The following is a 115,343-nucleotide window of genomic DNA, read 5'->3' on the forward strand; positions in this document are numbered from 1 at the left end:
GTACGCTGGTGCCGGTGCTCGGGGAGTATCAGGTGTCGAACAGTCTGGAGCCGCAGCAGATCGCCGTGCTGTGGCCGGGCAGTCGGCGGTTGTCGGTGAAGGTGAGGACGGTGATTGATTTTTTTGTCGAACGCTTTGGCGAGATTCCCTATTGGGACAGAGCCTGAAGATCAAGAGCCCCTCACCCTAGCCCTCTCCCGGAGGGAGAGGGAACTGATTGGGGAATGCTGGAGAATTACGCCGACCTGAACGTCCTGCTTTGAATCCATAATCGACTCGGTTTTTCAGGACGACGCAGGGCGCGGGACACCTCGGTCGGTCCCCTCTCCCTCTGGGAGAGGGCTAGGGTGAGGGGCTTTTCAGGCGATCAGATACGGAACTGACCCACCAGCTTGCCCAACCGCTGCCCCAGCTCCGCCAGACTGCGCGAGGTCTGCGCGCCCAGTTGCGTTTCATCGGCGACGCTGTCCACCGCCACCGCGATCTGATGCACGCTGCGGTTGATCTCCTCGGCCACCGCTGTCTGCTCTTCCGCTGCGCTGGCGATCTGCGCGTTCATCGAGTTGATCGTCGCGATCAACTCGGCCATGGCATCCAGCGAGGCGCCGGCCTGATTGGCTTGCTGGGAAGTGCCGTCGCCGGCCTCGCTGGAGCGGCGCATCGCCTCGACCGCCTGCTGCGTGCCCGCTTGCAAGCGGTCGATCATGCCCTGGATTTCCTGGGTGCTGATCTGCGTGCGGCTGGCCAGCGCGCGCACTTCGTCGGCGACCACCGCAAACCCGCGCCCGGCCTCACCGGCCCGTGCCGCCTCGATCGCGGCGTTGAGCGCCAAGAGGTTGGTCTGCTCGGCAATCGAGCGGATCACCCCGAGTACGCCGACAATCGAACTGACGTCCTGCTGCAGGCTGTCCAGCGACACGCCGCTGTTGCGAATGTCATCGACCAGCGCATGAATCTGTTTGATGCTGCCCGCCACCACGCGCTTGGCGCTCTGGCCTTCTTCGTCGGTCTGCTGGGCAGCGACGGCGGCGTTCTGCGCGCTCTTGGCGACTTCCTGGGCGGCGGCGGACATCTCGTTGATCGCGGTGGCGACCTGATCGGTTTCGTGACGCTGACGCTCCATGGCCTGATCGGAACGCTGCGCCTGTTCCGAAACCTGGGTGACCAGCCCGGTCAGTTGGCTGGTCATCTCGGTGATCTGCCGCACCAGGCCGTGGATCTTGTCGACGAAACGGTTGAACGAGCCGGCCAGTTCACCGAGTTCGTCCTGGCTGGTGATGTTCAGGCGGCGGGTCAGGTCGCCCTCGCCCGCCGCAATGTCATCGAGGCTGGCTTTCATTTGCGTCAGCGGTCGCAGAATGGTGTTGGCCAGCAGCATGCCCGCCGCGGCGATCACCAGCAGCACCAGTACAGCGACGCCGACGATGCTCAGCACCACGCCTTGCACACGCGCCTGCACTTGCGCTTCGACCTGCGCCACCTGGGCTTCGATGCCGTCGAGGTTGACCGAGGTACCGACCGCCATGTCCCACTTCGGCAGGTACTCGGTGTAGCCGAGTTTCGGCACCAGCACCTTGGCGTTGCCGGGCAGCGGCGAGCTGTATTGCAGATAGTGGGTGCCGTCCTTGGCCACTTTGACCAGGCCGAGGTTGACGTAGACGCCGTTCGGATCGCGGTTGTCCTTGAAGCTTTTGCCCACGCCGTCGGGGTCGTTGGCCTTGAACAGGCGCACGGTCTCGGAGTCGTAGCCGAAGAAGTAGCCGTCCTTGCCGTAGCGGATGCCCGACAGCAGTTTGATCGCCTGCGCCCGCGCCGCGTCATCGCCCGGTGCGGCGGCGTCGTACAGCGGTTTGATCGTGGTCATGGCCACGGCGACGTAACTTTGCAGGGTGGCCTTGGCGTCGCTGAGCAGGCGCTCGCGGGTCTGTTCGACTTCCTTGCGCGCCTGTTCCTGGAGGATGAACAGCGTGGTCACGCTGATGACCAGCGCAAACAGCAGCACCGGCAGAACGGCAAGGGACAGGACTTTAGCCTTCAGACTCAGGCGCATCGGGGGACTCACTCTTTTGATTTTGTTGGCGTGGTTAAAGGCTTTAACGGCACGCCGGGGCAAAAGTTGAGTATTGAAACATCGCCGCCCCCTGTGGGAGCGAGCCTGCTCGCGAAAGCGTTGGGTCAGCAACCTGTGGGTAGACTGACACGACGCCTTCGCGAGCAGGCTCGCTCCCACATTGGGCAATTGTGGATTTTTACAGAACCATCGCCGCGACCCAGCCAAACACCAGCAGCGGCAAATTGTAGTGCAGGAAGGTCGGTACGACGGTGTCCCAGATATGGTGATGCTGGCCGTCGATGTTCAGGCCCGAGGTCGGGCCGAGGGTCGAGTCCGAGGCAGGCGATCCTGCGTCACCCAGCGCACCGGCAGTGCCGACGATGCAGACAATGGCGATCGGACTGAAGCCCAGTTGCACGCACAGCGGCACGAAAATCACCGCGAGAATCGGCACGGTGGAAAACGACGAGCCGATACCCATGGTCACCAGCAGCCCGACCAGCAACATCATCAGGGCACCGACGCCCCTGCTGTGATCGATCCATGCCGCCGAGGCTTCGACCAGCGTCTGCACTTCACCGGTGGCCTTGATCACTTCGCCGAAACCCGACGAGGCGATCATGATGAAGCCGATCATCGCCATCATCTTCATGCCTTCGGTGAACAGATCATCGGTCTCGCGCCATTTGACGATGCCCGACGCCGAGAAGATCAGGAACCCGGCCAGCGCACCGATAATCATCGAGTCCAGCAGCAGTTGAATGACGAACGCTGCGGCGATCGCCACACCGGCAATCATCAGGCTCAGCGGGTTGTACTGCACCGCTGTCTGCTCGACCTGTTCGATCTTCGCCAGGTCGTAGACGCGCTTCTTGCGATAGCTGATAAACGCGATGCCGAGGCCGACCAGCATGCCCAGCGCCGGAATGCCCATGGCGTGGGTGACATTGATACCGCTGATGTCGACGCCGCTGCGCGCGACGTTGGCCAGCAGGATTTCATTGAGGAAGATGTTGCCGAAGCCCACCGGCAGGAACATGTACGGAGTGATCAGGCCGAACGTCATGACGCAGGCGATCAAACGGCGATCGAGTTGCAGCTTGGTCAGTACATAGAGAAGCGGCGGTACCAGCAGCGGAATGAACGCGATGTGGATCGGCAGAATATTCTGCGAAGCAATCGCCACCACCCAGAGCAGGCCGATCAGCAGCCACTTGACATTACCGCCGCCGGTCGCATGTTGCCGGTCGACCATGGCCAGGGCCTTGTCGGCCAGCGCATGGGCCAGGCCGGACTTGGCGATCGCCACGGCGAAAGCGCCGAGCAAGGCGTAGGACAACGCCACCGTCGCGCCGCCGCCCAGGCCGCTGTTGAACGCTTTGAGCGTCGCTTCGATGCCCAGGCCACCGGTCAGGCCACCGACCAGCGCCCCGACGATCAGCGCGATCACCACATGCACGCGCGACAGGCTGAGGATCAGCATGACGCCGACGGCTGCTATGACTGCATTCATTTCACTACCTCAAAAAACACTGCGGGTGAAAACACACCGCCAGACAGGATGAGTCCGCCCGGAATTGGCCGGCGGATTTGCACAGAGGGTCTTATTAGAGGGCGCGCACTGTGCCGCAGCGAACAGTCCTTGTCAAAGTCGCACGGCCCTGTAGGAGCTGCCGAAGGCTGCGATCGATTGATCTTGTTCCAGAGCAAAAGCGCAAGATCGTAGCCTTCGGCAGCTCCTACATGGACCGCATGCACAGTTGGTCATATCGCGCTGGAGGGATAAAGAAAGCCCAAACCCGGCCGCTACAGTGCAAAGTCTCAGATATTTATCGGATAAGGATGTTCTCCATGTCGCTCAGACAACTTTCCATCCAATGGAAAATCACCCTGCTCGCCGGCCTCTGCCTGGCCGGTATCGTGACCCTGTTGGTCGGTCTTTCGCTGTATCGCATGGAACACAGCTCGGCGCTGGTCAAGGCCTCGAGCATGGAGATGCTCACCGAATCGGCGCAGGCGCGGATCGAGTCGCAAGGCGAAGTGCAGGCCGCCGGCATCCGTCAACAGTTCATGGACGCCTATCAGTACGGCCACGGTTTCTCGCGGCAGGTGCTGTTTCTGCGCGAGCAGGCCGAGAAGCGTTTTCTCGATGCCTTCGACCTGCGCGAGGACATGACCCGTCAGGTCAAATCCGCGCTGCAAGCCAACCCGGAGCTGCTCGGCCTGTCGCTGGTGTTCGAAGCCAATGCGCTGGACGGCAAGGACGAACTGTTCGCCGATCAGGCTGAACTGGGCAGCAACGACAAGGGCCGCTTCGCCCTGTACTGGTCGCAGCCGACGCCGGGCAAAGTCACCTCGATGGCGCTGCCGGAAAGCGACATGAGCGACACCAGCACCGGCCCCAGCGGTCAGGCTGCGAATGCCTGGTTCACCTGCCCGCGCACCACGCTCAAACCCTGCGTGATCGAGCCGTATTTCTACGTCATCGACGGCCAGAAAGTGCTGATGACCAGCATCGTTTTTCCGCTGCAGGTCAACGGCAAAGTCATCGCCTCGCTATCGGTCGACATCAACCTCAACAGCCTGCAAGCGATCAGCCAGAACGCCAGTCGCAAGCTGTATGACGGTCAGACCGCGGTAAGCATCGTCAGCCCCGCTGGCCTGCTCGCCGGTTACAGCCCGGATGCCGGCAAACTCAGCCAACGGCTGGATGCGGTGGATCAGGCCAGCGGCAGCGAGTTGCTGCGCCTGCTCGCCTCGAGCACTGGCGTGAGCAGCCTGCACAGCAACGGCCAGTTGAAAGTGCTGTCGCCGTTCCAGCCGATTCCCGGTGGTCCGGCGTGGGGTGTGCTGCTGGACGTGCCGGAAAAAGTCCTGGTCAGCCGCGCCGAAGCGCTCAAGCAGCAACTGGATGCGAGCAATAATTCGGGCACGCTGATCGAACTGAGCCTCGGCCTGCTCGCCGCGCTGATCGGCCTGCTGCTGGTGTGGCTGATGGCGCGCAGCGTGACCAAACCGATCCTCGGCGTCGCGCACATGCTTGAAGATATCGCCAGCGGCGAAGGCGATCTGACCCGGCGCCTGGCCTATGACAAGCAGGACGAACTCGGGCAACTGGCCGGCTGGTTCAACCGTTTCCTCGACAAGCTGCAGCCGATCATCGCCGAGGTGAAACGCTCGGTGCAGGACGCGCGTAATACCGCCGACCAGTCATCTGCCATCGCCACCCAGACCAGCGCCGGCATGGAGCAGCAATACCGCCAGGTCGATCAGGTCGCCACCGCGTCCCACGAAATGAGCGCCACCGCCCAGGACGTCGCACGCAGCGCCGCACAAGCGGCCGAAGCCGCCAAGGACGCCGACCGCGCCACCCGCCAAGGCCTGACGGTGATCGATCGCACCACCGCAAGCATCGACACCCTCGCCGCTGACATGAGCGCAGCGATGGTGCAGGTCGAGGGCCTGGCCGCCAACAGTGAGAAGATCGGCACGGTGCTGGAAACCATTCGTGCCATCGCTGAGCAGACCAACCTGCTCGCACTTAACGCCGCCATCGAAGCCGCCCGCGCCGGTGAAGCCGGACGCGGTTTCGCCGTGGTTGCGGATGAGGTGCGCAACCTCGCCCGCCGCACTCAGGAGTCGGTGGAAGAAACCCACCAGGTCATCGAGCAATTGCAGAACGGCACACAGGAAGTGGTCGGTTCGATGGGCAACAGCCATCGTCAGGCGCAGGGCAGTGTCGAGCAGGTGGGCCAGGCCGTGACCGCTCTGCGGCAGATCGGCGATGCGGTGACGGTGATCAGCGACATGAACCTGCAGATCGCCAGCGCCGCCGAAGAGCAGAGCGCGGTGGCTGAGGAGATCAACAACAATGTGGCGACGATTCGCGATGTGACCGAATCGCTATCCGGACAGGCGAATGAATCGGCGCGGGTCAGCCAGTCGCTCAACAGCCTGGCGAACCAGCAGCAGCGATTGATGGATCAGTTTCGCGTTTGATCTGAGATTGCGGGGTGTCAGTCAGATTCCCCCCTCACCCCAGCCCTCTCCCCCCAAGGGGGCGAGGGGGAAAGGGAGCCGATCTTCACGCCATTCAAATGCTGAGTTCGGCTCGGTATTTCAGGTCGACGTATCTCGCCCAATCACCACGGTCAGTCCCCTCTCCCTCTGGGAGAGGGTTAGGGTGAGGGGCTTTTCAAGGGTTCACCGCCGAGGCAGTTCAATCACCACTTTCAACCCGCCCCACTCGCTCTCGCCCAACACCAGCAAGCCGCCCCAGGTATCGACGATATCGCGCACGATGCCAAGGCCCAGCCCATGGCCATGGGTCTGCTCATCCAGCCGCGTACCACGGCTGAACACCTGAGCACGTTGTTCCTCGGGGATTCCCGGCCCGTCATCTTCCACGCTCAGGGCAAAGCCGTCAGTGCGCTCGATGACGCTGAGGCGCACCTCGGCATCGGCCCACTTGCAAGCGTTGTCGAGCAGGTTGCCGAGCAGTTCCAGCAAGTCCTCGCGGTCCCACGGCAGTTGCAGCCCGGGCGGTGCGACGTAGCTCAAGGCCAGATGCTCGCCATGGATCATGTTCAATGTCGCCAGCAACCCCGGCAGCTCGGCATCGCAATCGAACAACGCTCCCGGCAGTGCATCACCGGATAACCGCGCCCGGTTGAGCTCACGATTGAGGCGCTGCTGCACCTGTTCCAGTTGTTCCTTGAGAATTCTGCGCAGCTCGGGATGGTCATCGAGCTTGTCACTGGAGGCCAAACTGAGCAGCACCGCCAACGGTGTTTTCAATGCGTGGCCGAGGTTGCCCAAAGCGTTGCGCGAGCGCTTGAGGCTGTCTTCGGTGTGGGCGAGCAAATGGTTGATCTGCGCCACCAGCGGTTCCAGTTCCACCGGCACCTGATCGTCGAGTTGCGAGCGCTGGCCCTGCTGCAACTGAGCGATCTGCTCGCGCGCGCGTTCCAGCGGTTTCAGCGCGCGGCGCACGGTCAGGCGTTGCAGGAACAGAATCAGCAGCAAAGCCGCCAGCCCGAGGCCGAGGCCGATCTGACGCATGCGCTGGAAGCTGTCGCTGACCGGCGTGTAATCCTGGGCGACGCTGATGGAAATCGACTGGCCCAGGCGCCGATAGTCCGAGCGCAGAATCAGCAGGCGTTGCCCGCCGGGGCCCAGTTGCAGGTTGCTGTGCAGCCCCGGGTGGGGCAGCAGCGGCAGTTCCTGATCCCACAGCGAGCGCGAGCGCCAGTGGCTGTCGGAGAAATCGATGCGAAAGTAGTGCCCGGAAAATGGCCGCTGATAGGCCGGCGACAGATGCCGCTCATCCAGTTGCAGACCCTGCGGGCCGCGCACCAGTGCCACCAGCAGGCTTTCGCTGTCGTTGCGCAGGCCGGCTTCGAGGTAACGCTGCAAGCCGACTTCGAACAACCACAGGCTGGTTTGCGCCAGGACCAGACCGACGATCACCATCACGCTGATCAAACCCAGGCTCAACCGGCGCTGGATTGATCTCATGAAGCTTGCCCGCCGAACAGGTATCCCTGACCGCGACGGGTTTCGATCACGCTTTTGCCGAGCTTGCGCCGCAGGTGATTGACGTGGACTTCGAGGACGTTTGAATCGCGCTCGGTTTCGCCGTCGTAGAGGTGTTCGGCGAGGTGGCTTTTCGAGAGGATTTGTTCGGGGTGCAGCATGAAATAGCGCAGCAGGCGGAATTCAGCGGCGGTCAGCTGGATGTCGGCGCCGTCGCGAACCACGCACTGGCGGCCTTCGTCCAGATGCAGGCCGGCGGCTTGCAGGGTCGGCTGGTTGGACTGGCCCTTGGAGCGGCGCAATAGCGACTGAATGCGTAGGTACAGCTCTTCCGGGTGGAACGGTTTGGTCAGGTAATCGTCGGCGCCGGCCTTCAGGCCTTCGATGCGCTCGGCCCAGGAATCGCGTGCGGTGAGGATCAGCACCGGAATCGCCAGGCCGGCCGCGCGCCACTGCGCCAGCACATCAAGCCCCGGTACGCCGGGCAGGCCGAGGTCGAGGATGATCAGGTCATAGGGTTCGCTGCCGCCCTGATACACCGCGTCACGGCCATCGGCCAGCCAATCCACTGCGTAGCCTTGGCGTTGCAGACCGGCGAGCAACTCGTCGGCCAGCGGTACATGGTCTTCCACCAGAAGCAAACGCATCGATCAATCTTCCTTGTCTTTGACTAACTCGCCGGTATCGGCCTTCAAGTGCAGCTCGCGCGCCACGCCTTCGACTGTCAGCAACTCGACTTCGTAAACGTACACGTCGTGTTTTTCTTCCAGCTCGACTTCCAGCAGTTTGGCGCCGGGGTAGCGATCCATAGCCTGCTGCAGCACTTGCTCGAGCGGCAGGATCACACCTTGACGACGCAGGTCCAGCGCCTCGTCCTGGTCGAGGTCGCGAGCCATGGCAGTGGTGCAGAACAACACCAGCGCCAGCGCCGTCAGGCGGGTGGCGCAAATATTCAGCTTCATTACGTATCCTGATGATCCCTGAGCACTACACCATCGACGGCGTTCAATTCCAGATCCCACTCCACACCTTTCGGGTCGCGCAGTTCGATCTGGTAAATGTACTTGCCGTACTCCTCCTCCAGCTCGGTTTCGGTGATTTCCGAACCGGGGTGTTTTTCCAGCGCGATGGCGTTGAGCTTCTCGAAGGAGACGATAGTACCAGCGTCGCGCAAACGAAGCGCTTCGTCAGGTCCGAGATCGCGCGCCTGCGCGGTGTTGGCAAAGAGGCCGATGATCGAGGCAGTGGTCAGGGCAGTCAGGGTTCTCATGGTGTCTCCGAATTCTTATAGGTTGCTTACGGTGGGCACCTTAGCCGGGTCAACTTAACTGAAACTGAATGGCCATCATTGCTCAGCTTCCACGTTTCCAATGTAGGAGCTGCCGAAGGCTGCGATCTTTTGATCTTGATCTTTTTCCCCCTCCGCATAGAAACGGTTAAACCCGAGATCAAAAGATCGCAGCCTGCGGCAGCTCCTACAGGATGTCGCAACATCGGCTTATAATTCGCAGCTAGCTAACGATCGAGACCGGTATGACCGCCATCCACATCAAGTTCCCTGCCCTCACCCTCAAGGCCGGCCCGCGGGCCATGGCGCGGATTCGTGCGCAGGGGCTGCACGCCGCTGACGTCGGCACCCTGCCCGGCGCGGCCGGTGGGCCGAAGGCGCTGGGCATTCAGGGGCTCGATCTGGCGTTGTTCGGCGAGTGGCTGCCGAGTGCGCCGCGCGAGCGTTCGCTGATCGGTGCATCGGTCGGTTCCTGGCGGTTCGCCAGCGCCTGCCTGCCGGACGCCGCCGAAGGCATTCGCCGCCTCGGTCAGCTATACGCCGAGCAGAATTTCAACAAAGGCGTGACCATGGCCGAGATCAGCCAGAGCTCGCAGCGCATGCTCAATGACCTGCTCGATGGCCGCGACGCGAGCATCCTCGAAAATCCCGATTACCGCCTGAACATCATGGTGGTGAAAAGTCAGGGCCGCCTCGCCGAAGACCATCGCGGGCGCCTCGGTCTGGCACTCGGTTCAGTGATTGCCGACAACCTGCGCGGCCGCGCACGGCTGTCGCGGCATTTCGAGCGCCTGATCATCCACGATCCACGCTTGGCACCACCGCTCGACACGTTGACCGACTTCCCCTCGCGTTTCGTTGCCCTCAATGCCGGCAACCTGCGTCAGGCCCTGCTCGCTTCCGGGTCGATTCCGATGGTCATGGAAGGCGTGCGCGACTTGCCCGGCGCCGGTGCCGGTACGTTCCGCGACGGCGGCCTGCTCGACTATCACCTCGACCTGCCCTACAGCGGCGACGGCATCGTGCTCTATCCGCATTTCACCGACCGGGTGATTCCCGGCTGGTTCGACAAGACCCTGCCGTGGCGCCGCGCCTCGGTGCAGCGTTTGCAGGACGTGGTGCTGGTCGCGCCGTCGAAGGAGTATCTGGCACGCCTGCCCTACGGCAAACTGCCCGACCGTAACGACTTCAAACGCTTCATGGGCGATGCGCCGAGCCGGCAGAAATACTGGCACGCGGCGATGGACGAGAGCCGCCGACTGGGCGACGAATTCCTCGAACTGACGGCCAGCGGTCGCCTCGCCGACCGCTTGCTGACCCTTTAGTCAGCACGGCCAAAGACAAGCTGATAAACTCGCCGCCTGCCCCGAATCGCTGCGGCGAACGCCATCTGAACAGAGCCGAAAATACCGTGGAAATCTTCAAAGAGTTTACTTTCGAATCCGCCCACCGCCTGCCGCACGTCCCGGACGGCCACAAGTGCGGTCGCCTGCACGGTCACTCGTTCAAGGTCGCGCTGCACCTGAGCGGCGACCTCGATCCGCACACCGGCTGGATTCGCGATTTCTCCGAGATCAAAGCGATTTTCAAGCCGCTGTACGAACGTCTCGACCACAACTACCTGAACGACATTCCCGGCCTGGAAAACCCGACCAGCGAAGTGCTGGCCAAATTCATCTGGAACGAGATGAAGCCATTGCTGCCGGAACTCAGCGCGATCCGCATTCATGAGACGTGCACCAGCGGCTGCATTTATCACGGGGAATAAGCCACACAGATCTCCTCTGTAGGAGCTGCCGAAGGCTGCGATCTTTTGATCTTTGTTTTTACAATCAAAATCAAAAGATCGCAGCCTTCGGCAGCTCCTACAGGGACCGCGTTCTTTCAAATACAGCCTTTACGGCTGTTTTTTTATGCCTATGCTTTTCGTTCTCCCGCCAAGAGGACAGACCGATGACGGACTGGCTGCTGGATCAGGTCTTTGACTTCAACGGGCATCAGGTACGCTATGCCGTGCGCGGCGACGGCCCGCCGCTGGTATTCGTGCATGGCACGCCGTTTTCGTCTTATGTCTGGCACCGCATCGCCCCGCACTTTTTCGCCACCCACCGTGTGCACTACTTCGATCTGCTCGGTTACGGGCAATCCGCACAGCCTGACGCCGATGTCTCCCTCGGCATACAGAACGAACTCCTGGCGCAGCTGCTCGATCATTGGAACCTGCAAAATCCGCACGTGGTCGCCCATGACTTCGGCGGCGCTACGGTGTTGCGCGCGCACCTGCTCAACGGCAAGGATTATCGCAGCCTGACCCTGATCGACCCGGTCGCATTGACGCCGTGGGGCTCGCCGTTTGTGCAGCATGTGCGTCAACACGAGGCGGCCTTCAGTGGCTTGCCCGATTACATCCAGCGCGCCATCGTGCCGACCTATATTCGTGGTGCAATTCACCGCCGAATTGCCGATGACGAACTGGCGGCGTATGTAAATCCGTGGCTGGGCGATCCGGGGCAAGCGGCGTTCTACCGGCAGATCGCGCAGATGGATGAACGCTATACCCGCGAAGCCGAAAGTCTGTACCCGACGATCCGCTGCCCGGTGCAGATTCTTTGGGGCGAAGAGGATCAATGGATCCCCATCGAACGTGGCCGCGCGTTGCAGCAGATGATTCCCGGGGCGCAATTTCACGCCATCGCCAATGCCGGCCACCTTGTCCAGGAAGAAGCCCCCGAAGCCATCGTCGCCGCCCTGCTGCGTTTTCTCTGAATCACACACTGCAGCTCCTACATTGGGCTTCGGTGTGGTCAGCTGCACCGTTTTCGCGCCTGACTTCGCCGTGTCGTCTATACATACCCGGCCCGACCGCGTTTGGCACGACCGCTGCAACCCTTGCTCGTCTTCCCCTTCCAGCAAGGACTGCCCCATGACGCAGAACGCCTCCGGCAATGATTACCCGCTCAGTGAAGTACCGATGCACGCGCGCAAAGGCCTGGCCTCGACGGCGATGGTGTTACTCGGCTTTACGTTTTTCACCGCGACCATGTTTGCCGGCGGCAAGCTGGGGGTCGCGTTCGGTTTTGCCGAGATGATGGCGGTGATCATTGTCGGCAACCTGTTGCTCGGTCTGTACGCCGCGGGCCTGGGTTACATCGCCTTCAAGAGCGGCCTCAACTCCGTGCTGATGGGGCGGTTCTGTTTTGGCGAAGTCGGCAGCAAGCTCAGCGACCTGATTCTTGGTTTCACCCAGATCGGCTGGTACGCCTGGGGCACGGCGACGGCGGCGGTGGTGATCGGCAAATATTTCGATTTGAATGAGGCCACGGTGCTCGGCCTGATGGTGCTGTTCGGTCTGGGCTTCTGCGCCACCGCGTACATCGGTTATCGCGGACTGGAAATTCTCTCGTACATCGCGGTGCCGGCGATGATGTTGCTGCTGATCCTGTCGATGTGGGTGGCGACGGTGAAAGTCGGCGGCTTCGAAGGTTTGCTCAGCGTAGTGCCGACGGGTTCGCTGGACTGGTCGACCGCAATCACGCTGGTGTTCGGCACCTTCGTCAGCGGTGCGACCCAGGCCACCAACTGGACGCGATTTTCGCGCTCGGCAAAAGTGGCGGTGCTGGCCAGCCTGATCGGTTTTTTCATCGGCAACGGCCTGATGGTGCTGATCGGCGCATACGGCGCGATCGTCTATCAGCAACCCGATGTGGTTGAAGTGCTGCTGTTGCAAGGCTTTGCCATGGCCGCGATGGCCATGCTCTTGCTGAACATCTGGAGCACGCAGGACAACACCATCTACAACTTCGCCGTGGCCGGCTGCAACCTGCTGCGTACCGGGCGGCGCAAAACCGTGACCCTCGGCGGCGCAGTAATCGGCACCCTGCTCGCCCTCCTCGGCATGTACGACATGCTGGTGCCGTACCTGATCCTGCTCGGCACGGTGATTCCGCCGATTGGCGGGGTGATCATGGCTGACTTCTTCTATCGCTGGCGCGGGCACTATCCGCGTCTCGCCGACGCACGGTTGCCGGCGTTCAACTGGCCGGGGCTCGGGGCCTACGGGGTGGGCACCGTCGCTGCGTTCAGTTCGCCTTGGGTCGCGCCGCTGGTAGGGATCGCCGCTGCCGCGCTAACGTATGTCATCGTCACCGGTGTGCTCGGCGCCCGTCGCCTCAGTGCACCACTACAAGACTTATAAAAAGGATTCGCCTGATGCACATCATCAACGCCCGCCTGCGCAACCAGGAAGGCCTGCACGAATTGCACCTTGAAGACGGCCTGATCCACAGCATCGCCCGCCAGACCGAAGCGCCGAGCCTCGGCCCGGATGACCTCGATGCCGGCGGCAATCTGGTGGTGCCGCCCTTCGTCGAACCGCACATTCACCTTGACGCCACGCTCACCGCCGGCGAGCCTCGCTGGAACATGAGCGGCACCCTGTTTGAAGGGATCGAGTGCTGGGGCGAGCGCAAAGTCACGATCACCGAAGAAGACACCAAGACCCGCGCCAAGAAGACCATTCAGGCGCTGGCCGCCCACGGCATCCAGCATGTGCGCACCCACGTCGACGTCACTGACCCGCAACTTACCGCGCTCAAAGCCATGCTCGAAGTGCGCGAGGAAAGCCGTCACCTGATCGACCTGCAAATCGTCGCGTTCCCGCAGGAAGGCATTGAGTCGTTCCGCAACGGCCGCGAGCTGATGGAGGAAGCGATCCGCATGGGCGCCGATGTGGTCGGCGGCATTCCGCATTTCGAGTACACCCGTGATCAGGGCGTCAGTTCGGTGAAGTTTCTGATGGACCTGGCCGAGCGCACCGGATGTCTGGTCGACGTGCATTGCGACGAGACCGACGACCCGCATTCACGCTTCCTTGAAGTGCTCGCCGAAGAAGCCCGCAGCCGCGACATGGGCGCCCGCGTTACCGCCAGCCACACCACGGCGATGGGCTCTTACGACAACGCCTACTGCGCCAAACTGTTCCGCCTGCTCGGCCATTCCGGGATCAGTTTCGTCTCCTGCCCGACCGAAAGCATTCACCTGCAAGGACGTTTCGACAACTTCCCGAAACGCCGCGGCGTCACCCGCGTCAACGAACTGCTCGAAGCCGGAATGAACGTGTGTTTCGGCCAGGATTCCATCGTCGACCCGTGGTACCCGCTGGGCAACGGCAACATCCTGCGCGTGCTCGAAGCGGGTCTGCACATCTGCCACATGCTCGGTTATCGCAACCTGCAAAGCGCGCTGGACCTGGTCACCGACAACAGCGCCAAAGCCATGCACCTGGGCGAGCGTTACGGCCTGGATCAGGGCCGCCCGGCGAACCTGCTGATCCTGTCGGCGGACAGCGACTACGAAGTGATCCGCAGCCAGGGCCTGCCGCTGTATTCGATTCGTGGCGGCAAGGTGTTGATGAAGCGGCAGATGCCGGTGGTGGAGTTCAGCTGAGATTTGCGCTGAACCTGATGGGCCGAGAACAAAAGCTGTGGGAGCGAGCCTGCTCGCGAAAGCGCCATGCCAGGCGCTTTGATGCAGGATGTGCCGACCTCTTCGCGAGCAGGCTCGCTCCCACAGTAGATCCAGTTGGCTGCAAGGAATGTGTTCAGCGCAAATCCCTGTGGGAGCCTGGCTTGCCAGCGATGACGTCCGCCGAATCAATCCATCAACCGCGCCGTGCCAAACAATCTGACGCGCAGCAACTCCCCTTCTGAAACCTCAAGCAAAACCGGTGCAGTGCCGCCAGGCATGATCACTTGCACTTCCCCCGCCTCAACCCACCCCACCCGCCACGCCGCACACGCCACCGCACTGGCGCTGGTGCCGGATGATGCGGTTGGGCCTTCGCCACGCTCGAATACCCGGGCGAGGATTTGCTGCGGCGACGCCAGCGCGGCCCATTGCAGATTGACGCCGGCCGGACAGGGATTGCCGATACCGGTGGGCATGGCATAGGCGATTGCTGTAAGCCGTTGGTTCAGGGGCGATTCACGCATCTGCTCGTTGCTCGGCAAAGCGCCTGCATCGCCGAGTAGCGTCACGCAGTGCGGATTGCCGATGCGCACGAACTGGCTGTAGCTCCAGTCGGGATCGAGTTGTGCGAGGGGCTGGACATGACTGACGTCGCGATCATGGAACTGAATGCTTTCAATCGCCTGCGCACCCGCCGCCTCAGGGCCAAATCCGGGCTGACCGAGATCAAGCCAGAAGCCGCGCACGCCTTCAACTTCGGCCGGTTTCACCGAGGTTTCCAGCGCTTCATCCTTGTCATGATGAACGCGCAATACCGCGCCCTGTTCCGGCATCAAGCCTCGCTCGGTCAGCGCCTGAGAAAAAATTGTCAGGCCATTGCCACTGCGTTCGGCGAGGCTGCCGTCGGTGTTGACGATCAGCACATCGAACGGTGCTGACCTCTGAAACGGGCCGATCAGCAGGCCGTCGCTGCGGTGGGCTTTGCTGTTGGCCGGGCGCTGGCCTTCGGGCCAATGGCAGCACAGAGCGATGGCGGCTTCGCTCCATTGCTGCCGAGATGCGGCGCATTCGGCGGCGCTGGCCGGCAAAGCAATTCCAGCCTCGCGCAAGGCTTGGGGTGAGACCACAGCGTAGATATTGCCGCGTGCGTCGTAGAAGCTCGTCATTGCCGACCGTTTCCCTTCGTATTGATGAACGCCACTCTAATGACTAACACAGATCCTGTGGGAGCGAGCTTGCTCGCGAATGCGGTGTGTCAGCAGACAGGTGATATCTGACCTATCGCATTCGCGAGCAAGCTCGCTCCCACAGGTTGTGCTGTGTAACGATGTACGCCGCACCAACCCGACTCTCGTGATCGAACCTCAACGCCGTCAGAATGTCACTCGGGATGCAGTTGTTTTTTTGCCAAGGATCGATATGACCAGCCTCAACCCCCAAGACACGTTCGTCCCCGGACGCCTGGAACAGATGTCCACGCGCGTCGCTTTTTTCATCGCCGGCCTCGGCATCGCCGCGTGGGCGCCGCTGGTACCGTATGCCAAGGCGCGGGCCGGGCTGGATGAGGGCACGCTGGGGTTATTGCTGCTGTGTCTGGGCGTCGGCTCGATTCTGGCCATGCCGCTGGCAGGGATTCTCGCCACGCGTTTTGGTTGCCGACGCGTGGCCACCGGCGGCACGTTGCTGATCTGCGCGGCGCTGCCGTTGCTGGCGACGGTGTCGTCGATCCCGGCGCTGATCGCCACGCTGTTCATGTTCGGCGCCGGCCTCGGCACGGTGGATTCGACGGTGAACCTGCAAGCGGTGATCGTTGAGCGCGCCAGCGGCAAACACATGATGTCGGGTTTCCACGGCTTGTTCAGCCTCGGCGGCATTGTCGGTGCGGCGGGCGTCAGCGCATTGCTCGGCCTCGGCCTGACTCCGCTGGCGGCCATGCTGGTGGTAGTGGTTTTGCTGATCGGCGCCTTGCTCAAGTGCGTGCCGCACATGTTGCCCTACGGCAGTGAAAGCTCCGGCCCGGCCTTTGCCATTCCCCACGGCATCGTGCTGTTTATCGGCGGCATGTGCTTCATCGTGTTCCTCACCGAAGGCGCGGCGCTGGACTGGAGCGCGGTGTTCCTCGCCCAGGAACGCGGAATCGACACAGCGTATGCGGGAATGGGGTACGCAGCGTTCGCCCTGACCATGACCGTCGGGCGTCTGCTGGGTGACCGCATCGTGCGCAAGCTGGGCGCCACGCGGATCATTCTGTTCGGCGGTCTGTTGGCGGCGGCGGGGTTGTTTCTCGCCACCTTCGCGCCGAGCTGGCAAGCGGCGCTCGTTGGGTATGCGCTGGTCGGCGCCGGGTGCTCGAACATCGTGCCGGTGCTGTACACGGCAGTGGGCAAGCAGACGGTGATGCCGGAAAGCATCGCGGTGCCGGCGATTACCACGCTCGGTTATGCCGGGATTCTTGCCGGGCCGGCAGTGATCGGTTTTGTCGCCCATGCCAGCAGCCTGAGTTTTGCCTTCGGGCTGATGGCGGTGTTGCTGGTGGCTGTGGCGATCGGCGGGAAAGTCCTGAAGGTCTAAAGCAAAAGATCGCAGCCTTCGGCAGCTCCTACAGGGGATCGGCGAACATCTTGTAGGAGCTGCCGAAGGCTGCGATCTTTTGAGCTTGTGTTTTAAAAACCGACGCGGGCCTGCACGAAGAACGTGCGCGGCGCGCCGACATACATCCCCGAGTTGTTGTCGCTGGAGCGGGTGAAGTACTGCTTGTCGAAGACGTTCTTCACCCCGGCGCCGAGCTTGAGATTCGACACCTGCGGGCCGAAGTCGTAGCCGCCGCGCACGTTCCAGGTCACGTAACCCGGAATGTCGCCGTACTGCCCGTCCGCCGTGCCTTCGGTGATGTAGTTGCCATTGAAGCTGCCATCCGCATTCACACCGGTGCCCGGCGAACGTTGTTTCGACTGGGCAAAGCCATCAATGTTGTAGGTCCAGCGATTGATGTCGTAACGCAAACCGACCGTCGCAACCTGCCGCGAATAGAACGGCAGATCGCGGCCCTTGAAGCCGGGAATCTCGCCTTCATAGGTGGCGCGGGTGTAGGTGAAGCCGGCATTGGCGGTCAGGCCATCGAGGCGCGGGTCGAGTGCGGCCATGTCGTAGTGCACCGACGCCTCAATGCCCTGATGCTTGGTCGCGCCGAGGTTGGTCCAGCCGATATCGTTGCTGATGTATTGCAGCTCGTCGTCGAAGTCGATGTAGAACAGCGTCACCTCGCCACCCCACACATCATCGTTGTAGCGCGTGCCAATCTCGTAGGTCTTGGCCTTTTCCGGCTCCAGGCCGTTGGCAGTACTGTTACCCGAACCGCCCTGGCCAAGCTGGAAATACTGCAGGCTGCCGAACGAGGTTTCGTAGTTGGCGAACAGCTTCCACGCATCGGACAAGTGATACATCACACTCAGCGCCGGCAGCGGTTCATTGCTTTCGATGCTGCGGTTTTTCTCCGGCACTGGCCGGCCGGCAGTGTCGAGCACGGCGCGGTCATGCCAGTCGGTGCTGATGTGTTCGAAGCGGATGCCCGGGGTGACGGTCCAGTTGCCGACGTCGATCTTGTTGTCGACATACACCGAGTTGGCCTCGGTGCCACCGGTGCGATCCTGGAATACGTGGCCATCCGAGGTCGGGGTGACCACTGGCTGGTTGTTGACCAGCGCCAGACGACTCGACTCTTCGTGCATCGCCTCTTTCAGATAGCGGTAACCGACGCTGACTTCCTGCGTGGTCGGGCCGACATCGAATACCCGCGAAACCCGTGGCTCGATGCCGAGGGTGTAATAGGAACGCGGGTACGAGCTGAGGGTGCGCTGATCGCGCGCGGCGATGGTACTGCCGCGAAAGCTGTCGGTGTAATAGGTGAGAATTTCTGCCTGGGTGCGCTCATCGATCTGGCGGATCCACTTGAACGACACGTCTTTGCGCCGGCCTGTGAACTGGTCGTAGTCACGCACCGACTCATAGGGCTTGTCGTCGTACTGACGCTGGGTCAGGCCGCCGGGCATGTCGGCGCTGGCGTCGTAGTAGTGAAAGTTGAGACTGAAATCGTCCTGATCGGTCGGCGCCCAGTGCGTCTTGAGCAGCACGTCGTCGATGTCATTACCGTTGTTGCGCTCGCGATAGCCGTGACCGTTGACGCCGGAGTACAGCAGCGCCACACCCATGCCGTTGTCGGCGGTGCCGCCGAGGAACGCGGTGTCGATGTGTTTCCAGCCGCCGTACTGAGTCGTTTCCAGGGTGGTGCCGATTTCGCCGGTGGTTTTTTCCGGGATCGCGCGGGTCACGAAATTGATCACGCCGCCGACGTTCTGCGGCCCGTAACGCACAGAACCGGCGCCGCGTACCACATCGATGCTGTCGAGGTTGCCCGAGGAAATCGGCGCCATCGACAGTTGCGGCTGACCATAGGGTGCGAACGCCGCTGGTACGCCGTCGATCAGCACCGTGGAGCGTGGCGACAGGCGCGAAGTCAGACCGCGTACGCCGACGTTGAGGGAAATATCACTGCCGCCGGTGCCGTTGGAGTCCTGCACCTGCACGCCGGGCACGCGTTTGAGCACGTCGCTGACGTTCATCGCGCCCTGCTCGACCATCGCTTCGCGGCGAATCACCGTACGCGCGCTGGGGTGGTTCTGCACCACCGCCGCGTCGGCGTCACCGAGCCAGTCGCCGACCACTTTGATGTCGGTCACGCCGAGCTCCAGCGGGCCGTTGCTGGTAGTTGAAGTCGCGGCTGGTGCGAGCGTCACCGAGCCCTCGTTGATCTGGTAATCCAGACCGCTGCCTTGCAACAACTGGCGCAGCGCCTGCTCCGGCGAGATGTCGCCGTCGACCGCTGGCGCCTGTTTGCCGGCCACCAGCTCAGGGCTGAAGAACACCTGCAGCGAAGTTTGCTGGCCCAGTTCACTCAAGGCCTGACCCAGCGGCTGCGCGCGGATGTGAATGGCTTCGGCGGCAAACGCCAACGGCATCGCTGCGCTGACCGCGAGCGCCAGAGCCAGTGGCAACCAAGGGGATTTTTTATTGTGGGTTGTGGTGATGTTCACGTCGTACGGAGTCCTGTGGATCGCAAGAGTGTGCGGCTGTTAATGCAAACCAGTTGCAGTTGAACAGGAAGACGATGAACGAGGAAAAAACCTGAATGCTATCTGGAAATTATTTCCTGACTGCCATCGGCGAGGGTGCGCACGGCCACCGGCAGGATGCTCGGCAAGGCTTTGAGCAAAGCGTCGGTGTCGTCGGATCTGAACACACTGGTCAGGCGCAGGCTGGCCACGTTCGGCTGGGACACGGTCAGCGGTTTGTCGCGATAGCGTGACACTTGCGCCGCCACTTCGCTGAGGCTGGCGTTGTTGAACACCAGTTTGCCGTGGCGCCACGCGGTCAGTTCCGCCGGGTTGACCGCGTAAGCCGGCAGGACTTTGCCGTGCGCATCGACCGAAGTGCCGAGGCCGGCGCTCAGGTTGATGAATTGGTTGTCCGGGGCGTCACTTGCCTGCACCTTCACCGTACCCTGTTCCACCGCCACACGGGTTTGCGTGGCATCGCGGCGTACATCGAAACGCGTGCCGGTGACCGTGACCTTGCCGCTCCCCGCTTCGACAACAAACGGCCGCGAGGGGTCATGTTCAACGCTGAACATCGCTTCGCCTGCGATTAGTTCAATAACCCGTCGATTCTGCTCATAACGCACCTGCAAGCGGCTGCGACTGTTCAGATCGATCACCGAACCATCCGGCAACGCCACATGCTTGCGCTCGCCCAACGCCGTAGCGAACTCGGCGCGGTAACCGCCGGGATGATTGAGACCACTGAACAGGCCAAGTCCCAGCGCAACAGCGAGGACACTCGCGGCCACGGCATAACGCAGCAGCGGACGGCGTTCGCGGCGAGGTGGCGGAGTTTCGACAAGCGCCTGGAGACGCGACATCGACAGCAGATCAGTCGCCGTCCACAAGCCTTGCAGCAACTGAAATTCTTCGCGATGTTGCGGGTGTTCATCCAGCCAGGCGTCGAAGCGCAGCTGTTCTTCGACGTCGACATTCGGCTCCTGCAAACGCACGAACCAGGCTGCCGCCTCATCACGCGCCGCCATTTGCCCACAGGCGCAATCACGAGTCTCCATCATGGAATGTCCTGTCCGGCTGAGGTTGAGATTCGGCACAGCCCCCTGTAGGAGCCGCCGAAGGCTGCGATCTTTGCGACGTCACACGGCATCATGATTGCAAGCCATCCAGCCGCTCTCGCAGATGCCGCAGGGTGCGGATCATATACTTTTCGACCATGTTCTTGGACAGCCCGAGGCGTTCGGCAATTTCCGCCTGCGTCAGGCCTTCGATCTTCTGCCAGACAAAGATCCTGCGGCAGTTGAGCGGCAGTTCGGTGAGCGCGCGTTCGATGGAATCGGCCAACTGGATCGCGTGCATGTAGTGCTCCGGATCGCCCGCTGACGACGCACTGTCATCGACCGTCTCCGTCTCCATGGCGCCGCGCCGGTCTTCGCGCCGGTAACCATCGACCGCGATATTGCGCGCGGTCTGGTGCAGATACGCGCGCGGCTGCTGCACCGCCGCCGAATCCGCCTCGAGCACCCGCACAAAGGTGTCGTGCGCCAGATCCTCGGCCTGCGCGCGATTGCGCAGGCGCCGAGTCCAGGTGCCGATCAACTCTTCGTAATGCTCGAAAAAGCCGGATCTGCGGGAGCGCATTGGGAGATGGACGGCGTAATGAGGAAAGGGCGTGAATAGTAATTGTTATTATTCAGGTGAAGCAATGGGTTCCGGCGGCCAATCCACCCATTGCGTCGGTTATCCTCGGCCGAGAACGATCACGTTACCGCGACGACTGCCTCCCGGATGCGGTGTGCGGGTGCCAACAGCATCTGTTCATCAAGCGCGATCATCACGACTCCGTTATGGGTCGCTACAACCATGCGGGCCATTGAGGTGAAGCAGATCCCGCGAATCGGTGAATTGATATTGATTTGAAACAGCGTACTCAACTCGCCGTCCCAGAATCGAACAACACCGTCCTCACCCCCTGATGCCAAAAGTGGCGATGGTGCTGCGTCGCAGAATGCCAATACCTGAATGTGCCCGTTGAGGTGAGTACCCGACTTGCACGCCAGACGCTCGCCGCTTGGGTAATGCCACAATGCAATTCGACCTGAATCAGTGCCGGCAGCGATCAACTCCCCATCCACGCTTTGCGCCAGAGAGTGCACTGCAGCAATGCTGCTACCCGGTATGCGCCAAGTATCAAAAAGTGAAAGCCGAGGCATTTCAGAGGGTGGAACAGGATGCTGCGCAACCATGATCTGCGAGTACTTGCTGGCGAATATGATTCGTGTTCCATAATCACCGGCAAGACAAACAAGACTCATGATCGGCTTGTCTTCTTCGCCGTAACTGAGCTGATAGTTCCACTTGGCTCCAAACTCATTGCGAAGAGTGTCGACTTCCAGTTTTGAACGCAGACTCCAGATGCGCACGGCGTTCACATTGGCTTCACTCACCGAAGCCACAACCATCGGTTCGTCGTCGATCCATACGACTTGCACTTTTGTCACATCATCGCCGGCCTGAATCACCGCCGAGAGGTCTGGTTGACCTCCTGCCGGAACCAGACAGATACTCCCCCGAATGGCGACTACCAGCAGCAGTTGTCCTTTATCCACATAGCCGGTTATTGCCTGGATTCGTTGATTCTGGATGATTTCACACGTCCAGGTCAGGGTACCGCTCACCTCATCGATCGCCACGACCTGTCCCGCGGTGGTGCCAACGTAAATCGTGCCGGGAGCGTCGGAGTCCATGAACATGCATTTGACGTGGCCTGGAAAAAACTGGCGTTCCTGTAGAGCGCGCGCCGGCGATCGCGCGTCCTTCAGGCTCCACATATTGACTGAGCCCGCGTTGCTACTCAGATAGAAATGACTTATGCCCAAGTTGAAGCTGTCGGTACGGAACTGCTCCGTCCAGTAGCCATCGATACGCGTAACCGATGTCAAGGTTGAAGAGATTTCGACAGGTTTGGTTACTTCAATGATCTGGTTTTCAATTGTCCCGTCTTCAGCCAGCAGATAAAGAATATGTGAAGCCTGCGCCTCACACAGCCAGGCCACTCTTTTATCCTCTGGAGCGCAATAGACAAGAATCATTTCTTCAGGCAGGACTTGCCAAATTCGAGGCGGCCGGAAAAAGTCGTTGGTTACCGCATACGTAGCACCACCCACGGTGCGCAGGCGGATTGATGAAATACATTCGCTGTCGATCGTGGCAGGTACTTGCCACAGAAACGCCAGGTCAAGCTTCCACATTCTCAGGGTCCTGGCGCATCGCGCACCATCAAAGAAACTATCGCCCGCTGAGAGAATTCGAAGGCCGTCGGACGTGAGAACAATCGCGACATCCAGAATCCGGGCGCGTGAAGCAGCGACTGTGTGATGAAGCAGGCTGAGGTCAGTCAAATCCCAGACTCGGAGGTCACCTTCCAGCTCTGCTTTGTCCTCCAGGCTGGTACGTGTAATCGTTCGCTCGTGAGCACTCACACACAAAAAACAATCGCCTTCCCGGCACACCGTCAACGCAGTGATGCGACCATCCTGCTCAGCAAAAGGGACATGAATATCGCGTTTGGTTCGCAGATTCGTTGTCGCCAGCCAACCCTCACCTCCACTCGCAACCAATACTTCACCGTCTGGCGTTGCGATCATTGCCAAGTGTGAAATGAAGCCACCCACAATGGGCTGCCAAGCCGCCAACTGCCTGCCATTGTCAAGCTGAAAGACTTCAATCAATCCATCCTCGCGCCCGACCAGTGCGACCGGAGTACAGTCATTCCACTGACCGAGACTTAATGCGGTCACTCGCGAATCTCGCGACACCAGCACGGTGTTGCTTTCAAGCGGATTCCAGGTCGCCCAGAGTGGCATCCAGCGAAAATGTTCAGCGTCTGGCAAGGGCACTGATTCATCAATCCCGCTCTGCAGGGATGCGAGTGCCAGGTAAGATCGACGCTCTGCTTCGGGTAACTCCCGCAAAGCCCCAAAGACTCGCAAGTAGGCCTGAACCATTGGCTGAGCGATGGACGACTGAGGGTTGAGATAACGGCGCAGAATGGCCGGATCGCTGACCACCAGAAATGCCGGATCGTCGAGGAGTGCCTGCAACATGCCCGCCTTGAATGCGAAGCTTGCGGCATGCCGCTTCAGATAAGGATGCGCATGCAGCCAATCGTGACGCCCCTCGGAATTTGCAGGGACACAGGCCAGCAATGCTTCCCACAAGTGGCGTGACAGGGCCGGGGCGTGGCCATCACTCTCGAGCAGATGCTCTGCCAGCTGCTCATGATAAAGCCGATAAACCGAACGATCGCCTTCCATGGACTCCACAATGAAGGGCGCGGCAAATTTGCGTACGGCAATGATATCCGCGTCGGTGATTACCTGACCGCTCAGGGCGCTAGCGGCTGAACGCCATAAATCGGCCCACGGCAATCCCTCACCTTCGGCAAACGCCAAAGCCAGCAACACCGCGCGGGCGGTGGCGATATCCAGCCCCTCTTTCCCCTCTTCCAGGGGAGCCAGATACTGATTGAATGCGTCTGTCAACTCGGTTGATAGATGATCCATCCAGCCAGGGCGGCTGGTGTCGACCATTTTGCCCATCTTGAACAGCCTGAGTGCGACGGTATGTGCCACCAGAAATACGTTCTTCGCTCGCTGAGCCACAGCCTCGGCCACCTTTCGAGCGATTTCAGGATTCTTGCGATAAGGCGTGAAGCGTCGTGGCTCTTCGCTGGCCAATAGCCGTCGCTCGACGTACAACGCAACCTCGCCGGGCTCTGTATGCTGCGGATGCTCGAGATTGACTTCCACAGTATCTGGCCCGAATCCCTCAAAACGTTGTTGCAATGCAGTCGTGTCGGGCCGCGTACCCACTAACAGGAAGACATGCCTGAATGTCGCTAACGGCAACAACAACTGCTGCAAAATAGTCTGGCTGTCGGCAGCTTCATCCAGAGCATCAATGACAATCACCGTTTTTCTGCGGCGTTTTTCCAGTGACTCAAGCACCGATGGCAAGTCACGGTCCGACAGATCCAGCTTGTCCGCGATCTCGCTCAACACCTCGCTCAACAGTTTGTGCCGGGCATGTATGGCGATATCGACAATGCCTTCAGGTAATACGTCAGCAGCGTCGAATGAAGTTCCATCAACTGCAAGTAGCTGATCGCGAAAACGCGGCTCAGACAACGAAACGATCCGTCCCAACAACGCTGATTTACCCGTCCCCGGGCCACCGGTCACTACCAGCGCACGCCCATGAGTATCAACCTGTGAGAGCCATTCTGCTATTTGTCGCAGCGCGAGATGACGGCCGGTGAAATAGCTCCCGACCCAGCCACCTTCGACCCCTCCCGCTTTTGGTAGCCAATGTTCATCAAACACTCGCTGGCTGGCCAGATCCAGGCCTGGACCGATATAAGGGCGATACTGGGGATTGGGGAACAGCAGGCAACGGCCTTTCAGATTTGCCCCCGCCAATTGAGCTTCCTGCTTGGGAAAGCGTTCGGCGAGAAACTCTCTGATCGCCTCCATCACTTCGTCCATGGCCAGGTAGCGCTGCGTAGCACCACCGAACTGACAATCGGGATTAGCCAACGCTTGAGCCAGCGCCTTGCTCAAGGCTCCCTCATCCGCCTCATCTCGCGATCGCGTGGCCGCGATGACATAGGCCGGATTCAATGAGGGCCGCTGCCGGGTCAGATCGGCCGCTATTCTGAGAAAATCACCCGCTCCCGTGCCGGCGTAGCAGACATCAAGGATCAAAAGGACCTGCGCGGCTCTGGTCTTGATCAGGATCTGTGCCAGATCGACGACTTTTACCGCCAGCGCAGGGTGATCCTCAGCCGCCTGCTTTGACTCACGGGACAATAGATAGAGTTGGTTGTCACTTTCACCATGCCCCGTGTAATAGAGCACCAGCAAATCGTTTTCAGTGCAGTCTTCACAAACGTTGAAAATCAGATCCTGGAGTTCTCGGGGATCCAGATCAAGTTCTGCCGGTACAACCTCATAGTGCAGTGCACCGAAGGCCGACCTGATGGTTTCAACCTCGTCCGGAACCTGCGAAAGCGTTGCATGGTTATCAAATTGACTGGTGCCAGTGGCAAGCAGACGACGTCGATAAATATCAGATAGCGGCTGCAATGGCATCTCCCGCCTCCCGGGTCGTGAGGTAACGGCTCGCATCGTGGACTTTCATGCCATTGGCAACACTCAGATCAACAATTTGCGGCATGAACAAGGGCTCCAGTTTTTTCGTCAGGGCCACGACATCACCGCTGTCTGAAATATTGGTCCAATGCTGCACATTGCCGGGCCATGCACCAACTTCGCGTTGCGGTGCGGGTTGCAAGGCATCGAAAATCAGATTGCGGATGCCCAGCGGCGAACCCAATGTAATAAAGTGCCGGACGGGCCACTGAGGGTTGGCGCATAGCGCCTCGTAGGCAACCACTGAGCCCAGAGAATGGGCGACGATTACCCGCGTATCGTCATCCACCCACTTTTCAACGCTGGCACGAGCGGCCTGACGGATTGAATCGTCATGGAAGTATCGATAGACCTGCTTTAAATCACTGATCATCATTTTTTCCAGCTGACCGGAAAAAAACTTTGATCGTGTCAACGCGTTGAGACCGCGCTGGACGAACGTCACCAGACCTGCTTTGGTGATCTCGTCAGGGGCGCGAACAGCGGGATCGATCCTGGCCGCCTCTTCCCACCATGCCTTGAGCAGTTGCGCCTCCCACACATCGACATCCTGCGCGCCGTAGGGCGGTATGGCACCTTTGCCCGCTGGGCGAAACAAGTCTCCATAGAAGGCACATTTGAAGGTCACTTCTTCAGGCAACTCTCGTCCGGCACGTGCGAGACCATCCTTGAGCGCCGGCAGCCATTGCTCGCTTAACGTATTTTCACCACCGAACTGATGCCCGATGCCGTGCACACCAATAATCGTCGCCATTGTTACCCCTTATCTTTCGACGCTCAGCACTCAGAGTCCTGAAGCCATCCATGGAAACCCGAAATGCGACTAGTGGCCATTGGGCATTAACGACATCTTACTGACTTTAGGCGTGCCCGGTCATTTCGCCTGCGAAAAGGCATTTATCATCTGTTTCAAATCAATGACCGGCAGCACGCCGCGCCAGTGGCTCAAATCAGCAACCGACGATCGACCGCAGAAATAATTTGCCACGAAATATTACTCGCGTCATATTACAAGCGTAATAACGAACCGTTTCTTCAGGTTCCGACGCCATGACCAGCATGCCCTCCCCCGATTCTGTTCCGGTCAAGACCCGGCCTCCCCTGTTCAAACGCCTTTTGATCGCCGGCAGCGTTTTGCTGGTGTTGATTCTGGCGGTCATGTACGCCTTGCACTGGTGGGGCGCCGGACGCTTTCTCGAGGAGACCGACGATGCCTACATCGGTGGCAACGTCACGGTGATCGGGCCGAAAGTTGCCGGCTACATCGAAGAGGTGCTGGTGGGCGACAACCAGTCGGTGAAGGCCGGCGATGTGTTGATCCGCCTCGATGCCCGGGACTATCGCGCCAATCTGGCCAAGGCCGAAGGCGCTGTTGCGGCGGAAGAAGCGCTGCTGGCCAACCTCGACGCCACCGAGCAATTGCAGCACGCGGTGATCGGTCAGGCCCGCGCCGGCATCGACGCAGCAAGCGCGGAAACGGCGCGATCACGGGATGACAACATGCGTTACAAACGCCTGGTAAGCAGCAACGCAGTGTCGGTGGAAAGTGCGCAGCGCGCCGACGCTACCTTTAAGACCGCACAAGCCCTGAGCGCCCGAGCGCAGGCCGAACTGCTCGCCGCGCAACGGCAACTGGCGGTGATCGAAACCCGGAAACAACAAGCCCGCGCCGCCCTGCAGCAGGCCCGCGCTGAACGTGATCTGGCCGAATTGAACCTCGATTACACCGAACTGCGCGCGCCGGTCGATGGGGTGATCGGCAATCGCCGCGCCAGGGTCGGCGCCTATGCCCAGGCCGGTTCGCAACAACTGTCGGTGGTGCCGGCCAGCGGTCTGTGGGTCGATGCCAATTTCAAGGAAGATCAACTGGCGCGGATGAAACGCGGGCAACGCGTGAGCATCCGCGCCGACGTGCTGTCCGGGCAGAAATTTCACGGCCATCTCGACAGCCTCGCCCCGGCCACCGGCTCACTGTTCAGCGTGTTGCCGCCGGAAAACGCCACCGGCAACTTCACCAAAATCGTCCAGCGTGTACCGGTCAGAATCGTCCTTGATCCGGCCGATGGCGTGCTCGGTCACCTGCGCCCGGGTCTGTCGGTGACCGCTGAAGTCGACACCCGCGCCGAGCCGGAAACCTCCGCCGTGGCTGTCGCGCCATGAGCACCCGCCTCGCCGCTCCTGCGCAACCGTTCAATGCGGCAGACATGAGCACTGCGACCAAGGTGTTTGCCTTCGCCACCATGTGCATCGGCATGTTCATCGCCCTGCTGGATATCCAGATCGTGTCGGCGTCGTTGCGCGATATCGGCGGTGGCCTGTCCGCCGGCACCGACGAAACTGCGTGGGTGCAGACAAGCTACCTGATCGCCGAAATCATCGTGATTCCGTTGTCGGGCTGGTTGTCGCGGGTGTTTTCCACGCGCTGGTTGTTCTGCGCCTCGGCGGTCGGTTTCACCCTCGCCAGTCTGCTCTGCGGCCTGGCTTGGAACATCCAGAGCATGATCGCCTTCCGCGCATTGCAAGGCTTTCTCGGCGGCTCGATGATTCCGCTGGTGTTCACCACCGCGTTCTTTTTCTTCACTGGCAAGCAACGGGTGATTGCCGCCGCGACCATCGGCGCGGTGGCTTCGCTGGCACCGACGCTGGGGCCGGTGATCGGTGGCTGGATTACTGACATTTCTTCGTGGCACTGGCTGTTCTATATCAATCTGGTGCCGGGGATTTTCGTCGCCGTGGCGGTGCCGATGCTGGTCAGGATCGATCAGCCGGAACTGTCGCTGCTCAAGGGTGCGGACTACCTGAGCATGGTCTTGCTCGCGCTGTTTCTCGGCTGTCTGGAATACACCCTCGAAGAAGGTCCGCGCTGGAACTGGTTCAGCGACCAGACGATCCTCACCACCGCGTGGATCAGTGGTTTGGCCGGCCTGGCCTTCATTGGCCGTACGCTGCACGTAGCCAATCCGATCGTCGATCTGCGCGCCTTGAAGGATCGCAACTTCGCCCTCGGTTGCTTCTTTTCCTTCGTCACCGGCATCGGCCTGTTCGCAACAATCTACCTGACGCCGCTGTTTCTCGGCCGCGTGCGCGGCTACAGCGCGCTGGACATTGGTATGGCGGTTTTCTCCACCGGGGTGTTCCAGATTCTGGCGATTCCGCTGTACGCCTTTCTGGCCAATCGCATCGATCTGCGCTGGATCATGATGCTCGGCCTGGGCCTGTTTGCCTTGTCGATGTGGGAGTTCAGCCCGATCACCCACGACTGGGGCGCCGGGGAATTGATGCTGCCGCAAGCGCTGCGCGGGATTGCCCAGCAACTGGCGGTGCCGCCAGCGGTGACGTTGACGTTGGGTGGACTGGCACCGTCGCGACTCAAACACGCGTCAGGGTTGTTCAACCTGATGCGCAACCTCGGTGGCGCAATTGGCATCGCTGCCTGCGCGACCATTCTCAATGACCGCACCAACCTGCATTTCACGCGGTTGGCCGAGCATCTGAACAGCAGCAATGAGGCGATGAACCAGTGGCTGTCGCAGGTCGGTGGCAACTTCGCCAGTCTCGGTCAGAGCGGCGATGTCGGCGTCACCGCCAGCCTGCGCCAGTTGTGGCTGGTGACGTATCGCGAGGCGCAGACGCAGACCTATGGCGATACGTTTCTGATGATCATGGTCTGCTTCATCATCGCCACGGCGATGGTGCCCTTGATGCGCAAGGTGCAACCGCCGGCGGCGCCGAGTGCAGATGGGCATTGATGTTCCGCCCGTAGGAGCTGCCGAAGGCTGCGATCTTTTGATCTTGCCTTTTGAAAGCAAAGTCAAAAGATCGCAGCCTTCGGCAGCTCCTACAACGGATTGTGGGCAGCTTAAGCCTGCGGCAATTTGCGGAAGCCCACCGCCAGGCGATTCCAGCCGTTGATGGTGTTGATCGCCACGGTCAGGTCAACCAGCTCCTTCGGCGAGAATTGCGCAGCGACCACGTCGTAATCTTCGTCCGGCGCGTGGGTCAGGCTCAGTTGTGTCAGCGACTCGGTCCAGAGCAGCGCGGCACGTTCGCGCTCGCTGAAGAACGGCGCTTCGCGCCATGCCGTCACTGCGAACAGGCGGCGCGGGGTTTCGCCATCCTTGATCGCGTCGGCGGTGTGCATGTCGATGCAGAATGCGCAGCCGTTGATCTGCGAGGCGCGCAGCTTGACCAGTTCGATCAGGCTCTTTTCCAGCGGCAGTTTCGAGACGGCATTTTCCAGCGCCATCATCGCTTTCAAGGCATCGGGGGAAGCGGTGTAGAAATCGGCACGAGGTTGCATGGTGGGCTCCGGGGTAGCGATTGAATGTGTGGCTACGTTAGTCCCCGGGGGTGGTTCGGCAAATAGCCAATATTGCAGAAGAACGGTAGGCCACTCGGCGCAGCGACTGACCGCTCGTCACTCGACCGGCACCAAGGCTTGGGCGCGCAAGACCAATATCAGGTAATCCCCTTTTTCAGGAGACGTACCATGATGACGCGCAAACTCACTTCGTTGTTGTTGGCCGGCCTGCTCGCCACGGCATCCGCCGCCAGCTTCGCCGCCAATGACAGCACCGACGCGACGGGCACCAAGTCCGGCGGCGCCAGCAGCTCGACCATGCCGCCTGACAATACCCCGGGCTCGCCATCGGGCAGCACCGGCTCCGGAACCAATAACGGCACCGGCACGGGGACTGGTTCGAGCATGGGCACCGGCACGGGCACCAACGGCGGCGCCAGCGGTTCGGGTTCCGGCGCGGGTGGCGGTACCGGTTCGGCCGGCGGCGGCACAGGTGGTGCGGGCGGTGGCACGGGCGGCTGAACGAACAAGAGTCATCCCAGATAGTCCTGAATACATCACGGACCATTGTGGGAGCGAGCCTGCTCGCGAAAGCGGTGTATCAGTCAACAAATATTGTGACTGACATGCCCTCTTCGCGAGCAGGCTCGCTCCCACTTTCTATTTATGTGAATTGAAAGAATCAGCGATCCGAACGCATCAGCTCGGCAAAACCCTCTTCCGGCGCGAATACCGCAGCGCGATTACGCCCGGCATTTTTCGCCTGATACAACGCCGCATCCGCACGCTGGATAAACACCTGCGGACTGTCGTTGCCGTGCGGAATAAATGAATAACAGCCCAGGCTCACAGTGAGATAACCGGTCGGTGAACCACTGTGAATGATGTGCTTGTCGATCACGCTGCGGCGTATCTGCCCGGCAATCGCCAACGCCCCATTGATATCGGTGTCCGGCAACAGCACGGCGAACTCCTCGCCGCCGTATCGTACCGCCAGATCCGACTTGCGCTGGCAGCAGGTCTTCACCACCTGCGCCACTTGGGCCAGACATTGATCGCCGGCGACATGGCCGTAAGCATCGTTGTAGCGCTTGAAAAAATCGATATCGAGCATGATCAGGCTGACCGGACTCACCTGGCGCGCGCCACGGGCAAATTCGATGTCCAGCGAACGCTCGAACAAGCGTCGATTGGCCAGTCCGGTGAGGCTGTCGTGGGTGGCGATCTGCTCCAGCGCCAGTTGCGCCTTGCGCAGGTTTTTCTCGATGCGCTCACCATCGCGCACCTGATGAATGAACACCCAGCCGAACAGGCCAATCCCGAGGATCACCAGCGCGACAATCACGCTGGACTGGAAAGCGCGGTCGTACCAGCCCTGCAGAATGGTGTCTTGCGAAGTCGCGGCGGAGACTACGAGCGGATACGAGGCGAGCTGTTGATAGCCATACAATCGGGTCACGCCATCGACCACCGAATTGAGCATCGCCGTGCCCGCGTTAGCATTGGGCAACAGAGTCTGATAGATCTCGCCGTGGGCTACCGAGGTGTTGATCAGCGACTCATCGAAGGGCCGTCGCGCGAGCAAGGTGCCGTCGGTCAGCGCCATGAACATGATGCCGCTGTCATCAAGGCTGAAACTTTTGAAGAACTGATCGAAGTACGACATGCGGATGCCGGCCATCAGCACGCCCTGAAAATTGCCGACCTGGTCGTTGACGCGTCTGGAGATCGGGATGATCCACTCGCCATTTTCACGGCTGCGAATCGCCGGACCGATGTGCGCCACGGTCGAGGCGTTCTGCTGATGGAACCTGAAATATTCGCGATCGGCCACGCCGTTGCCACGGGGCAGATTGGGGAAAGAAGTGATGACCCATTGCCCTTCCCGATCAAAGAGAAAGATGCCGTGCAACTGATCCAGTTGCTGCGCGCGGCGGGCAAAGATTCTTTGTAACCGTGGACGCTGCGTCGCCCCATAGCCATCGTCCTGAATCCAGTCGACCAGGCTGGTCATCACCAGATCGGCCGCCCGCACGGTGTCTTCGGCCTGCTGGGCCATGGCCCGGGTCAGGTTGCCCGAAGCCATCTTCGCCACCGCCAGATCCTGACGCCGCGACTGCTCCAGTTGCAGATACAGCAGACCGCACAGGCACAGGCTCACCGCAACGATGAACAGCACCGCCGCTTTGCGCAGCGGCAGGCGCTTGAGCGTGCCGGGGGCCTGATGCGGATCGTGAATGGGGATTGGCAAAAGCATGTCCTGGGCAGGTACGACAGGGGCGCGAGCCCGAAACCCTTGTGTTCGTGAGCGTAGCCCACCGGGATGCACGGAGCAAACGCCCGCCTCCCGCCCAGTTATCGGCGCCTCGCGAGTTTGGATGATCGCTTTTCGTCGATTTATTTGCGATTGCTTCTTTCCGGTTAATCAGTTGTGCAGGGCCAGCCGCCGCATCGCGCTGCTCAGATGCGCGCGAGCACTTTGCGCATCGCCTTCGCGCATTTGTTCATAGGCGCGCTGCGCAATGGCGTGGGGCACCGGTTTCAATTCGCGCTGGCTGGCCATGGCCAGCAGTTGTACCTGCGCGGCGCGTTCCAGGTAATACAGATCGTCCCAGGCTTCGGCGATGCTCGGCGCGGCGACGATGACACCGTGGTTTTTCAGAAAAAGAATATCGGCGTCGCCCATGACACTGGCGATGCGGTCGCCTTCGGATGCGTCCAGCGCGAGACCGTTGTAATCCTCATCCACCGCCGTACGCCCGTAGAACTTCAGCGCGGTCTGCCCCAGCCACAGCAGCGGCGGACCTTGCAGCAGGCACAACGCCGTGGCGTGCGGCATGTGCGTGTGGAACGCGACTTTCACCCTTGGCAATTGTTGGTGCAGGCGCGCGTGGATGTAGAACGCCGTGGCTTCGGGCTTGCCTTCGCCATCGACCACGTTGCCGGCGAAGTCGCAGACCAGCAGATTCTGCGCCGTCACTTCCGAGAAAGCGTAGCCGTAGGGATTGACCAGAAACAGATCATCATGCCCCGGCAGCATCGCCGAAAAGTGATTGCAGATGCCCTCCTCCAGGCCATGCAAGGCCGCCAGTTGAAAGCAGGCGGCGAGTTCGTTGCGAGCAGTGCTTATCGCCTCGGTTTCGAGATTCCGTGTCGGTATTGGTCTGGTTTTGGCTGTGCCGCTCAGGGTGTGCGCCATGGCGATTCTCCTTAGATCCAGCCGAGGGATTTGAACAGCGACAGCACGTGGTCGAGGCTGGGCAGAATCGCGTCGGGGCGATAGTCCGGCAACAACTGCCGGCCCGTGCCGCGATCGATCCACACGCAACGAAAGCCCATGTCCCGCGCCGCTGTGTGATCAAGCATGGGGCTGGCGCAGATGTGCACCACTTCATCCCTTGTCACGGCCAATTGCTGATGAGCGTAGTCGAACAGCCGTGGCGCCGGTTTGTAGGCACCGGCCTGTTGCGCGGTGATCACCCGGTCGATATGGCCACCGAGCTGCACGACGTTGCCGGCGATGATGTCGTCATCGGTGTTGGAGACGATGCACAGCTTGAAACCCATGGATTTAAGTTGCGCAAGGGTGTCTACCACTTCGGCAAAGGGCGGCATGTTCGGAATGGCGGCCGCCAGACGCTGACTGTCTTCAGGCAGGCTCGGCAAGCCCAATTCTTCCAGAGCCAGTTGCAGACCGAGGGTGCTCAATTCGCGAAAGGGTCGGTGCGGTGGGGTTTGTTCGAGGCGGTGCTCGTGACGGTCGTAGACTTCAATCAGCTTATCGGCGTCGATGGCGTGCTCGCCCTTCTCACCGAGGATTTTTTCGACAACGGCTTTCAGGCCTTCGTCCCATTGAATCAGCGTGCCGTAGCAATCGAAGGTCAGCCATTGCGGGCGTGGCGTATTGTTCAAGGTCATCGGTCGATTCCTCCAGAGTGAGGACTTCAGCTTATGAGCGCGCGGTGATAGTGTGAAATTAAATAAACACGCGATCGTCATTTGCAAAACCACTATCAGGGCCGTCACCATGCTGGATCTGGAACTGCTGAAAACCTTCGTCTGTGTGGTCGACGAAGGCAGCTTCACCCGCGCTGCCGAGCGTGTGCACCGCACGCAATCGACGGTCAGCCAGCAGGTGCGCAAACTCGAAGATCTGGTCGGCCACCCTCTACTCCTGCGCGACCGCAGCGGATTGAACGCTGCCGTCACCGAGCACGGCGAATTGCTGATCCACTACGCGCGTCGATTGCTGGCGCTGTCCGCCGAAGCCAGCCAAGCACTGGCCAGCGATGTCGACCTGGAAGTGCTGCGCATCGGCATGCCGGAAGACTTCGATGCGCGGCGCATGGCGCTGATCCTCGCCGGCTTCACCCGCAGCCATCCGCAAGCGCGCCTGGAAACCATCAGTGGCATGAGCCTCGACCTGCGCCAACGCCTTGATGGTGGCGATATCGACATCGCCCTGATCAAACGCGAACCCGACAGCGGCCCGGCATGGGCGACCTGGCCGGAGCGACTGGTGTGGGTCAAAGGCCCCGAGTTCGATACCGCCAGCGGCGTGCTGCCGCTGGCGTTGTTTCCCCAGGGCTGCCTGTATCGACAACGGGCGATTCGCCTGCTCGACATGGCGCAACGACCATGGCGAGTGGCGTTTGGTAGCCACAGCCTGACCGGGATTCAAGCGGCGGTGGCGTCCGGATTGGGGGTTTCGGTGCTGCCGGTTTCGGCGGTTTTGCCGGAGCATGAGGTGTGTGCGGATTTGCCGGAGTTGGCGCCGACGGAACTGGCGCTGGTTAGTCGGGAAGGGGTTTTGAGCGGGTTGCAGCGGGGGTTGGTGGAGTTTTTGCGTGGGGAGTTGGGGGTGGATGCGGGGGGATTTGCGTGAGTCCCCCCGGGGTTGTTTATTCGGGTTTGTTGATTTCCCGGAGCAGGTCGGCGGTGGGGATGTTCATGGTGTTTGAGTAGTAGGTTTTGTAGCCAAAGGCAGTGACAAATAGTTTGCAGGGAATCTGGCTTTTGTTGGAGAGAAGGTTGTTTAGCTCCGTTGTAGACAGGTGACGTTCTGAACTACGGCTGCTGGAGGTTTCAACGAGAAACGCGCTGGTGAGATAAGAAAATTTCCCTCCGTTTAGCGGTTCCCCGTCAGACTCAATCAAACCTACCGCGGAAAACTGCATCGCTTTCTCAATGGAGAAATCATGATCGTCCCCCAACGCACACGTCAGAAAACCTGCAATCATCCCTTTTCCCTGTCCTTTATCAAACAGGTTCAGGACATCCACATCCGATTGGTATCGGATGTCATATAAAAGCGTCCTCTCTCGTTTCACGGACACGAAACTCAAGTTCGCTGAAGGCTTTGAATGGTCTTTAGCACATCCGGAGCAAACAATGAGCAATACACAGATGATCAATCTGGACATCAAGAAAACTCCTTCATGATCGAAGCCAACAACAAATCGCTCGCCGAATTGCCACCGGAAATAGGCGCGTCAAACAGCTCCAGCGCATTTGCATGACTGGTATCGACGTTTACGTTCAAAGAAGGTCCACAAGAAACAATCCACTTCTCACCAAAGTCAGCTACACCATCTGATGAATTTGTATTGGTAGGTGTTGCTTTGATGTTGATCCATTCGACAGCGACTGGGTCAGGTCGCTGGCGATATATGTCTGAGCCGATCCAGACAAGAGCACCTTCGCCAACCGGATCCAAAGTAATCAGCATCTGCATTCTGTATCCCCTGAGATGTTTCGTACAGATCCTTTGAGGCGCGCAGCATGCGCGAATTTGCCAGGAGCTACAAATCTTCAGGCAAAAAAAAGGCGCTCATGCGAGCGCCTCTTTTCCTGGGCCGTTACGGATGCTCAACGTGCCGGCGGCACCCGAATATCCCCCGCGCGGCACTGAGTCTTCACCCCTTTGCCACACGCGCCGAATTGCAAATCCTTGCCCATGCACACCCGCACTTCCGAGAGCTGCGGGCCGCTGCAAACCACCGCAATTCCATCCTCGGGAATACCCGGATTGGCCTTGCGAAACAGATCGACAATCTCCTGCGCTTCGAAGTAGTACGACGTCGAGCCGAACGGCTGCAACGCCTGCGGAATCTTCACCGCGCCCAAGGCCTGATCGGACTTGTCCAGATAGCCCATCGCACCAAGACCGCTGCAGGTGCCGTGCTTGGACCATTCGTGATCGAGTAGTTTTTTCGTGGGGTACATCGTCAGGCCTTTGCTAGTTTCTGCCGCCGACAGCGTTGTGAGCGGCGGGCAGGATTCTGGCCAGCCACCCTTGGCATATTGCGGCCACAAGCCGTGCAGGACAAACCCATAACCCTTGCCGGTGCATTGCGCATCGTCCTTGTGCGTCAGACAAAAGGTCGGCGACCAGGACAGCGCCAGCAGGTAGTAGTCGAACACCCCCGCCACCGATTCCGCCTGCGCTTTGTTCGATGACGGCTGACGCGCCGAGCTCATGCCGATGCTACCGGCCGTCAGCGCAATCAGCGCCAGAATTGTAAACAGCTTTTTCATTGACCCATTCCTTGGGACGCCTGCGTCCGTGGTTTTCGTTGATGGCCAGCGTTGGCCAGCGCTGATTTCGACACGTTTGTATTGCAAGCGCATGACGCAAGGCAAGGCCCTGCGCCGTGCAAAGGTCTACGCTGAACAGGCAGACATCCAACAAGGGAACCGACATGAGTAAAGCAGACGAACTCGCCGCCAGACTCAAGCAGACCCGGCATACCCAGGCTGATGCGGCGCTGGAAATCGATTGCTGGCCTGCTCAGGTGTACGACTTGTACCACCGCATAGAAGCCTGGCTGCAGCCAGTCACCGAAGTAGGACTGAAGATTCGCCGCAATCCTACGCACGTTTGCGAAACGTCGCCGGACGGCGAAAGCCACGACTACGCCATCGACCAGTTGGTGATCGAAGCGAACCATCACAGTTTGATGTTCGATCCGATTGCGCGGTTTACCGAGGATGGTTGCGGGCGTGTCGAAATCAAAGTGCCAGGGCGCGATCAGTCCTTGCTGCGCACCGTTGACGAGCACGGCGAAAGCCACTGGTGGTTGCAGACTATCGAGACCGGCCAGGAGCTGGATGCGATTGCACTGACGGAAAACAATCTGCTGCAAGTAGTGCAGCAAGGGCTGGGCCTCTAACGGATCAATATTGACGGTCACGGCGGACTGGATCAACGGTGAGAACGTGTTTAACTTCGAACACGTTCTTCCCGCCCACTCCAGAGAAAAGTCCGACAGATGCCAACGACAAAAACCACATTCCTGCTCGGTGCATTGCTCGCGTTGCCTTTCACCGCTCAGGCAGCCGAACCGTCAACCCACCTCGACAGCATCCAGCAACAAGGCCAGTTGCGCGTCTGTACCACCGGCGACTACAAGCCTTACACCTTCAAGCGCAGCGATGGCGACTTCGAAGGCATCGACATCAGCATGGCCCGCACCCTGGCCGACAGCCTCGGCGTCAAGGTGCAATGGGTGCAGACCACCTGGAAAACCCTGATGCCCGACATGCAGGCTGGCAAATGCGACATCGGCATGGGCGGCATCTCGGTCACCCTCGAACGGCAGAAAAAAGCCTACTTCAGCAACACCCTCGACACCGACGGCAAGATCCCGCTGGTGCGCTGCGCCGACCAGTCCAGATACCAGACCATCGAACAGATCAACCAGCCCGACGTACGCCTGGTGGAACCTGCCGGCGGCACCAACGAAGCCTTCGTCCACGCCTTCCTGCCCAAAGCCCAACTGGCGCTGCACGACAACGTGACGATCTTCCAGCAACTGCTCGACAACAAAGCCGACGTGATGATCACTGACGCCTCCGAAGCGCTGTATCAGCAGAAACTCAAACCGGGCCTGTGCGCGGTGAATCCGCATCAGTACATGCAATACGGTGAGAAGGCGTACCTGCTGCCGCGCGATGACATCAGCTGGAAACTGTATGTCGATCAGTGGCTGCATTTGAGCAAGGTCACGGGCAAATATCAGCAGACTTTGAGTGAGTGGATTGCGGTGCCTGCACAGTAGCCGTTACTCGTCGTGCAGCGGTGACAGCATATGTTCAACTAGCCATTTAGCCTCGCGGTGACGGATAACCGCTCCGTCACCGCGAGGTTCGCTTCAAGCCTTCACTTCGACTTTGTCCAACGCCTGATTTACTGCGATCTCTCCGAGCATCACCACTTGGGCGATGCCCAACAATGTCTTGCGCTGCGAGTTTTCCAATAACGCTGCGAAGTCGTTGAGCATGGTGCTGGCCGAACCCAGCGATTCGCTGGCATTGGCCAACAGCGATTCGCTGTCGTACGCAGGGTTGGCGAGGAACATGCGTTCGGGCTGGTTGGTAGAGGCCTTGATGTGACTGGCGGAGCCCAGGTGGTAATCCAGCGCGCGCTCGGCGGCGTCGTGGAGTTTTTTTGAGTCTGGGGATTTGTTGGGGGATGCGGGATCGGTGTCCGGCGGATTGGGCGTGACTTTGAACATGGATGAAGCCTCTAGCGCGATTACCAAAAGGAGCCATCACCCTCGCTACCAAACGAAGGGTGGCGGCCATACGCGGGTTGGTAGACCGGTCGCACTAGAACCCGGCGCCCACGAATGGACCCCACGCATGACCACCATGATATTCGAGCGCTGAGAAGCGGCCTGAATCAGGTGACGCAATGCATCTAGACACGAAGCGGGCTACCAAACCCGATCACTGATTTCAGTGACCCAGGGACGATAGAACCCGCAGGCTAGACGCACAAGCCGGCGGATTCTGTCTTAGGTGTAGGGGGAGGCGCAAGACAACGTAGGCTCTGGATGACTTTCACCAGTCGGATTTAAACAAGCGCCTGCGCAACCGTTTAAACGGATATTGAAGGACAGGAAACAGGCAGAAATACACTTCCTCCCATCAGGCCGAGCGCGTCGGAGACCAGTTCAAACCACAAACGGCGCCTCGCAAGCCTTTGCCTGTTCGCAGACCTGATAAACTCTTGCGCCTTCGCCTTCTTGATCCAGATTCCTCACATGTCCCTACAACCCGCCCCACTCTCCCGCCGTTTTTCCGTCGCCCCCATGATGGATCGGACTGACACTTCTTTTACCTCCCGCAAATAAAGGGACGAACACCCCGCCGCCAGCCCGTGTACCAGTTGCGTACCAGTCCTGTTTTCCTCCCTCCTACTCCCATGCCTTCTGCCGAATGCGTTAGCAATTTTTAAGCAGCGGTTCTCGGCTCCAATCCTGGCACTGTCTATCGTCGGCAAGGGTGAGCCTTTGTGAGAGTTAAAACCGCGTGCATGAAAGGCCAGCAAACCTCCCCGTCTTCGCTTACCCCGTTTTCATGTTGACCCCTGGGAAAAAGGTGATATTGGTAATTTCCTTTTTTATCGACGACAAAACCAAATAGAATCAATGGGTTAGATGACTTATTCAAAGGTAATAGAGGAGTTAGAAAATTACCCTTAGGCGTAGCATTTTCATGTCCCTACAAAAGCCTTGAAAATCAATCACTTAGAAAAACATCACTTCTTCCCTTACCTAATATTACCTTCAAAGGTAATACGTCGAAGCCACGTCCTATAAGGGCTGGAGCCATTTTTCGCATCTGCTTACCAAAATTACCTTTTTCCCAGCCCCGAACTGAAATCAGCTCCCTCAGGTGCCCTGCTATGCTTCCTCTTTCCGAATGGAGCCGAATGCATGGCCAGCGAACATTCACTTTCCGTGGTTCTAGAAAGAATGTACGAATACCATCTCGTTCTCGAAGCGGCGCCAATGGAGTGGGTACTCCTCGCAGAGCAGCAGGGTCACGAAATTGTCGGGCAAAATGCTCGCTGTGCCTTGGAGCGAATCTCTCATCACGGCGTCAGCGAAAGCAGCAGTCTCGGGAGGAATAAGTTTGGATTGTGCTCCGTTACAAATTCTGTCTAATATTGCCGACCACATCTAGGGATAGAAAAATGCACCTCGTAACTAAATCTTACTTTGATACTTTCTGCAAAGATTTTGGCGCTCCATTTGACGAGTCAAAAAACTTTGAGGCTTTCGTAAACTACTGCGCCTTTTCTAAGTACTCAGGAGACAAAGTCGAAGCAACTGATTTAGTTTATGAAGGTGCAGATCCAGGTATAGATGGCGCTCTATTATTTCTCGACGATCGCGCTGTTTTTTCATTGGAAGAACTGGAAGAAATATTCGAAACGAGCAGACGCGAATACAAGGTCACGATCGTACTAACTCAAGCGAAAAGGTCTGTCACTTGGTCCAAGCAAGAGGTAGATTCATTTATTGCTGCAGTGGTTGATTATTTATCAGAATCGCCTGCACAACCTCACAGCCCGTACTTGGCGACCTTCAAAGAGATGTTTGAAAAAGTTTTTGAAAACATCGGTAGAATTCGAGGCGGACTGCCCGATCTCCACGCTTATTTCTTTTCCGCAGCCCCGGATACAGATGCAGTAGAGATAAACGCTGCATTCCAAGTTGGCGAGGCCGCGCTGAAAAAAATGGGATATTCTAACGAGACTATCCTCATTAAGGCCCATCGCGATGTAATACATGAACTGTGGTTGTCAGCCGACGGCCCTATGGAAGCTAAACTACCAACTGTCGGTTACGCTCCTTTTCCTTTCGCACCTGACATTAATAACGCATATGTTGCCACTGTTACTGCGCGCAACTTTATAGACTCGGTTCTAAAAGACCAAAACGGAACTCCTCGAAAGAAGCTATTCGAAGAAAACGTACGAGACTTCTTGGGAGTAGACGTTGAGGTCAACTCTGAAATTGCCGAAACATTAAATAGCGCTGACAAGAAGCAACGATTCGGCCTTATGAACAATGGCATTACAATTGTAGCATCCAGCATTAGGCCGGCCGGACAAGAAATATTTATTCGCGATTTCCAAATCGTGAATGGATGTCAGACATCAAACATACTTATCTCCTTAGACGCACAAGTTGACAACACAGTAAGCCTAATGATCAAGCTTATTGAAGCCGACAAACCTTCAGTAATTGACGACATTGTTCGTGCGACAAATAGACAGTCAAAAGTAGAAGACGCGCAATTTATTTCCACACTAGACGCACTGAGAGTTCTGGAGCAGTATTTTAATGCAAGAGGTGCAACGGAACCGAATAGAATCTACTTCGAACGACGCAAGGGACAATATAGAGCGGAAAACGTTGCACCTGCTCGTATATTCGATGCCAGGGAAGTAGCACGCTGTTACGCCGCTGTCGCCATGATGCGCCCCGACCTATCAAGCCGGTATCCAAATAGATTGACTGGCGACCTTTTAAATGATGTTTTTTCTCAAGGTCGCCATGAGGAAGACTATTATACGGCCTGCTACATTTACTACCGACTGAGACTCCTCACAGGCAACAAGAGATTTGATGGCCGATATTCAAAGCTTCGCTGGCACATTATGACAGCAGCATCTAAGTACTGCGGGGCAATGTTTAAGGAGTTTGGTTGCAAAAATAAAAACGAGGCACTATACAATCTATTCTCCGCGAATGATGGAGTATGGTTCGATAGATTGGACTCTCTGATCAGGACTGCGATACCAGACCCAGATATTTCACGCGATTTGTTGAAGTCACCTCCTCTCACTTCAACGGTGTTAGGTAATGTGGACGCTATAACAAATTAAACGACCGCCGATTCTAAAGATGCTGCAAGCGAGAGAGCGCTTGCAGCATTTTCCCGCACTCACCAACTGCTAATTTACTAGAGATCTCATAAACTGCATTCAGCTCATCTTGAGCGCCACCATAGTCTCTCATCCCTTATCAGAATCAGCATTGCCAACCTGTGAAATGTCGAAAACGGTGAAGAAGCCCGTTAAAGCGGGGATTTCCGGTGAAGAACTATCGTAGCTAGAAAATTCTAAAAGGCCTCATTCAACAATATTTCATGAATCGAAAACCTGATAAAGCTATTATTTTTTTCGAGCGCCCCCTTGAAAACCAGGGCCTCCAGCCATTACCAAGTACTCTGAGTTGGTCGTTAGGCGGCATCCATCGATAGCAGTTCTCTGCAAAATATCTCACTTAATGGAAAGGACTGAGACCTCACGACACTGACGGCCGGCCTGGTTGGAGACTTCGTTTGTAGCCGCTAAGGTTTTTCGCAATTTAGCGAGACGGAGTGCGCCGGCGGGAGGGGGATAAGTGCTTTTTCAAGAGAGTTTTTAATGAGGACAGAATTTCGGCCAGCCTTCGGTGATGGCGATCCTCCAACCAACAGATCGCCCTGTCACGGCATCGCGTGGCACTGGAGCTGCTTCGAACCCGCAAAAAGGGCATGCGGATTGCGCTCCACGAACAACTTGCGCAGACATCTTGGCAGTCCGACCAGTCACGGCGGCACAGTTATCACCGGATCAGGTGATGTCGGTGGCGGCTTCGTCATGGGGGACGCTGGCGGTGCAACCATAATCAATTTCATGGTGCTCGGAGCCTTCCTCCCAGACGGATCCGTGGACGATGAGAAGATGGCAACGTTGCTGGCCGACCCGAAACTCACTGAAAAAGCCAAAGCAGCAAACGCTCTGGTTGCGCCAAAGTCCACCGCCAAGCAGCCTGATAAAAAACCCGAAAAGAAACCCGAGCCAAAAGCCGTATCCGCTACCTGTAAAGACCCGGACATGATGGAGCAGCTGGCTGCTTACATCGCGGCCGAGATGAACACCAATATCAATAGCCCAGCCGTTCGCCAGATGAAGGAACTGAACAGCTATGACCCTCATGCAAAAACCAAGGAATACATGGCACTGCCCTTTTACCTTCAGCTCGGTCCCAAGCCAGACTTCTATAGTTTGGCGCTGGGAATGAAGGCCAAGGCTCTGGCTATCTGGACTGAGCGGGTTGGCCAGAATCGCCCATGGGACCACAAACCGATCATCCGCAGGACCATCGGAGGCGTTTGGCACAAACAGGGTGAGTACGACTACTTCTATGACATTTGGTCGAACATTCATTACGGCTATGTGGGCAGGGCTGGCGGCCTATCCGAAAGTGCTTTGCTGGATGGTGCAGGTGGCGAGCAGATCATCTCTGACGCACTACGAAAAGCCCAAGAGGTCGTAACGAAACCAAAAGAACAGTGGGAGTTACCCGGCCCAAACCGTTCAGGCAATGTCGACGGTTTGAGAGCGTGGGACGATGCGCCCGACCGAATATCCATCAGTATCGGCGTGAAGCTCTATCGCCAACATCCCTATGGGGGCATTAACGCCAAAATGATCATGGATCAGGTGCTTGCAGTGCCACCCAAAGAATGGGGAAAAGGAATCAAACTACATGAATGCAAATAAAACCAGACGCCGGTATGGGCGCTGGATCCTTCTGGCGCTCATTGCTCTTCCAATCGCTGTTTGGTACTTCGGCTCCCCCGTCGTAGCGGTGAATTTTTCCCCGAACAGTGAGGAAGAATTTCACTACGTTTGGAACACACAGGACAGGATTCATAGAGGCGATATCAAGCACGGTGGCTCAGCCGTTGAGTTCGGCTACCTATTCCCTGATGACGACTTTTTCATGATGTTCGATTGGTGGACTGATAAAGGTTTTCAGAGGTGCATCGACATCAGCCCCAAATGGGGCCGAACCATTGATATTTATGTGGATGCAACGGGCAGGATCGATATTTCTAAAACCGGCCCGGACGTTATTGCTCGCTTGAAACAATGCACTGGCGAAGCTGACCCATTCCGGCCATGAGTTAGCCGTGAGCTCTCATGACACATTAGGTCGACCACATCGATCGTCATAGATGGGGCGGCTGCGCCCCACTCTACGCCGAGAATGCCATTGACTCTTTCCAGCGCAACCAAGACTGAGCGTGAGTGCAGCCATCGACTTGCTCGACTCCAGCTACCTTGCCCGCATGATCGCCCGCTCATCCAGTTCTGATTCACGCTCGCGTGGTCCGTTTCCGGGGCGGAAATCTCGCTCTCTTGGTAGACTTGCAACCCGTTCCGGCAGATGCGGTGCTGCGCGGTGAAGCGCAGTGCTTCCATCAGCCAGTTTTCATGTCCTACAGCTGCCACAAACGAAAGTGGTACGTATTGGCTTCGAATGGGTACATCGTACCAACCAGATGCTGAAAACCCTTGAAAACGCCCGAAATCACGTCGAAAACACGTTGAGTAAAATGGTCCAGAATCAGAGCTTTAGCCCAGTAAAACCAACGCCTGAGCCGTCTCGGCGCTTCAGTGTCGCACCCATGATGGACTGGACGGACCGCCACTGCCGGTACTTCCTCCGCATCCTGTCCAAGCACGCCCTGCTCTACACCGAAATGGTCACCACTGGCGCGTTGCTCAACGGCGATCACGAACGTTTCCTCCGTCACCACGAAGCCGAACACCCGCTCGCGTTGCAGTTGGGCGGTAGCGTTCCGCTTGATCTCGCGGCCTGCGCGCGTATGGCGCAAGAGCACGGCTACGACGAAGTGAATCTGAACGTTGGCTGCCCGAGCGATCGTGTGCAGAACAACATGATCGGCGCGTGCCTGATGGGCCATCCACAATTAGTGGCTGATTGTGTGAAGGCGATGCGCGATTCGGTGTCGATTCCGGTGACGGTGAAGCACCGCATCGGCATCAACGGGCGCGACAGTTATGCCGAGCTGTGCGATTTCGTTGGTACGGTGCGGGATGCCGGGTGCACGAGTTTTACCGTGCATGCGCGGATTGCGATTCTCGAAGGGCTGTCGCCAAAGGAGAATCGTGACATTCCGCCGTTGCGTTATGACGTCGCGGCGCAGTTGAAGGCTGATTTTCCGGAGCTGGAGATTGTGTTGAACGGCGGGATCAAAACCATGGAGGCCTGCCATGAGCATCTGCAGACTTTCGACGGTGTGATGTTGGGGCGTGAGGCTTATCACAATCCGTATTTGCTGGCAGATGTCGATCAGCAGTTGTTCGGCAGTAACGCGCCGGTGATCAGCCGGGCTGAAGCGTTGGCGCAGTTGCGTCCTTATATCGCCGAACATTTGCTGGCCGGGGGTGCGATGCATCACATCACGCGGCACGTGCTGGGCCTGGGGACGGGTTTCCCGGGGGCGCGCAAGTTTCGTCAGTTGTTGTCGGTGGATATTCACAAGGCCAAGGATCCGCTGGCGTTGCTGGATCAGGCGGGTGAGTTGCTTGAAGGGCGTTGATGCCCTCCCCTCATATCAGCCAGGCGGCTTGATCCGCCTGGCTTGACACCTCAAGCGGCCGCTGCGGCGGTCCAGTTCACCCAGCCAAACACCCAAGTCGCCAGAATCAACAATCCAAAACCGATCCGATACCACGCGAACGCGGCATAGCTGTGGCTGGCGATAAATTTCAGCAGGCCACGCACGGCGATCATGGCGAAGATGAACGCGGTGACGAAGCCGAGGGCGAAGACTGGCAGGTCGTTGGGCTGAAACAGGTCGTGGTATTTGTAGCCGGAATACACGGCGGCGCCGACCATGGTCGGCATGGCGAGGAAGAATGAGAACTCGGTGGCGGCTTTGCGTGAGAGGCCGAAGAGCAGGCCGCCGATGATGGTCGAACCGGAGCGCGAGGTGCCGGGAATCATTGCCAGGCATTGTACGAAACCGACTTTTAGCGCGTGAGACCAGCGCATGTCATCGACATGTTCAACGCTGACGACATGACTGCGCTGTTCCGCCCACAACATGACGATGCCGCCGACAACCAGGGCCACCGCAACGGTGATCGGGTTGAACAGATACTCATGAATCGCGTCGGCGAATAACACGCCGAGGATGACGGCAGGAAAAAACGCGATGAGCAGATTAAGCGTGAAACGTTGCGCGTTGCGTTCGGTGGGCAGGCCTTTGACGATATCGAAGATCTTCGAACGAAACTCCCAGACCACAGCAAGAATGGCACCAAGCTGAATAAGGATGTTGAACGCCATGGCGCGTTCGCCGCCGAATTCGAGCAGGTCGGCGACAATAATCTGGTGACCGGTACTCGAGATCGGCAAGAACTCGGTCAAGCCTTCTACCGCGCCCAATATCAACACCTGGAAAAGGGTCCAGAAATCCATTAATCCTCCGTCAGAGCACTCAGGGTGAGCGGCCAGTCAATAACACTCGGGGTTGAGTATCTGAGTTACACAATTGGCGCATATGAAGATCAAAAGATCGCAGCCTTCGGCAGCTCCTACATTTGAAATGCATTTCCTTGTAGGAGCTGCCGAAGGCTGCGATCTTTTGATTTCGAAGAATAGGTCTAACGGACTGCCACACTCAAGTCATGTTAGTAATCGTCGGCCGACGAACTAAATGGAAAAAATTTAGTTCTATCCCAAGAAATATTTCATTTCAGATATGAAGTGTGACCAACTTCACACAATTACGGCATGGCCAAACAATGGCAAAAGGACATAGACAAAGCCATCGCCACAAGCTCAAAATAGTGGCACCATTGCATATCGCCATCATCTAAGCGTTAGTTCACAACCTCGAAGAAATCAACTAAAAGCTTGAAAAGGCTACTTATTGTTAGAAAACCCGAGAGCCACGTCTAAAATCCGCGCAAATGTTACCAATTGTCAGTCACAGATGAGAACCGGTGCTTTAACATCCTGATGTCAGCACCTAATTCGAGTCAATGCATGATGCTCTCAGGGAACTTGGCGACTAGAAGTCCGCGCCCGACAAACGATGAATCCGGTGTTCTTGCTCTGGGTCGTACCCTGGGTGTGGCTGATCATTTTAGAACACTGATCGCGAGGCACGTGCAGAGCGATATCCCTCTGGAAACGGGTGCTTACGCTAGTTCATATAAACATCACGGTTACATTGGCACCTATCGCGCCATTTTCGTCATCATCGATAGCCCGCAGACCGTGGAAGACAATCTTGCGCTGGTGCAGCGTCTGCGCGATAACAACTTGAAGCCGCTTATTTGCACGGTCATCACCGGCCGCGGCGCTGTCAACAAGATCAAGTATTATCTCGCCGGCGCCGATGCCTGTATCAAGCTCAACACTCTGAGCGATGACAGCGAGGAGTTGCTGAGCGAGTTCTTCAGCAGCGAAGACTGGCAGCGTGACATCAATCTAACGCTCGATCCCACGCGGATCTGCCTGCTGGACAGTCGGCGCAAACTCGATATTTCTTTCGCCGAGATGAAGATCCTCGAGGCCTTTGCGCAAACCGGTAATCACATTCTGAGTCATGATGAAATCGCCAGCATCATGGGCCTCAACGCCAATTTCTACGACCCCCGGGCACTGGAAAAATCAATCAGTCGCTTGCGTGGAAAAATCAAGGACATGTATGGTACAAACGCGATTCAGAGCATCCGCGGCTACGGCTATCGCCTGATGCGGGGCCTGATATCGACTGCCTGAGTCTCGGGCAGTCTTCCCTTTTGCATACGTACGAAGGATCGTCTGATGCAGCCATATCGTTTCAGTTCCGCTTCATATTTATTAAAACTCAAGCACTTGAATGAGCGCGGCAACACGACCCATAACAATAAAACTCCATAACATAGCAGCAGATCGAGTGGAATTTATCGACGGCCATTTTCGGCCCGAACCCTGCCTACGATTACTTCCGAGGAAGTCATTGCTCGCCTGCCGATTTATCTTTTAGCCAATTTTGGTGTGTATTTAGGAGAGAGACATGGAAACGAGTACAACCCTCCCCAGAAAATATTTTGTTGTTGTGACGCACAGCACAACGTCGCAACGTGAACTGGAAAGCATCTTGTCCAGTGAGCGTTTCAATTCGTTTGGCACGTCGCAGGCGCAAATGTTTGTTGAAGGTGTTGCTTCGCCCTCTTCCGCCCCGATGGTCATGGAGTTCAGTTACCCAAGCCTTAGCCGAAAGAACGTTGCGCGCAGTATCGAACATGATACCCAACGCATACTGGCCACCCTGGAAAATGAATGGCGAGCCGCGCAGACAGACAATCCGTTCCAGAGCTTTCCGACAGTCACTGCAGACCGAGCTCTTATCTCCAATGTCAGCGAGAGTACTGAGCCTTGCAGCGATACCTGGCATCTTGACGATGATCAAGGCGTATTGCTCAAGGACAATATTGCGATCAGCCTGACTGGCCTGGAAACCGCTCTGGTCAGGAAAATGCTGAGCCATGAAGACCGCGTTGTCAGTCGTGATGACTTGATCATCAGTATTGGCCGGGAACCCGAGCAATACCGGGGTCTGGAAATGTGCCTGAGCCGGTTGCAGGACAAGTTCAAGAGCGCGAGTAATGGCGAGCGATTGTTTCGAGCAGTAAGAAATCGCGGATATTGCTTGATCCAGGAAGTCGTCGCGTAATCACAGGCGACATCAAAACCGAGACAAACAGATATAAAGTGCGACTACAACAACAAGAAGAGCACTCTGTTTGATTTTTCCTCCCTGATTCAATAAAAGCTTCCCTGCCTCCACCCCGCCAACAGTAACAAATACCCCCCCGCCTTTTCACCCCCTGCTCTACGACCTTTTCTAACAGCCTAATATTTAAATATTAAAAAGTTGGCACAATGCCATCTTGTTATAACTCGTCAGACACCATTCCCGACAATAACTTAGTCTATTGGCTGACGACAGTTCGGCTCTCGATGTTGTTACCTCAAGACACTCGCTAAAACAAAAAAAATAAGTCTGCATAACAACTCGGCTTTCAACTGTTGAAACCTGAATGGACGTCTTTTGGGGATATCGTATGGATCTTTCTCTCAGTATTAATCGAAGCACGGGCCTCAAGGGACTGACCTTTTGGGGCCAATGGGCGCTGGCACAGGCTTTCGTTGTGACGCTGCTGTTCATTCTCGCTGAACAGCACACCGGCACCGTCGCGTTCTACTACCGAATGTGCGCCACCCTCGCCGTCCTGGCCTCGGTGCCGGCTTACACCTTCAGTGGCGTTTATCGCAAACGCGACAACTACCTGACTGGCCTCGGCCGTCTGTTCATGGGTTGGTCGATGACCATGGCCGCGCTGGCGTGCATCGCGTTTGTCTGCCAGGCCGATGAGCTGTTTTCCCGTCAGGTGATTCTGAGTTGGGCGGTGTACGGCTTCCTCGGTCAGGCGTTCCTCTACGCGCCGCTGCATGCATTTTCCAAGTACTACCAGCGTTCGCGTAAAAGCGAACACCGCACGCTGATTGTCGGCACTGGCGAACTGGCGCTGGGCCTGGCGAAGAAACTCAGCCAACTGGAAAACCTGCCGCTGATCGGCCTGGTCAGCAACGGCGACAAACCTGTCCTCGCTGCGGACGCCCCACGCGTCGTTGGCGCTCAGGATGAGTTGCTTGAGCTGATCGAAGCCCACGACATCCGCCGCTTGTACATCACCCTGCCGCTGAGCGAAGCAGCCAAAATCGAAGCGATGTATGTCGATCTGCTTGGGGCCAATGTTGATGTGGTGTGGGTACCGGACTTGAACAGCCTGACGCTGCTCAACCACTCGGTGAAAGTCGTGGACGGCCTGCCGGCGATCTACCTGAACGAAAGCCCCCTGACCAGCCGCCCGACCGCTGCCCTGAGCAAAAGTCTGGTTGAGAAGACTGTGGCGTTCCTGGCGATCATCGCGCTCAGTCCGCTGCTGTTGATCATCGCTCTGGCGGTGAAAATCAACTCGCCCGGCCCGGTGTTTTTCAAGCAGGATCGTCATGGCTGGAACGGCAAGGTGATCAAGGTCTGGAAATTCCGCTCGATGCGTGTCCACGATGACCGCGAAGTGAAACAGGCCAGTCGTAACGATTCGCGTATCACCGCCGTGGGTCGCTTTATCCGTCGCACGTCGCTGGATGAGTTGCCGCAATTGTTCAACGTCTTGCAAGGGCATATGGCTCTGGTGGGTCCGCGTCCACATGCTGTTGCGCACAACAACTACTACTCGGGCAAGATCCTCGCCTACATGGCGCGTCACCGAATCAAACCCGGGATCACCGGGCTTGCACAGATCAGTGGCTGCCGGGGTGAGACCGACACCATCGACAAGATGCAGAAGCGTGTCGAGATTGACCTGCAGTACATCAACAGCTGGTCGTTGTGGCTGGATCTGAAGATCCTAGTGAAGACGCCGTTTACGTTGTTGTCGAAGGACATTTACTGAGGTTCACAACTTCAGATCGCAAGGGGACGAAAGTCCCCTTTTTTGCGGGCGGGATTTGGCACACCGGTATCGAACACAGGTGCGCCCCCTGTGGGAGCGAGCCTGCTCGCGAAAGCGGCGTGTCTGACGATGGAGATGTTGGATGTGCCGGCGCCTTCGCGAGCAGGCTCGCTCCCACAGGGGGTTTGGGTGATGGCCAGGTCTGTGGTTCGATAGTGATCAACTGTAGGAGTGAGCCTGCTCGCGATGGCGGTATGTCAGTCAACAATGATGTCGGCTGATCCGGCGCTATCGCGAGCAAGCTCACTCCTACAGGGGGATTTGCCAGGTTCGGGAGACTGGCGCTTACTCGGTAATCTTCTCGAAGTTGCGATAGAACATGTCCCCTTCCCGGCTATCCGTCATCGAATGCAACTGATAGCTGCGGCTCAGTCTGGCGCCGCCATCTCGGGTCAGTGGCGCCCAGACCAGGTTGGCGCGGCGCATGGTCGACATGCTCATCATTTCGTCGAACGGGATCGACAGGTACAGACCCTTGTCGAAGCTACCTTCGCCATATTCGGCGCTGCTGGCCGTGGTGATGGTCGCCCAGGCACCGACGCGCACGCCATTGAAGAACTCGCGCGATATGTCCACGGTCGTGCCCCAATCCCCGGCCAGATAACGACCGACACTGACTGCGGCCAGCGTGTCGAATGGCAGATCCGTATAGCCGGTGATATGCCCGGTCACTACCGAGTAATCGCGCAAGGCAAAGCCCTGATCAAAATCACGCTGGCGCACCCAGTTCAGGTCCGCGCCAACCGACCAGCGCTCACCTGTCGGGCGGAACAACACTTCGGCACCGACGCCGGCAAACATCGATTCCAGATAGCCGCCGTACACCATGCCGTACAAGTCTTTATCCAACTGCTCGGCATGGCTGAGCTGGAACAACGGCATGGTCGTGTTGGAGGTGGTCAGGTATTGGCGCAAATCCGTACGCACGCGCGGCAATCCGCTCGGCGCGTCATAGACGAATTTGTCGAAGTTGTTGACCAGGTTGGCGCTGAGCAAACCGCTCCACCAGGTGTTGCGGTTGAAGCGATATTCCGCGTCCGCGTCGGCACTGAATTGATAGAGCAAACCGTCCGGGCCGCCAACGTTCTGCTTGAAGCCCAGCCCCACGCCATAGCTGAAGTGCTGCGGCGCTTCGCTGTAGAGGGTTTTCTCGTTGTGCGGCATCGCCGGGTTGATTTCGGTGGTGCGGTGCAGCGACTCCAACGGCTCCTCGTTGTTGATCACTTCGCGGAAGGTCTGGCGTGGCAGACTGGTTTCTTCCAGCGGCAAGTCGTAGCGCTTGTTAACCACGGTGAACCAGTCGATGTCATCGTTGACGCTGTTGTCGAGAATCCGGCTCGCGCGGCCGACAGCCTTGGACGAATGAAAATAACGCTGCTGCTCGCCATAGACGATCAGCTCGGAATCGCGCTGGCTGATGCGCTCGACCTTGTACCCGGCATTCTGCTGCAGACGTCGCGACACATCGGCCCAGTTGACCTGCTCCATCGACGTCGTCGGCGCCTTCGCCGGCAGCGGTTCGGGGGTCGGGTCGTAGGTTTTCGCCGGCGCCTTGCGGCTGACGAAATTGGTGTGGAAGGTCACGCCGAACATCGCCGTATTGCCACGTTCCCACGCGGCGCTGAGATCAATCGAGTCGGTGACCTTGAACACCGCACCGAGGTTGATCGGCGAGTCTTGTTTGATCTCGTTGTCCTTCGGCTCGTTCTTGTAGTCGTTGCCTTCGAATTCCAGCTTCAGGCTCAGCCGATCCCACGGCGTCTGGTAGCTCACGCCACCGAACAGTGAAGGCTTGCCACGAAAGTACGAGCCGGAGTTGACGTCGCCGGTGCCTTCCAGCGCCGGGCGCGTATCGAAGCGATTGCTGACGTAACCCAACGGGTTGTCGAAGTCGCCGCGATTACCGATGTAGCCCCAGGCGATACCGGCACTGAAATCGAAATTGTCGAAGCGCTTGTTGGCGACGAAGAATTCGCTGGAGAACAGACCGGTACCACCGATATCTCGGAAGCCGAGGGCCACTTCTGGCGCCCAGTGGCTTTCCTGCCACAGGCGCACTTTGGCGTCGACCGCCTTGTCCTTATAGCTTTGACTGCCGCTGAGGGCCTCCGAGCCGTAGGGCCGGTTGGTGATCGCGGTATAGCGGAACGATCCTTCTAGCCAGTCCAGCGGTTGCAACGACACGCTGTAGCGGCTGTACGGGTCGGTGCGGTTGGCGTTGACGCTCAGCTCGCCGGCCGGGGCCATGCGCGCCGTCGGCGTCTGCAACAGACCGGTGCCACCGAAGTCGTTCTGGGTGATGCGCGGCTCGGCGTGGGCCAGACCGCAGGGCAATAACAACACAGCTGCAAAACGTAACTTCAACGAACCACCTCGGCCAGCTGCGTGGCAATGAATTCGGCCAACTGCTGATTCAGTTCAGGAAGAGGCGGATCAAGATCATCATTTTTAATCGGCACCAGAATCCTGCTGCCGGCCACCGGGAACTGTCCGGACTCGCGATTCCAGTGCGCGATACCGACACGCCGCGACACGCCGTTGGGCTGGATCAGCCACAGATAATCGGCCTCGGCGTCGTCGAGAATCGAGCAACCTTCCAGGTATTCGCGAGCCTCCTGCAACGGCTGATACGGCAGGTGGCACGGCTCGGCGACTGCGCCCAATACCTGCACTTCGTCGACCCGTTTCGGGTAGATCAGCCGATCGCCGTCATCCAGACGAATGTTGCGCGCGAAGCCGACTTCCACGGCCACCGGGTCGAGGTCAGCGATCTGCCGCCCGGTCACCGGCATCTGCCGGACTTCTTCGGCAATGCGCTGCGCCAGTGCTGCGCGGCCTGGCCGGTCGAACAACGTGGCCATGCGCTGCAGCACATCGAGGTCGAACAGCACGCCGACCTTGAGCCGTGTCTGTTCCTCGATCAGCGACTGACGCAACAAGCCGCCCGCCAGCCAATAGCCTTCGGCATTGGGCACGGCTTCGCTGATCACATCGAGCAGGCGCCCGCCCGGCGGCAACTCTATCGGCCCGGGATTAGCGACATCGCCGGACACCGTGACGGCGGCCTGACTCGCCCCGGCGATCAGCAGAAAGCCCACCGCTATAAGGCTGAAGCGCTTCACGGCAGATGCCTGCGATCAGGAGTCAATTGCACCAGCTTCACGCGCAGTTGCGAGGTCAGTTGTTGCTCGCTCTGCAGAATGAAACCGTCACGCGGATCGACCCAGTAACGGTTGGTCGCGCTGAGGCCGATGGCTGGCGCGTCAATCTGCTCATCGACGCGCAACACGGTGTAGGGCTTGTCGAGGATCTCCAGAGTTTCGGTGGAACGGCGCGAGAAGCGGCTGTTGACGACCACACCGACTTCCTGGCCCTTGTACAGATCGATCCACCGGCGCGTAGTGAAACCGTCAGCGACGTGGTGCAGACCTTGCTTGAACGGCGAGTCATCGGCCAGCCGCGTGCCATCCAGATCGCCTTGCAGGCCGAGGCCGATACTGCGCACGGCGAGGCCATCGCGCAGCAGCAACACCTGCTTGCCGGAGGCTACCCAGAACTGCAGATCCTCGCGCTCGCGCACCAGCGCCAATACACCTGAGCCGGACGGCGTGGTCAGTTTCAGTTGCGGATAGTTGACCCCGGCGACTTCGGCCGCCGAAACGTCAACTTCATCGGGGCCGACGACGGCGGCCTTGAGGTTGTTCAGCGACGCGCTCATCAGCGGGTTACAGCCGCACAGCAACGAGGCCGCCATCAGGCAGACGCCCACTTTCAATAGGTTCACAGTCGGGCGGCCTTATTTGCTGTTGTTGCTGTATTCGCTCCAGTTCTTCGCTGCCGAAGCCCCGGTGCCGACAATCGACGCCGACGGCACCAACTGGCTGATGAAACGGTTCCAGCGGGTGACGTTGGCCGGGCCGACGTAGACGACATCCTGCGGCCGCACCTGGAAGTGCGAAGCCAGCGCCATGGCGGTCGGCGATTCGGCTTCGAGCTGATAGATCTTCGCCGGCTCGACATCGAGATTTTCCACACCACGAATGACGTAGACCGCGTTGCCGTTGGAACTGGTCTGGCTCAGGCCACCGACCGAACCGAGCACGTCGGACAGATTCATCGTCGCGGTCTTGAAGCTCAGCGCGCGCGGCTGGTTGACCTCGCCCATGACGTAGATGCGCTTGTTGTCGTTGTACGGCAGGTACAGCTGATCGCCGCCCTTGAGGTAGACGTTCTGCAGTTCGGAATCCTGCTGATTGAGCGAGTCGAGATTGAGCGGATAGACCCGCCCGTTGCGCGTCAGCAACAGCCCGGACAAGTCGGCATTGTTGGTGTCGATGCCGGCGGAACCGAGGGCCTCGACCACGCTCAGCGGATTGGTCGAAATCGCTTGCGGGCCGGCCTTCGTCACGGCGCCGGTGACCACGACTTTCTGACTGGCGAAGCGCAATACTGCAACGTCGACCTGGGGCTCGGCGATGAATGCCGACAGGCGTTGTTCGATGTCCGCGCGCAGTTGCTGAATGGTCCGGCCGGCGGCCTGGACTTCCTTGATGAACGGGTAATACAGCGTGCCATCGGAGCGCACCAGACGGCCGTTGGCATCGATCTGTTGTTGCGCGCCAGAGGGCGCGGTCAGCTCCGGGTGATCCCAGACGGTGATGTACAGCACGTCATTGTTGCCGATGCGATATTCCGCTGGCGTCACCAGCAGCTCCGGCGGCAGCGACTCACGCTTTTGCGTGGCGCGGTTCATGGCGATCAGCTTGGGGGTGATCGGAATCAGCTCGACCCGACTGCTTTCGCTGGCGCCCTGACGAGTGATATCGCTGGTGCTGAGGTACTGGCCGGGGGAAAACATGCAACCTTGCAAAGCGAGACTTGCCAACATTAAAAAATAAACACTACGAGTCATAATGGCACTACGCTATTCAAGGGCGAATCCAAAAAACAAAGTCACCCGACTTGCGTCGGGCGACTCTGTACTGCACTAACAAATGTTCCTGTTAGTTATGCGTGCCGGTTGTACCGGTGGTACCTGTCGTACCGGTGGTACCGCCGTTGGCACTACCGCCGCTGTTGGACGCCGCTACAGCACTGGCAACCATTGCAGTACTGGCCGCGGGCGCTTGCGAAGCCGCCACACTGCCACCTACATTGGTTACCGCTGTCAACGGCGCTTCAGCTGCGGCAGCCCAGTTGCTCAACATCGTCAACAGGGCAACTGCCATCACTTTTTTCATAACAACTCCTTTCTAACATTCGAACTGTTAAAAAACAGATCTGTGTCAGAGCTGGTAGCTTTCAAGTCCGCAAAGAGCGCGAACAAGATCCGTTGTTCTTTCACAGCCATACGCAACTGCTAAAAGTCGAACGGCAGGTTTATATCTACGGACTTGCAAAAGGCATTGCCAGTGTAATTTCCCGACGTTATCTAACAACCTGACTGAAACTAACATCGGACTAAATGGCCATCATCGCGAATAGCCGTTGGGATGATTCGATTGCCAGCGCCAAGTGTCGGCAACCATGTCCTGCAAGTTGCGCGTGGCTTTCCAGCCGAGCTCTTTCGCCGCTTTCGAAGCATCGGCAAAACTCTCGGCAATATCACCGGCGCGACGCGGCATCATCCGGTACGGCACCGGCCGCCCGCAGGCCTGTTCGAACGCGTGCAGCACTTGCAGCACGCTGTAGCCATCGCCGGTGCCGAGGTTCCAGGTGTGAATGCCGGTGCGTTCGCTGATCGACTGCAACGCCTTCAAGTGTCCGTCCGCCAGATCGACGACATGGATGTAATCGCGCACGCCGGTGCCATCGGCTGTCGGGTAATCGTTACCGAAAATCGACAGCTCGCGCAGGCTGCCGACCGCAACCTGGCTGATATAAGGCACCAGATTGTTCGGAATGCCGTTGGGGTCTTCGCCCATGTGCCCACTGGCGTGGGCGCCGATCGGGTTGAAGTAGCGCAGCAGTGCGATGCTCCAGCGCGGCTCGGCGAGGCTCAGGTCGCGCAGCACGTTCTCGACGATCAGCTTGGACTGGCCGTAGGGATTGGTCGGATTGCCCGTGGGAAAATCCTCGCGAATCGGCATTTCCTCAGGTTCGCCGTACACCGTCGCCGAGGAACTGAACACCAGTCGAAACACCCCCGCCGCCGCCATTGCCTGACACAGAGTGATGCTGCCGCCGACGTTGGTTTCGTAGTATTCGAGCGGTTTGCGCACACTCTCGCCCACGGCTTTGAGCCCGGCGAAATGCAGCACGGCGTCGATCTGATGCTCGCGGAAAATCCGGTCGAGCAGCGGCCGATCGCAGACATCGCCGCGAATCATCCATGCACTTTTGCCGCAAATGGCTTCAACGGCGTGAAGTGCTGCGTCGCTGCTGTTACAAAGATTATCCAGAACGACAACTTCATAACCTGCTTCAAGCAATGCAAGTGTGGTATGCGAGCCGATATAGCCGGCACCACCCGTTACCAGAATCTTCATAGCGCGGTCCGTCATTGAATAATACCCGGTAGCGTGTCAAGCCTTGACGAGTGGATATGCGGAGCAATTCACACAAACAAGGCGACAACCACCACAATCAAATTTAGTTCAACCACTGGCAATAATTATTTTTGCCGGTCAAACTATCTACAGGTACTTATTAGCACTCCCTGCGCATTTACAACTATCAACAGATACCGACTAAAAATAACTTATAGCGAAGTAGTCGACATCTCATAACATTGCCGCCTTTTAACCGCGCAACTAATTGCCATCTACAACCTGACTCGGGTATTAAAGTAAGCCTTCAATAATCATTGAAACTTGCCGCCATGCTCTGGTGCGCAACCGTCGCCTGTGTTCCATGACTGTCCAGGATACTTTTATGATTCGTAAATGTTTGTTCCCCGCTGCCGGCTACGGCACGCGTTTCTTGCCGGCGACCAAAGCCATGCCGAAAGAGATGCTGCCGATCGTCAACAAGCCGTTGATCGAATACGCCGTTGAAGAAGCACGAGACGCCGGTCTGCAACACATGGCCATCGTCACCGGCCGGGGCAAACGCGCGCTGGAAGACCACTTCGACATCAGCTACGAACTCGAGCACCAGATACGCGGCACGGAGAAAGAGAAATTCCTTGCCGGCACCCGCGAGCTGATCGACACCTGCACCTTCTCTTACACCCGTCAGGTGGAAATGAAAGGCCTGGGCCACGCGATTCTCAGCGGTCGCCCATTGATCGGCGACGAGCCGTTTGCCGTGGTGCTGGCCGACGACCTGTGCCTGAACCTCGAAGGTGACGGCGTGCTGTCGCAGATGATCGAGCTGTACAAGAAGTTTCGCTGCTCGATCGTCGCTATCCAGGAAGTGCCCGCCGATCAGACTCACAAGTACGGAGTGATCGCCGGCGAGCTGATTTCCGAAGGCATCTACCGGGTCAACAACATGGTGGAAAAACCGGCACCGCAGGATGCGCCGTCGAACCTGGCGATCATCGGGCGCTACATCCTTACGCCGGATATCTTCGACCTGATCGCCGACACCGAACCGGGCAAGGGCGGCGAAATCCAGATCACCGACGCCTTGATGAAACAGGCGCAGAACGGCTGCGTGCTGGCGTACAAATTCAAAGGCCTGCGCTTCGATTGCGGCGACGCCGAGGGTTATCTGCAGGCGACCAACTTCTGCTACGACAACGTGTACCTCAAGGGCCGCTGAGACGGCTCCCCACCACCAGAGGCAGGCAACCATGAACATTGCACAACATTCGACAGAGATTGAACGTGAGGTGGGCAACCTCGGGGTGATGAGCTGGTTGTCGCGCCATCAACCGCTGCCCAGCGCCAACGAAACCTGGCTGGGCACGATTCTGCTGGTGGAGCGGATCGGTGTGTTTCCTGCGTCCGGCGATATTCGCCGGCCGATGCGCGATCCCTATCCGCTGCTGGCGCACCTGAAAGCGCTGTATGGCGAACAGGCGCTGGAAGTGGATGACCGCGATGGCCTGAAAGTGATCTTCAGCGACTGGCGCTTTCGCGTGCGCATCTGCTGCAACGACCCGGCGATCATCATCAACGTCGAAACCCGCTGTGATGCGCGGTTGATGCCGCAGAGGCTCGCGGAGCTGCTGGATCACGTCGATCACTTCGCATCGACATGATCAACCCGTAGGAGCTGACGAGTGAAACGAGGCTGCGATCTCTTGATCTTGATCTTCATCGCGATCCGAAAAGATCGCAGCCTCGTTTCACTCGTCAGCTCCTACAACGGGGTTTTGTCGCAACGGTCGCTGGCGCCCATGATCCAGCCATAAAAATAATCGGCAATCACCTTCCCGCCCGTGGCCGGCAATGGATGAATCCTGTCCGGGCCGATCATCGCGCTGGCGTAGCGTTTGACGTCGGGGCCGAATGCGCATTGCAGGTTGGCAAACCCGAAATGCTGTTCACGCGCCCAAGGCTCGAGCACCTGCGCATAGGCCGACATCGGGTAAGCGCTGGAACGCGTGGTGTCCTGGCGCATGATCAGGTTGATGCTCGCCGCCGGCTGAATCTCGCGCAGCATACCCACCAGGCCCTGAACATTCTGCAGATACTGCGCAGGCCTGACGCCAAATCCCTGATCATTGCCGCCGAGCATGATCAGGTACACGTCGGCCGGAATCTTCGACACCACGGCTTTCCATTGCGTCTGCCACTGTGGATCGGCGTGATAGAAATCGGCCGATGCCGCACCTGACGCCGCCAGTTTCGACACCCGCACGCCCTTTTGCTCGTTGCCCAGCCACAGGCCGAACAGCGTCGGCGCGCCTTTCACCACTTCCAGTTTGAATGACCAGTCTGCGGCTGATGGAGCGCCGGGTAGCGCGACTTCCTGAACGCCCGAGCCTGCGAGCTGCAACGGTTGCCAGTCTTGCGCGGGCGACCAGCGATAGCGCAGCTCGTCGGATCCGCCGTGGCCCAGATATAACAGTTTCGCCTGAGTGACCGTGGTATCGATGCGCGGCGAAGGGCTGGCATCGACTTGCAGCCAGGCACCCGGCTTGCCGCTGATCGTGCGACTGTCCGGGCTGGCCTGGCCCAGATCGGAAACCTTCCAGTCGCCGCCGAAGTATTTGTCGCTGCTGCGGGTGTATTTGAAATGCGTGCCGCCCAGCGCCGCGCCGTGGTTGAAACCGACATAACCGGGGCCGGCAAAACCCACCTCGGCGGCCACTCGCTGCACCAGTTTGTTCAGGTAGAAATCCTGCCCGGCGGTGTAGCTGTCACCGATCACCGAAACCGCCAGCACCTTGCCGGCCTTGCCCTCGCGCCATTGCGCAAAGCGTTCGCGGGCATCCTCTACCGTGATGGCCGAGGTGGCGACTGGTTGAGGGGCGTCTACTGGCATCATTCAATATTTCCTTTGTCCGGGATGGCCCTTTCGCGAGCTGGCTCGCTCCCACAAGGATGTGTGACTTGCACGGATCCACTGTAGGAGCTGACGAGTGAAACGAGGCTGCGATCTTTTGATCTTCGCAAGCCACGACAAAAGATCAAAAGATCAAAAGATCAAAAGATCGCAGCCTCGTTTCACTCGTCAGCTCCTACAGGGATGATTGCGTGTGTACCACGGGGGTGACGGGCACCAACGGTTTCTTCTTCGCCGCGCGCTCGCCAAGGAACAATACGGAAGTGAAGTTAAACCGGCTGAACACCATCGCCAACACCACCGGTCCGAGCAATCCACAGCTCAGACCACCGAGCACCAGCAAGCTCTCATCCTTCACGCCCAAGCGCCCCAACGCAAACCTTGAGGTCGCCGCGAACAGCACATGAAACAGGAAAATCGCATAGGAATACCCGCCCAGCCAGGTCAGCGCTTTCGAGCGCATGTCACTCGACAGCAAGGCGATGCAAGACACACAGCCCACCGTCAAACCGATCACACTGCGACGATCGACAATCAGCTCACGATCGATCGCTGCGACATACAGCAACGTCAGGGAAATCAGCACAAACAGCAGCGGCCCGATTACCTTGAAGCGCTGCTTCAAAACATCGACATTTTCCTGGCCAATCATCCCCGCGACAAAAAACGGCAGCAGATAAATCGCGCCGTTGATACCGAACGCATCCAGCGACAACGGCGGCAGCAGGAACAACACCGCGGCAAACGCAAACAACCCATACAACCGCGTCGCCGAACGCAGCAGGCCGCGCCATTCCAGCAAGCCAACGAAGATGAAAATGCTGAACACCGCCTGCAAAAACCAGAAGTGATTGATCGGCACCCAGAACGACAACAGCGCATCGATTACGCCGACGTCCTTGTTCACCCCCGGCCCCACCGCTTGCAGCACCGAGAACGGCACGCCGACGCAGAACAGCGGCACGATCAGCCGGCGCACCTTGCCGGCAAAGAACGTGGAAAAGTCATTGTCGCGAATCTTGTAGATCGAATAGATGTAGCCGGAGATGAAGGTGAACAGCGGCATGCGCACGTACACCATCGAATCGGCGATGACCCGGAACGGCGAGCCGATATCGATTTTCAAACCGCCGCCCAGCGGGCCGATGACGTGATAGAGCACCAGCAGCAGGCACGCCAGGCCGCGCAGGGTTTCGATCTCCAGGGACTTTTTCTTGCTCGACATAGAGCACCTGCCTTAAGTGAGAATTCTTGATTCGACCTGCACCGGTTTGTGCGCGCGCAGCATCAAGCCCAGGCCGACGAACAGTACCGGCACGACCATCGAGAAGTGTCGGGCGAAGGAGCCGAAGTCCGGCTCGAACAAGCCTTGCACCAACAGAAACGCCAGTGGAATCGCGATCAGTTCCTTGGGTTTGGTCTGGATCGGCGCACCCTTGTAGTCGGTCGAAGTGATGACTTTGAACAACAGCAGCGCGGTCATGATCATCAGCGCAACGAAGATCACCTGCCCGGGTCCGGACAGCAGAATCAGCTCCACCGGGAACGACAGGCGGAAGAAAATGATCATCGAGTCCAGCGCCTGGGAAACGAAGTCGCTGCCGCTGAGCCACGAGACGATCAGCGACTTCGAACCCTCCTCGCCCGCCGTGCGCAATTCATTGTTGCTGGCGCGGATCGACGACACCGGAAAGCCCAGCGCCAGTTGAATGGCCATGGCCACCGCCAGATAAAACAGAAACAGCATCAGAAAGAAGGTGAAACGCGAGACGTATTTTTTCATCACGCAGACGCCGACCCACGACAGCGAAAACAGAATCCAGTACGGCCGGATCAGCACGCCGTAGATCACCGCCGAGAGAAAAAAGCCGCCGCGATATTTGCGCGTCAACGCGCTGAGCAGAATGCTCAACACCGCCACCGAGACGATGATTTCCTTGGTCAGGTTCTCGAGGAAAAACGAACGCACGATGCCCCACAGGCACAGGGTGCCGAAGATCGTCAGCGGCATGCGCCGGAACACCACCACCGGAATCGCCGTGAGGAAGAAATTGCAGAACATGCCGTAGGCCCAGGCATTGGTCAGATTGATCCCGGTGGGCCGCAGCAGGAACGCCGAACACTCATAGGACGAGCGATCCGGCGAGAACGGGTTCCAGAAATTGCAGTTGTCGGCGCGCGCATACGACGACCACAACGTCATCGCATCCGGCCCCGGATCCCGTGGCACCAGCAGCGGCATCGCCACTGACAGGAACAGCCCGGTGAACAGAATCAGAAAGGAAATCGACGAATCGAATGTGCGCCCGCGAAATTCAATGCGCGGCAGTTTCAGGCCCATGACAACGCAGCCTTTTTCGCGCGGGTGACGCGAGTCAATAACGCGATCACGCCAAGCTGCACGACAATGGCAAAGACGTTCCCCCATGCTGCGCCATAGATCGAGTAATGCTTGATCAGCACATAGCTGACCGGTACGGAAATCAGCAGGCAGATCGCCGCACTGGCCAGCGACACCCGGCTGTTTTTCGAGGCAATCAAACCGCCCCAGACGATGTCGCCAATCGCCCGCAAGGCGAAGGAAAAAATCAGCACCGCGAGGAGCGCGTTATCCGGACGCGGCACGCTGCTGGCGACGTAATCGAGCACCAGGTTGAAAAACACATAGATCGCCACGGCCACAACCGCGGAGACCAGCAGCGAACGCATCACCCATTTGTTCAAAAACAGTTGCTTGACCGTGAATGCCTGCTGATCGGCCTGAAAACGCTTGGCCAACACCGGAATGCCGACCACCGCCACCACCGCATACGACAATGCCTGCAAGGTGTTGGCCGCCGACCACGCGTAAACGTATTTACCGAGGCTGGCGTAGGGTTCCAGATCGATGATCAGAAAGCGTTCGGCGTACTGACTCAGCGCAATCAGACCGGTGCCGAGATAGAACGGCAAGCCGGCCTTCCACACCGTCGCGGTGTCCAGCACCGCTGCCTCGCGCCCCTTGTGCACGCTCACCACGATCAGGTATCCGGCGATGATCACCAGCACGTTGGCGGCGACCCACAGCCACAAGACGCTGGCGATGCCCGCGACCCAGCCGAGCATCATGCCGCCCACCGCCAACACCGCCCACAGGCCAGTCTTGATGAAAAACAGCAAGGCGCCGGCGGTGGCTTTCTGTGCGGAGAACACGAAGGAATTGATTTCGAACGACAGATGCTCGGTGAGCAAGACCAGGGTCACGCAGAGGACCAGCGTAGCGGTCGCTTCCATCGACTGAAACAGCGAATAGATCAGCACGGTCAGCACCGACAACAACAGCCCCACCGCCAGGTACAACAGCAGGACCTTGTCGACCACCCGCCGCGAACTGCCGCCGACGCTGATCAGCCGGTTGATCTCGGAACTAAACCCCACGCTGTAGAACTTCGAAGCGATCAGCGACGCCGCGACCACCACGCCGTAAAAACCCAGCGCCTCGTACCCGAGGTAATGGGTGATGGCCAACACCAGCAAGAACTTCGCGCCCAAGGCTCCGCCGCGAAGCAACAGCCGAAATATCATCGAACGACACCCTTGATGATTTCGTCCATGGCCACGGTTTTCGCTTCGATTTCGCGGCAGGTGTCGGTCAGGCGCTTGCCGAAGTTCGACAATGCATTCGGTGCGTAAACTGTATTGATGATGGTGTCGACGTCGATGTCGCCACCGTTGATCACCCAGTCCTCGACGCCCATGTCCTGATAGGCACCAAAGCCTTTGCGCTCGTAGCTGATGTGATACGCCGGCACACCGGAGAGCAGCGATTCGATGGCGCCGTGCAGACGCACCGAGATGACCAGGTCCGGCTGATATTTGGCGATGGTTGCCTTCAGCGACAGCAGGTCTTCGTTGATGCCCAGCTCACGGTAGAACGCGCCGTCATCGTTGCCACGCACCGCGCTTTGCACGGCGCAGACCACTTTGCTTTTGTTCTTCAGACGCTGCAGCAACAGTTTCAGATTGGCCACGTAAGCGACCTTCTTCTCTTTGCTCCACTCCGGCGGCTTGCGCAGCACTACGCACACGGTGGCCGGCGAGGCGGCGCAGCGGGTGAACTTAGGCTGCTGGAGAATCTTGCTTGCCAGCGACTGCACCGCCAGATCCGGCGCGCGATAGACGTTTTCGCAAGCGTCGAAAATCGCCGAGGAGCGGTTGTCGCGCACGAACACCGCATCGGCGCTGGCGTAATGCTCGACGATCTTGTTGCTCTCGCCGTGGAACGGGCCAATGCTCTGCGGCAGGTACACCGACGGCACCTTGCTGAGGATCGCCGTTTCCAGTTGCTTGGCATGGCCGAGCTTCAGCTTGATGTGCTCGAACGCGCTCTTCGAACGCATGTACCCGCCGCCGACACCAACGATCAGATCGGTCTTCTTCAGCAGATCAGCGAGCCCGGCGTAGGACTGATTGAGAAACACCGCTTGCTTGACCCGGCCCAGACCTTTGGCCGCCATCACCGGCGCATTGAAACGCGGGTGCGGCAGGTAGCTGAACGACTCGGGATCGGACGCCACGACATTGATTGCGGTGTCTTCACCGAAGTTACGCTGCACCAGAGCAATGGCCAGATCGACGAGCAGACCGTCACCGGAGTTGGACGCGCTGTAGCCATGCAAAATCGTTACGTTCATAAGCTTGAGTTCTACTTAATAAGTGGGAGCGTGATACAGGTCGTAGGTCTGGCGGATCATCAATGCGGCGCTGAAGCGTTCGCGGACGATGCTCCGGCCTTCGTTGCCGAGGTCGAGCAGGCGCGGCTTCTGGATGATCGTCAACACGTCGGCCAGCGCCTGGTGATCGCCGGACGGAAAGACGTAGCCGGACACTTCATTGGTGACCAGTTCCGGCAGCGAGGTGCAGTTGCTGGCAATCACCGGCAGCCCCATGGCCATGCCTTCCAGCGGCACCATGGCAAAGCCTTCCCAGCGACTCGGCACGATCAGCGCATCGGCCTTCTGATACAGCGCCTGCACTTCGCTCGGGGTCACCCATGGCAGGTACTCGACCGAATCCATCGGCGGGCACTCCACCGAATCCTCGTTGACCGCACTGCCGACCACGGTCAGTTTCAGGTCGTTGCGGTTGACCTTGGCGTAGGCCTTGAGCAACACGTCGAAGCCTTTCTGGTAATCCAGGCGTCCGACAAACAGCAGATGAATCGGCTCGGCGCCAGCACTCTTCGGCGCCTCGTCCTTGTGGTGAATGCCGTTGTAGATCAGCTTCATGCGCTTGCGCTCGATGCCGAAGCGCGCAGCTTTGTCGAGTTCGTACTGGCTGACGCAGATGATCACGTCGGTGACTTTCTGCAGCACACGCTCGATCCACGCGTAGACCTTCTGCTTGGTCGGCGAGCTTTCCATCAGGAACGAAAACGCGTGCGGGCAGTAGACGATTTTCGGCTTGCGCCACGGCCGCAACAGCACGCAGACACAACGGCCGATCACTCCGGAAAAAGTGCTGTGCAAATGCACGATGTCGGGTTTTTCCTTGAGCAGCACCTGGCTCAGGCGCCAGGCGAAACGCAGCAGCGATGGCACGTTGCGACCGCTGCGTGGAAAGGTGCGCACCTGCTGCGGGGCGATGCCGTGCAGCTCCTTGGCCTGATCCTCGGGAACCAGGTAGACCAGTTGATAATTCGCTGCGTCGTCTTCTGGGGATGCCGAGATCGTGCGGATCACCGTCGCCACGCCACCTTTGATCGTCTCTGCCACGTGCAGTATTTTTTTCACAGCTCACCCACTTCAAACAGGAAAGAACAATCGGCAACCATCAGGATTTGTCGGACGCATATTCGTAGTTGTAATAGCCAGTGCCGCCGTAATAGCTGGCCGCACGCTTCTCGACGCCGTTGAACACCGCGCCTTTCAACTCGATGCCGTTCTGGGCGAAGCGGCGAATGGTCAGTTCGATCTCTTTGGCCGGGTTCACGCCGAAGCGGGTAACGATCAGGCTGATGCCGGCCTCACGACCGACGATGGCGGCATCGGTCACTGCCAGCAGTGGCGGCGTGTCGATGATCACCAGGTCGTAGCGCTCGCTGAGTTGCGCCAGCAGCTCACGGAAGTTGGCGTGCATCAGCAATTCGGAAGGATTGGGCGGCACTTGCCCCCGGCTGATGAAATGCAGGTTGTCGATCTCGACGGTGTTGATCGCCTGCTCGAGAGTGCAGCGCTTGACCAGCAGGTCGGACAGACCGTTGCTGATCGGCGTGTTGAGGGTTTTGTGCAGGTGCCCTTTGCGCATGTCGGCATCGATCAGCACCACGCGCTGGCCGCTCAGGGCCATGACCGCTGCGAGGTTGGACGAGACAAAAGTCTTGCCGACCTGCGGGCTCGGTCCGGAAATCATGATGCGGTTGTTGGTCGAGTCGAGCCCGGCAAAGTGCAGGCACGTGCGCAGGCTGCGGATCGATTCGATCGACAGATCGGTCGGATTGCGCAGCGCCAGCAAGTAGGCCGGTTTATCAACGCCATCGCGGGCACGGCCCTTTTTGCTGTCCTCTTCTTCCTGCAAGGCACTGTAGGGAATCGAGGCGTAAACCGGCAGGCCCAATTGCTCGATGCCCTCCGGGCCTTCGAGGCCTCGACTGAGGGATTTGCGCAGCAACACCAGGGCCACGCCGACGAACGCACCGAGCAACGTCGCGATCAGCACGATCAGCGCTTTCTTCGGTTTGATCGGGCTGGTCAGGTCGACGTCAGCGGTGTCGATCAGGCGCACATTGCCGACCGCCCCGGCGCGGACGATGTCCAGCTCCTGGGATTTGTTCAGCAACTGCGTGTAGATCTGCGAAGCCACTTCAACGTCGCGAGTCAGGTTGAGCAATTCCTGCTGGGTGGCCGGCAGGTCCTGAACCTTGCCCTCGAGGGATTTCTGCTGCTGGGTCAACTCGCCAATCTGCGTCATCAGTGCGCGATAGGCCGGGTGCTGTTTGGTGAACTTGCGATCGAGCTCGGCCTGCTGCATTTTCAGTTCGGAAATGCGCGTTTCCAGCGCCACCGACTGGCCCAGCACCGACTGGGTTTCCAGTGAGATGTTCACGGTCTTGCCGTGGGTCTGGTAGGCATTCAAGGCATCGCTGGCCTTGGCCAGATCACGCTTGACCTGCGGCAACTGGCTTTGCAGAAACGCCAGGCTTTGCGCGGCTTCCGCCGAGGTGCGGCGCACGTTTTGCTCGACGTAGAGCGAGGCGATCTTGTTGAGGATCTTCACCGCCTCGGCCGCGTCGGAGCTGGCCAGCGCCAGACGAATGATCCCCGACTCCTTGCCTTGTTCGGAGATATCCAGCGCATCCTGATAGCCCTGAATGGTCACGATGCGTGGATTGCGCACCACCTGAAAACGCGTGCCGGGGTTGGCTGCCAGTTGAGCGATCTGCCCTTCTACACCGTCGTTGGCAAACGCTTCACCGGCCACACCTTCGGCGAGCAGATTGTCGTTCTCATCGAACAACTGGAAGCGCTGTTGCTCGCCGGCGATCAGGGTAAGTTTTTTGCCGAGCAGGTCTTTCGGCAATTCCAGCCGATTGAATTCGAGACGTTCGCCGCCCCAGGCATAACTGTTCAAACCGAAACGCGGCGGCGCGACGCTGGTCTCGCTGTCACCGCGATAGCGCCGCGAAAGGAAACCGCCGATCATTGGAAAAGTGTTGGGCGTGACGTCGATATCCAGGCGCAGGTCATCAACGGTTTTGCCGATCACCGCGCGGGACTTGATGATGCCGATTTCGGTCACAGACGGCGATTGCCCACCGAGCATGCTGTTGAGGTCGGAGAATCCGAGCATGTCGTTCTTTTTCGGCTCGACCTGCACCAGCGCGTTGGCGAGATACACCGGCGTCGCCAGTACCGCATAAGCGACGCCAGTGACCATGAAGGCACCGGTGAGCGCACCGATCAGCCACTTCTGATCGATCAGGCTGCCAAAGATGCCGAGCAGATCAATACTGTCTTGATCATTCTCGCGGGTGCCGTTTACGGACGGTAACTGCATAAGTCTGTTCTTACCATTCACTGTTCTGAAGAATATTCATCAATGCCCGAGTCGCTTTGCCCATGAACTAACAGCATCTTCAATCAATGCGTGGGCATGAATAAAAGCGGCCTTGCCTTGACGATACGGATCCTGTATTTCGCGCTCGCTCTGCCATTTTCCGAGCAGAAACACTTTGCCTCTGGCGTGCGAGGCGATCTTCAGCACTTGATTTACATGGGCCTTTTCCATGACCAGGATCAGGTCCGAGTCATTGACGATGTCCGAAGTCAGTTGCCGCGCCTTGAAGGCCTCGGCGCAATGGCCGTGCTCTTCGAGCACCTGCCGCGCCGAAGCCTCGACGCCTTCGCCCACGCGGGCGGACAGGCCGGCGGACGACACCGTGATGGCGGACGGGCCCAGCGCGTTGCGCAGCAGCAGTTCAGCCGTCGGACTTCGGCATATATTGCCCACGCAGACAACCAGGATCTTTTTGAACAAGTCTTGCTTTCCTGTGTAATATCAAACAGCCAACATGCCGCAAAAGTTAATGAACCCTCACGACTTTCCTGCACTCAGAAATAGCTTCGCCCTGTTAGTACAGGAACATTAAGTACCACAGCGTTTTAAGCCGCCCCAACCACAATTAGCGGACTAAAAATAACTGTGATTTTCAGTTGCTGTTTTCCTGACAAAAAATAACATTCACGCACTTAGTGCCATCACCGTTATCGGAAATTGAGTAACGGGATAAATATTCGTAGTTGTCATTCTCTTCAGGAGAGCAGACATGAAAACAGCACAGCGCAATAAACTCGCCGCCCTCGTACTGATGGCGATCGGTGCCACCAGTCAGGTTCATGCCAGTGAGCTGTTCCCCAACCTTCCAGCGAAAACCATCGGCGTTCAGGTGAAGATCCAGAGCTTTACCGCCGCCGATGCCGCGCAGATCAAAGCAGCAGGTTTCAGCTTTGTGCGCTTCGGCGTGTGGAGCGACAGCCTCACCGCCAAGACCTATCAGAAACAGGTCAGCGACGCCTTCGCCGCCGCTGCCTCCGCCGGGCTGCCGGTGCTGCTGACCGTGCGCGCAATCAAGGCATTGCCCGCCACTTCCCCCGCTGAACTGGACACGGCCGGCGGTAAGTTCGCCAACGTCGTAACCGGGCTGGAAAAGTCTTACAGCTCGCAACTGGTCGCGATCGAAATCTGGAACGAGCCGGATCTGGAAACCTACTGGCCGACGCGCAATTTCGACACCACGTTCGTGCCGTTCATGGCTGGCATGTGCAAGGCCTTCGAAGGCCAGCCGCAGACGACACCACGGGTCGGGTTCGGCTTCGCCCGGCCGCCAAGCGCTGGCTCGGCTTCGACGGTGGCGTTGAAAAGCATCGTCAGCGATTACCCCAAATGCCTCAACGCGGTGTCCTATCACCCTTACGGCATGACCGCTACGCAGATCAGCAACGCGCAGACGTTTATCCAGCAGAACTTCAATCTGCCGGGGGTCATCAGTGAGTGGGGAGTTTCGGCCCTCGCCTCCAACGGCGGGCCTGAGGGGCAAGCGACCAGGATCAACGCGTTCATCGCTGACGTTAAACGTCTGAATATCCCGCTGACGTCTATCTACGAATGGCGCAACAGTGATTCAGGCAGCAACGATCGCGAGAAGAACTTCGGCTTTCTCACTTCGGACGGTCAGCCAAAACCGGCACGCTTGTCGGTGGAAGGCGTGTTGAACGCTGAGTAGGCTTTGGGCAACCGGTCTGTTCACAGGTCGGTTGCTTTGAACCTGTGGGCCGTTTTGGCATCGTATTCAGCGACACCGCGCCCCACCTTTCAAACAATCGTTTTCAGGTTGTTGCCGCAGGGGCCATCGATCCACGAATGCACCCTTGAGTGCCCGTCAGCGCTCGGGTAATGTCTTCAGACCCATAGGATAGAGCACGCCCATGACTTCCAAGCTGGAACAACTCAAACAGTTCACCACCGTGGTTGCCGACACCGGCGACTTCGAAGCGATCGCCCGGGTCAAACCGGTCGACGCCACCACCAACCCTTCCCTGCTGCTCAAGGCTTCGGCCATTCACGGTTACGCCGAACTGCTGAACGATTGCGTTCGCGACTGCAAGGGCGATGTCGGCCTGGCCAGCGACCGTTTCGGCGTCGCAGTGGGCAAGGAAATTCTTAACGTGGTTCCGGGCCGCATCTCCACCGAAGTGGATGCGCGTCTGTCCTTCGACCAAGATGCGATCCTCAAGCGTGCGCATCGTCTGATCGAGCTGTACGACAAGGCCGGCGTTGGCCGCGACCGGGTGCTGATCAAGATCGCCTCGACCTGGGAAGGCATCCGCGCCGCCGAGATCCTCGAAAAGGAAGGCATCCAGACCAACCTGACGCTGCTGTTCTCTTTCGCCCAAGCCGCCGCCTGCGCCGATGCCGGCGTGTTCCTGATTTCGCCGTTCGTGGGCCGTATCTACGACTGGTACAAGAAGGCCAACGGCAACGACTACACCGGCGCCGATGATCCTGGCGTGCAGTCGGTGACGCGCATCTACAACTACTACAAGGCCAATGACTACAAGACCGTGGTCATGGGTGCCAGCTTCCGTAACATCAACCAGATCGAACAACTGGCTGGCTGTGATCGCCTGACCATCAGCCCGGAACTGCTGGAGAAGCTGGCCGCCGACACCGGCAAGCTGGAACGCAAACTGGCACCGGGCAATGCCGGTGAAGCACGCCTGAGCCTCAACGAAGCGCAGTTCCGTTGGTTGTCCAACGAAGACGCGATGGCCACCGAGAAACTGGCTGAAGGCATCCGTCAGTTCGCTCGCGACCAGGAGAAGCTGGAAGCGTTGCTGCAGGCCAAGCTGTGATTTGAGTTTGTGGCATGCAAAAAGGGCGAACCTGTGAGGGTTCGCCCTTTTTTATGGTAACTGCTGATCAAAATGTGGGAGCGAGCCTGCTCGCGAAGAGGCCGGCCCATGCATCCTCAATTCACTGGATCAATGCCGCTCCAGCGCATTGACCAGATCATGAAACGCCTCACGATTGGAATCATTCAGGCCCATGAGAATCTTGTGCGCTTCCAGCACTTTGATTCGCACCACTTCTTCCGACTGATCCTGATCCGGCAGGTCATCCAGGCACTCCGGGCACGGCACCGGGTGGTTGACGATGTTGAACACCTGCTCGAAGCCCATCGACTGCAACAGCCGGGTGATGTCTTCGTGGGTGGTGACAACCGTCGGCAACAGACCGACCTTCTGCCGCGACAGGATCGACAGTTTGGCCAGCAGGCCGAGGGTGGTGCTGTCGATGCTGCGGGTTTCGGTCAAATCGATCACGATCGCGTTGAAGTTCAGCGCGGTGAAGATTTTCTCAATAGTCGCATCCAACGCCGAACACAGGGTCAGGCGAACTTCACCGACGAACTTCAGGACGAAGGTGCCGTCCTGCTCGGCGAACTGGATTCTACCGGTACTCATTGAAGATTCCTGCTCAACACCAACAGGGCGATATCATCCGGCATCTCCCCTAGCGTGGCCAAACCAAACACTTGCCGCAGACCATCCAGGCTGCCGCCCGCTGACTTCACCCGTTCAGGCAAAGCAGCCTCTTTTTCTTTGAGCGTTGCTTCCGGCAAAAGGTCCAGAATGCCATCAGACATCAGCGTCAGGCTGAACGTCGGCGGCAGCTCAAGCACGTGGTCTTCGTAGGTGGCTTCATTGAACAGCCCCACCGGCAGACCACGGCCTTCGAGATAACGAACACTGTCAGGCGTGTACAACACAGGCAACGGCAGATGGCCGCCGATGCTATAGGTCAACAAACCGGTCTCCTCGTCGATGACTCCACCGACCATTGTGACGTGTTTACCCAGCTTACAACTGATCAGCCCCCGGTTGATATGACCGAGCACTTCCGAAGGCTTGAACTCCGGCAAGGTACCGCTGCGTTTCGACTCGAAGAGCAAACGCGTGGTCATGAACTTCAACAGCACGGTGACGAAGGCGGATGACGCGCCATGCCCGGAAACATCCGCCAGATAGAACGCGACCCGGCGCTCGTCGACGCGGAAATAGTCGACAAAATCACCCGAGAGGTACAACGACGGGATGATCTGGTGGGCAAAGTTGAATTCGTCGATGCTCCACGGGCTTTCCGGCAGCATGTTCATCTGCACCTGGCGACCGGCGTTCTGGTCTTCCTGGAGCAGGTTCAGGCTGGCTTCGAGCTCGCGGTTGGCCTTTTCCAGCTTCTCGCTGTAGCGCTGGTTTTCCAGCAGCAGCCGCGCACGATCTAGTGCCCGGCGCACGGAGTGCTCGAGCACAGCCAGATCTTCGAGAGGCTTGATCAGGTAATCCGCCGCGCCCAGGCGCAGGGCCTCGACCGCGTCGTTCATCACCCCGGCACCCGAGACCACGATCACCGGCGTATCGGGTGAGCGCTCGGTGACCTGACGGATCAGTTCGAGACCGCCCATCTGCGGCATGCGCAGATCGCAGATCACCAGATCGGGCTCGTCTTGCTCGAATACCTGAAGACCCTGTTGACCGTTGCCGGCCTGCAGGACGCTGAAACCACTGTCTTCAAGATAGGCCGCGAGGCTCGCGCGTACTACCTCGTCATCATCGATTATCAGCAGCGTGGCACTGGTTTTTGGCATGTGGGCAAACGGCGCCAGAATTAGGTTGGCGTAGTGAGCGGGGCAACGGCCCTGCGCAGACTACTGGATTCGCTTTCTAGCCTCTCTGTTGCAGCGCTTTCAAGCATTCGCCTGGCGCGCGGTTTTAAACAGAGGTGCCCTTCTAAGGCGCAGACGGTACTCCCATCCGCAGAGCGTTTCAAGCATGCGCCGATTGTCGCTTGACGACTTTGTTTGTCAAATCACCGGGAGTTATAAGAACCGCTCCAACGGTAACCCGATGGAAGGTAGCGGCAGTCGCCGGTGACGCTCTGGCGCGGACAAAAAAGGCGACCCGAGGGTCGCCTTTCTGTCGCTGGTCGAAATCAGAAATCGTCTTCGACCTGACCGTCCTTCACCTTGAACTCGCGGTTCTGCAGGTAAGCGTTGCGGATGAAGGTGTATTTGTCGCCGCTGATCAGCTTCTCGCTCGACAGCAGGCTGGCGCGGGTGTCGACGATGTTCAGGCCGAAGATCGAGTTACGTGTCGGCACGTGGTCGATGTAGCGGTACGCGCCGGTGAAGCTGTCGACATATTTCGACGGTGCGTCACGCAGGGTGCTCGGGCCCATCAGCGGCAGCATCACGTAAGGGCCGCTGCCCACGCCCCAATAACCGAGGGTCTGACCGAAGTCTTCGTCACTGCGGTTCAAACCCATCTGGGTGCCGACATCGAAAAAGCCGAGCAGACCGAAGGTGGTGTTGAAAATCAGTCGGGCGGTATCAACGCCGGCAGCAGCCGGTTTGGCCTGCAGAATGTTGTTCGCCAGGTTGGTCACGTCACCGACGTTGCGGAACATGTTGTGAATGCCGTCTTCAACGAACTGCGGAGTGATGAACTCATAACCCTGCGCCAATGGCTTCAACGCGTAAGTGTCAACGAAGTCGTTGAACTGGAAAATCGGCCGGTTGACGCTTTCCCAAGGGTCTTCTTCGGTGGCCGCCTGGGTGGCGAACGGCGCCAGCAACAGGCTGGCACAAACACTTAGCTGAGCGAGCGAAGGGCTCCAGCGCATAGAAAAACTCCTTGGATTTGATACTGGCGCGGACCTCTCGGCCCGGACATTAAGGCCGCTAGTATAAGCGTAAACGGCAATTTGGGCAGTCTGCCGCTGCAAGGATATGCAGGAAGTTTCCTACGTCGTCTTTCACAAGGCTGTCATGCAACTGTCACCCGCGCGCCATAGCCTTGAGCGTTATTTCAGGGACGTTGCCATGACTCACGCCGAAACCTTGCCCGTCGCCGCGCCCAGTCTGACTGCCGTGCTGTTCGGCCTGAGCGGTTGCCTGGTGGATTTCGGTGCCCGCGCCGCGCAACAGCTCAGCGCCCGGCCGGAACACGCCGAAACCACGCCCGGCGCGCTCGATAGCCTGAAGAGCTTGCAACGCCAGGGAATTCCCTGCGCGTGGCTCGATGAATTGCCCCCTGCCCTCGCTCAGCCACTGGCCGCCTCGCTGCCGGACTGGATCAAACCGACGCAACATTCAGCAACAATGAATCCATGGCCAGCCCCGAATGCCTGCTGGCAAGCATTGATGGATGTGAACATCGACCGCCTCGATGGCTGCGTGCTGGTCAGCGGTGAGCCGCGTCTGTTGCAGGCCGGCTTGAATGCCGGGTTATGGACCATTGGCCTGGCGTCCTGCGGCTCGCTGTGCGGCCTGAGCCCGAGCGAATGGCAGGCACTCTCACAAAAGGAGCGCGAACAGTTGCGCGGCAAGGCCACTGTGCAGTTGTTCGGTCTGGGCGTGCATTCGGTGATCGATCATCTCGGCGAACTGGACGCCTGTCTTGCCGACATCAGCTTGCGCCGCGCCAAAGGCGAAAAGCCCTGACCGACGTCATGCAGGTTTACCGAGAGTGGATTAATCTAAAGGTCAGCCATAGACCTTTGGCGCGCGGCTGCGGTCAATGCCAGTGCCTATTGATAAAAGGAAACCACCATGCCCGCCCAAGAACTGCAAAAACAGCTCGATACCCTGCGCGAGCAGCTGGAACAGAATCCACCGTTGTCGGAAGTCGAACGTGAGGATCTGCGTGCGTTGATGGCGCAGATCGAATCGGAAATCCAGCTGGAAAGTGCCACCCAGGACGCGAGCATCGCCGATGGTGTGAACCTGGCGGTCGAGCGCTTCGAAGTCGAACACCCGGCGATCGCTGGCACCCTGCGCAACATCATGAACACGCTGGGCAGCATGGGCATCTGATGCCCCCGTGCACAAAAAAGCCCTGCCAGCGATGGCAGGGCTTTTTCATTCCTACTAATTGAAAGATCGCAGCCTTCGGCAGCTCCTACATCGGATTAACTAAAGGAGCTGCCGAAGGCTGCGATCTTTTGATCTTATTGACGCACCAGACGATGGTTCGGCAGCTGCAATTCCTCAGTGCTGCGATACGGGTTGATATCCAGCCCACCGCGCCGCACATATCGCGCAAACACAGTCAGTTTCTCCGGCTTCAACAACCGCTGCAGATCAAGAAAAATCCGCTCCACGCACTGCTCATGGAAGTCCGAATGCTGGCGGAAACTGACGATGTATTCCAACAGGCTGGCGTGATCCAGCGCTGCGCCGCGATATTCCACTACCACGCTGCCCCAGTCCGGCTGGCTGGTCACCGGGCAGTTGGATTTGAGCAGATGGCTGTGCACGCTCTCTTCAACGATTCGCGAATCGTCGCAACGCAGCAATTCCGGGCGCGGATGTTCGTAGTTGCTGACACTGATATCCAGATCGTCGATGCACACGCCCGGCAGTGCCACGACGCCTTCAGCCTCAACGTCCTTCAAACTGCGAACCCGCACGCCCACCGGTTTGCCGGCGGCGGCAGACAAATCCTTGACCAGCGTCGCCTCCAGCGTGGCGACGTCGGCGAACGGCGTCTGGTTCAGCGAGTTGAGGTACAGCTTGAACGACTTCGATTCGATGATGTTCGGCGAGTCCGCCGGGATGCTGAATTCAGCGATCGCCACCACCGGTTTGCCCGACGGCAGCAGCCACGACAGCTCGAAGCAGTTCCAGAAATCCACACCTTTGTACGGCAGGGTTTCGGCGGTCAGGCCCAGCTCGGCCCATTTCGCGGTGCGCGGAATCGGGAACAGCAGGGACGGCGTATAAGTGGCGATGTATTCGCTGGATTTGCCCAGCGGCGAATGTTCGGCTGCGGGATGCATGGCGGAAACCTGACTGAAGAATCAGCGGATTCTACCAGCCTTTGCCCGCGCCTTTGAGTGCTTACTGACTGACAGTCAGTTTGCCGACCATGCCCGCCTGGTAATGCCCGGGAATATTGCAGGCAAACTCAAGGTTCGTGGCCTTGCTGAAAGTCCAGGTCAACTCAGCGGTTTTACCCGGTTCGACCAATACGCTGTTGGGGTCGTCATGCTGCATGCCATGGCCCATCGCCGCGTGATCCATGCCCGCCGTGTCGTGGGACATTTCTTTTATCCCTGTCGGCGTGAGCATGCCGCTCTGCTGCATCTGCAACATTTCCTGCTGGTGACTGGCATGCATCGCCGCATCACCAAGGTTGAATTCGTGCAGCAACTGGCCTTTATTCACCAGCACAAAGCGAACCGTCTCACCGGCCTTGACCTGTATGATTTTCGGATCGAAGTTCATGTCGCCCATGACGATTTCGATACTGCGCGTGGCCTGGCTCGCCGCTGCCGGCTGGCCGAACGCGTAGCTGTGCGCTGGTGTCGCCCAGGCTGGCGAAGTCAATGCCAGCAGACAAGCCGCTACTGTAATGGGTGTGCGAAAAAACATGGTCACGCTCCGACAAGAGAAGGTTCAGCCTGTGGGAAACTCTAACCACTGTGCGCTGGCATCGACCTGACAGGCAGATTACAACTTTGTCAGCTTGGCGCTTATCGCCGGATCTCACGGTATAACGCCCTCGCCCTTTTTCATCCCGAACCAGCCCGAGTCGCCCATGAAACTGTTGATCGTCGAAGACCAAGCGAAAACCGGCCAGTACCTGCGTCAGGGCCTGACCGAGGCCGGGTTCAATACCGAACTGGTGGCCGATGGCATCAGCGGCCAGCAATTGGCCTTGAGCGGTGACTACGCGCTGTTGATCCTCGATGTAATGCTGCCCGGGCGCAGTGGCTGGCAGATTCTGCAAGCGGTGCGCAACGCCGGCCTCGACACGCCGGTACTTTTTCTTACCGCCAAAGACGCCGTAGAGGACAGGGTTCACGGCCTCGAACTGGGCGCCGACGATTATCTGGTCAAGCCATTCGCCTTCTCCGAATTGCTCGCCCGGGTGCGCAGCCTGTTGCGACGCGGCAGCGCAATCGCCCAGGAAACCAGCCTGCAATTGGCCGATCTGCGCCTGGATCTGATCCGCCGCCGGGTCGAACGCAGCGGCCAGCGCATCGACCTGACCGCCAAGGAGTTCGCCCTGCTGGAAATGCTCCTGCGTCGGCAAGGTGAAGTGTTGCCGAAGTCGCTGATTGCCTCGCAGGTGTGGGACATGAATTTCGACAGCGACACCAACGTCATCGAAGTGGCGATCCGCCGCTTGCGCCTGAAGATCGACGATGACTTCCCCAACAAGTTGATCCACACCGTGCGCGGCATGGGTTACGTGCTCGAAGAGCGTGCGCTGTGATGCCTCGGTTGTCCTTGAGCACGCGCCTGGCCCTGCTGTTTGCCGCCTGCACCGCGGTGGTCTCGCTATTCGCCGGGGTGCTGTTCAATCGCGCCAGCGAGGCGCACTTCATCGAACTCGATCAGCAACAACTGGAGGCTAAACTGATCGGCCTGCGCCGCGCCTTGCAGGATCTGCAGCCTGCCCAGCGCGAAGCGCGCCTGGCCGATGAACTCAGCCGTCAGGCCGACCTGTCGTTGCGCATCACCAGTGGCGACGGTCAGCACTGGTACGACAGTTCACTGCAGATTCCGAAGATTCTTCCGCTGCAAACAGGCCTGTCGACCATCAGCGATGACGGCACCGAGTACCGCGTACTGCGCGCCCCGCTCTACCCGGACACAGCGGATTCGCCGCAACTGACTCTGCTGCTGGACATCACTCACCACCAGCATTTCCTTGCGCGCATGCAACATCTGATCTGGCTGACCGTCAGCCTGTCAGCGCTGGCCACTGCCCTGCTCGGGGCCTGGGCCGCGCGCAGCGGTCTGCGCCCGTTGCGTCGCATGAGCGCGGTGGCCTGTGGGATTTCTGCGCGATCGCTGAATGCCCGACTGCCGGAAGAGAAAATGCCGCCAGAGCTTGCGGAAATGGCCCACAGCTTCAACGCCATGCTCGCACGCCTCGACGACTCCTTTCAGCGCCTCTCCGCGTTTTCCGCCGACATCGCCCATGAGTTGCGCACGCCGCTGTCGAATCTGCTGACCCACACCCAGGTCACCCTCACCCGTCCGCGGGCACTGGAGGATTACCGCGAAGCGCTGCACAGCAACCTCGAAGAGCTGCAATGGATGGCGCAACTGGTCAACGACATGCTCTATCTGGCCAAGGCTGACCACGGCTTGCTGATGCCCAAGCGCGAACCGCTGGAGTTGGCGGATGAGGCCGACATGCTGCTGGAGTTTTTTGCACCATTGGCGGAAGACGCTGGCGTGAGTATGAGCCGTGAAGGTGAGGCGCAAATCGAAGGTGATCGCGGCATGTTGCGCCGGGCCTTGCCGAATCTGCTGGATAACGCGCTACGGTTCACCCCGGCCGAGGGATACGTTCGCTTGAGCATCGTCGACGAGGGGGAAACCGTGCGCGTCTGCGTCGAGAACAGTGGCGAGGGTATTTCCGCGCAATTACTGCCACGTCTGTTCGACCGCTTCTATCGAGCGGATCCGGCGCGGCAGGAAGGCAGCAGTGAGCATGCGGGGTTGGGTTTGGCGATCACCCAGTCGATCGTGCGGGCACATGGCGGGACGATTCATTGCGAATCGGGGGCGGGGTTTACTCGGTTTGTGATTGAACTGCCTAAAACCTGAGGTCAGCAGTACCGACCCCTTCGCGAGCAGGCTCGCTCCCACAGTTGGAATGTTTTCCCCTGTGGGAGCGAGCCTGCTCGCGAAAGCGGTCTAAAGGTTACGAATATCTCAGCGCATGCGCCGGCTCGATCTTCGCCGCTCGCCACGCCGGATACACCGTCGCCAGAAAGCTCAGAACGAAGCCCGCCGAGCAGATCAACAGCACATCCCCACCCTGCAGTTCCGACGGCAGGTTGCTGACGAAATACACGTCCGAACTGAAGATATGCTGCCCGGTCACACGCTCGACCCAGCCGACCAGTTCACTGACATTAAGCGCCGCAATCACGCCCAGCACGCCGCCAATGATGGTGCCGACAATACCGATCACCGTGCCCTGGACCATGAAGATCGCCATGATCTGCCGCGGTGTGGCGCCGATGGTGCGCAGGATCGCGATGTCGGCGCCCTTGTCGTTCACCACCATGATCAGCGTCGCGATGATGTTGAACGCCGCCACCGCGACGATCATCAGCAACAGCAGGCCGATCATGGTTTTTTCCATCTTCATCGCACTGAACAGGCTGCCTTGGGTATGGGTCCAGTCGTCAGCCTTGAATTCGGCGCCAAGGCCACCGGCAATGTCCGCAGACACCTTCGGCGCGGCGTACAAATCCTTGACCGCCAGGCGCACGCTCTGCACCTGATTCGGCTGCCAGTGCTGCATGGTCGCGGCATCGGCGACATGGATCAAGCCCATCGAACCGTCCAGCTCGGCACCGACCTTGAACACGCCAACTACATTCAGGCGCTGCATGCGCGGAGTAATGCCTCCCGGCGCGGTGCTGACTTCTGGAACGATCAGGGTGATCTTGTCGCCGACGTTCAGGCGGAAACGCCGCGCAGTGATTTCACCGATCACCACACCGAATTCGCCCGGTTTCAACGCATCGAGACGTCCCTGAACGATGTGCTGGGCAACGATCGACACCTTGCCTTCCTGGGCCGGGTCGACGCCGCTGATCTGGATCGGCTGCATCGAACCCTTGTAGGAGAGCATGCCTTCCATTTCGGTGAACGGCACGGCGGCGGTCACTTCCGGGTTTTTCATTGCGGCGGCGGCAACCGGCTGCCAGTCGTCGATCGGCTTGACGCCGACGATGGTCGCGTGGGGCACCATGCCGAGGATGCGCGAGCTCATTTCGCGCTGAAAGCCGTTCATCACCGACAGCACCACGATCATCGCCAGCACGCCGAGGGCGAGGCCGATCATCGAGGTCATCGAGATGAACGAAACAAAGCGATTGCGGCGCTTGGCGCGGGTATAGCGCGTGCCGATAAAGATCGATAACGGTCTGAACATTCGCTGGGGCACCGTATGGAAATAAAAGACCCGGCGCCCTTACGGACGCCGGGTTACAGCCAGTCAGATGGGGGTCAAACAGCCTTCCTGCAGTTGCAGGACGCGATCCATCTGGCGAGCCAGGTTCATGTCATGTGTCACCACCAGAAACGCCGTGCGCATCGAAGTGCTCAGCTCCAGCATCAGGTCCTGAATGCCTTCGGCGGTGTGCAGGTCAAGGTTGCCGGTTGGCTCATCGAGCATTACCAGCCCCGGGTTGTTGACCAGGGCACGGGCGATGGCCACGCGCTGACGCTCGCCGCCGGACAGTTCCGCCGGTTTGTGTTCCAGACGATGGCCCAGACCGACACGCTCCAGCAAAGCGGTGGCACGCTGGCGCGCCTCCGGGATAGCGGTCTTGCCGATCAACAGCGGCATGCAGACGTTTTCCAGCGCGGTGAATTCCGGCAGCAGGTGGTGAAACTGGTAAACGAAACCAAGCGCGCGATTGCGCAGCAGGCCCCGCTTCTTCTCGCTCAACGCCGACAGTTCTTCACCGTCGAGCCAGACGCTGCCCCTGCTTGGCGTATCGAGGCCGCCGAGCAGGTTGAGCAAGGTACTTTTGCCGGAACCGGATTTACCCACGATCGCCACACGCTCGCCCGGGTGCAACTCCAGTTGCAGGCCGGCCAGCACTTGTACCGACTCAGGACCCTCCTCATAGGATTTGCCGAGGTTACGGCAGCTCAGAATTGCTTGTTCACTCATGCCCGACTCACTCATAACGTAACGCCTCCGCCGGCTGGGTGCGCGCGGCACGCCAGGCGGGATACAGGGTGGCGAGGAAACTCAGGACCAACGCAGCAGCGCAAACCATGACGACGTCCTGGCTCTGTACCTGCGAAGGAAGATAATCAATGAAATACACGTCAGCATTAAGGAACTTGTGGCCGATCAGCCCTTCAAGTGCCGAAATGGCCGCACTGACATTCAGTGCCGCGAGGATCCCGACCACCGCGCCAATGGCTGTGCCGACCACGCCGATCACCGTGCCCTGAACCATGAACGTACGCATGATCGTGCCCGGTGTGGCGCCGAGGGTGCGCAGAATGGCGATGTCGCCCTTCTTGTCGTTCACCACCATCACCAGCGTGGAAATGATGTTGAACGCGGCGACGGCGACAATCAGCAGCAACAGCAGACCGATCATGGCTTTTTCCATGCGGATCGCCTGATACAGGTTGCCGTGGGTGCGGGTCCAGTCGCGGGCGTAGTAACGGTCTTCGCCGAGCTGCTGGGCAATATTCCACGCCTCGCGCGGGGCCTGGAACAGGTCCTCGAACTTCAGACGCAAGCCCTGCACCTGATCGGCTTTCCAGCGGTGCATCTTGGCCAGATCCTGCAGATTGGTCACGCCGAGGTAACCGTCGAGCTCACCGGCGCCGACATGGAAAATCCCGACCACGGTGAAGCGCTTCATGCGCGGGAACATCCCGGCCGGGGTCACGCTGACCTCCGGCGCGACAAAAGTAACCTTGTCGCCGATGCCGACACCGAGCTTGGTCGCCGCCTTGTCGCCGATGACGATGCCGAAGCTGCCGGGCGTGAGGTCGTCGAGTTTGCCCTGTTTCATGAAGTTGTCGATGATCGACACATTGCGCTCGAGCGCAGGATCAATGGCATTGAGCAACACTTTCGAGACCTGACCGTTGTTGGTCAACAGGCCCTGCATCTGGGTGAACGGCGCTACTGCCGTGACCTGGCGGTTCTGCTTGACCTTGTCGGCCAGGCTCTGCCAGTCGTTGATCGGCTCGCCGGTCTCAAGGGTGGCGTGGGGCACCATGCCTAGCACGCGGGTGCGCATCTCATGGTCGAAGCCGTTCATCACCGACAGCACGACGATCATCACGACCACGCCAAGGGCGAGCCCGATCATCGAAGTCAGGGAAATGAATGACACAAAATGATTGCGACGCTTTGCACGGGTATAACGCGTGCCGATAAATACGAAGAGAGGTCTGAACATGTCGGGGCTTGTTCGGAGGGAAAAGGAACGTCCTTGTGGCGGGGGTCGAAAACCAGCTTTACACTCAGACCACCGCCGCTACCATGGGTTCGCCATGTCGACATTAGATGAAGAAGATCGCCGCGAATACTACCGTATCGAGGACACGATCGCACTGGAAATTCGGCCCCTGTCCGCTCCCGAAGTCGCAGGCCAGGAAGTGTTGCAGGATGCTTCCCCACTGTTCAACCTGCTCAGCGAATTGCACCTGAGCGAATTCGAGTCGCAGCACCTGCTGCGGCAGATCAGCGAGCGCGACCGCGCCATCGCTGCATTCCTCAAATCGCAGAACAAACGCATCGACCTGCTCAGCCAGGTGATCGCTCTGACCGTGCTCGGCAACATCGGCGAGCCGCAGCCGGTGATCATCTCCGAAGGCGGGATCGATTTTCAGTACCCGACCCCGATTGCCACCGGCGCGCACCTGTCGGTGAAACTGGTGCTGATGCCGCAAGCACTCGGCCTGCTGCTGCGTGCCCGGGTCACCCATTGCGATCCCAAGGGCGATGGCTATGACGTCGGCACCGAGTTTGAACGCCCGACCGATGCCCAGCGTCAGTTGCTTGCGCGCTACATCTTGCAGAAGCAGGCTCAGGAACGCCGTCTGGCCCGCGAACAGAACGAATCAGGCATTTAACTTAAGGAAGCACCGTGACCCTCATCTACGGCCACCGCGGCGCCAAGGGCGAAGCACCGGAAAACACCCTGAGCAGTTTTCAGGAATGCCTCAAGCACGGCGTGCGCCGTTGCGAACTGGATCTGCACCTGTCCAAGGACGGCGAACTGATGGTGATCCATGACCCGACGCTCAAGCGCACCACCGAGCGCCGCGGCAAGGTCGTCGAGCACACCGCTGCCGAACTGGTGACCTACGACGCACGCAAGGGTGGCCCGGGCTGGATCAAGCCGTGCCCGATCCCGACGCTGGAAGAGTTGTTCGAAAAATGTGATTTCGAGCACTGGCAGCTGGAAGTCAAAAGCGCTTCACGTACCCGCGCAGCGACTACGGTGCTGGCGATCCGGGAAATGGCTCAGCGCCACGGCCTGCTCGATAAGGTGACGATCACCTCGAGTTCACGGGAAGTCTTGAAGGCAGCGCTGGATCTGGTACCGGACGTATCCCGTGGCCTGGTGGCCGAATACGCCTGGCTCGATCCGTTGAAGGTTGCGGCCAGCTACGGCTGCGAGATTCTCGCCTTGAACTGGACGCTGTGTACGCCGGAACGCCTGCAGAAGGCGCAGCGTCAGGGCCTGCATGTGTCGGTGTGGACCGTCAACGAGCCTGCACTGATGCGCAGACTCGCCGACTTCGGCGTTGACAGCCTGATTACAGACTTTCCCGGTTTGGCCACTGCCACCCTTGAGAATTGCTGAAATCGGTCTCCCCGGCCGGCTCAGGCCACCGGCCGGAGCCCGTCAAAAAAGCCGGTTGAGGCCGTCGTACGCCGCCACCCGATAGGCTTCGGCCATGGTCGGGTAGTTGAACGTGGTGTTGACGAAATACTTCAGGGTGTTCAGCTCGCCCGGCTGGTTCATGATCGCCTGACCGATGTGAACGATCTCCGACGCCTGATAACCGAAGCAGTGCACACCGAGCACTTCCAGCGTCTCACGGTGGAAGAGGATTTTCAGCATGCCTTGCGGCTCGCCGGCAATCTGCGCACGCGCCATGCTCTTGAAGAAGGCCTTGCCGACTTCGTACGGCACCTTGGCCTGGGTCAGCTCCTGCTCGTTCTTGCCGATCGAGCTGATCTCCGGAATGGTGTAGATGCCGGTCGGCACGTCATTGACGAAGCGCCAGCTGCCATTGTCGACGATGCTGCCAGCGGCCGAACGGCCCTGGTCGTGGGCGGCGCTGGCCAGGCTTGGCCAGCCGATCACGTCACCGGCGCCGTAGATGTTCTCCACGCAGGTGCGGTAGTTCTGGTCGACTTCGATCTGGCCACGGCTGTTGACCTTGACCCCGATGTTTTCCAGACCCAGCGTGTCGGTGTTGCCGGTACGGCCATTGCACCAGAGCAATGCGTCGGCCTTGATCTTCTTGCCGGACTTGAGGTGCAGGATCACACCGTTGTCCACGCCTTCGACGCGTTCGTACTCTTCGTTGTGGCGCACGGTGATGTTGTTGTTGCTGAAGTGATAGCTCAACGCCTGGGAGATTTCCGAGTCGAGGAAGCTGAGCAACTGGCCACGGTTGTCGACCAGCTCGACCAGCACACCCAGACCACTGAAGATCGAGGCGTATTCGCAACCGATCACACCAGCGCCGTAAACGATCAGTTTGCGCGGGGTGTGGCCGAGGCTGAGGATGGTGTCGCTATCGTAGATACGCGGGTGGTGGAAATCGATGTCCGCCGGGCGATACGGACGCGAACCGGTAGCGATGATGATGTGCTTGGCGACCAGTTTCTCGACTACGCCGTTGCCGCAGACCACTTCGATGGTTTGCTCGTCGGCGAAGCTGCCGGTGCCGAAAAACACGTCAACGCGGTTACGGGCGTAGTAGCCGGTGCGCGAGGCGACTTGTTTGGAAATGACTTTTTCGGCGCTTTTCAACACGTCCGGAAAGGAGAACCAGCGTGGCTCGCCGATCGCACGGAACATCGGGTTGGTGTTGAACTGCATGATCTGCCGCACCGAGTGACGCAGTGCCTTGGACGGGATGGTGCCGAGGTGGGTGCAGTTGCCGCCGACCTGGCGACGGCTGTCGACCATCGCGACCTTGCGCCCCGCTTTGGCGGCGTTCATTGCCGCGCCTTCTCCCGCCGGGCCGGAACCCAGTACCACCACGTCGTAGTTGTAGACAGCCATGCGTACTCCTCAGAACAGGCCGCGATGCCAGCAGCACCGGCGGCTAAATCACGCCGAACGGCGGCGCGAAGGAACAATTGGGGGCCAGTACAGAACCCGGACACAGTCTATAGAAGCGTCAACGCCGCGCACATTAACCCTTGGTCGCGTCGTAGGCTACTTTTGCCTGCACTACAACGCCAGCTTTCGTCTTGTCTTCAGTCAGTTTTTTCGCCGACAAACTGTTCAAACGCCTGACTGCTGCGGGTGACGAAACCTGTATCGGCACGCAGGACAAAGAATGCAGCAATGTCATGCTTTTGGGCATAGTCCCGCGCCCTTTCCGGCCCGAGAATCAGCAACAGCGTCGATAGTCCATCGGCCATCAACGCTGAAGGATGAATCACTGTGACTGACGCCAGATCATGTAGGACCGGTCGCCCGCTGCGTGCATCGAAGGTGTGGGAATAACGCCGCCCGTCCTGCAGAAAATAGTTACGGTAGTCGCCGGAGGTGGACACGCCGTAGCCATCGACATCGATAATCCGCTCGGCCACTTGCTGGTCATCCCGGGGCTCTTCGAGCGCGATGCGCCACGCTGAGCCATCTGGCTTGCTGCCCTTGGCTTTGAGTTCGCCCGTGGCTTCGACCAGATAATTGTCGATGCCCATGCCCTGCAATCTGGCGGCGATTGTATCCACGGCGTAACCGGCGGCAATGCTGTTGAAGTCGACTTCGACGGCGGCGTCCTTGCACAACCGTTCGCCATCGATGCGCAGGTGCTGATGGCCGACCCGCTGCATGACCTCGGCCAGCGCGGCCGCATCAGGGATCTTTTCTTCGCGCCCTTGCGGACCGAATCCCCAGAGGTTCATCAAGGGTTCCACGGTCAGGTCGTAGGAACCTTCGCTTTGCGTCGAGAGTTGTTCACCGACACGGATCAACTCAAGCACCGCCGCCGGCATCGATTGGCAGCTATCGGCAGGCAAAGCGTTGAAACGCTCGATGGCGGAGTCACTCCGGTAAGTCGACATCTGTTGATCGACTTCACCGAGGATGGCCTGCACTTCGCCGCGCACCTGTGCAGGATCGGCAACCCCGGCGTGGCGCACGTACTTGACCGACCAGGTGCTGCCCATGGTTGAGCCGCCGACCTGTTCCAGGGAATCGCCGTTGCCGCAGCCGCCGATTGCCCCCGCCAAGACCACAAGCCCCAACCAGCGTCCAGTTAACAATTCTTCATCTCCCCGCAAAACCACGGCGGCCATTATGAACTACAAGCGCCCGCTCGCTTCCCCATGGCAGCAACGCCTTTATACAAAATTGAACAGTGAGTACCTCCCATGTCCTCGACCACGGGCAAAGGCAAAGCGATCTTTCGCGTTGTCAGCGGCAACTTCCTCGAAATGTTCGACTTCATGGTCTACGGCTTCTATGCCACGGCCATCGCCAAAACCTTCTTCCCCACCGACAGCGCGTTCGCTTCGCTGATGCTGTCGCTAGCGACCTTCGGCGCCGGCTTCCTGATGCGCCCACTGGGGGCGATTTTTCTCGGCGCCTATATCGACCGTCACGGACGGCGCAAAGGGCTGATCATCACTTTGGCGATGATGGCCGCCGGTACAGTGCTGATTGCCTGCGTGCCCGGCTACGCAACGCTCGGTGTCGCCGCGCCGCTACTGGTGTTGTTCGGCCGTCTGTTGCAAGGCTTCTCGGCGGGCGTGGAACTGGGCGGCGTGTCGGTGTATCTGGCGGAAATCTCTACGCCGGGGCGTAAAGGCTTTTTCGTCAGTTGGCAGTCGGCCAGCCAACAGGCAGCCGTGGTGTTCGCCGGTCTGCTCGGCGTTGGCCTCAACCACTGGCTGAGCCCGGAGCAAATGGGCGAATGGGGCTGGCGCGTACCGTTTCTGATTGGCTGCATGATCGTGCCGGTGATTTTCTTCATCCGCCGCTCGCTGGAGGAAACTCCGGAATTCCAGGCGCGCACCCACCGCCCTACCCTCGGCGAAATCGTCCGCTCGATTGGCCAGAACTTCGGCATCGTCATCGCCGGCATGGCGCTGGTAGTGATGACCACGGTGTCGTTCTACCTGATCACCGCGTACACGCCGACGTTCGGCAAGGCCGAGCTGCATCTGTCGGATCTCGACGCCTTGCTGGTGACCGTGTGCATCGGCTTGTCGAACTTCTTCTGGTTGCCGGTGATGGGCGCAGTGTCCGACAAAATCGGCCGAAAGCCCCTACTGCTCGCGGCGACGATTCTGGCGATCCTGACCGCGTATCCGGCGCTGTCGTGGCTGGTGGCAAATCCGAGCTTCAGCCATTTGCTGATTGTCGAATTGTGGCTGTCGTTCCTCTACGGCTCGTACAACGGCGCGATGGTGGTGGCGCTGACCGAGATCATGCCGGTAGAAGTGCGCACGACCGGGTTTTCGCTGGCCTACAGCCTGGCGACGGCGACGTTCGGCGGGTTTACTCCGGCGGCGTGTACCTACCTGATTCATGTGCTGGACAACAAGGCAGCGCCGGGGATCTGGCTCAGTGGTGCGGCGGTGCTGGGGTTGATTGCGACATTGGTGTTGTTCCGTGGCAATCGGCATGAGTTGCGCACGGCGCAGGCTTCGGTGGCCAGCGGCGCCTGACAGAATGCTTTCGCGAGCAGGCTCGCTCCCACAGCAGATTTTTGAACGACACTGATCCAGTGTGGGAGCGAGCCTGCTCGCGAAGAGGCCCGCGAGGACACCGAAGATTCAAAAGGCCCACAAACAAAAACGCCCCGACAAAATGCCGGGGCGTTTTCATTCAAGCCTGAGGCTTAGCGCGGGAACGCTGGCGGATTCACATCAGCCATGTCTTCCATCACGCGAACCACCTGGCAGCTGTAGCCGAACTCGTTGTCGTACCAGACGTACAGAACGACGCGGTTGTCCTGCACGATGGTCGCTTCAGCGTCGACTACACCGGCGTGACGCGAGCCAACGAAGTCGGTCGAGACCACTTCCTGCGAATTGACGAAGTCGATCTGCTTGTGCAGCTCGGAGTGCAGCGCCATGTAGCGCAGGTACTCGTTCATCTCTTCGCGGGTGGCGGCTTTCTCAAGGTTGAGGTTGAGAATGGCCATCGACACGTTAGGCGTCGGCACACGGATCGCGTTACCGGTCAGCTTGCCGGCCAGCTCAGGCAGCGCCTTGGCAGCAGCGGTGGCGGCGCCGGTCTCGGTGATCACCATGTTCAGCGCGGCGCTGCGACCACGGCGATCGCCCTTGTGGAAGTTGTCGATCAGGTTCTGGTCGTTGGTGTACGAGTGAACGGTTTCGACGTGACCGTTGATGATGCCGAACTTGTCGTTCACAGCTTTCAGCACCGGCACGATGGCGTTGGTGGTGCAGGAAGCGGCGGACACGATCTTGTCGTCAGCGGTGATTTCACCGTGGTTGATGCCGTGAACGATGTTCTTCAGCTTGCCCTTGCCAGGCGCGGTCAGAACAACGCGGTCGATGCCCGGGCAGGCCAGGTGTTGACCCAGGCCATCGGCGTCACGCCATACACCGGTGTTGTCCACCAGCAGCGCGTCTTTGATGCCGTACTGGGTGTAATCCACCTCGGTCGGGTTCTTCGCGTAGATCACCTGGATCAGGTTACCGTTGGCGGTGATGGTGTTGTTTTCTTCGTCGATGGTAATGGTGCCGTTGAACGAACCGTGTACCGAATCGCGGCGCAGCAGGCTGGCGCGTTTGGTCAGGTCGTTCTCGGCGCCTTTGCGCACGACGATGGCACGCAGACGCAGACCGTCGCCACCACCGGTTTTCTCGATCAGGATGCGCGCCAGCAGACGGCCGATACGACCGAAGCCGTAAAGCACAACGTCGGTGCCTTTGCGGGCCGAGGCGTTTTGCTGGCCAACCACGTCAGCCATCTCTTCACGCACGAACTGCTCGGCGCTGCGGCCGTTGCCTTCGTTACGGAATTTGAACGCCAGCTTGCCCAGATCCACCGACGCCGCGCCGAGCTTGAGCTCGCTCATGGCCTTGAGCAGTGGGAATGTTTCGTGGACGGAGAGTTCGCTGTCGTCGGAAGAACGGTGGCGAGCAAAGCGGTGAGCTTTGAGAATCGCGATGACAGACTGGTTGATCAGGCTGCGGCCATAGATCGAGCTAACCACGTTGTTATTGCGGTAGAGCTGACCGATAAGCGGGATCATCGCTTCTGCGAGTGCTTCACGGTCGATCCATTCACCAAGACACTGGTCGGGCTTCTGAGTCACGGTAACCTTCCACATGTAGGGGCAGAAAAAAGGGGCTACATTATGCCGCCGACAAGCCCTTTCAGCAATGCGCGCTTGTCGCGCAATCGGTAACAAATTTCCGTTCAAAAAATTTACGCCCCTCTCCAGCCCAGTAAAACCGGGGCTTTCAGCGCAGTCAATTTTTCGACGACTGTTAGACGATGTCTGTAACCCTCCGTAACACCACCCCGTTTCGGCACTACATAACCACGAAAAAAGTGCTCGTTTTTATGGTTACCACTACATTTCGTCCAAACCGTGAAGATAGACGCAGTCTGCAACTGACAGGCGGCACCGGAGGCCGCTACAATTACCGACTTTGTCGCAACGCCTGGAGCTCAACCTTCCGTGCCTGTTCTGCGTCTACCGCTACTCCCTGCCGAAGCAGGTAAACAGCACTGGGGCAATCTGCCCGGTGCCGCCCTCAGCCTGGCGATTGCCGAGGCTGCCAGCGCTGCCAAGCGCTTTACCCTGCTGCTGACCGCCGACAGCCAAAGTGCCGAACGGCTGGAACAGGAGCTGAGTTTCTTCGCCCCGGATTTGCCCGTGCTGCATTTCCCTGACTGGGAGACCCTGCCCTACGACCTGTTCTCGCCGCACCAGGACATCATTTCCCAGCGCATCGCCAGCCTCTATCGCCTGCCGGAATTGGCTCACGGCGTGCTGGTGGTGCCGATCACCACCGCCCTGCACCGTTTGGCGCCGACCAAATTCCTGCTCGGCAGCAGCCTGGTGCTGGATATCGGCCAGAAACTCGACGTCGAACAGATGCGCGCGCGGCTCGAAGCCAGCGGCTATCGCTATGTCGACACGGTGTATGAGCACGGCGAGTTCACCGTGCGCGGCGCGCTGATCGACCTGTTCCCGATGGGCAGCAAACTGCCCTATCGCATCGACCTCTTCGATGACGAAATCGAAACCCTGCGCACTTTCGATCCGGAAACCCAGCGTTCGATCGACAAGGTCGAGTCGGTCAAGCTGCTGCCGGCCCGCGAGTTCCCGTTGCAAAAAGACGCCGTAACCCGCTTCAAGGCACGCTTTCGCGAGCGCTTCGACGTCGACTTCCGCCGCTGCCCGATCTTTCAGGACCTGAGCAGCGGCATCACCCCGGCCGGTATCGAGTACTACCTGCCACTGTTCTTCGACGAAACTTCGACCCTGTTCGATTACCTGCCCCAGGACACTCAGGTGTTCTCGCTGCCGGGCATCGAGCAAGCGGCGGAAAATTTCTGGAACGACGTGCGCAACCGTTATGAAGAACGCCGCGTCGATCCATCGCGTCCTTTATTGCCACCGGCCGAATTGTTTCTGCCGGTGGAAGACTGCTTCGCACGCCTGAAGAACTGGCCACGGGTCGTCGCCAGTCAGCAGGACGTTGAAAGCGGCGTTGGCCGTGAGCGCTTCCCGGCGCACGCGCTGCCGGATCTGGCCATCGAAGCCAAAGCTACGCAACCGCTGGCGGCACTCGCCGGTTTCCTCGAAGAATTCCCCGGTCGCGTGCTGTTCACTGCTGAATCGGCGGGTCGTCGCGAAGTCCTGCTGGAACTGCTGGAACGTCTGAAGCTGCGGCCGAAAACCGTCGACAGCTGGCCGGACTTCGTCGCCAGCAAGGATCGTCTGGCAATCACTATCGCCCCGCTCGACGAAGGTTTGATGCTCGACGACCCGGCGCTGGCGCTGGTAGCGGAAAGTCCGCTGTTCGGCCAACGGGTCATGCAACGTCGTCGTCGGGAGAAGCGCAGCGACGTCAGCAACGATGCGGTAATCAAGAACCTTACCGAGCTGCGCGAAGGCGCACCGGTGGTGCATATCGACCATGGTGTTGGCCGCTATCTGGGCCTGACGATTCTGGAAATCGACAATCAGGCGGCCGAATTCCTCACCCTCGAATACGCCGAGAACGCCAAGCTTTACGTGCCGGTGGCCAACCTGCACCTGATCGCGCGTTACACCGGCAGCGACGATTCGCTCGCGCCGCTGCACCGCCTCGGCTCGGAAACCTGGCAGAAAGCCAAGCGCAAAGCCGCCGAACAAGTGCGCGACGTCGCCGCCGAATTGCTCGACATTTATGCCCGACGCGCCGCCCGTGAAGGCTATGCCTTCGCCGATCCGAAGGCCGATTACGCCACCTTCAGTGCCGGCTTCCCGTTCGAAGAAACACCCGATCAGCAAGCCACCATCGAGGCCGTGCGCGAAGACATGCTCGCGCCGAAACCGATGGATCGTCTGGTCTGCGGCGACGTTGGCTTCGGCAAGACCGAAGTGGCCATGCGCGCGGCGTTCATCGCCGTGCACGGCGGGCGTCAGGTGGCGATTCTGGTGCCGACCACCCTGCTCGCCCAGCAGCACTACAACAGTTTCCGCGACCGCTTCGCCGACTGGCCGGTGACGGTGGAAGTGATGAGCCGCTTCAAGTCGGCCAAGGAAGTCAACGCGGCGATCGCCGATCTGGCGGAAGGCAAGATCGACATCGTCATCGGCACGCACAAGCTGTTATCCGACGATGTGAAGATCAAAAACCTCGGGCTGGTGATCATCGACGAAGAACACCGTTTTGGCGTACGCCAGAAAGAACAGCTCAAGGCCCTGCGCAGCGAAGTCGACATTCTGACCCTGACCGCCACGCCGATTCCGCGCACGCTGAACATGGCGGTGTCGGGCATGCGCGACCTGTCGATCATCGCCACGCCGCCAGCGCGACGCCTGTCGGTGCGCACCTTCGTCATGGAACAGAACAAGAGCACGGTCAAGGAAGCCCTGCTGCGTGAATTGCTGCGTGGCGGTCAGGTGTATTACCTGCACAACGATGTGAAGACTATCGAAAAATGCGCCGCCGACCTCGCCGAACTGGTGCCGGAAGCGCGTATCGGTATCGGTCACGGGCAGATGCGCGAACGCGAACTCGAACAGGTGATGAGCGACTTCTACCACAAGCGCTTCAACGTGCTGATCGCCTCGACCATCATCGAGACCGGGATCGACGTGCCGAGCGCCAACACCATCATCATCGAGCGCGCCGACAAGTTCGGTCTGGCGCAACTGCACCAGTTGCGTGGTCGTGTCGGCCGCAGTCACCACCAGGCCTACGCCTACCTGCTGACGCCGCCGCGCCAGCAGATCACCTCGGATGCGGAAAAACGTCTGGAGGCGATCGCCAACACCCAGGACCTCGGCGCCGGTTTCGTCCTGGCCACCAACGACCTGGAAATCCGTGGCGCCGGCGAACTGCTCGGCGATGGTCAGAGCGGGCAGATTCAGGCGGTCGGTTTCACCCTGTATATGGAGATGCTCGAGCGCGCGGTGAAGTCGATACGCAAAGGCGAACAGCCGAACCTCGATCAACCGCTTGGCGGCGGCCCGGAAGTCAATCTGCGCGTGCCGGCGCTGATTCCGGAAGATTATCTGCCCGATGTGCATGCGCGGCTGATTCTGTATAAACGCATCGCCTCGGCTACCGATGAGGAAGGCCTGAAGGATCTGCAGGTGGAGATGATCGACCGTTTCGGCCTGTTGCCGGAGCCGACCAAGAACCTGGTGCGGATCACCGCGTTGAAATTGCAGGCGGAAAAACTCGGTATCAAGAAGGTCGACGGCGGGCCGCAAGGCGGACGCATCGAGTTCGAAGCGCAGACGCCGGTTGACCCGATTACCCTGATCAAGCTGATCCAGACGCAGCCCAAACGCTACAAGTTCGAAGGCGCAACGATGTTCAAATTCCAGGTGCCGATGGAGCGCCCGGAAGAACGTTTCAATACTGTCGAGGCGCTGTTTGAGCGCCTCATCCCGAAATCCGCTTGAAGGACGCCCGATGCGCCTGTTCCGCTCTCTGACTTTGTTGCTCGCCTCGCTCTTGATGACAGTGGCAGCACCTGCGGCGTTTGCCGATGACACGTATCAGGTCGAAATGATTCTGGTGCGCCAGAATGCCGTTCCGGCCATCGTCAGCCGCGCCGCGCCGGAAGACTGGGCCGCTGGCGCCCAGCGTTTGGGCAACGACAGCCAGCGCACGCCGGCGCTCAATGATGTTGTGAGCAAACTCACGGCCAGTGGCGAGTACACGGTGCTGATGCACAAAGCCTGGCAGCAGAGCCTCGGCGAAGCGCCAGCGAAAGTCGCGGTCAGTGAAGGTCAGGAACAGTTCGGCCAGTTCCCGATCGAGGGCACGCTGGAAATGAAACTCGGCCGCTTCACCGACGTGACCGCCGATTTCTGGGTCAATCAGATTGACGCCAATGGCCTGGTCACCGCCAGTGAGCGTCTGCGTCAGGACAGCCACACCAAGAACGGCCAGCTCAACTACCTCGACAACGGTCATCTGGCCCTGCTGATCAAGATCACTTCCCTCACCGCGCCAGCGCCTCGCGAAGCGCCTGAAGTCGTGCCGGACTGATCGAAGTCCTTATGCCGCCGCCCCTGAGCAAACCGCTGGCCCCGTCGTGGGTCAGCCGATTCAAAGAACAGAGTCTGGAGCGTGGCCGCCGCTACGCTTTGGAGAATCGGGTGCGCATCGCCCAGGTCGGCGATGCCACCATCACCGCCAGTTGCGAGGGCTCCGGCGGCAGTGTCTACCGGCAAACCATCCATCTGCGCGAATCGGCCAAAGCCACTCTGCTGCTGGTCGACGCGACCTGCACCTGTCCGGTGCGCAGCAACTGCAAACATTGCGCTGCGGTGCTGCTGAAAATCCAGGAAACCCTCGACTACCCCGCCGCCGCGAAAGACGCCGAACTGCTGGAGAAACTCCAGGCCGTGCTGGAAAACCGCAGCCCGAAAGCACCGCCGCAAGTGCTGGTGGACAACGTGCAGCCGGTGCCGCGCCTGTGGCTGGCCAGTGTCGAATTCAGCGCCTTTGAACCGCGCAACGGCAAGATGCAGCGCTACATTCAACACCGCGCGGCGCTGTCGTTCAGCTATCTGGACGAATACGTCAGCGGGCAGAAGCACAGCGATATCCTGATCCGTCAGGAAGCCCAGACACTACGGATAAAACGCCACCCGGATGTCGAACAGTCCTACCGCGAGCAGTTAAGAATCCTCGGTTTCCGCATCGCCACCCGGCAGAGCAAAGCGTTGCCGGAAAGCGCCGGCGAACTCTACGAGATGGTCAACGACAGCGCGTGGCTGACCTTCACCCTCAACGATCTGCCGAAGTTGCGCAGCCAGGGCTGGGAGTTGCAGATCGATGAAGAATTCGGCTTCGACCTGACCGCCGTCGACGACTGGTACGCCACCGTCGAGCAGGCGCCGGAGCGCGACTGGTTCGATCTGGAACTGGGCATTATCGTCAACGGCGAACGCCTGAGCCTGCTGCCGATCCTGCTGAACCTGATGCGCTCGCACACCGAAATCCTCAACCCGGAACGCCTCGCCCGTCGTCGCGATGACGAACTGATTCTGGTGAACATTCCGCAACGCACCAGCGAGCACGGCCCGTTGCAGGTGGCGCTGCCGCTCGGCCGCTTGAAGCCGGTACTGATGACGCTCGGCGAGTTCTATTTACAGGAGCCAGGCGAAACTACCCTGCGCCTGAGCAAGGCTGATGCCACCCGGCTCAATTCGCTGGACGGCCTGCCGCTGCTGTGGGAAGGCGGCGAGCAGATCCGCACCTTCGCTCAGCGCCTGCGCGACATCCGCGATTTCAGCGCCGAAGCACCGCAAGGCTTGAACGCAACGCTGCGCCCGTATCAGCTCGAAGGCCTGAGCTGGATGCAATCGCTGCGGCAACTGGAAGTCGGCGGGATTCTTGCGGATGACATGGGTCTGGGCAAAACCCTACAGACCCTGGCGCATATTCTCAGCGAGAAGAACGCCGGACGCATCGATCGCCCGTGCATGGTGGTCATGCCGACCAGCCTGATCCCCAACTGGCTCGATGAGGCCGCGCACTTCACCCCGCAGCTGAAAGTGCTCGCGCTATACGGCGCCAGCCGCAAAAAGCACTTCGACAATCTGCCCGACTTCGACCTGATACTCACCACCTACGCCCTGCTACCCAAGGACGTCGAGCGTCTGGCCAAACAGCCGCTGCACGTACTGGTGCTGGACGAAGCGCAGTACATCAAGAACCCCAACAGCAAAGCCGCCCAGGCCGCACGCGAGCTGAATGCTCGCCAGCGCCTGTGCCTCAGCGGCACGCCGCTGGAAAACCACTTGGGCGAACTCTGGTCGCTGTTCCACTTCCTGCTGCCGGGCTGGCTCGGCGACGTGAAAAGCTTCAACGCCGATTACCGTGTGCCGATCGAAAAACGCGGCAGCGAAGTCAGACTGCAGCACCTCAACGGTCGGATTAAACCGTTTCTGCTGCGCCGCACCAAAGAGCAGGTCGCCACCGAGCTGCCGCCAAAAACCGAGATCATCCACTGGGTCGAACTCAACGAAGCGCAGCGCGACGTGTACGAAACCATGCGCCTGGCGATGGACAAGAAAGTCCGCGACGAGATCACCCGCAAAGGCGTGGCGCGCAGCCAGATCATCATCCTCGAAGCGTTGCTCAAGCTGCGCCAGGTCTGTTGCGATCTGCGCCTGGTCAACGGCGCCACCCTGCCCGCACGCGGCAGCACCTCGGGTAAACTCGACAGCCTGATGGAAATGCTCGAGGAATTGTTCGAGGAAGGGCGGCGGATTCTGCTGTTCTCGCAATTCACTTCGATGCTGTCATTGATCGAAGAGGAATTGAAAAAACGCAAGATCGCTTACGCCCTTCTCACTGGCCAGACCCGTGACCGGCGTACACCGGTGAAGGAATTCCAGAGCGGCACGCGTCAGATCTTTCTGATCAGCCTGAAGGCCGGTGGCGTCGGTTTGAACCTCACCGAAGCCGATACGGTGATTCACTACGACCCGTGGTGGAACCCGGCAACCGAGAATCAGGCGACGGACCGGGCCTATCGAATCGGTCAGGAGAAACCGGTGTTCGTCTACAAGATGATTGCCCGGGGCACGGTGGAAGAGAAAATTCAGCATCTGCAAAAGGAAAAGTCCGACCTGGCAGCGGGCGTGCTCGATGGGCGCAAGGCCGGGGACTGGAAGCTGCAGAGTGATGATATTGAAGCGCTGTTTGCGCCGTTGCCGGACAAGATCGACAAGCGCTGAAATCGGCGTCGCTGGGTAAAAAGCTTTCGCGAGCAGGCTCGCTCCCACACTGAATTCAGATGCACTGGAGATCCAATGTGGGAGCGAGCCTGCTCGCGAATGGCCCCACCCCGGTTTCAATCCCTACCTACAATCCCTGGAAACAGGCAAAGGCGCAAACAGCGCCTCGATATCACTCTGTTCCAGTTTGAATCCACCCGTCGTGCCACCTTCCAGCACCGCCCCGGCCAGCGCAGCCTTCTCCTGCTGCAACGCCTGGATCTTCTCCTCGACGGTGCCTTTGGCAATCAATTTGTAGACGAACACCGGATTGTTCTGGCCGATACGATAAGCCCGATCAGTCGCCTGATTCTCCACGGCCGGGTTCCACCACGGATCGAAGTGAATCACCGTGTCCGCCGCCGTCAGGTTCAGACCGGTGCCGCCGGCCTTGAGGCTGATCAGGAACAACGGCACTTTGCCGCCCTGGAAATTCTTGACCGGCGTGCGCCGGTCGGTGGTGTCGCCGGTCAGCAACGAATAGCCGAGCCCACGCTGCTGCAACTCCTCCTCGATCAGCGCCAGCATCGAGGTGAACTGGGAGAACAGCAGAATCCGCCGACCTTCGCCGAGCAATTCTTCGAGCATTTCCATCAGGCTGATCAGCTTGCCGCTGCCCGAGCGCAGCGCCTTGGCCGTGAGCGGCATGTTGATCAGGCGCAGATCGCAGCAGACCTGACGCAGCTTGAGCAGCGCATCAAGGATGATGATCTGACTGCGCGCCACGCCACTGCGGGCGATTTCGTCGCGGACCTTTTTGTCCATCGCCACGCGCACCGTTTCATAGACGTCGCGCTGACCACCGCTGAGTTCGACCCAGTGGATGATCTCGGTTTTCGGCGGCAACTCGGTGGCGACCTGATCCTTCTTGCGCCGCAGCAAAAATGGTTTGATGCGCGCCGTCAGGTGTTGCATGCGCTGGACATTGCCGTGCTTTTCGATCGGCGTGCGGTAATCGCGGTTGAACGACTTGCTGTCGCCAAGCCAGCCGGGCATCAGGAAATGGAACTGCGACCACAGCTCGCCGAGGTGGTTCTCCAGTGGCGTGCCGCTCAGACACAAGCGCTGACGGGCCTGCAAGTCACGTGCGGCCTGCGCGGCTTTGCTCAGCGGGTTCTTGATGTTCTGCGCTTCGTCAAGAATCAATACACTCCACGCCTGCGGCTGCAACGTTTCCAGATCCCTGGGCAGCAATGCGTAAGTGGTCAGCACCAGGTCGTATTCGGCAAGATTGGCGAAGTCCTTTTGCCGCCCGGTCCCGTGCAGCGCCAGGACTTTCAACTGCGGCGTGAAGCGCTCGGCTTCATCGAGCCAGTTGGGAATCAGGCTGGTCGGCATCACCGCCAGTGCCGGGCAATCGAGACGCCCGGCGTGTTTTTCCGTAAGCAGATGCGCCAGGGTCTGCAGGGTTTTGCCCAGGCCCATGTCATCACCAAGAATACCGCCGACCTCCAGCTCGCGCAGCGTCTGCATCCAGTTCAGGCCTTCGAGCTGATACGGGCGCAGTTGCGCGTTGAGGCCGGCCGGCGCAGCAACATGGGCGTGACTGGAATTTTGCAGGCGCTTGGCAAAGGTCCGCAGACGTTCGCCGCCCTGCCAATCCAGCGGCACGCCATCGAGCATACTCAGGCGCGCGGCGTCTGGAGCGGTCAAGCGCAGTGCATCGCCCTGGTGTCCGCCCAGGTACAACTCGCCCAGCGTGGCCATCAGCGGTTTGACCCGACTCAGCGGCAACGCGACCTTGGCGCCCGCCGGGTCGCCAAAACCGCTGGGCTTGAGTTCGATCAGGAGTTTTTCGTCATCGCTGCGTTGCGCCAGATTGACCGGGTCGAGCAAGCGCGGCTGGGTGCGTAACAGGTGCAGAAGAATCGGCAACAAGCTGTAGCGCTCGCCGTTGACGACGATGCCCAACTGCAAATCAAACCACTGATGCCCGGCCTCTTCTTCAACCTCGGCGTACCACTGCTCAACCTGCTGCACATTGAAATGAAAACCGGGACTGATCTCGATTTCCCAGTCAGCGGCGCGCAGCGTAGCAAGCCCTTCGTGCATGAATCCGAGCCACGCGGAATCATCCGGCAAGGTAAACATCTCGCCGGGACGATCCATGGCGCTTTTGCGCGTGGCTTTCTTGAAGCCATGTTTTTGCAGGTTCTGGCGCAGCTTCTTTTCCAGCGCCGGCTGGCGTTGAATGCGCTGGGTTTCGCTGCCGTTGAGGATCATCACTTCCGGATTACGATCCACCGCCGGATGACCGTTGTAGGTAAACGCCAGCGCGGCGCGGTGCTCCAGCACATATTCCCAGCGCGAGCGTTCTCGACCGCTGACCAGGGTCAACTGCGGCTGCGGCAGCACGTCATCGATGATTCGTTCGGTGAGTTTGTGCGGTGGCGCAATTGGGGTCGCCGCGCTCATGCGATGACTGAACTGCATGGCCTGACGCGCCGGAATGTCAGGAGCCAGGGTCAAGTGGCAGGCTAGTTTTTCTTCCAGCTCAGTGAACAGCGGGCCAACCTGGCGCTGCTCGCGATCAAGGTAGTAAAGCGGCTCCAGCGCCAGCACGGTTTCCTGCGCGGCTTCGGCACTGCTCCACTGCGCGCGGAAGCCGCCGTCGGCCTGCTTGGCCCAAGAGAACTGGCCCACGCGTTTCCCGCCCGGTGCCAGTGGCTGCAAGTCTTCGAAGTCGAGGAACAGGCGCGAGGTGCGCAGGAGCATTTCCAGCAGTTCGGCGCCACTGCTGCCTTCCAGCGGATAGCCGCTGTAATAGGCGTGATGGGAATGCATGGCGACCAGCAGCCTGGCGACGCGCAGATCCAGCTCGGACAGATAACCCGGCTGGCGCATGAGCATTTCCGAGAGCGAGTACATCGGTTTGACTTCGCGTAACTCGCCGCTCTTGAGCTGGTAGACCTTGAAAATATCGAGCAGCCACTTGCCGTTCGCAGACGTCGGTTTGAGCTTGTAAAACAGACGCGTGCCCGCGGTTTGCGCACTTTCTTCAGCAGGCTTGGCCGGCACGGGAATTGTTGAAAGCCAATGCTCGAGCGCTCGCCCCAACGGGGTCTGTGCGTCACTTCCAGACGCATCCTCGCCAGTGCCCAGCAGGTGATAGAGCACCGCTGCGCTGTGCTTGCAGTCGATTGCAACAGGACAGCTGCACAGGCAACGCAGGTTTACCGACCCCAGCCGATCTTCGGAAAGGTAAATGCTTTGCGCATACGTCTGGGGGTGAGAACCGACGCAGAACGCCTCTATCTTCTTGTCATCGATCTCGAGGATCTCGACCCGGTCATCGGCGGCATAAGCCCGGGCCTTGGCCAACGCCTTGCTACTGAATGCGTGGGTCCATGTCAGCCCTTTGAGCCGTTCGATGAAAATGCTCATGGACAGTCCTTAGCTGGCCAGCACTCGTGCCAACGTTGATTTCACCTTGCCCATGCCGTCGTGCAGGGCCCGCTCGATTTCGGCCATGGTAATGACTTCGGTGGTCTTGCCCGCGGCTGGATTCACCACCAGTGCCAGACAGGCGTAATCCAGATCCAGCTCACGGGCCAGCGCGGCTTCCGGCATGCCGGTCATGCCGACGATGTCGCAGCCGTCACGTTCCAGTCGCACGATCTCGGCGACCGTTTCCAGACGCGGCCCCTGGGTGCAGGCGTAAACGCCCTGATCGCTGTATTCGCAGCCTTCGGCGGCAACCGCGGCAATCAGTCGCTGACGCAACGGCTCGCTGTAGGGAAAGCTGAAATCGATGTGGGTAACGTGTTCCAGATCATCGGCGAAATAGGTGTGCTCGCGTCCGCTGGTGTAATCGATGATCTGGTGCGGCACGCAGAAATGCCCGGTGCCCATGGCCGGGTGAATCCCGCCCACCGCATTCACGGCGATGATCGCTTCGGCACCGGCCTGCTTCAACGCCCACAGGTTGGCGCGGTAGTTGACCTTGTGCGGCGGGAAGCGATGCGGGTGACCGTGGCGGGCGAGGAACAGCACTTCCTTGCCGGCGTATTCGCCAATCTGCACCTCAGCCGAAGGCGCGCCGTAAGGAGTGTCGACTGCCAGCGACTGACGAATGCTCAGGCCTTCGAGCTGAGTCAGGCCGGTGCCACCGATGATTGCGTAAACGGTCATAACGAAAAAATCCTTAATCGATCAGTTGAGCATCTTTGAGCGCGCCGAGGGCGGTGAGCCAACGCGGGTCCTGACGATAATCGGTGCTGGCGAAGGCCTGACCGCGCATCTTCGCGATGCGTGCGGACGGCTTGACTTTCATGCGCTGGGCGGCGCTGAGGGCCAGTTCGGCAGCGGCGCGGTCGTTGCACACCAGACCCATGTCGCAGCCAGCAGTGAGTGCGGCTTCGATGCGACTGGCGGCGTCGCCGACCACATGGGCGCCGGCCATCGACAGATCATCGCTGAAGATCACGCCATCGAACTGCAACTCGCCGCGCAGGATGTCCTGTAGCCAGCGCCGGGAGAAACCGGCGGGCTGTGAATCGACTTGCGGATAGATGACATGGGCCGGCATGACGGCGGCCAGTTGTTGGCTGAGTCTGGCAAACGGCACGAGGTCGTTGGCGCGGATCTCGTCGAGGCTGCGCTCGTCGTTCGGGATCGCCACGTGAGAGTCGGCTTCAGCCCAACCGTGGCCGGGGAAATGCTTGCCGGTGGCGGCCATGCCGGCGCTGTTCATGCCGCGAATGAATGCGCCTGCGAGCAAGGCAGCACGCTCGGGATCGCCTTCGAAAGAACGGGTGCCGACCACGGCGCTGCGCTGATAGTCCAGATCCAGCACCGGGGCGAAACTCAGGTCGAGCCCGACCGCCAGCACTTCGGTGGCCATGATCCAGCCGCATTGCTCGGCGAGGTATTCGGCGTTCGGGTTGTCGGCAATGGCGCGCATCGCTGGCAGACGGACGAAACCCTGACGCAGGCGCTGCACGCGCCCGCCCTCCTGATCCACCGCCAGCAACAGATCCGGGCGAATCGCGCGGATCGCGGCGCTGAGCTCGCGCACCTGGCGTGGATGCTCGATGTTACGGGCAAAAATGATCAGGCCGCCCACTTCGGGCTGACGCAACAATTGGCGATCTTCGGCCGTCAGCCAGGTACCGGCGACGTCCACCATCAACGAGCCTTGCAGGCCAGCAGTCATAGAGATTCCTTGAAAACGAAAAACCCGATCTGCCTCTGTCCGCTACCGTGGGCAGTGCCCGGACAGTCAGCAGAATTCATGCAGATCGGGTTCAGTACGAGAGTCGGCATGGCCGGCTAGCTTAGCGGATAGCAGCTGCCGCGCCCACCCGTGCGCGGTCAAACCTTGGCGGCGACCGGCGTGGACTTGCTGCGCGGACGCAATTGCGCGCTGGCCATGGCGGTATCGGTGACGCCGGTTTCAGCGCGCATGCCCGCCGCGAGGAACGGCACCATCAGGCGCATCACTTGCTCAATGGACGTGTTGACGCCGAAATCGGTTTCGGCAATCGCGCGCAAAGCCTTGATCCCGGACATGCTGAACGCGGCGGCGCCAAGCATGAAGTGTACGCGCCAGAACAGCTCGATCGGCGGAATGCGTGGCGCCGCTTCGTTGACCAGCAACATGTAGCGGCGGAACACCTTGCCGTACATGTCTTCCAGATAACGCCGCAAGTGGCCCTGGCTCTGGCTGAACGCGAGGCCGAGCAAACGCATGAAGATCGACAGATCGTTACCGCTGCGGGGCTGCACCACGAGCGCTTGCTCGACGAGGATTTCCAACAGCTCTTCGAGGGTCGGCTTGTTCTCCGGCTTGGCCTGCCGGCGCTCCAGCTCTTTATCGAGGCTGACGCAGAACGGTCCGAGAAAACGCGAGAACACGGCTTGAATCAGCGCTTTCTTGGAGCCGAAGTGATAATTCACCGCAGCCAGATTGACGCCAGCCTTGCTGGTGATCAAACGCAATGAGGTTTCAGCGAATCCTTTCTCCGCGAACAACTGCTCGGCAGCATCAAGAATGCGTTCAACGGTTTCCGACTGGGCCATGGCTACTCCGCCTGACAAACACTTGTTTGAAACATACGTTTCAGCCTGTGCCTTGTCAAGCCTGCCGGTTCGTTTTGGGAATGGTCGGTCAGCTATTTAACCACACAAGGCACCAGCGTTAATAAGTCCCCTTCGCGACCACTCGGCGGGCGGGGAAAAAACGCCCATTGCCAACACCGCTTCACTGTATATAATCCCAGTCACTGTATAAAAAGACAGAGCGATCAATATGCTAAAGCTGACGCCACGCCAGGCCGAGATTCTGGCCTTTATCAAACGTTGCCTCGAAGACAACGGCTATCCGCCCACCCGTGCGGAAATCGCTCAGGAATTGGGTTTCAAATCGCCCAACGCGGCGGAAGAACATCTCAAGGCCCTGGCCCGCAAAGGCGCGATCGAGATGACCCCGGGTGCTTCCCGCGGCATCCGTATTCCCGGCTTTGAAGCCAAGGCCGACGACTCCACCCTGCCGATCATTGGCCGAGTGGCTGCCGGCGCGCCGATCCTCGCCCAGCAGCACATCGAAGAATCCTGCAACATCAACCCGACCTTCTTCCATCCTCGCGCCGACTATCTGTTGCGTGTGAATGGCATGAGCATGAAGGACATCGGCATCTTCGACGGTGACCTGCTGGCAGTGCACACCACCCGTGAAGCGCGTAACGGCCAGGTTGTGGTTGCCCGTATCGGCGACGAAGTGACAGTCAAACGCTTCAAGCGCGAAGGCAGCAAAGTCTGGCTGATCGCCGAAAACCCCGAGTTCGCCCCTATCGAAGTCGACCTGAAAGATCAGGAACTGGTGATCGAAGGCTTGAGTGTCGGCGTCATTCGCCGCTAAAGGAGGCTCCATGCAGTTCCCACACACACCTCAGCAAACACAACTGCCTTTATTCGAAGCGTTTCTGGCGCAGCCTATGGCGCCGATTCTGAAAGACGTGGTCGAGCGTGATTGGAATGCCAAACCCGATGCCTTCAGTGAGCTGTCACTGCGTGGTGCTGCCGGGAACTGCCTCAACCTGCTCGCGCCGATCCTGCGTGAGCTCAGCGAGGATCAGGATGCTCGCTGGCTGACGCTGATCGCACCGCCCGACAGTCTGACGCAAACCTGGCTACGCGATGCCGGTCTGAACCGCGAACGCATTCTGCTGCTGCAACCGCGCGGCACTCAAAGTGCTCAGCAACTGGCGTGTGAAGCACTGCGCCTGGGTCGCAGCCATACGGTAGTTACCTGGCTCAACCCGCTGAATGCCAATTCGCGGCAACAACTGATCAGCGCCGCGCGTACGGGCGAAGCTCAGAGCCTGAACATTCGTTTGGGTTGATTAATGGGTGATGCACGCTGTTTGAAGCGCAGGGCTTCTCAATGGATAGAGAAGCCGATCTGAAGCGCAAGCGATCGAGAAAAGGTCAAGGCGTGGATCAATGAAGAACCCGCGGCCCCTCTTCCTTATCAAACTCGCCTTCAACCATACGACCTGCCATCTGCACGCCGACGCTCAACATCGCTTTGGCGATTTCAACGTGCTGGCCTTGCAGGAATGCCTTGGCATCCTCGGAGAAATCCAGCGTCACCAGGGAACCTTCGTCCTCAGCCCTGCGCAGTTCAATTCGGCCGTCTGGTAACTCGACAATTTCTAGAAAGGACGTTGGCATATAAGTCTGTTCTCCACGAAAGGCAGCGATTATATAGACATCATTCGAGCTTCGCTCGGGATCTTGACCAGCAGCATGTTTCAGATTGCCACTGCATCAAACCCCGTCAGCACTCGTTCAAGCCTTCACGGAATCTGATAGCCAAGCCTTTGAGGCTCTGTCGCCAGCTCTCCAGCTCCTCCCGAGTCAGCTCTTCTGACGCCTCTTCTTCATCCAGGTTGACGGCCTGAATCAGCGGCTGTGTCACGTCGCCTTTCGGCTTGCGTGGCACCCTGGGAGGTTGAAACAGTGCCGCGTGCGCCGCCAGCAGTTTAGCCAGCCAGGTTTCCGGATTCCCGGCCAGCTCGACCATTTCTGCCAGCTCCGGGATAGCGATCGATTCCAGAACTTCCCGCTTCAGCAACTCCTCCGCCCTCGGCGAATTGGCCTGCGGCAGCCGGTAAAAGCCGGCAATCTCATGGCAAAGACCCAGCAGTGCGCCGTAGAGGTGGAACAACGCCGACTCACGCCCGGCCTGAATCAGCGCCAGAGAATTCATCGCCCGCCCTTCTTCAGCACGAGCCAGAGCTTCCAGTGACAGGCCGGCGAAATAGATCTTCTGGTTGGTGCGGGTATAGAGTTCGTGGGCCATGACGGCAGCCTCCACAACGAAATAATTGCTTCACACAGGCCGGACAGTGTCGTGGATCAGCCAATGCCACCGCAAGCACAAAACAAAAAGGCCGCATGAAATCCTTGAGGTTTCATGCGGCCTTTTCGTTGTTCAGACTAACGCTTACTCAGCCTTGGCCTTCGCGCTGCGCTTGTCTTCCACTGTCCACTTGCCACCGTCGTAATACGCTTTCCAGCCTGTCGGCTTGCCGTCGACTTCGGTCTGTACGTATTGCTCCTTGGTCTTGCGGCTGTAGCGGATGACCGCTGGCAGACCGTCAGGATCCTTCTGCGGAGCTTCGCACAGGAAGTGATACTTCGGATCAATCTCGTCCTTGTGCGGCAGAATCTCGATCACCAGCGGAGCACGGGTCTCGCGGTTTTTCGGGAACTGACTGGCGGCCAGGAACAGACCGGACGCACCGTCACGCAGGATGTAGGTGTCGTTGACCTTTTCGCATTTCAGCTCAGGCATCTTCACCGGATCCATCTTCGGTGGCGCTGCGTCACCGCTCTTCAGCAGTTTGCGGGTGTTTTTGCACTCCGGGTTGGTGCAGCCGAAGAACTTGCCGAAACGACCGGTCTTGAGCTGCATCTCACTGCCGCATTTGTCGCATTCCAGACTAGGACCTTCATAGCCCTTGATGCGATAGCTGCCTTCTTCGATTTCATAACCGGCGCAATCCGGGTTGTTGCCGCAGATGTGCAACTTGCGCTTTTCGTCCAGCAGGTAGGCGTCCATCGCCGTACTGCAGATCGGGCAGCGATGCTTGCCACGCAGGACCAGCGATTCCGATTCGCCCTCGTCGTCCGCGGCAATTTCATCGCCCGGCACCAGGTTAACCGTGGCCTTGCAGCGCTCTTTCGGCGGCAGGCTGTAGCCCGAGCAGCCAAGGAACACGCCAGTCGATGCGGTACGAATCTGCATCGGACGACCGCACGTGGTGCACGGAATGTCGGTCATGACCGGCTGGTTGGCGCGCATGCCGCTGTCAGGGTTTTCCGCTACTTCGAGTTTCTTCTTGAAGTCGCCGTAGAACTCGTCCAGCACGTTTTTCCAGTCGCGCTCGCCCTGCGCCACGTCATCGAGGTTCTCCTCCATGCCGGCGGTGAAGCCGTAGTCCATGAGATTGGAGAAACTTTCCGAGAGTCGCTCAGTGACGATGTCGCCCATCTTTTCCGAATAGAAACGACGGTTGTGCAGCGTCACATAACCGCGATCCTGAATGGTCGAAATGATCGCAGCGTAGGTCGAAGGACGACCAATGCCGCGTTTTTCCATTTCCTTGACCAGACTGGCTTCGGAATAACGCGCCGGTGGCTTGGTGAAATGCTGCGACGGATCGAGCTTGATCAGCTTCATCACATCGCCTTGCGCCATATCCGGCAGTACATCGTCATCGCCAGGCTTGGCGATCTGCGGCATTACACGGGTGTAACCGTCGAACTTGAGGATACGGCCCTTGGCGCGCAGCTCGAAGTCGCCAGCGCCTACGCTGACGGTGGTCGACAGGTACTGCGCCGGCAGCATCTGGCAGGCGAGGAACTGGCGCCAGATCAGCTCGTACAGACGCTCGGCATCGCGCTCCATACCCGCCAGCTTGCTCGGCGTGGTGTTGGCGTCGGACGGACGAATCGCTTCGTGAGCCTCTTGCGCGCCTTCCTTGCTGCTGTAGACGTTCGGCGTTTCCGGCAGGTACTTCTTGCCGAATTCGTCTTCGATGTAAGTGCGCGCCATCGCCACGGCGTCGGCCGAGAGATTGGTCGAGTCGGTACGCATGTAAGTGATGTAGCCGGCTTCGTACAGACGCTGGGCCATCATCATGGTTTTCTTCACGCCGAAACCGAGGCGGTTGCTCGCAGCCTGCTGCAAGGTCGACGTAATGAACGGCGCCGACGGCTTGCTGCTGGTCGGTTTGTCTTCGCGCTTGACGATGCTGTAGCTGGAGGACTTGAGCTTCTCCAGCGCAGCCATGGCCTGGGCTTCGTTCAGCGGCTTGAAGGCTTCGCCTTTTTCCCGAGCCACTTCGAAACGCACGGTCGAGCCTTTGGTGGTACCGAGATCGGCATGCACTTCCCAGTATTCTTCGGGATTGAACGCACGGATTTCGCGCTCACGCTCGACCACCAGCTTCACGGCAACCGATTGCACGCGACCGGCAGACAGGCCACGGGCGATCTTCGCCCACAGCAGCGGCGAGACCATGTAGCCGACGACGCGGTCGAGGAAGCGACGCGCCTGCTGGGCGTTGACACGATCGATGTCCAGCTCGCCGGGCTCGGAGAAGGCTTCCTGAATCGCCTTCTTGGTGATTTCGTTGAACACCACGCGCTTGTAACGGCTGTCGTCACCACCGATGGCTTCGCGCAGGTGCCAGGCAATGGCTTCCCCCTCGCGATCCAAGTCGGTTGCGAGATAGATGGTGTCAGCATCCTTGGCGAGCCGGCGCAGCTCTTCGATCACCTTCTCTTTGCCTGGAAGGATCTCGTACTGAGCTTTCCAGCCGTGCTCGGGATCGACGCCCATGCGCGAGACCAGCTGCTTGCGCGCTTTGTCTTTCGGCGAGAGCACCGGACCTTCGCCCGCAGCGGCCTTGCCACGCTTGGCGGCTGGCTCTTTGCTGGCGCTAGCCGAACCGCTGGTGGGCAGGTCTCGGATATGGCCGATACTCGACTTCACCACGTATTGGTTACCCAGATACTTGTTGATGGTCTTGGCCTTAGCCGGGGATTCCACAATGACCAGCGATTTGCCCATGGATCAGAAAATTCCTGAATTCTAGAAGTGAAAGGCGGTTGGCGCCTGACGCGGCACCGCTATATATAGTTGATACAAGGTGAGGTCAAGCGCAGGGTTGTCTGCGCAGTCGCCTCAAACCTTGGCAAAAAGGCTCGGTTCGGCTTGCACCAAAGCAAAGCGCGGCACCTGCTCGCCGTCAACCTCGACCGACTCGACGAACATGCTCAGCGGGCGCACCCAAAAGCCGTAATCGCCATACAGGGCTTGGTAAAAGACCACTTCTTCTTCGGTTTCGGAATGCCGCGCAACACTGAATACACGGTATTGCGGACCTTTGTAATGTTGGTAGAGCCCAGGTTGTATCGGCATGCTTCGGCCCTCACTGAAATCTTTTCGAAAATAAATAAAAAACCCAAAAACAAAAACCGGGGCACTGGGCCCCGGCTTCCATCGACGAGACGCTTAAACGCGTTCGAAGACGGTGGAGATGCCTTGGCCGAGACCAATGCACATAGTGGCCACCCCGAAGGTGCCGCTATTCTGCTTCATCACGTTCAGCAGGGTGCCGGAAATACGCGCACCGGAGCAACCGAACGGGTGACCCAGGGCGATCGCGCCGCCGTGCAGGTTAACCTTCTCGTTCATCTTGTCGAGCACTTTCAGATCTTTCAGCACTGGCAGAGCCTGTGCGGCGAAAGCTTCGTTGAGCTCGAAGAAGTCGATATCGTTGATGCCAAGGCCCGCACGTTTCAAGGCTTTTTGTGTCGCCGGCACTGGACCATAGCCCATGATTGCCGGATCCACACCCGCTACTGCCATCGAACGGATCACCGCCATCGGCTGGATACCCAGGTCCTGTGCACGTTGCGCCGACATCACGATCATGCACGAGGCACCATCGGTGATCTGCGACGAAGTGCCCGCCGTCACGGTACCGCCCTTCGGATTGAATGCCGGCTTGAGCGCCGCCAGACTTTCCAGGGTAGTTTCCGGACGAATGGTTTCGTCATAGTCGTACAGTTTCAGGAAACCGTTCTCGTCGTAACCCTGCATCGGGATGATTTCGTCTTTGAACTTGCCTTCCACGGTTGCCTTGTGGGCCAACTGGTGGGAACGCACGCCAAACGCGTCCTGCTGCTCACGGGTAATGCCGTGCATCTTGCCGAGCATTTCAGCGGTCAGGCCCATCATGCCCGAGGCTTTCGCCGCGTACAGCGACATGTGCGGGTTCGGATCGACACCGTGCATCATGCTCACGTGGCCCATGTGCTCGACGCCACCAACCACGAACACGTCACCGTTGCCGGTCATGATCGCTTGCGCAGCGGTGTGCAGCGCGCTCATCGACGAGCCACACAGGCGGCTGACGGTCTGGCCGGCCGAGGTGTGCGGGATCTGTGTCATCAGCGACGCCATGCGCGCTATGTTCCAGCCCTGCTCCAGGGTCTGGTTGACGCAGCCCCAGATCACGTCCTCTACTTCCGCCGGGTCGACCTTGCTGTTGCGTTCCAGCAGTTTGCTGATCAGGTGCGCCGACATGTCTTCAGCGCGGGTATTGCGGTGCATGCCGCCCTTGGAGCGGCCCATCGGAGTACGACCGAAGTCGACAATCACGACGTCTCTAGGATTCAAGCTCATAAGTTCACTCTCACTCTAGTTGGGGGCGCTTAACCGAAGAAGCGTTGGCCGTTTTTGGCCATTTCGCGCAGCTTCGCGGTCGGGTGGTACAGCGCGCCCAAATCAGCGTACTGGTCAGCCAGGGCAACGAACTCGGCAACACCGATCGAATCGATGTAGCGCAGCGCACCGCCACGGAATGGAGGGAAACCGATACCGTAGACCAGACCCATGTCGGCTTCGGCGGCGGTTTCAACGATGCCGTCTTCCAGGCAGCGCACGGTTTCCAGGCACAGCGGGATCATCATCCAGTTGATGATGTCTTCGTCAGTGACTTCGCGCTGCTCGTAAACGATCGGCTTGAGCACTTCCAGCACCGACGGATCGGCGACTTTCTTCTGCTTGCCTTTCTTGTCGGCCTCGTAGGCGTAGAAGCCCTTGCCGTTCTTCTGGCCCAGGCGTTTGGCTTCGTACAGCACGTCAATAGCCGAACGACGGTCATCCTTCATGCGGTCCGGGAAACCTTCAGCCATGACGTCACGACCGTGGTGACCGGTGTCGATGCCGACCACGTCCATCAGGTACGCCGGGCCCATCGGCCAGCCGAATTTTTCCATGACCTTGTCGATACGCACGAAGTCGACACCGGCGCTGACCAGCTTGGCGAAACCGCCGAAGTACGGGAACAGCACGCGGTTGACCAAAAAGCCCGGGCAGTCATTGACGACGATCGGGTTCTTGCCCATTTTCTTGGCGTAGGCAACGGTGGTGGCAATGGCCAGCTCGCTGGACTTCTCGCCACGGATCACTTCCACCAGCGGCATCATGTGCACCGGATTGAAGAAGTGCATGCCGACGAAGTTTTCCGGACGCTTGAGGGCCTTGGCCAGCAGGCTGATGGAAATGGTCGAGGTGTTGGACGCGAGAATGGTGTCCTCTTTGACCTTGTCTTCGACTTCAGCCAATACCGCTTGCTTGACCTTCGGGTTTTCGACCACAGCTTCGACGACCAGGTCGACATGTCCGAAATCGCCGTAGGACAGGGTCGGACGAATGCCGTTGAGCACTTCCGCCATCTTCGCGGCGGTCATGCGACCTTTGTCAACGCGACCAACCAGCAGCTTGGCGGCTTCGGCCAGACCCTGTTCGATACCGTGCTCGTTGATGTCCTTCATCAGGATCGGCGTGCCTTTGGAGGCCGACTGATAAGCGATACCGCCACCCATGATGCCGGCGCCGAGTACGGCAGCCTGCTTCACGTCCTTGGCGATTTCGTCGTAGGCCTTGGCCTTTTTCTTCAATTCCTGATCGTTCAGGAACAGGCCGATCAGGCTCTGCGCAGCAGAGGTCTTGGCCAGTTTGACGAAGCCTGCAGCTTCCACTTCCAGTGCCTTGTCGCGACCGAAGTTCGCGGCTTTCTGGATGGTCTTGATCGCTTCAACCGGCGCCGGATAGTTCGGACCGGCCTGGCCAGCCACGAAACCTTTCGCGGTTTCGAAAGCCATCATCTGCTCAATGGCGTTCAATTTGAGTTTTTCAAGTTTCGGCTGACGCTTGGCCTTGTAATCGAACTCGCCGGAGATGGCGCGCTTGATCAATTCAAGTGCAGCTTCCTGCAATTTCTCAGGGGCAACCACGGCGTCGACGGCGCTGACTTTCAGCGCGTCTTCAGGGCGATTTTCCTTGCCGGCGGCAATCCACTCGATGGCGTTGTCGACACCGATCAGGCGTGGCAGGCGTACGGTGCCGCCGAAGCCCGGGTAGATGCCCAGTTTGACTTCCGGCAGACCTATCTTGGCCTTGGTGGACATGACGCGATAGTCAGCCGCCAGGCACATTTCCAGACCGCCACCGAGGGCGATGCCGTTGATGGCCGCGACGGTTGGGACGTTGAGGTCTTCGAAATCGCTGAAGATCTTGTTGGCTTCGAGATTGCCAGCAACCAGCTCGGCATCCGGCAGCTTGAAGTTGTCGACAAATTCGGTGATGTCGGCGCCGACGATGAACACGTCCTTGCCGCTGCTGACGATCACACCCTTGATCGAAGCATCTGCCTTGATGGTGTCTACGGCCTGACGCAGTTCGTTCAGGGTTAGACGGTTGAACTTGTTGACGGACTCACCCTTGAGGTCGAATTTCAATTCGACGATGCCACTTTCAAGAGCGTTAACCGTGATGGCTTTACCTTCGTAAATCATCAACTGATCTCCACGATATGGAAGCTGAACAGTACACGTCGGAGGCAGGCATATGGCTCAGAAGGACGCTTGTTCGTCGATGCTGATACCTGTCCGCCTGGCACACCCGCCAACGCGATAGTCGGGATTCTGTAGGAGCAGTCTGTAAGACAAACGCTCAATTCATACGCCCGTTTGATTCGGGTACGTCACATTCACGGAATTTCAGACAATTGTCAATCGCCCTAAATTCGGGCTGAAAAGCGACTTTGCAGTCATTCTTGCACCATGATGAGTAGCAACACGCGCCCGCATGGCCAGTCATTCATAGAATCAATAGTTAGAAAAGTCGCCCTAATTCCCGACGTCCCCTGTTCAGAAGGCTACGCTAGGTGGACATTCAGAGAATGTGCCGGGGCGCACAAAGCGCCTGCCGTGAAAAAGATTACCGGCCTGCCTGGCCATCCCGCCCGACGAATCATGTCGGGCTTTTTATTGCGCGTCTGCCGGACGTTTCACACCGTTGCAGTGAGAAAAGTCCACACATCACGCCAGCGCTTTCAAGGTCGCATCGATATCCTGCAAAACCGTCGCCTCGCCCTTCTCGCCCCAGTACAAGGCGATCATCTGCCTGTCCGCTTCGATCTTGAAAACATTGCCCGGCAATTTTTCGAAATAATCGAGCAGCGTCCGGTCATCGCAGACTTCTTGCCATTGATTGACCCAAACGCCCGGGGTTTTCTGCCAGTACGTCCAGCACGCGGGCTGACTGCCACGCCGCGGCCGGTGGTACTGGGCGCAGGGATTAGGCGGCTCAGGCAACAGCCAGTGCGGCCACTCCTGCGGCGCCAGTTGCATGGCCAAGCCGATGCGTCGCGCCTCCATGCGCAGGGCCATACGCCCGCTCTGCGTACGCGATGGGCGCAACCACGCCAGCGGACTTAAAACTACCAGCAGGATTGACACCACCAGCCAGACCGTCATATCTGTACTCCCGATTTTTGATGAGCCCATTGTGTCACTAGCGAACCAATGCGCTTGAAACCAGCCATACTTACCAATATCGAACCCTCAGGAGGAGCACCTCATGCCCTACCACCACATACTGGTCGCTGTAGATCTGACCGAAGAGTGCGACCCTGTGATCCACCGCGCCCGCGAGCTGTCGGTGAGCAACGGTGCCAAGTTGTCGCTGGTGCATATCGTTGAACCGATGGCCATGGCGTTCGGCGGCGACGTGCCGATGGACCTGTCACAACTGCAACAACAGCAGTTCGATCAGGCCAAGGAACGTCTGGAAAAACTGAAATCGAAATATCCCGAGCTCGAAGGCGCCAATTGCCATCTGACCTACGGCCAGCCACGCCAGGAAATCCATCACTTCGCCAAGGAACAAGCGTGCGATCTGATCGTGGTCGGCAGCCACGGCCGTCACGGCCTGGCGTTGTTGCTTGGCTCGACTGCCAACGACGTGCTGCACGGTGCGCCTTGCGATGTACTGGCGGTGCACCTGGTCAAACGCTGAAATAATGTTCCATGTAGGAGTGAGCCTGCTCGCGAAAGCGTTCTGACAGTCGACAAATTCGTTGAATGCCAAACCGCTATCGCGAGCAGGCTCACTCCTACAAGGGAACTGCGTTTACATATGAAAAGCCCGGCGCTCATTACTGAGCGCCGGGCTTTTTCATATCAGGATCAATCAGGCATCCAGCTCGGCCCAACGCTCAACCAACGCATCCAGTTCGGCCTGCAGTTGCTCCAGCGAAGCTATCACCTTGGCCGTTTCCGCCGGCGGACGCTGATAGAAACCGGCCTCAGCCATTTCCGCCTCAACCGCCGCAATCTGCTGTTCCTTGGCGTCGATATCGCCCGGCAAGGCTTCCAGCTCGCGCTGCAGCTTGTAGCTCAACTTCTTCTTTGCAGCCGGTGCAGCAGCGGCAGGCGCAGCAACCACAGCAGGTTCAGCGGTAACCACCGCTGAATTCAGGTCCGCCTTGCCCGACTTGCTTTCAGTCACGCCCAGCAGGCGCGGCGAGCCGCCCTGACGGATCCAGTCCTGATAGCCACCAACGTACTCACGAACCTTGCCTTCGCCCTCGAAGACCAGCGTGCTGGTGACCACGTTGTCGAGGAATGCCCGGTCGTGGCTGACCATCAGTACGGTGCCGTTGAAGGTCAGCAGCACTTCTTCGAGCAGCTCGAGAGTTTCCACGTCGAGGTCGTTGGTCGGTTCGTCGAGTACCAGCAGGTTGGCCGGTTTGCTGAACAGCTTCGCCAGCAACAGTCGTGCGCGCTCACCACCCGACAACGCCTTGACCGGCGTGCGCGCACGCTGCGGGCTGAACAGGAAGTCGCCGAGATAGCTCAGCACGTGGCGGCTCTGCCCGTCGATGTCGATGAAGTCGCGACCTTCGGCCACGTTGTCGATCACGGTTTTCTCCAGATCCAGCTGATGGCGCAACTGGTCGAAGTAAGCCACGTCGATGCGCGTGCCCTCTTCGACTTTGCCGCTGGTCGGTTGCAGACCGCTGAGCATCAGTTTCAGCAGTGTGGTCTTGCCGGTACCGTTGGCGCCGAGCAGACCGATACGGTCGCCGCGCTGCAGGACCATGGAGAAATCCTTGATCAGGAACGGCCCGCCCGGGTGCGCGAAGCTCACGTTCTCCAGCACCATCACCTGCTTGCCGGACTTGTCGGCGGTTTCCAGCTGGATGTTGGCTTTGCCGGTACGCTCGCGACGCTCACTGCGCTCGACGCGCAGGGCTTTAAGCGCACGCACGCGGCCTTCGTTACGGGTACGCCGGGCCTTGATGCCCTGGCGGATCCACACTTCTTCCTGAGCCAGGCGCTTGTCGAACAGCGCGTTGGCGGTTTCTTCAGCGGCCAGCGCCGCCTCTTTGTGCACGAGGAAACTGGCGTAGTCGCCGTTCCAGTCGATCAGCCCACCGCGATCCAGTTCAAGAATGCGCGTGGCGAGGTTCTGCAGGAAGGAACGGTCGTGCGTGATGAACAGCACGGCGCCCTGGAAATCCTTCAATGCCTCTTCGAGCCAGGCGATCGCACCGATGTCCAGGTGGTTGGTCGGTTCGTCGAGCAGCAGCAGATCCGGTTCGGACACCAGCGCCTGCGCGAGCAGGACGCGACGACGCCAGCCGCCGGACAGCTCGGCGAGGGTCTTGTCGGCCGGCAGTTGCAGGCGGCTGAGGGTGCTGTCGACCAGCGTCTGCAAGCGCCAGCCGTCACGGGCTTCGAGATCGTGCTGGACGTGCATCAGCTTGTCCAGATCGGCGTCGGTGACGATGTTCTGGCTCAGATGGTGATATTCGGCGAGCAACGCGCCGACGCCGTCGAGGCCTTCGGCAACCACATCGAATACCGTCCGGTCGTCGGCCACCGGCAATTCTTGCGGCAATTCGCCGATTTTCAGACCGGGGGCACGCCACACCGAGCCGTCGTCGGGCTTCTGGTCGCCCTTGACCAGTTTCATCATGCTGGACTTGCCAGTGCCGTTGCGGCCGATGATGCACACCCGCTCTCCACGGGCGATCTGCCAGGATACCTTGTCCAACAACGGCATAGCGCCGAACGCAAGGGACACATCGCTGAATTTGAGCAGGGTCATGAGCTTCTCCAAAAACCGGGGGCGCATTCTACCCGACTTGAGGCTTCAGCAGGCCGGCAATTTGTCGGTCGAAGCACTCTGCACAACATTTGTTGCGAACTTGTGCAGCGAGGCTCGCAAAGCTTTCGCCGCTTGCTGGCAAAAGGCTAAGCTACAGGCAATTCAGTGCGGATTTCGGTCAGCACTTGTCATGATTTCTCTGCCCGGATGTCTCATGCGCAGTCGCCTTCTCAGTGTTTTGTCCTGCTTGTTACTCACCGCCGCTGCCGCTCAATCCGTCCAGGCGGTGGACCTTTCCACCCAACGCCAGTATTACGATGAAGCCAAACGCGCCCTGGCCAAGGGCGATACCGGCCCGTATTTCCGCTATAGCCAGGCGCTGGCCGATTATCCGTTGGAACCGTACCTGGCCTACGACGAACTGACTGCGCGCCTGAAGACGGCGAGCAATGCGGAGATCGAGAAATTCCTCGCCGAACACGGCGACCTGCCGCAAGCCAACTGGATGAAACTGCGCTGGTTGCGCTGGCTCGCCGACCGCGGCGACTGGGCGACCTTCGTCAAGTACTACGATCCGAAGCTGAACTTCACCGAGCTCGACTGCCTCAACGCGCAGTATCAGATCAGCCACGACAAGAAAGCCGAAGGCTATGCCAGCGCGGAAAAGCTCTGGCTGACCGGCAAGTCGCAGCCGGCCGCCTGTGACGCCTTGTTCGGCATCTGGGCTGCCGACGGCCAGCTGACCGAGCAGAAACGCTGGGAGCGCACCAAGCTCGCCGCGCAAGCACGCAATTATCCGCTGGCCAACAGTCTGATCAACGGCCTGACCACCCTCGCCCCGCGCGGTCGTTTGCTGATCGACGTGGCGCAGAAACCCGAACTGCTCAATCAGCCGTCGCGCTTCACCCCGGCCGACGAGCCGATGTCCGACGTGGTTAGCCTCGGCCTGCGCCGCCTCGCCAGGCAGGACCCGGACAAGGCCATGGCCTTGCTCGACGGTTACGCCAGCAGCATGCATTTTTCTCGTGATGAAAAAGTCGCGATCGCCCGTGAGATCGGTCTGACCCTC

The 115,343-nt window shown here is 59.1% G+C and carries 97 protein-coding genes and 2 pseudogenes (2 of these 99 running past the window's edge); 40 read left to right on the forward strand and 59 right to left on the reverse strand.

Translation table 11 applies throughout. The features are described from left to right. A protein-coding gene (locus tag AC0Z4S_RS12885) for a LysR family transcriptional regulator (protein ID WP_485623273.1) crosses the window boundary here: on the forward strand, positions 1–167 show its end. It extends 769 nt beyond the left edge of the window; 167 of the gene's 936 nt are visible here — the last part of the coding sequence; the start codon falls outside the window, past its left edge; the stop codon is at positions 165–167. 200 nt (positions 168–367) lie between these two features. Here AC0Z4S_RS12885 and AC0Z4S_RS12890 read toward each other — a convergent pair whose 3' ends face one another. From AC0Z4S_RS12890 to AC0Z4S_RS12900, 3 genes and pseudogenes are all read right to left on the reverse strand, one after another. After that, positions 368–1,189, reverse strand: a complete 822-nt coding sequence (locus AC0Z4S_RS12890) for a methyl-accepting chemotaxis protein (protein WP_485623365.1) — start codon at positions 1,187–1,189, stop codon at positions 368–370. Positions 1,190–1,225: 36 nt separating this feature from the next. Then, a pseudogene (locus AC0Z4S_RS12895) lies at positions 1,226–2,050 on the reverse strand (cache domain-containing protein); the annotation flags it as partial. A 199-nt stretch (positions 2,051–2,249) separates the two neighbouring features. Beyond that, positions 2,250–3,566: a Na+/H+ antiporter family protein gene (locus AC0Z4S_RS12900; protein WP_485623274.1), complete on the reverse strand. Its 1,317-nt coding sequence runs from the start codon at positions 3,564–3,566 to the stop codon at positions 2,250–2,252. 1,481 nt (positions 3,567–5,047) lie between these two features. On the opposite strand from AC0Z4S_RS12900, the pseudogene AC0Z4S_RS12905 reads away from it, so the two are divergent. Together AC0Z4S_RS12905 and AC0Z4S_RS12910 are read left to right on the forward strand one after the other, a co-directional pair. Next, positions 5,048–5,194, forward strand: a pseudogene (locus AC0Z4S_RS12905) (HAMP domain-containing protein); the annotation flags it as partial. Positions 5,195–5,296: 102 nt separating this feature from the next. Then, positions 5,297–6,052 carry a methyl-accepting chemotaxis protein gene (locus tag AC0Z4S_RS12910; protein ID WP_485623366.1) on the forward strand — a complete coding sequence of 252 codons (756 nt, stop codon included), beginning with the start codon at positions 5,297–5,299 and terminating at the stop codon, positions 6,050–6,052. 204 nt (positions 6,053–6,256) lie between these two features. Here AC0Z4S_RS12910 and AC0Z4S_RS12915 read toward each other — a convergent pair whose 3' ends face one another. Genes AC0Z4S_RS12915 through AC0Z4S_RS12930 form a run of 4 tightly spaced genes read right to left on the reverse strand, consistent with a single transcriptional unit; the run spans position 6,257 to position 8,858 of the window. Further along, positions 6,257–7,570: a sensor histidine kinase gene (locus tag AC0Z4S_RS12915; protein ID WP_485623275.1), complete on the reverse strand. Its 1,314-nt coding sequence runs from the start codon at positions 7,568–7,570 to the stop codon at positions 6,257–6,259. Then, positions 7,567–8,235 carry a response regulator transcription factor gene (locus tag AC0Z4S_RS12920; RefSeq protein ID WP_253503655.1) on the reverse strand — a complete coding sequence of 223 codons (669 nt, stop codon included), beginning with the start codon at positions 8,233–8,235 and terminating at the stop codon, positions 7,567–7,569. The genes AC0Z4S_RS12915 and AC0Z4S_RS12920 overlap by 4 nt, the downstream gene beginning before the upstream one ends. A gap of 3 nt (positions 8,236–8,238) precedes the next feature. Continuing rightward, positions 8,239–8,550: a PepSY domain-containing protein gene (locus AC0Z4S_RS12925; RefSeq protein ID WP_485623276.1), complete on the reverse strand. Its 312-nt coding sequence runs from the start codon at positions 8,548–8,550 to the stop codon at positions 8,239–8,241. Then, on the reverse strand, positions 8,550–8,858 hold the full coding sequence (locus tag AC0Z4S_RS12930) for a PepSY domain-containing protein (protein ID WP_485623277.1): 309 nt from the start codon (positions 8,856–8,858) through the stop codon (positions 8,550–8,552). The genes AC0Z4S_RS12925 and AC0Z4S_RS12930 overlap by 1 nt, the downstream gene beginning before the upstream one ends. A 263-nt stretch (positions 8,859–9,121) precedes the next feature. On the opposite strand from AC0Z4S_RS12930, the gene AC0Z4S_RS12935 reads away from it, so the two are divergent. The 5 genes from AC0Z4S_RS12935 to codA all read left to right on the forward strand — a co-directional run bounded on the left by AC0Z4S_RS12935 (position 9,122) and on the right by codA (position 14,321). Further along, a complete protein-coding gene (locus tag AC0Z4S_RS12935; protein WP_485623279.1) occupies positions 9,122–10,201 on the forward strand; it encodes a patatin-like phospholipase family protein in 1,080 nt (359 codons plus the stop codon). 86 nt (positions 10,202–10,287) lie between these two features. After that, positions 10,288–10,644, forward strand: a complete 357-nt coding sequence (gene queD / locus AC0Z4S_RS12940) for a 6-carboxytetrahydropterin synthase QueD (protein ID WP_485623281.1) — start codon at positions 10,288–10,290, stop codon at positions 10,642–10,644. 185 nt (positions 10,645–10,829) lie between these two features. After that, positions 10,830–11,642: an alpha/beta fold hydrolase gene (locus AC0Z4S_RS12945; RefSeq protein WP_485623282.1), complete on the forward strand. Its 813-nt coding sequence runs from the start codon at positions 10,830–10,832 to the stop codon at positions 11,640–11,642. A gap of 157 nt (positions 11,643–11,799) precedes the next feature. Next, positions 11,800–13,071, forward strand: coding sequence for a cytosine permease (gene codB / locus AC0Z4S_RS12950; protein ID WP_485623283.1), 1,272 nt, complete (start codon positions 11,800–11,802; stop codon positions 13,069–13,071). A gap of 14 nt (positions 13,072–13,085) precedes the next feature. Beyond that, entirely contained in the window at positions 13,086–14,321 is a 1,236-nt protein-coding gene (gene codA, locus AC0Z4S_RS12955) for a cytosine deaminase (RefSeq protein ID WP_485623284.1), read from the forward strand. Positions 14,322–14,527: 206 nt separating this feature from the next. Here the strand turns inward: codA and AC0Z4S_RS12960 are convergent, their stop codons facing one another. Then, complete coding sequence (locus tag AC0Z4S_RS12960; RefSeq protein ID WP_485623285.1) at positions 14,528–15,508, reverse strand: diaminopimelate epimerase; 981 nt, start codon at positions 15,506–15,508, stop codon at positions 14,528–14,530. Positions 15,509–15,761: 253 nt separating this feature from the next. Here AC0Z4S_RS12960 and AC0Z4S_RS12965 point away from each other — a divergent pair, with 253 nt between their 5' ends. Next, positions 15,762–16,913: an MFS transporter gene (locus AC0Z4S_RS12965; RefSeq protein WP_042609095.1), complete on the forward strand. Its 1,152-nt coding sequence runs from the start codon at positions 15,762–15,764 to the stop codon at positions 16,911–16,913. Between the two features lie 92 nt (positions 16,914–17,005). Here the strand turns inward: AC0Z4S_RS12965 and AC0Z4S_RS12970 are convergent, their stop codons facing one another. The 5 genes from AC0Z4S_RS12970 to AC0Z4S_RS12990 form a co-directional block, all read right to left on the reverse strand. Beyond that, positions 17,006–19,432: a TonB-dependent siderophore receptor gene (locus AC0Z4S_RS12970; protein WP_485623286.1), complete on the reverse strand. Its 2,427-nt coding sequence runs from the start codon at positions 19,430–19,432 to the stop codon at positions 17,006–17,008. 98 nt (positions 19,433–19,530) lie between these two features. Further along, entirely contained in the window at positions 19,531–20,514 is a 984-nt protein-coding gene (locus tag AC0Z4S_RS12975) for a FecR family protein (RefSeq protein ID WP_485623287.1), read from the reverse strand. Between the two features lie 88 nt (positions 20,515–20,602). After that, positions 20,603–21,094 (reverse strand): sigma-70 family RNA polymerase sigma factor, encoded by a 492-nt coding sequence (locus AC0Z4S_RS12980; RefSeq protein WP_253505309.1) that lies wholly within the window; start codon positions 21,092–21,094, stop codon positions 20,603–20,605. Between the two features lie 119 nt (positions 21,095–21,213). Further along, complete coding sequence (locus AC0Z4S_RS12985; protein WP_485623288.1) at positions 21,214–25,605, reverse strand: P-loop domain-containing protein; 4,392 nt, start codon at positions 25,603–25,605, stop codon at positions 21,214–21,216. Next, entirely contained in the window at positions 25,583–26,419 is an 837-nt protein-coding gene (locus tag AC0Z4S_RS12990) for a hypothetical protein (protein ID WP_485623290.1), read from the reverse strand. The genes AC0Z4S_RS12985 and AC0Z4S_RS12990 overlap by 23 nt, the downstream gene beginning before the upstream one ends. Positions 26,420–26,715: 296 nt before the next feature. Here AC0Z4S_RS12990 and AC0Z4S_RS12995 point away from each other — a divergent pair, with 296 nt between their 5' ends. Further along, the gene (locus AC0Z4S_RS12995) at positions 26,716–27,825 is read left to right on the forward strand and encodes an HlyD family secretion protein (RefSeq protein WP_485623291.1); all 1,110 of its coding nucleotides are present in this window, start codon (positions 26,716–26,718) and stop codon (positions 27,823–27,825) included. Then, positions 27,822–29,414 carry a DHA2 family efflux MFS transporter permease subunit gene (locus tag AC0Z4S_RS13000; RefSeq protein WP_485623292.1) on the forward strand — a complete coding sequence of 531 codons (1,593 nt, stop codon included), beginning with the start codon at positions 27,822–27,824 and terminating at the stop codon, positions 29,412–29,414. Before AC0Z4S_RS12995 ends, AC0Z4S_RS13000 begins: the two co-directional genes overlap by 4 nt. A 110-nt stretch (positions 29,415–29,524) precedes the next feature. On the opposite strand, the gene AC0Z4S_RS13005 is transcribed toward AC0Z4S_RS13000, so the two are convergent. Next, the gene (locus tag AC0Z4S_RS13005; protein WP_042609087.1) at positions 29,525–29,965 is read right to left on the reverse strand and encodes a carboxymuconolactone decarboxylase family protein; all 441 of its coding nucleotides are present in this window, start codon (positions 29,963–29,965) and stop codon (positions 29,525–29,527) included. Between the two features lie 189 nt (positions 29,966–30,154). Between AC0Z4S_RS13005 and AC0Z4S_RS13010 the strand changes: the two genes are divergently transcribed. Then, positions 30,155–30,487, forward strand: coding sequence for a hypothetical protein (locus tag AC0Z4S_RS13010; RefSeq protein ID WP_485623293.1), 333 nt, complete (start codon positions 30,155–30,157; stop codon positions 30,485–30,487). A 160-nt stretch (positions 30,488–30,647) separates the two neighbouring features. On the opposite strand, the gene AC0Z4S_RS13015 is transcribed toward AC0Z4S_RS13010, so the two are convergent. The 3 genes from AC0Z4S_RS13015 to AC0Z4S_RS13025 form a co-directional block, all read right to left on the reverse strand. Next, positions 30,648–32,216 (reverse strand): sensor domain-containing diguanylate cyclase, encoded by a 1,569-nt coding sequence (locus tag AC0Z4S_RS13015; protein WP_485623294.1) that lies wholly within the window; start codon positions 32,214–32,216, stop codon positions 30,648–30,650. Positions 32,217–32,390: 174 nt separating this feature from the next. Continuing rightward, a complete protein-coding gene (locus AC0Z4S_RS13020) occupies positions 32,391–33,164 on the reverse strand; it encodes an aldolase (protein ID WP_485623296.1) in 774 nt (257 codons plus the stop codon). Positions 33,165–33,175: 11 nt separating this feature from the next. After that, the gene (locus AC0Z4S_RS13025) at positions 33,176–33,883 is read right to left on the reverse strand and encodes a haloacid dehalogenase type II (RefSeq protein ID WP_485623297.1); all 708 of its coding nucleotides are present in this window, start codon (positions 33,881–33,883) and stop codon (positions 33,176–33,178) included. A gap of 109 nt (positions 33,884–33,992) precedes the next feature. On the opposite strand from AC0Z4S_RS13025, the gene AC0Z4S_RS13030 reads away from it, so the two are divergent. After that, entirely contained in the window at positions 33,993–34,850 is an 858-nt protein-coding gene (locus tag AC0Z4S_RS13030) for a LysR substrate-binding domain-containing protein (RefSeq protein WP_485623298.1), read from the forward strand. A gap of 16 nt (positions 34,851–34,866) precedes the next feature. Here the strand turns inward: AC0Z4S_RS13030 and AC0Z4S_RS13035 are convergent, their stop codons facing one another. The 3 genes from AC0Z4S_RS13035 to AC0Z4S_RS13045 all read right to left on the reverse strand — a co-directional run bounded on the left by AC0Z4S_RS13035 (position 34,867) and on the right by AC0Z4S_RS13045 (position 36,502). Next, the gene (locus tag AC0Z4S_RS13035) at positions 34,867–35,388 is read right to left on the reverse strand and encodes a hypothetical protein (protein ID WP_485623299.1); all 522 of its coding nucleotides are present in this window, start codon (positions 35,386–35,388) and stop codon (positions 34,867–34,869) included. Next, the gene (locus AC0Z4S_RS13040) at positions 35,388–35,699 is read right to left on the reverse strand and encodes a hypothetical protein (RefSeq protein WP_485623301.1); all 312 of its coding nucleotides are present in this window, start codon (positions 35,697–35,699) and stop codon (positions 35,388–35,390) included. The genes AC0Z4S_RS13035 and AC0Z4S_RS13040 overlap by 1 nt, the downstream gene beginning before the upstream one ends. Positions 35,700–35,833: 134 nt before the next feature. Next, positions 35,834–36,502 (reverse strand): ribonuclease T2 family protein, encoded by a 669-nt coding sequence (locus AC0Z4S_RS13045; RefSeq protein ID WP_485623302.1) that lies wholly within the window; start codon positions 36,500–36,502, stop codon positions 35,834–35,836. A gap of 164 nt (positions 36,503–36,666) precedes the next feature. On the opposite strand from AC0Z4S_RS13045, the gene AC0Z4S_RS13050 reads away from it, so the two are divergent. Then, entirely contained in the window at positions 36,667–37,137 is a 471-nt protein-coding gene (locus AC0Z4S_RS13050; protein ID WP_485623303.1) for a hypothetical protein, read from the forward strand. Positions 37,138–37,236: 99 nt separating this feature from the next. Further along, on the forward strand, positions 37,237–38,025 hold the full coding sequence (locus AC0Z4S_RS13055; protein WP_485623304.1) for a transporter substrate-binding domain-containing protein: 789 nt from the start codon (positions 37,237–37,239) through the stop codon (positions 38,023–38,025). 93 nt (positions 38,026–38,118) lie between these two features. Here the strand turns inward: AC0Z4S_RS13055 and AC0Z4S_RS13060 are convergent, their stop codons facing one another. Next, positions 38,119–38,481 carry a DUF6124 family protein gene (locus AC0Z4S_RS13060; RefSeq protein WP_485623306.1) on the reverse strand — a complete coding sequence of 121 codons (363 nt, stop codon included), beginning with the start codon at positions 38,479–38,481 and terminating at the stop codon, positions 38,119–38,121. A gap of 1,466 nt (positions 38,482–39,947) precedes the next feature. On the opposite strand from AC0Z4S_RS13060, the gene AC0Z4S_RS13065 reads away from it, so the two are divergent. From AC0Z4S_RS13065 to dusA, 4 genes are all read left to right on the forward strand, one after another. Next, a complete protein-coding gene (locus AC0Z4S_RS13065; protein ID WP_485623308.1) occupies positions 39,948–41,648 on the forward strand; it encodes an AIPR family protein in 1,701 nt (566 codons plus the stop codon). 678 nt (positions 41,649–42,326) lie between these two features. After that, positions 42,327–43,313 carry a polymorphic toxin type 44 domain-containing protein gene (locus AC0Z4S_RS13070; protein ID WP_485623309.1) on the forward strand — a complete coding sequence of 329 codons (987 nt, stop codon included), beginning with the start codon at positions 42,327–42,329 and terminating at the stop codon, positions 43,311–43,313. Next, a complete protein-coding gene (locus tag AC0Z4S_RS13075) occupies positions 43,300–43,719 on the forward strand; it encodes a hypothetical protein (protein WP_485623310.1) in 420 nt (139 codons plus the stop codon). Before AC0Z4S_RS13070 ends, AC0Z4S_RS13075 begins: the two co-directional genes overlap by 14 nt. Positions 43,720–44,152: 433 nt before the next feature. Then, positions 44,153–45,163 carry a tRNA dihydrouridine(20/20a) synthase DusA gene (gene dusA, locus AC0Z4S_RS13080; RefSeq protein WP_485623312.1) on the forward strand — a complete coding sequence of 337 codons (1,011 nt, stop codon included), beginning with the start codon at positions 44,153–44,155 and terminating at the stop codon, positions 45,161–45,163. A 50-nt stretch (positions 45,164–45,213) separates the two neighbouring features. On the opposite strand, the gene AC0Z4S_RS13085 is transcribed toward dusA, so the two are convergent. Next, positions 45,214–46,047: an undecaprenyl-diphosphate phosphatase gene (locus AC0Z4S_RS13085; RefSeq protein WP_485623313.1), complete on the reverse strand. Its 834-nt coding sequence runs from the start codon at positions 46,045–46,047 to the stop codon at positions 45,214–45,216. Between the two features lie 570 nt (positions 46,048–46,617). Between AC0Z4S_RS13085 and AC0Z4S_RS13090 the strand changes: the two genes are divergently transcribed. From AC0Z4S_RS13090 to AC0Z4S_RS13100, 3 genes are all read left to right on the forward strand, one after another. Further along, positions 46,618–47,358 carry a winged helix-turn-helix domain-containing protein gene (locus AC0Z4S_RS13090; protein ID WP_485623314.1) on the forward strand — a complete coding sequence of 247 codons (741 nt, stop codon included), beginning with the start codon at positions 46,618–46,620 and terminating at the stop codon, positions 47,356–47,358. Positions 47,359–47,635: 277 nt separating this feature from the next. Then, entirely contained in the window at positions 47,636–48,295 is a 660-nt protein-coding gene (locus tag AC0Z4S_RS13095) for a winged helix-turn-helix domain-containing protein (protein ID WP_485623315.1), read from the forward strand. 391 nt (positions 48,296–48,686) lie between these two features. Next, positions 48,687–50,081, forward strand: coding sequence for an undecaprenyl-phosphate glucose phosphotransferase (locus AC0Z4S_RS13100; RefSeq protein WP_485623316.1), 1,395 nt, complete (start codon positions 48,687–48,689; stop codon positions 50,079–50,081). Positions 50,082–50,426: 345 nt separating this feature from the next. Here the strand turns inward: AC0Z4S_RS13100 and AC0Z4S_RS13105 are convergent, their stop codons facing one another. The 6 genes from AC0Z4S_RS13105 to galE all read right to left on the reverse strand — a co-directional run bounded on the left by AC0Z4S_RS13105 (position 50,427) and on the right by galE (position 56,629). Then, positions 50,427–52,505 (reverse strand): YjbH domain-containing protein, encoded by a 2,079-nt coding sequence (locus AC0Z4S_RS13105; protein WP_485623317.1) that lies wholly within the window; start codon positions 52,503–52,505, stop codon positions 50,427–50,429. Beyond that, complete coding sequence (locus AC0Z4S_RS13110; RefSeq protein WP_333714147.1) at positions 52,502–53,263, reverse strand: capsule biosynthesis GfcC family protein; 762 nt, start codon at positions 53,261–53,263, stop codon at positions 52,502–52,504. Before AC0Z4S_RS13110 ends, AC0Z4S_RS13105 begins: the two co-directional genes overlap by 4 nt. Beyond that, on the reverse strand, positions 53,260–53,925 hold the full coding sequence (locus AC0Z4S_RS13115; protein ID WP_471877541.1) for a YjbF family lipoprotein: 666 nt from the start codon (positions 53,923–53,925) through the stop codon (positions 53,260–53,262). Before AC0Z4S_RS13115 ends, AC0Z4S_RS13110 begins: the two co-directional genes overlap by 4 nt. Positions 53,926–53,937: 12 nt before the next feature. Next, the gene (locus AC0Z4S_RS13120) at positions 53,938–55,053 is read right to left on the reverse strand and encodes a polysaccharide biosynthesis/export family protein (RefSeq protein ID WP_471877540.1); all 1,116 of its coding nucleotides are present in this window, start codon (positions 55,051–55,053) and stop codon (positions 53,938–53,940) included. Positions 55,054–55,144: 91 nt separating this feature from the next. Further along, positions 55,145–55,381, reverse strand: a complete 237-nt coding sequence (locus AC0Z4S_RS13125) for a hypothetical protein (protein WP_016775457.1) — start codon at positions 55,379–55,381, stop codon at positions 55,145–55,147. A gap of 231 nt (positions 55,382–55,612) precedes the next feature. Beyond that, positions 55,613–56,629, reverse strand: a complete 1,017-nt coding sequence (gene galE, locus AC0Z4S_RS13130; protein ID WP_016775458.1) for a UDP-glucose 4-epimerase GalE — start codon at positions 56,627–56,629, stop codon at positions 55,613–55,615. Between the two features lie 385 nt (positions 56,630–57,014). Here galE and galU point away from each other — a divergent pair, with 385 nt between their 5' ends. Both galU and AC0Z4S_RS13140 read left to right on the forward strand, forming a co-directional pair. After that, the gene (gene galU, locus AC0Z4S_RS13135) at positions 57,015–57,848 is read left to right on the forward strand and encodes a UTP--glucose-1-phosphate uridylyltransferase GalU (protein WP_253503753.1); all 834 of its coding nucleotides are present in this window, start codon (positions 57,015–57,017) and stop codon (positions 57,846–57,848) included. 31 nt (positions 57,849–57,879) lie between these two features. Beyond that, the gene (locus AC0Z4S_RS13140; RefSeq protein ID WP_471877538.1) at positions 57,880–58,290 is read left to right on the forward strand and encodes a mannose-1-phosphate guanylyltransferase; all 411 of its coding nucleotides are present in this window, start codon (positions 57,880–57,882) and stop codon (positions 58,288–58,290) included. Between the two features lie 101 nt (positions 58,291–58,391). Here the strand turns inward: AC0Z4S_RS13140 and AC0Z4S_RS13145 are convergent, their stop codons facing one another. The 8 genes from AC0Z4S_RS13145 to AC0Z4S_RS13180 all read right to left on the reverse strand — a co-directional run bounded on the left by AC0Z4S_RS13145 (position 58,392) and on the right by AC0Z4S_RS13180 (position 68,054). Continuing rightward, positions 58,392–59,522 (reverse strand): SGNH/GDSL hydrolase family protein, encoded by a 1,131-nt coding sequence (locus AC0Z4S_RS13145; protein WP_485623318.1) that lies wholly within the window; start codon positions 59,520–59,522, stop codon positions 58,392–58,394. Positions 59,523–59,715: 193 nt separating this feature from the next. Further along, positions 59,716–60,765, reverse strand: a complete 1,050-nt coding sequence (locus tag AC0Z4S_RS13150) for an acyltransferase family protein (RefSeq protein WP_485623319.1) — start codon at positions 60,763–60,765, stop codon at positions 59,716–59,718. Between the two features lie 12 nt (positions 60,766–60,777). Further along, the gene (locus AC0Z4S_RS13155) at positions 60,778–61,881 is read right to left on the reverse strand and encodes a hypothetical protein (RefSeq protein ID WP_485623321.1); all 1,104 of its coding nucleotides are present in this window, start codon (positions 61,879–61,881) and stop codon (positions 60,778–60,780) included. Beyond that, positions 61,872–63,104 (reverse strand): MATE family efflux transporter, encoded by a 1,233-nt coding sequence (locus AC0Z4S_RS13160; protein WP_485623322.1) that lies wholly within the window; start codon positions 63,102–63,104, stop codon positions 61,872–61,874. Before AC0Z4S_RS13160 ends, AC0Z4S_RS13155 begins: the two co-directional genes overlap by 10 nt. Continuing rightward, complete coding sequence (locus AC0Z4S_RS13165; protein WP_485623323.1) at positions 63,101–64,213, reverse strand: polysaccharide pyruvyl transferase family protein; 1,113 nt, start codon at positions 64,211–64,213, stop codon at positions 63,101–63,103. Before AC0Z4S_RS13165 ends, AC0Z4S_RS13160 begins: the two co-directional genes overlap by 4 nt. A gap of 15 nt (positions 64,214–64,228) precedes the next feature. Further along, complete coding sequence (locus tag AC0Z4S_RS13170; protein WP_485623324.1) at positions 64,229–65,311, reverse strand: glycosyltransferase; 1,083 nt, start codon at positions 65,309–65,311, stop codon at positions 64,229–64,231. A gap of 40 nt (positions 65,312–65,351) precedes the next feature. Then, entirely contained in the window at positions 65,352–67,574 is a 2,223-nt protein-coding gene (locus tag AC0Z4S_RS13175) for a polysaccharide biosynthesis tyrosine autokinase (protein ID WP_485623325.1), read from the reverse strand. A 39-nt stretch (positions 67,575–67,613) separates the two neighbouring features. Further along, entirely contained in the window at positions 67,614–68,054 is a 441-nt protein-coding gene (locus AC0Z4S_RS13180; RefSeq protein WP_485623326.1) for a low molecular weight protein-tyrosine-phosphatase, read from the reverse strand. Positions 68,055–68,343: 289 nt separating this feature from the next. Between AC0Z4S_RS13180 and AC0Z4S_RS13185 the strand changes: the two genes are divergently transcribed. Together AC0Z4S_RS13185 and tal are read left to right on the forward strand one after the other, a co-directional pair. Continuing rightward, positions 68,344–69,300: a glycosyl hydrolase family 5 gene (locus AC0Z4S_RS13185; RefSeq protein ID WP_485623327.1), complete on the forward strand. Its 957-nt coding sequence runs from the start codon at positions 68,344–68,346 to the stop codon at positions 69,298–69,300. Between the two features lie 202 nt (positions 69,301–69,502). After that, complete coding sequence (gene tal, locus AC0Z4S_RS13190; RefSeq protein ID WP_041477315.1) at positions 69,503–70,429, forward strand: transaldolase; 927 nt, start codon at positions 69,503–69,505, stop codon at positions 70,427–70,429. Between the two features lie 129 nt (positions 70,430–70,558). Here tal and rssC read toward each other — a convergent pair whose 3' ends face one another. From rssC to AC0Z4S_RS13205, 3 genes are all read right to left on the reverse strand, one after another. Further along, a complete protein-coding gene (rssC, locus tag AC0Z4S_RS13195) occupies positions 70,559–71,041 on the reverse strand; it encodes an anti-sigma factor antagonist RssC (RefSeq protein WP_003226553.1) in 483 nt (160 codons plus the stop codon). Further along, positions 71,038–72,222 (reverse strand): two-component system response regulator RssB, encoded by a 1,185-nt coding sequence (rssB, locus tag AC0Z4S_RS13200; protein WP_212616776.1) that lies wholly within the window; start codon positions 72,220–72,222, stop codon positions 71,038–71,040. The genes rssC and rssB overlap by 4 nt, the downstream gene beginning before the upstream one ends. 344 nt (positions 72,223–72,566) lie before the next feature. Then, positions 72,567–73,256 carry an MlaA family lipoprotein gene (locus AC0Z4S_RS13205; protein ID WP_485623329.1) on the reverse strand — a complete coding sequence of 230 codons (690 nt, stop codon included), beginning with the start codon at positions 73,254–73,256 and terminating at the stop codon, positions 72,567–72,569. Between the two features lie 199 nt (positions 73,257–73,455). On the opposite strand from AC0Z4S_RS13205, the gene pcrP reads away from it, so the two are divergent. Both pcrP and AC0Z4S_RS13215 read left to right on the forward strand, forming a co-directional pair. Then, positions 73,456–74,076 (forward strand): HAD superfamily inactivated hydrolase PcrP, encoded by a 621-nt coding sequence (gene pcrP, locus AC0Z4S_RS13210; RefSeq protein ID WP_485623330.1) that lies wholly within the window; start codon positions 73,456–73,458, stop codon positions 74,074–74,076. A 108-nt stretch (positions 74,077–74,184) separates the two neighbouring features. Continuing rightward, positions 74,185–74,448, forward strand: a complete 264-nt coding sequence (locus AC0Z4S_RS13215; protein WP_485623332.1) for a DUF4404 family protein — start codon at positions 74,185–74,187, stop codon at positions 74,446–74,448. A gap of 134 nt (positions 74,449–74,582) precedes the next feature. Here AC0Z4S_RS13215 and queF read toward each other — a convergent pair whose 3' ends face one another. Continuing rightward, positions 74,583–75,413 (reverse strand): NADPH-dependent 7-cyano-7-deazaguanine reductase QueF, encoded by an 831-nt coding sequence (queF, locus tag AC0Z4S_RS13220; protein ID WP_471877525.1) that lies wholly within the window; start codon positions 75,411–75,413, stop codon positions 74,583–74,585. Positions 75,414–75,474: 61 nt separating this feature from the next. Continuing rightward, a complete protein-coding gene (gene copI, locus AC0Z4S_RS13225; protein ID WP_485623333.1) occupies positions 75,475–76,008 on the reverse strand; it encodes a copper-resistant cuproprotein CopI in 534 nt (177 codons plus the stop codon). 166 nt (positions 76,009–76,174) lie between these two features. On the opposite strand from copI, the gene AC0Z4S_RS13230 reads away from it, so the two are divergent. Both AC0Z4S_RS13230 and AC0Z4S_RS13235 read left to right on the forward strand, forming a co-directional pair. Then, complete coding sequence (locus tag AC0Z4S_RS13230; protein WP_485623334.1) at positions 76,175–76,855, forward strand: heavy metal response regulator transcription factor; 681 nt, start codon at positions 76,175–76,177, stop codon at positions 76,853–76,855. After that, entirely contained in the window at positions 76,855–78,201 is a 1,347-nt protein-coding gene (locus AC0Z4S_RS13235) for a heavy metal sensor histidine kinase (RefSeq protein WP_485623335.1), read from the forward strand. The genes AC0Z4S_RS13230 and AC0Z4S_RS13235 overlap by 1 nt, the downstream gene beginning before the upstream one ends. 97 nt (positions 78,202–78,298) lie before the next feature. Here the strand turns inward: AC0Z4S_RS13235 and AC0Z4S_RS13240 are convergent, their stop codons facing one another. The 3 genes from AC0Z4S_RS13240 to AC0Z4S_RS13250 form a co-directional block, all read right to left on the reverse strand. Then, positions 78,299–79,543, reverse strand: coding sequence for a lipoprotein-releasing ABC transporter permease subunit (locus AC0Z4S_RS13240; protein WP_485623337.1), 1,245 nt, complete (start codon positions 79,541–79,543; stop codon positions 78,299–78,301). Positions 79,544–79,606: 63 nt separating this feature from the next. Further along, complete coding sequence (gene lolD / locus AC0Z4S_RS13245; protein WP_485623338.1) at positions 79,607–80,305, reverse strand: lipoprotein-releasing ABC transporter ATP-binding protein LolD; 699 nt, start codon at positions 80,303–80,305, stop codon at positions 79,607–79,609. Then, positions 80,298–81,548 (reverse strand): lipoprotein-releasing ABC transporter permease subunit, encoded by a 1,251-nt coding sequence (locus AC0Z4S_RS13250; protein WP_485623339.1) that lies wholly within the window; start codon positions 81,546–81,548, stop codon positions 80,298–80,300. The genes lolD and AC0Z4S_RS13250 overlap by 8 nt, the downstream gene beginning before the upstream one ends. 94 nt (positions 81,549–81,642) lie before the next feature. On the opposite strand from AC0Z4S_RS13250, the gene AC0Z4S_RS13255 reads away from it, so the two are divergent. Together AC0Z4S_RS13255 and AC0Z4S_RS13260 are read left to right on the forward strand one after the other, a co-directional pair. Beyond that, positions 81,643–82,224, forward strand: coding sequence for a PilZ domain-containing protein (locus AC0Z4S_RS13255; protein ID WP_485623340.1), 582 nt, complete (start codon positions 81,643–81,645; stop codon positions 82,222–82,224). 14 nt (positions 82,225–82,238) lie between these two features. Next, positions 82,239–82,961 carry a glycerophosphodiester phosphodiesterase gene (locus AC0Z4S_RS13260; protein ID WP_007910500.1) on the forward strand — a complete coding sequence of 241 codons (723 nt, stop codon included), beginning with the start codon at positions 82,239–82,241 and terminating at the stop codon, positions 82,959–82,961. A 42-nt stretch (positions 82,962–83,003) separates the two neighbouring features. Here the strand turns inward: AC0Z4S_RS13260 and sthA are convergent, their stop codons facing one another. After that, entirely contained in the window at positions 83,004–84,398 is a 1,395-nt protein-coding gene (gene sthA, locus AC0Z4S_RS13265) for a Si-specific NAD(P)(+) transhydrogenase (RefSeq protein WP_253503806.1), read from the reverse strand. Positions 84,399–84,595: 197 nt separating this feature from the next. After that, complete coding sequence (locus tag AC0Z4S_RS13270) at positions 84,596–85,645, reverse strand: FAD:protein FMN transferase (RefSeq protein WP_485623342.1); 1,050 nt, start codon at positions 85,643–85,645, stop codon at positions 84,596–84,598. 75 nt (positions 85,646–85,720) lie between these two features. On the opposite strand from AC0Z4S_RS13270, the gene tcuC reads away from it, so the two are divergent. Beyond that, the gene (tcuC, locus tag AC0Z4S_RS13275; protein ID WP_041477332.1) at positions 85,721–87,019 is read left to right on the forward strand and encodes an MFS transporter; all 1,299 of its coding nucleotides are present in this window, start codon (positions 85,721–85,723) and stop codon (positions 87,017–87,019) included. A gap of 173 nt (positions 87,020–87,192) precedes the next feature. Here the strand turns inward: tcuC and AC0Z4S_RS13280 are convergent, their stop codons facing one another. Next, complete coding sequence (locus tag AC0Z4S_RS13280) at positions 87,193–88,656, reverse strand: glyceraldehyde-3-phosphate dehydrogenase (RefSeq protein WP_016775482.1); 1,464 nt, start codon at positions 88,654–88,656, stop codon at positions 87,193–87,195. A 354-nt stretch (positions 88,657–89,010) separates the two neighbouring features. Here AC0Z4S_RS13280 and mfd point away from each other — a divergent pair, with 354 nt between their 5' ends. Genes mfd through AC0Z4S_RS13295 form a run of 3 tightly spaced genes read left to right on the forward strand, consistent with a single transcriptional unit; the run spans position 89,011 to position 95,754 of the window. Continuing rightward, positions 89,011–92,460, forward strand: coding sequence for a transcription-repair coupling factor (gene mfd, locus AC0Z4S_RS13285; RefSeq protein WP_485623343.1), 3,450 nt, complete (start codon positions 89,011–89,013; stop codon positions 92,458–92,460). A gap of 10 nt (positions 92,461–92,470) precedes the next feature. Then, entirely contained in the window at positions 92,471–93,052 is a 582-nt protein-coding gene (locus AC0Z4S_RS13290; RefSeq protein ID WP_485623344.1) for a CsiV family protein, read from the forward strand. Between the two features lie 11 nt (positions 93,053–93,063). After that, positions 93,064–95,754 carry an SNF2-related protein gene (locus AC0Z4S_RS13295; protein WP_485623345.1) on the forward strand — a complete coding sequence of 897 codons (2,691 nt, stop codon included), beginning with the start codon at positions 93,064–93,066 and terminating at the stop codon, positions 95,752–95,754. 123 nt (positions 95,755–95,877) lie between these two features. On the opposite strand, the gene AC0Z4S_RS13300 is transcribed toward AC0Z4S_RS13295, so the two are convergent. From AC0Z4S_RS13300 to AC0Z4S_RS13315, 4 genes are all read right to left on the reverse strand, one after another. Continuing rightward, a complete protein-coding gene (locus AC0Z4S_RS13300) occupies positions 95,878–99,177 on the reverse strand; it encodes a DEAD/DEAH box helicase (protein WP_485623347.1) in 3,300 nt (1,099 codons plus the stop codon). A 9-nt stretch (positions 99,178–99,186) separates the two neighbouring features. Further along, positions 99,187–99,924, reverse strand: a complete 738-nt coding sequence (locus tag AC0Z4S_RS13305; RefSeq protein ID WP_485623348.1) for an S-methyl-5'-thioinosine phosphorylase — start codon at positions 99,922–99,924, stop codon at positions 99,187–99,189. A gap of 13 nt (positions 99,925–99,937) precedes the next feature. Continuing rightward, complete coding sequence (gene nagZ, locus AC0Z4S_RS13310; protein WP_313005772.1) at positions 99,938–100,948, reverse strand: beta-N-acetylhexosaminidase; 1,011 nt, start codon at positions 100,946–100,948, stop codon at positions 99,938–99,940. 158 nt (positions 100,949–101,106) lie between these two features. Beyond that, positions 101,107–101,814, reverse strand: coding sequence for a TetR/AcrR family transcriptional regulator (locus AC0Z4S_RS13315; protein ID WP_042609037.1), 708 nt, complete (start codon positions 101,812–101,814; stop codon positions 101,107–101,109). Between the two features lie 229 nt (positions 101,815–102,043). Here AC0Z4S_RS13315 and lexA point away from each other — a divergent pair, with 229 nt between their 5' ends. Both lexA and sulA read left to right on the forward strand, forming a co-directional pair. Next, positions 102,044–102,652, forward strand: a complete 609-nt coding sequence (gene lexA, locus AC0Z4S_RS13320) for a transcriptional repressor LexA (protein ID WP_485623349.1) — start codon at positions 102,044–102,046, stop codon at positions 102,650–102,652. Positions 102,653–102,662: 10 nt separating this feature from the next. Continuing rightward, entirely contained in the window at positions 102,663–103,136 is a 474-nt protein-coding gene (sulA, locus tag AC0Z4S_RS13325; RefSeq protein ID WP_485623350.1) for an SOS-induced cell division inhibitor SulA, read from the forward strand. Positions 103,137–103,233: 97 nt separating this feature from the next. Here the strand turns inward: sulA and AC0Z4S_RS13330 are convergent, their stop codons facing one another. From AC0Z4S_RS13330 to AC0Z4S_RS13360, 7 genes are all read right to left on the reverse strand, one after another. Beyond that, the gene (locus AC0Z4S_RS13330; RefSeq protein WP_003226592.1) at positions 103,234–103,467 is read right to left on the reverse strand and encodes a hypothetical protein; all 234 of its coding nucleotides are present in this window, start codon (positions 103,465–103,467) and stop codon (positions 103,234–103,236) included. Positions 103,468–103,573: 106 nt separating this feature from the next. Beyond that, complete coding sequence (locus tag AC0Z4S_RS13335; protein WP_485623351.1) at positions 103,574–104,098, reverse strand: DUF6586 family protein; 525 nt, start codon at positions 104,096–104,098, stop codon at positions 103,574–103,576. Positions 104,099–104,242: 144 nt separating this feature from the next. Further along, positions 104,243–106,876 carry a type I DNA topoisomerase gene (gene topA, locus AC0Z4S_RS13340; protein ID WP_485623352.1) on the reverse strand — a complete coding sequence of 878 codons (2,634 nt, stop codon included), beginning with the start codon at positions 106,874–106,876 and terminating at the stop codon, positions 104,243–104,245. A gap of 114 nt (positions 106,877–106,990) precedes the next feature. After that, positions 106,991–107,227 (reverse strand): DUF1653 domain-containing protein, encoded by a 237-nt coding sequence (locus AC0Z4S_RS13345; protein WP_129999685.1) that lies wholly within the window; start codon positions 107,225–107,227, stop codon positions 106,991–106,993. Between the two features lie 93 nt (positions 107,228–107,320). Continuing rightward, a complete protein-coding gene (gene fadA, locus AC0Z4S_RS13350; RefSeq protein WP_016775495.1) occupies positions 107,321–108,496 on the reverse strand; it encodes an acetyl-CoA C-acyltransferase FadA in 1,176 nt (391 codons plus the stop codon). A 29-nt stretch (positions 108,497–108,525) separates the two neighbouring features. After that, a complete protein-coding gene (gene fadB, locus AC0Z4S_RS13355) occupies positions 108,526–110,673 on the reverse strand; it encodes a fatty acid oxidation complex subunit alpha FadB (RefSeq protein ID WP_253503838.1) in 2,148 nt (715 codons plus the stop codon). Positions 110,674–111,198: 525 nt separating this feature from the next. Beyond that, the gene (locus AC0Z4S_RS13360; protein WP_400504599.1) at positions 111,199–111,636 is read right to left on the reverse strand and encodes a hypothetical protein; all 438 of its coding nucleotides are present in this window, start codon (positions 111,634–111,636) and stop codon (positions 111,199–111,201) included. Positions 111,637–111,739: 103 nt separating this feature from the next. Between AC0Z4S_RS13360 and AC0Z4S_RS13365 the strand changes: the two genes are divergently transcribed. Next, positions 111,740–112,177, forward strand: a complete 438-nt coding sequence (locus AC0Z4S_RS13365; RefSeq protein WP_122612722.1) for a universal stress protein — start codon at positions 111,740–111,742, stop codon at positions 112,175–112,177. 174 nt (positions 112,178–112,351) lie between these two features. Here the strand turns inward: AC0Z4S_RS13365 and AC0Z4S_RS13370 are convergent, their stop codons facing one another. Continuing rightward, positions 112,352–114,274 carry an ATP-binding cassette domain-containing protein gene (locus AC0Z4S_RS13370; protein ID WP_116658582.1) on the reverse strand — a complete coding sequence of 641 codons (1,923 nt, stop codon included), beginning with the start codon at positions 114,272–114,274 and terminating at the stop codon, positions 112,352–112,354. Positions 114,275–114,488: 214 nt separating this feature from the next. On the opposite strand from AC0Z4S_RS13370, the gene AC0Z4S_RS13375 reads away from it, so the two are divergent. Beyond that, positions 114,489–115,343 carry the 5' end (the start) of a transglycosylase SLT domain-containing protein gene (locus AC0Z4S_RS13375; RefSeq protein WP_485623353.1) on the forward strand. Its footprint extends 1,074 nt past the window's final position, so the window shows 855 of its 1,929 coding nt (coding positions 1–855); the start codon lies at positions 114,489–114,491; the stop codon falls past the right edge of the window.

It is taken from the genome of Pseudomonas sp. 1L-B-1-E-C1 (assembly GCF_057291835.1).

Bases quoted from the DNA above. Each gene is read 5' to 3' on its own strand.
- AC0Z4S_RS12890 (WP_485623365.1), bottom strand. From the start codon at position 1,189: ATGACCAGCCAACTGACCGGGCTGGTCACCCAGGTTTCGGAACAGGCG.
- AC0Z4S_RS12900 (WP_485623274.1), bottom strand. From the start codon at position 3,566: ATGAATGCAGTCATAGCAGCCGTCGGCGTCATGCTGATCCTCAGCCTG.
- AC0Z4S_RS12910 (WP_485623366.1), top strand. From the start codon at position 5,297: ATGGAGCAGCAATACCGCCAGGTCGATCAGGTCGCCACCGCGTCCCAC.
- AC0Z4S_RS12915 (WP_485623275.1), bottom strand. From the start codon at position 7,570: ATGAGATCAATCCAGCGCCGGTTGAGCCTGGGTTTGATCAGCGTGATG.
- AC0Z4S_RS12920 (WP_253503655.1), bottom strand. From the start codon at position 8,235: ATGCGTTTGCTTCTGGTGGAAGACCATGTACCGCTGGCCGACGAGTTG.
- AC0Z4S_RS12925 (WP_485623276.1), bottom strand. From the start codon at position 8,550: ATGAAGCTGAATATTTGCGCCACCCGCCTGACGGCGCTGGCGCTGGTG.
- AC0Z4S_RS12930 (WP_485623277.1), bottom strand. From the start codon at position 8,858: ATGAGAACCCTGACTGCCCTGACCACTGCCTCGATCATCGGCCTCTTT.
- AC0Z4S_RS12935 (WP_485623279.1), top strand. From the start codon at position 9,122: ATGACCGCCATCCACATCAAGTTCCCTGCCCTCACCCTCAAGGCCGGC.
- AC0Z4S_RS12945 (WP_485623282.1), top strand. From the start codon at position 10,830: ATGACGGACTGGCTGCTGGATCAGGTCTTTGACTTCAACGGGCATCAG.
- codB (WP_485623283.1), top strand. From the start codon at position 11,800: ATGACGCAGAACGCCTCCGGCAATGATTACCCGCTCAGTGAAGTACCG.
- codA (WP_485623284.1), top strand. From the start codon at position 13,086: ATGCACATCATCAACGCCCGCCTGCGCAACCAGGAAGGCCTGCACGAA.
- AC0Z4S_RS12960 (WP_485623285.1), bottom strand. From the start codon at position 15,508: ATGACGAGCTTCTACGACGCACGCGGCAATATCTACGCTGTGGTCTCA.
- AC0Z4S_RS12965 (WP_042609095.1), top strand. From the start codon at position 15,762: ATGACCAGCCTCAACCCCCAAGACACGTTCGTCCCCGGACGCCTGGAA.
- AC0Z4S_RS12975 (WP_485623287.1), bottom strand. From the start codon at position 20,514: ATGATGGAGACTCGTGATTGCGCCTGTGGGCAAATGGCGGCGCGTGAT.
- AC0Z4S_RS12980 (WP_253505309.1), bottom strand. From the start codon at position 21,094: ATGCGCTCCCGCAGATCCGGCTTTTTCGAGCATTACGAAGAGTTGATC.
- AC0Z4S_RS12985 (WP_485623288.1), bottom strand. From the start codon at position 25,605: ATGCCATTGCAGCCGCTATCTGATATTTATCGACGTCGTCTGCTTGCC.
- AC0Z4S_RS12990 (WP_485623290.1), bottom strand. From the start codon at position 26,419: ATGGCGACGATTATTGGTGTGCACGGCATCGGGCATCAGTTCGGTGGT.
- AC0Z4S_RS12995 (WP_485623291.1), top strand. From the start codon at position 26,716: ATGACCAGCATGCCCTCCCCCGATTCTGTTCCGGTCAAGACCCGGCCT.
- AC0Z4S_RS13000 (WP_485623292.1), top strand. From the start codon at position 27,822: ATGAGCACCCGCCTCGCCGCTCCTGCGCAACCGTTCAATGCGGCAGAC.
- AC0Z4S_RS13005 (WP_042609087.1), bottom strand. From the start codon at position 29,965: ATGCAACCTCGTGCCGATTTCTACACCGCTTCCCCCGATGCCTTGAAA.
- AC0Z4S_RS13010 (WP_485623293.1), top strand. From the start codon at position 30,155: ATGATGACGCGCAAACTCACTTCGTTGTTGTTGGCCGGCCTGCTCGCC.
- AC0Z4S_RS13020 (WP_485623296.1), bottom strand. From the start codon at position 33,164: ATGGCGCACACCCTGAGCGGCACAGCCAAAACCAGACCAATACCGACA.
- AC0Z4S_RS13025 (WP_485623297.1), bottom strand. From the start codon at position 33,883: ATGACCTTGAACAATACGCCACGCCCGCAATGGCTGACCTTCGATTGC.
- AC0Z4S_RS13030 (WP_485623298.1), top strand. From the start codon at position 33,993: ATGCTGGATCTGGAACTGCTGAAAACCTTCGTCTGTGTGGTCGACGAA.
- AC0Z4S_RS13035 (WP_485623299.1), bottom strand. From the start codon at position 35,388: ATGTCCAGATTGATCATCTGTGTATTGCTCATTGTTTGCTCCGGATGT.
- AC0Z4S_RS13040 (WP_485623301.1), bottom strand. From the start codon at position 35,699: ATGCAGATGCTGATTACTTTGGATCCGGTTGGCGAAGGTGCTCTTGTC.
- AC0Z4S_RS13045 (WP_485623302.1), bottom strand. From the start codon at position 36,502: ATGAAAAAGCTGTTTACAATTCTGGCGCTGATTGCGCTGACGGCCGGT.
- AC0Z4S_RS13050 (WP_485623303.1), top strand. From the start codon at position 36,667: ATGAGTAAAGCAGACGAACTCGCCGCCAGACTCAAGCAGACCCGGCAT.
- AC0Z4S_RS13055 (WP_485623304.1), top strand. From the start codon at position 37,237: ATGCCAACGACAAAAACCACATTCCTGCTCGGTGCATTGCTCGCGTTG.
- AC0Z4S_RS13060 (WP_485623306.1), bottom strand. From the start codon at position 38,481: ATGTTCAAAGTCACGCCCAATCCGCCGGACACCGATCCCGCATCCCCC.
- AC0Z4S_RS13065 (WP_485623308.1), top strand. From the start codon at position 39,948: ATGCACCTCGTAACTAAATCTTACTTTGATACTTTCTGCAAAGATTTT.
- AC0Z4S_RS13075 (WP_485623310.1), top strand. From the start codon at position 43,300: ATGAATGCAAATAAAACCAGACGCCGGTATGGGCGCTGGATCCTTCTG.
- dusA (WP_485623312.1), top strand. From the start codon at position 44,153: ATGGTCCAGAATCAGAGCTTTAGCCCAGTAAAACCAACGCCTGAGCCG.
- AC0Z4S_RS13085 (WP_485623313.1), bottom strand. From the start codon at position 46,047: ATGGATTTCTGGACCCTTTTCCAGGTGTTGATATTGGGCGCGGTAGAA.
- AC0Z4S_RS13090 (WP_485623314.1), top strand. From the start codon at position 46,618: ATGATGCTCTCAGGGAACTTGGCGACTAGAAGTCCGCGCCCGACAAAC.
- AC0Z4S_RS13095 (WP_485623315.1), top strand. From the start codon at position 47,636: ATGGAAACGAGTACAACCCTCCCCAGAAAATATTTTGTTGTTGTGACG.
- AC0Z4S_RS13100 (WP_485623316.1), top strand. From the start codon at position 48,687: ATGGATCTTTCTCTCAGTATTAATCGAAGCACGGGCCTCAAGGGACTG.
- AC0Z4S_RS13120 (WP_471877540.1), bottom strand. From the start codon at position 55,053: ATGACTCGTAGTGTTTATTTTTTAATGTTGGCAAGTCTCGCTTTGCAA.
- AC0Z4S_RS13125 (WP_016775457.1), bottom strand. From the start codon at position 55,381: ATGAAAAAAGTGATGGCAGTTGCCCTGTTGACGATGTTGAGCAACTGG.
- galE (WP_016775458.1), bottom strand. From the start codon at position 56,629: ATGAAGATTCTGGTAACGGGTGGTGCCGGCTATATCGGCTCGCATACC.
- galU (WP_253503753.1), top strand. From the start codon at position 57,015: ATGATTCGTAAATGTTTGTTCCCCGCTGCCGGCTACGGCACGCGTTTC.
- AC0Z4S_RS13140 (WP_471877538.1), top strand. From the start codon at position 57,880: ATGAACATTGCACAACATTCGACAGAGATTGAACGTGAGGTGGGCAAC.
- AC0Z4S_RS13145 (WP_485623318.1), bottom strand. From the start codon at position 59,522: ATGATGCCAGTAGACGCCCCTCAACCAGTCGCCACCTCGGCCATCACG.
- AC0Z4S_RS13150 (WP_485623319.1), bottom strand. From the start codon at position 60,765: ATGTCGAGCAAGAAAAAGTCCCTGGAGATCGAAACCCTGCGCGGCCTG.
- AC0Z4S_RS13155 (WP_485623321.1), bottom strand. From the start codon at position 61,881: ATGGGCCTGAAACTGCCGCGCATTGAATTTCGCGGGCGCACATTCGAT.
- AC0Z4S_RS13160 (WP_485623322.1), bottom strand. From the start codon at position 63,104: ATGATATTTCGGCTGTTGCTTCGCGGCGGAGCCTTGGGCGCGAAGTTC.
- AC0Z4S_RS13165 (WP_485623323.1), bottom strand. From the start codon at position 64,213: ATGAACGTAACGATTTTGCATGGCTACAGCGCGTCCAACTCCGGTGAC.
- AC0Z4S_RS13175 (WP_485623325.1), bottom strand. From the start codon at position 67,574: ATGCAGTTACCGTCCGTAAACGGCACCCGCGAGAATGATCAAGACAGT.
- AC0Z4S_RS13185 (WP_485623327.1), top strand. From the start codon at position 68,344: ATGAAAACAGCACAGCGCAATAAACTCGCCGCCCTCGTACTGATGGCG.
- tal (WP_041477315.1), top strand. From the start codon at position 69,503: ATGACTTCCAAGCTGGAACAACTCAAACAGTTCACCACCGTGGTTGCC.
- rssC (WP_003226553.1), bottom strand. From the start codon at position 71,041: ATGAGTACCGGTAGAATCCAGTTCGCCGAGCAGGACGGCACCTTCGTC.
- rssB (WP_212616776.1), bottom strand. From the start codon at position 72,222: ATGCCAAAAACCAGTGCCACGCTGCTGATAATCGATGATGACGAGGTA.
- AC0Z4S_RS13205 (WP_485623329.1), bottom strand. From the start codon at position 73,256: ATGCGCTGGAGCCCTTCGCTCGCTCAGCTAAGTGTTTGTGCCAGCCTG.
- pcrP (WP_485623330.1), top strand. From the start codon at position 73,456: ATGACTCACGCCGAAACCTTGCCCGTCGCCGCGCCCAGTCTGACTGCC.
- AC0Z4S_RS13215 (WP_485623332.1), top strand. From the start codon at position 74,185: ATGCCCGCCCAAGAACTGCAAAAACAGCTCGATACCCTGCGCGAGCAG.
- queF (WP_471877525.1), bottom strand. From the start codon at position 75,413: ATGCATCCCGCAGCCGAACATTCGCCGCTGGGCAAATCCAGCGAATAC.
- copI (WP_485623333.1), bottom strand. From the start codon at position 76,008: ATGTTTTTTCGCACACCCATTACAGTAGCGGCTTGTCTGCTGGCATTG.
- AC0Z4S_RS13230 (WP_485623334.1), top strand. From the start codon at position 76,175: ATGAAACTGTTGATCGTCGAAGACCAAGCGAAAACCGGCCAGTACCTG.
- AC0Z4S_RS13235 (WP_485623335.1), top strand. From the start codon at position 76,855: ATGCCTCGGTTGTCCTTGAGCACGCGCCTGGCCCTGCTGTTTGCCGCC.
- AC0Z4S_RS13240 (WP_485623337.1), bottom strand. From the start codon at position 79,543: ATGTTCAGACCGTTATCGATCTTTATCGGCACGCGCTATACCCGCGCC.
- lolD (WP_485623338.1), bottom strand. From the start codon at position 80,305: ATGAGTGAGTCGGGCATGAGTGAACAAGCAATTCTGAGCTGCCGTAAC.
- AC0Z4S_RS13250 (WP_485623339.1), bottom strand. From the start codon at position 81,548: ATGTTCAGACCTCTCTTCGTATTTATCGGCACGCGTTATACCCGTGCA.
- AC0Z4S_RS13255 (WP_485623340.1), top strand. From the start codon at position 81,643: ATGTCGACATTAGATGAAGAAGATCGCCGCGAATACTACCGTATCGAG.
- sthA (WP_253503806.1), bottom strand. From the start codon at position 84,398: ATGGCTGTCTACAACTACGACGTGGTGGTACTGGGTTCCGGCCCGGCG.
- AC0Z4S_RS13270 (WP_485623342.1), bottom strand. From the start codon at position 85,645: ATGGCCGCCGTGGTTTTGCGGGGAGATGAAGAATTGTTAACTGGACGC.
- tcuC (WP_041477332.1), top strand. From the start codon at position 85,721: ATGTCCTCGACCACGGGCAAAGGCAAAGCGATCTTTCGCGTTGTCAGC.
- AC0Z4S_RS13280 (WP_016775482.1), bottom strand. From the start codon at position 88,656: ATGTGGAAGGTTACCGTGACTCAGAAGCCCGACCAGTGTCTTGGTGAA.
- AC0Z4S_RS13290 (WP_485623344.1), top strand. From the start codon at position 92,471: ATGCGCCTGTTCCGCTCTCTGACTTTGTTGCTCGCCTCGCTCTTGATG.
- AC0Z4S_RS13295 (WP_485623345.1), top strand. From the start codon at position 93,064: ATGCCGCCGCCCCTGAGCAAACCGCTGGCCCCGTCGTGGGTCAGCCGA.
- AC0Z4S_RS13300 (WP_485623347.1), bottom strand. From the start codon at position 99,177: ATGAGCATTTTCATCGAACGGCTCAAAGGGCTGACATGGACCCACGCA.
- AC0Z4S_RS13305 (WP_485623348.1), bottom strand. From the start codon at position 99,924: ATGACCGTTTACGCAATCATCGGTGGCACCGGCCTGACTCAGCTCGAA.
- nagZ (WP_313005772.1), bottom strand. From the start codon at position 100,948: ATGACTGCTGGCCTGCAAGGCTCGTTGATGGTGGACGTCGCCGGTACC.
- AC0Z4S_RS13315 (WP_042609037.1), bottom strand. From the start codon at position 101,814: ATGGCCCAGTCGGAAACCGTTGAACGCATTCTTGATGCTGCCGAGCAG.
- lexA (WP_485623349.1), top strand. From the start codon at position 102,044: ATGCTAAAGCTGACGCCACGCCAGGCCGAGATTCTGGCCTTTATCAAA.
- sulA (WP_485623350.1), top strand. From the start codon at position 102,663: ATGCAGTTCCCACACACACCTCAGCAAACACAACTGCCTTTATTCGAA.
- AC0Z4S_RS13330 (WP_003226592.1), bottom strand. From the start codon at position 103,467: ATGCCAACGTCCTTTCTAGAAATTGTCGAGTTACCAGACGGCCGAATT.
- AC0Z4S_RS13335 (WP_485623351.1), bottom strand. From the start codon at position 104,098: ATGGCCCACGAACTCTATACCCGCACCAACCAGAAGATCTATTTCGCC.
- topA (WP_485623352.1), bottom strand. From the start codon at position 106,876: ATGGGCAAATCGCTGGTCATTGTGGAATCCCCGGCTAAGGCCAAGACC.
- AC0Z4S_RS13345 (WP_129999685.1), bottom strand. From the start codon at position 107,227: ATGCCGATACAACCTGGGCTCTACCAACATTACAAAGGTCCGCAATAC.
- fadA (WP_016775495.1), bottom strand. From the start codon at position 108,496: ATGAGCTTGAATCCTAGAGACGTCGTGATTGTCGACTTCGGTCGTACT.
- fadB (WP_253503838.1), bottom strand. From the start codon at position 110,673: ATGATTTACGAAGGTAAAGCCATCACGGTTAACGCTCTTGAAAGTGGC.
- AC0Z4S_RS13360 (WP_400504599.1), bottom strand. From the start codon at position 111,636: ATGACGGTCTGGCTGGTGGTGTCAATCCTGCTGGTAGTTTTAAGTCCG.
- AC0Z4S_RS13365 (WP_122612722.1), top strand. From the start codon at position 111,740: ATGCCCTACCACCACATACTGGTCGCTGTAGATCTGACCGAAGAGTGC.
- AC0Z4S_RS13370 (WP_116658582.1), bottom strand. From the start codon at position 114,274: ATGACCCTGCTCAAATTCAGCGATGTGTCCCTTGCGTTCGGCGCTATG.